96 protein-coding genes, 3 pseudogenes and 4 riboswitches (2 of these 103 only partly in view) are annotated in these 113,052 nt (G+C 69.2%); of the genes and pseudogenes, 37 read left to right on the top strand and 62 right to left on the bottom strand.

The annotated features are described in order from the left end of the window. From M8R19_RS02510 to M8R19_RS02490, 5 genes are all read right to left on the bottom strand, one after another. A protein-coding gene (locus M8R19_RS02510; RefSeq protein WP_249916913.1) for an acetoin dehydrogenase dihydrolipoyllysine-residue acetyltransferase subunit crosses the window boundary here: on the bottom strand, positions 1-453 show its beginning. It extends 660 nt beyond the left edge of the window; the window shows 453 of its 1,113 coding nt (coding positions 1-453); its start codon is at positions 451-453; its stop codon lies beyond the left edge, outside the window. Continuing rightward, positions 450-1,469, bottom strand: coding sequence for an alpha-ketoacid dehydrogenase subunit beta (locus M8R19_RS02505; RefSeq protein ID WP_074986174.1), 1,020 nt, complete (start codon positions 1,467-1,469; stop codon positions 450-452). The genes M8R19_RS02510 and M8R19_RS02505 overlap by 4 nt, the downstream gene beginning before the upstream one ends. Before the next feature lie 80 nt (positions 1,470-1,549). Then, positions 1,550-2,524, bottom strand: a complete 975-nt coding sequence (locus M8R19_RS02500) for a thiamine pyrophosphate-dependent dehydrogenase E1 component subunit alpha (protein ID WP_116423230.1) — start codon at positions 2,522-2,524, stop codon at positions 1,550-1,552. Further along, positions 2,505-3,581 (bottom strand): ATP-NAD kinase family protein, encoded by a 1,077-nt coding sequence (locus M8R19_RS02495; RefSeq protein ID WP_249916912.1) that lies wholly within the window; start codon positions 3,579-3,581, stop codon positions 2,505-2,507. Before M8R19_RS02495 ends, M8R19_RS02500 begins: the two co-directional genes overlap by 20 nt. Beyond that, complete coding sequence (locus M8R19_RS02490) at positions 3,578-4,378, bottom strand: SDR family NAD(P)-dependent oxidoreductase (RefSeq protein WP_249916911.1); 801 nt, start codon at positions 4,376-4,378, stop codon at positions 3,578-3,580. The genes M8R19_RS02495 and M8R19_RS02490 overlap by 4 nt, the downstream gene beginning before the upstream one ends. A 308-nt stretch (positions 4,379-4,686) precedes the next feature. Between M8R19_RS02490 and M8R19_RS02485 the strand changes: the two genes are divergently transcribed. Then, positions 4,687-6,597, top strand: a complete 1,911-nt coding sequence (locus tag M8R19_RS02485) for a sigma-54-dependent Fis family transcriptional regulator (protein WP_249916910.1) — start codon at positions 4,687-4,689, stop codon at positions 6,595-6,597. A gap of 115 nt (positions 6,598-6,712) precedes the next feature. Here the strand turns inward: M8R19_RS02485 and M8R19_RS02480 are convergent, their stop codons facing one another. From M8R19_RS02480 to M8R19_RS02435, 10 genes are all read right to left on the bottom strand, one after another. Continuing rightward, the gene (locus tag M8R19_RS02480; RefSeq protein WP_249916909.1) at positions 6,713-7,456 is read right to left on the bottom strand and encodes a class I SAM-dependent methyltransferase; all 744 of its coding nucleotides are present in this window, start codon (positions 7,454-7,456) and stop codon (positions 6,713-6,715) included. A gap of 317 nt (positions 7,457-7,773) precedes the next feature. Continuing rightward, a complete protein-coding gene (locus M8R19_RS02475; RefSeq protein WP_249916908.1) occupies positions 7,774-9,165 on the bottom strand; it encodes an efflux transporter outer membrane subunit in 1,392 nt (463 codons plus the stop codon). Then, positions 9,162-12,347 (bottom strand): efflux RND transporter permease subunit, encoded by a 3,186-nt coding sequence (locus tag M8R19_RS02470; RefSeq protein WP_249916907.1) that lies wholly within the window; start codon positions 12,345-12,347, stop codon positions 9,162-9,164. Before M8R19_RS02470 ends, M8R19_RS02475 begins: the two co-directional genes overlap by 4 nt. 117 nt (positions 12,348-12,464) lie before the next feature. Then, positions 12,465-13,697, bottom strand: coding sequence for a multidrug efflux RND transporter periplasmic adaptor subunit MexE (mexE, locus tag M8R19_RS02465; RefSeq protein ID WP_249916906.1), 1,233 nt, complete (start codon positions 13,695-13,697; stop codon positions 12,465-12,467). Between the two features lie 484 nt (positions 13,698-14,181). Next, complete coding sequence (locus M8R19_RS02460; RefSeq protein ID WP_249916905.1) at positions 14,182-15,084, bottom strand: hydroxymethylglutaryl-CoA lyase; 903 nt, start codon at positions 15,082-15,084, stop codon at positions 14,182-14,184. 141 nt (positions 15,085-15,225) lie between these two features. Then, positions 15,226-17,184 carry an acetyl/propionyl/methylcrotonyl-CoA carboxylase subunit alpha gene (locus M8R19_RS02455; protein WP_249916904.1) on the bottom strand — a complete coding sequence of 653 codons (1,959 nt, stop codon included), beginning with the start codon at positions 17,182-17,184 and terminating at the stop codon, positions 15,226-15,228. Positions 17,185-17,269: 85 nt separating this feature from the next. Continuing rightward, positions 17,270-18,067, bottom strand: a complete 798-nt coding sequence (locus M8R19_RS02450) for a gamma-carboxygeranoyl-CoA hydratase (protein WP_249916903.1) — start codon at positions 18,065-18,067, stop codon at positions 17,270-17,272. A 92-nt stretch (positions 18,068-18,159) separates the two neighbouring features. Beyond that, complete coding sequence (locus M8R19_RS02445; protein WP_249916902.1) at positions 18,160-19,767, bottom strand: carboxyl transferase domain-containing protein; 1,608 nt, start codon at positions 19,765-19,767, stop codon at positions 18,160-18,162. Between the two features lie 92 nt (positions 19,768-19,859). After that, complete coding sequence (locus M8R19_RS02440; RefSeq protein WP_069864550.1) at positions 19,860-21,023, bottom strand: isovaleryl-CoA dehydrogenase; 1,164 nt, start codon at positions 21,021-21,023, stop codon at positions 19,860-19,862. A gap of 43 nt (positions 21,024-21,066) precedes the next feature. Next, on the bottom strand, positions 21,067-21,459 hold the full coding sequence (locus M8R19_RS02435) for a MerR family transcriptional regulator (RefSeq protein ID WP_009622686.1): 393 nt from the start codon (positions 21,457-21,459) through the stop codon (positions 21,067-21,069). Positions 21,460-21,669: 210 nt separating this feature from the next. Here M8R19_RS02435 and M8R19_RS02430 point away from each other — a divergent pair, with 210 nt between their 5' ends. The 4 genes from M8R19_RS02430 (at position 21,670) to qhpG (ending at position 27,499) form a co-directional block, all read left to right on the top strand. Then, the gene (locus M8R19_RS02430; RefSeq protein WP_488454472.1) at positions 21,670-23,577 is read left to right on the top strand and encodes a sigma-54-dependent Fis family transcriptional regulator; all 1,908 of its coding nucleotides are present in this window, start codon (positions 21,670-21,672) and stop codon (positions 23,575-23,577) included. Next, positions 23,577-25,310: an ABC transporter ATP-binding protein gene (locus tag M8R19_RS02425; protein ID WP_249916900.1), complete on the top strand. Its 1,734-nt coding sequence runs from the start codon at positions 23,577-23,579 to the stop codon at positions 25,308-25,310. Before M8R19_RS02430 ends, M8R19_RS02425 begins: the two co-directional genes overlap by 1 nt. Continuing rightward, complete coding sequence (gene qhpE / locus M8R19_RS02420) at positions 25,303-25,971, top strand: subtilisin-like serine protease QhpE (RefSeq protein ID WP_349654694.1); 669 nt, start codon at positions 25,303-25,305, stop codon at positions 25,969-25,971. Before M8R19_RS02425 ends, qhpE begins: the two co-directional genes overlap by 8 nt. A gap of 220 nt (positions 25,972-26,191) precedes the next feature. Further along, complete coding sequence (gene qhpG, locus M8R19_RS02415) at positions 26,192-27,499, top strand: flavin-dependent monooxygenase QhpG (protein WP_249916899.1); 1,308 nt, start codon at positions 26,192-26,194, stop codon at positions 27,497-27,499. Here the strand turns inward: qhpG and M8R19_RS33385 are convergent, their stop codons facing one another. From M8R19_RS33385 to M8R19_RS02375, 9 genes and pseudogenes are all read right to left on the bottom strand, one after another. Beyond that, a complete protein-coding gene (locus M8R19_RS33385; protein WP_371263879.1) occupies positions 27,500-28,228 on the bottom strand; it encodes a methyl-accepting chemotaxis protein in 729 nt (242 codons plus the stop codon). A gap of 129 nt (positions 28,229-28,357) precedes the next feature. Next, positions 28,358-28,744, bottom strand: a pseudogene (locus M8R19_RS33380) (HAMP domain-containing protein); the annotation flags it as partial. 981 nt (positions 28,745-29,725) lie between these two features. Further along, positions 29,726-31,051 carry an alginate export family protein gene (locus tag M8R19_RS02405; RefSeq protein ID WP_074978727.1) on the bottom strand — a complete coding sequence of 442 codons (1,326 nt, stop codon included), beginning with the start codon at positions 31,049-31,051 and terminating at the stop codon, positions 29,726-29,728. 460 nt (positions 31,052-31,511) lie between these two features. Next, the gene (locus M8R19_RS02400) at positions 31,512-32,327 is read right to left on the bottom strand and encodes an ABC transporter permease (protein ID WP_009622674.1); all 816 of its coding nucleotides are present in this window, start codon (positions 32,325-32,327) and stop codon (positions 31,512-31,514) included. 10 nt (positions 32,328-32,337) lie between these two features. Further along, complete coding sequence (locus M8R19_RS02395) at positions 32,338-33,171, bottom strand: ABC transporter permease (protein ID WP_116423246.1); 834 nt, start codon at positions 33,169-33,171, stop codon at positions 32,338-32,340. Positions 33,172-33,180: 9 nt separating this feature from the next. Beyond that, the gene (locus tag M8R19_RS02390) at positions 33,181-34,296 is read right to left on the bottom strand and encodes an ABC transporter substrate-binding protein (RefSeq protein WP_249916897.1); all 1,116 of its coding nucleotides are present in this window, start codon (positions 34,294-34,296) and stop codon (positions 33,181-33,183) included. A gap of 59 nt (positions 34,297-34,355) precedes the next feature. After that, entirely contained in the window at positions 34,356-35,441 is a 1,086-nt protein-coding gene (locus M8R19_RS02385; RefSeq protein ID WP_058072226.1) for an ABC transporter ATP-binding protein, read from the bottom strand. A 117-nt stretch (positions 35,442-35,558) separates the two neighbouring features. Continuing rightward, positions 35,559-36,488 (bottom strand): LysR substrate-binding domain-containing protein, encoded by a 930-nt coding sequence (locus M8R19_RS02380; protein WP_074978350.1) that lies wholly within the window; start codon positions 36,486-36,488, stop codon positions 35,559-35,561. A 4-nt stretch (positions 36,489-36,492) separates the two neighbouring features. After that, a complete protein-coding gene (locus tag M8R19_RS02375; protein WP_043271806.1) occupies positions 36,493-37,536 on the bottom strand; it encodes a helix-turn-helix transcriptional regulator in 1,044 nt (347 codons plus the stop codon). 103 nt (positions 37,537-37,639) lie between these two features. Here M8R19_RS02375 and M8R19_RS02370 point away from each other — a divergent pair, with 103 nt between their 5' ends. Together M8R19_RS02370 and M8R19_RS02365 are read left to right on the top strand one after the other, a co-directional pair. After that, on the top strand, positions 37,640-39,385 hold the full coding sequence (locus M8R19_RS02370; RefSeq protein WP_043271805.1) for an amidohydrolase: 1,746 nt from the start codon (positions 37,640-37,642) through the stop codon (positions 39,383-39,385). Continuing rightward, positions 39,382-40,287: a CobW family GTP-binding protein gene (locus tag M8R19_RS02365; RefSeq protein ID WP_249916896.1), complete on the top strand. Its 906-nt coding sequence runs from the start codon at positions 39,382-39,384 to the stop codon at positions 40,285-40,287. Before M8R19_RS02370 ends, M8R19_RS02365 begins: the two co-directional genes overlap by 4 nt. Before the next feature lie 436 nt (positions 40,288-40,723). Here the strand turns inward: M8R19_RS02365 and M8R19_RS02360 are convergent, their stop codons facing one another. The 3 genes from M8R19_RS02360 to M8R19_RS02350 form a co-directional block, all read right to left on the bottom strand. Beyond that, a complete protein-coding gene (locus M8R19_RS02360) occupies positions 40,724-42,037 on the bottom strand; it encodes an NAD(P)/FAD-dependent oxidoreductase (RefSeq protein ID WP_116423251.1) in 1,314 nt (437 codons plus the stop codon). A gap of 181 nt (positions 42,038-42,218) precedes the next feature. Beyond that, positions 42,219-43,583 (bottom strand): glutamine synthetase family protein, encoded by a 1,365-nt coding sequence (locus M8R19_RS02355; RefSeq protein ID WP_116423252.1) that lies wholly within the window; start codon positions 43,581-43,583, stop codon positions 42,219-42,221. A gap of 149 nt (positions 43,584-43,732) precedes the next feature. Continuing rightward, a complete protein-coding gene (locus M8R19_RS02350; protein WP_043271801.1) occupies positions 43,733-43,918 on the bottom strand; it encodes a hypothetical protein in 186 nt (61 codons plus the stop codon). A gap of 176 nt (positions 43,919-44,094) precedes the next feature. Here M8R19_RS02350 and M8R19_RS02345 point away from each other — a divergent pair, with 176 nt between their 5' ends. Beyond that, positions 44,095-44,364: a MoaD/ThiS family protein gene (locus M8R19_RS02345; protein WP_043271800.1), complete on the top strand. Its 270-nt coding sequence runs from the start codon at positions 44,095-44,097 to the stop codon at positions 44,362-44,364. Between the two features lie 17 nt (positions 44,365-44,381). After that, positions 44,382-45,485, top strand: a complete 1,104-nt coding sequence (locus M8R19_RS02340; RefSeq protein WP_249916895.1) for a WD40/YVTN/BNR-like repeat-containing protein — start codon at positions 44,382-44,384, stop codon at positions 45,483-45,485. Here M8R19_RS02340 and M8R19_RS02335 read toward each other — a convergent pair. Further along, on the bottom strand, positions 45,482-45,745 hold the full coding sequence (locus M8R19_RS02335; protein ID WP_043271798.1) for a hypothetical protein: 264 nt from the start codon (positions 45,743-45,745) through the stop codon (positions 45,482-45,484). The two genes, M8R19_RS02340 and M8R19_RS02335, sit on opposite strands and share 4 nt — an antisense overlap. Before the next feature lie 80 nt (positions 45,746-45,825). Beyond that, complete coding sequence (locus M8R19_RS02330; RefSeq protein ID WP_249916894.1) at positions 45,826-46,719, bottom strand: LysR family transcriptional regulator; 894 nt, start codon at positions 46,717-46,719, stop codon at positions 45,826-45,828. A gap of 84 nt (positions 46,720-46,803) precedes the next feature. On the opposite strand from M8R19_RS02330, the gene M8R19_RS02325 reads away from it, so the two are divergent. Then, complete coding sequence (locus M8R19_RS02325) at positions 46,804-47,580, top strand: NAD(P)H-dependent oxidoreductase (protein WP_249916893.1); 777 nt, start codon at positions 46,804-46,806, stop codon at positions 47,578-47,580. Between the two features lie 419 nt (positions 47,581-47,999). Further along, a complete protein-coding gene (locus M8R19_RS33125; RefSeq protein WP_283939437.1) occupies positions 48,000-48,752 on the top strand; it encodes a CatB-related O-acetyltransferase in 753 nt (250 codons plus the stop codon). Between the two features lie 49 nt (positions 48,753-48,801). Here the strand turns inward: M8R19_RS33125 and M8R19_RS02315 are convergent, their stop codons facing one another. Continuing rightward, positions 48,802-49,059 (bottom strand): hypothetical protein, encoded by a 258-nt coding sequence (locus M8R19_RS02315; RefSeq protein WP_009622642.1) that lies wholly within the window; start codon positions 49,057-49,059, stop codon positions 48,802-48,804. Positions 49,060-49,424: 365 nt separating this feature from the next. On the opposite strand from M8R19_RS02315, the gene M8R19_RS02310 reads away from it, so the two are divergent. The 5 genes from M8R19_RS02310 to M8R19_RS02290 all read left to right on the top strand — a co-directional run bounded on the left by M8R19_RS02310 (position 49,425) and on the right by M8R19_RS02290 (position 52,880). Further along, positions 49,425-49,841 carry a hypothetical protein gene (locus M8R19_RS02310; protein WP_009622640.1) on the top strand — a complete coding sequence of 139 codons (417 nt, stop codon included), beginning with the start codon at positions 49,425-49,427 and terminating at the stop codon, positions 49,839-49,841. 32 nt (positions 49,842-49,873) lie between these two features. Beyond that, positions 49,874-49,935, top strand: a riboswitch (Fluoride riboswitch). A 136-nt stretch (positions 49,936-50,071) separates the two neighbouring features. After that, positions 50,072-51,316, top strand: a complete 1,245-nt coding sequence (locus M8R19_RS02305) for a cation:proton antiporter (RefSeq protein ID WP_249916892.1) — start codon at positions 50,072-50,074, stop codon at positions 51,314-51,316. Then, the gene (locus M8R19_RS02300; protein ID WP_249916891.1) at positions 51,313-51,741 is read left to right on the top strand and encodes a universal stress protein; all 429 of its coding nucleotides are present in this window, start codon (positions 51,313-51,315) and stop codon (positions 51,739-51,741) included. The genes M8R19_RS02305 and M8R19_RS02300 overlap by 4 nt, the downstream gene beginning before the upstream one ends. 21 nt (positions 51,742-51,762) lie before the next feature. Further along, positions 51,763-52,233, top strand: coding sequence for an HAD family hydrolase (locus M8R19_RS02295; protein ID WP_058489995.1), 471 nt, complete (start codon positions 51,763-51,765; stop codon positions 52,231-52,233). Between the two features lie 20 nt (positions 52,234-52,253). Continuing rightward, the gene (locus M8R19_RS02290) at positions 52,254-52,880 is read left to right on the top strand and encodes a histidine phosphatase family protein (RefSeq protein ID WP_249916890.1); all 627 of its coding nucleotides are present in this window, start codon (positions 52,254-52,256) and stop codon (positions 52,878-52,880) included. 553 nt (positions 52,881-53,433) lie between these two features. Here M8R19_RS02290 and zapE read toward each other — a convergent pair. The 7 genes from zapE to crcB form a co-directional block, all read right to left on the bottom strand. Then, complete coding sequence (gene zapE / locus M8R19_RS02285) at positions 53,434-54,516, bottom strand: cell division protein ZapE (RefSeq protein WP_249916889.1); 1,083 nt, start codon at positions 54,514-54,516, stop codon at positions 53,434-53,436. A gap of 46 nt (positions 54,517-54,562) precedes the next feature. Then, a complete protein-coding gene (eno, locus tag M8R19_RS02280) occupies positions 54,563-55,846 on the bottom strand; it encodes a phosphopyruvate hydratase (protein ID WP_249916888.1) in 1,284 nt (427 codons plus the stop codon). Positions 55,847-55,886: 40 nt separating this feature from the next. Further along, the gene (gene cfa / locus M8R19_RS02275) at positions 55,887-56,990 is read right to left on the bottom strand and encodes a cyclopropane fatty acyl phospholipid synthase (RefSeq protein ID WP_249920124.1); all 1,104 of its coding nucleotides are present in this window, start codon (positions 56,988-56,990) and stop codon (positions 55,887-55,889) included. A 184-nt stretch (positions 56,991-57,174) separates the two neighbouring features. After that, positions 57,175-57,240: riboswitch (Fluoride riboswitch) on the bottom strand. A 48-nt stretch (positions 57,241-57,288) separates the two neighbouring features. Then, positions 57,289-59,127, bottom strand: a complete 1,839-nt coding sequence (gene ilvD / locus M8R19_RS02270) for a dihydroxy-acid dehydratase (RefSeq protein ID WP_249916887.1) — start codon at positions 59,125-59,127, stop codon at positions 57,289-57,291. A gap of 46 nt (positions 59,128-59,173) precedes the next feature. Further along, positions 59,174-59,728: an inorganic diphosphatase gene (gene ppa / locus M8R19_RS02265; protein WP_074978394.1), complete on the bottom strand. Its 555-nt coding sequence runs from the start codon at positions 59,726-59,728 to the stop codon at positions 59,174-59,176. A 19-nt stretch (positions 59,729-59,747) separates the two neighbouring features. Beyond that, positions 59,748-60,092, bottom strand: coding sequence for a DUF190 domain-containing protein (locus tag M8R19_RS02260; RefSeq protein WP_074978396.1), 345 nt, complete (start codon positions 60,090-60,092; stop codon positions 59,748-59,750). Positions 60,093-60,105: 13 nt separating this feature from the next. Continuing rightward, positions 60,106-60,489: a fluoride efflux transporter CrcB gene (gene crcB / locus M8R19_RS02255; protein ID WP_009622628.1), complete on the bottom strand. Its 384-nt coding sequence runs from the start codon at positions 60,487-60,489 to the stop codon at positions 60,106-60,108. A gap of 124 nt (positions 60,490-60,613) precedes the next feature. After that, a riboswitch (Fluoride riboswitch) is annotated at positions 60,614-60,675 on the bottom strand. Between the two features lie 163 nt (positions 60,676-60,838). On the opposite strand from crcB, the gene M8R19_RS02250 reads away from it, so the two are divergent. Further along, the gene (locus tag M8R19_RS02250; RefSeq protein WP_249916886.1) at positions 60,839-62,107 is read left to right on the top strand and encodes an MFS transporter; all 1,269 of its coding nucleotides are present in this window, start codon (positions 60,839-60,841) and stop codon (positions 62,105-62,107) included. An 11-nt stretch (positions 62,108-62,118) separates the two neighbouring features. Here M8R19_RS02250 and M8R19_RS02245 read toward each other — a convergent pair whose 3' ends face one another. Further along, positions 62,119-63,621 carry a MutS-related protein gene (locus M8R19_RS02245; protein WP_249916885.1) on the bottom strand — a complete coding sequence of 501 codons (1,503 nt, stop codon included), beginning with the start codon at positions 63,619-63,621 and terminating at the stop codon, positions 62,119-62,121. Continuing rightward, the gene (locus tag M8R19_RS02240) at positions 63,618-65,222 is read right to left on the bottom strand and encodes a MutS-related protein (RefSeq protein WP_249916884.1); all 1,605 of its coding nucleotides are present in this window, start codon (positions 65,220-65,222) and stop codon (positions 63,618-63,620) included. The genes M8R19_RS02245 and M8R19_RS02240 overlap by 4 nt, the downstream gene beginning before the upstream one ends. 32 nt (positions 65,223-65,254) lie before the next feature. Continuing rightward, a riboswitch (Fluoride riboswitch) is annotated at positions 65,255-65,316 on the bottom strand. 124 nt (positions 65,317-65,440) lie between these two features. On the opposite strand from M8R19_RS02240, the gene M8R19_RS02235 reads away from it, so the two are divergent. The 10 genes and pseudogenes from M8R19_RS02235 to M8R19_RS33375 form a co-directional block, all read left to right on the top strand. Continuing rightward, on the top strand, positions 65,441-66,454 hold the full coding sequence (locus tag M8R19_RS02235) for a LacI family DNA-binding transcriptional regulator (RefSeq protein ID WP_009622620.1): 1,014 nt from the start codon (positions 65,441-65,443) through the stop codon (positions 66,452-66,454). A gap of 82 nt (positions 66,455-66,536) precedes the next feature. Further along, on the top strand, positions 66,537-67,313 hold the full coding sequence (locus tag M8R19_RS02230) for an IolE/MocC family protein (protein WP_009622618.1): 777 nt from the start codon (positions 66,537-66,539) through the stop codon (positions 67,311-67,313). After that, positions 67,306-68,259 carry a sugar kinase gene (locus tag M8R19_RS02225; protein ID WP_249916883.1) on the top strand — a complete coding sequence of 318 codons (954 nt, stop codon included), beginning with the start codon at positions 67,306-67,308 and terminating at the stop codon, positions 68,257-68,259. The genes M8R19_RS02230 and M8R19_RS02225 overlap by 8 nt, the downstream gene beginning before the upstream one ends. 66 nt (positions 68,260-68,325) lie before the next feature. Further along, positions 68,326-69,603, top strand: a complete 1,278-nt coding sequence (locus M8R19_RS02220) for an MFS transporter (protein WP_249916882.1) — start codon at positions 68,326-68,328, stop codon at positions 69,601-69,603. 12 nt (positions 69,604-69,615) lie between these two features. Beyond that, entirely contained in the window at positions 69,616-70,602 is a 987-nt protein-coding gene (locus M8R19_RS02215; RefSeq protein ID WP_249916881.1) for a 2-hydroxyacid dehydrogenase, read from the top strand. A gap of 63 nt (positions 70,603-70,665) precedes the next feature. Then, positions 70,666-71,832 (top strand): lactonase family protein, encoded by a 1,167-nt coding sequence (locus M8R19_RS02210; RefSeq protein ID WP_249916880.1) that lies wholly within the window; start codon positions 70,666-70,668, stop codon positions 71,830-71,832. A 747-nt stretch (positions 71,833-72,579) separates the two neighbouring features. Further along, positions 72,580-73,338 carry a gluconate 2-dehydrogenase subunit 3 family protein gene (locus tag M8R19_RS02205; RefSeq protein WP_069864609.1) on the top strand — a complete coding sequence of 253 codons (759 nt, stop codon included), beginning with the start codon at positions 72,580-72,582 and terminating at the stop codon, positions 73,336-73,338. A 4-nt stretch (positions 73,339-73,342) separates the two neighbouring features. After that, positions 73,343-75,130 carry a GMC family oxidoreductase gene (locus tag M8R19_RS02200; RefSeq protein WP_249916879.1) on the top strand — a complete coding sequence of 596 codons (1,788 nt, stop codon included), beginning with the start codon at positions 73,343-73,345 and terminating at the stop codon, positions 75,128-75,130. Between the two features lie 11 nt (positions 75,131-75,141). After that, positions 75,142-76,458 (top strand): cytochrome c, encoded by a 1,317-nt coding sequence (locus M8R19_RS02195; RefSeq protein WP_502942780.1) that lies wholly within the window; start codon positions 75,142-75,144, stop codon positions 76,456-76,458. 336 nt (positions 76,459-76,794) lie between these two features. Next, positions 76,795-77,139, top strand: a pseudogene (locus M8R19_RS33375) (alcohol dehydrogenase catalytic domain-containing protein); the annotation flags it as partial. Between the two features lie 287 nt (positions 77,140-77,426). Here the strand turns inward: M8R19_RS33375 and M8R19_RS02185 are convergent. Continuing rightward, on the bottom strand, positions 77,427-77,600 hold the full coding sequence (locus tag M8R19_RS02185; RefSeq protein WP_159458824.1) for a hypothetical protein: 174 nt from the start codon (positions 77,598-77,600) through the stop codon (positions 77,427-77,429). Positions 77,601-77,880: 280 nt separating this feature from the next. Between M8R19_RS02185 and ppk2 the strand changes: the two genes are divergently transcribed. The 3 genes from ppk2 (at position 77,881) to M8R19_RS02170 (ending at position 80,969) form a co-directional block, all read left to right on the top strand. Beyond that, a complete protein-coding gene (ppk2, locus tag M8R19_RS02180; protein ID WP_074978453.1) occupies positions 77,881-78,705 on the top strand; it encodes a polyphosphate kinase 2 in 825 nt (274 codons plus the stop codon). A 266-nt stretch (positions 78,706-78,971) separates the two neighbouring features. Continuing rightward, a complete protein-coding gene (locus tag M8R19_RS02175; RefSeq protein ID WP_074978456.1) occupies positions 78,972-79,637 on the top strand; it encodes a TIGR04211 family SH3 domain-containing protein in 666 nt (221 codons plus the stop codon). Positions 79,638-80,348: 711 nt separating this feature from the next. Next, complete coding sequence (locus tag M8R19_RS02170) at positions 80,349-80,969, top strand: DUF502 domain-containing protein (RefSeq protein ID WP_249916878.1); 621 nt, start codon at positions 80,349-80,351, stop codon at positions 80,967-80,969. Between the two features lie 13 nt (positions 80,970-80,982). Here M8R19_RS02170 and yghU read toward each other — a convergent pair whose 3' ends face one another. The 20 genes from yghU to M8R19_RS02070 form a co-directional block, all read right to left on the bottom strand. Then, positions 80,983-81,825 (bottom strand): glutathione-dependent disulfide-bond oxidoreductase, encoded by an 843-nt coding sequence (gene yghU / locus M8R19_RS02165; protein WP_009622595.1) that lies wholly within the window; start codon positions 81,823-81,825, stop codon positions 80,983-80,985. Positions 81,826-81,987: 162 nt separating this feature from the next. Beyond that, positions 81,988-82,752, bottom strand: coding sequence for an SDR family NAD(P)-dependent oxidoreductase (locus M8R19_RS02160; protein WP_249916877.1), 765 nt, complete (start codon positions 82,750-82,752; stop codon positions 81,988-81,990). 25 nt (positions 82,753-82,777) lie between these two features. Further along, a complete protein-coding gene (locus M8R19_RS02155; protein ID WP_074978464.1) occupies positions 82,778-83,485 on the bottom strand; it encodes a GntR family transcriptional regulator in 708 nt (235 codons plus the stop codon). A 62-nt stretch (positions 83,486-83,547) separates the two neighbouring features. After that, a complete protein-coding gene (locus M8R19_RS02150; RefSeq protein ID WP_116423283.1) occupies positions 83,548-84,576 on the bottom strand; it encodes a proline racemase family protein in 1,029 nt (342 codons plus the stop codon). 10 nt (positions 84,577-84,586) lie between these two features. Continuing rightward, complete coding sequence (locus tag M8R19_RS02145; RefSeq protein WP_249916876.1) at positions 84,587-86,065, bottom strand: aldehyde dehydrogenase family protein; 1,479 nt, start codon at positions 86,063-86,065, stop codon at positions 84,587-84,589. Next, positions 86,062-87,342 carry an NAD(P)/FAD-dependent oxidoreductase gene (locus M8R19_RS02140; protein WP_249916875.1) on the bottom strand — a complete coding sequence of 427 codons (1,281 nt, stop codon included), beginning with the start codon at positions 87,340-87,342 and terminating at the stop codon, positions 86,062-86,064. Before M8R19_RS02140 ends, M8R19_RS02145 begins: the two co-directional genes overlap by 4 nt. Then, complete coding sequence (locus tag M8R19_RS02135; protein ID WP_249916874.1) at positions 87,339-88,382, bottom strand: 4-hydroxyproline epimerase; 1,044 nt, start codon at positions 88,380-88,382, stop codon at positions 87,339-87,341. Before M8R19_RS02135 ends, M8R19_RS02140 begins: the two co-directional genes overlap by 4 nt. A gap of 55 nt (positions 88,383-88,437) precedes the next feature. After that, positions 88,438-89,316 (bottom strand): 4-hydroxy-tetrahydrodipicolinate synthase, encoded by an 879-nt coding sequence (gene dapA / locus M8R19_RS02130; RefSeq protein WP_116423286.1) that lies wholly within the window; start codon positions 89,314-89,316, stop codon positions 88,438-88,440. 28 nt (positions 89,317-89,344) lie between these two features. Beyond that, the gene (locus tag M8R19_RS02125; protein ID WP_043271778.1) at positions 89,345-90,010 is read right to left on the bottom strand and encodes an amino acid ABC transporter permease; all 666 of its coding nucleotides are present in this window, start codon (positions 90,008-90,010) and stop codon (positions 89,345-89,347) included. 10 nt (positions 90,011-90,020) lie between these two features. Further along, entirely contained in the window at positions 90,021-90,692 is a 672-nt protein-coding gene (locus M8R19_RS02120) for an amino acid ABC transporter permease (protein WP_009622578.1), read from the bottom strand. Positions 90,693-90,702: 10 nt separating this feature from the next. Continuing rightward, positions 90,703-91,524 carry an amino acid ABC transporter ATP-binding protein gene (locus tag M8R19_RS02115; RefSeq protein ID WP_009622576.1) on the bottom strand — a complete coding sequence of 274 codons (822 nt, stop codon included), beginning with the start codon at positions 91,522-91,524 and terminating at the stop codon, positions 90,703-90,705. Between the two features lie 54 nt (positions 91,525-91,578). Beyond that, a complete protein-coding gene (locus M8R19_RS02110; RefSeq protein ID WP_074978478.1) occupies positions 91,579-92,418 on the bottom strand; it encodes a substrate-binding periplasmic protein in 840 nt (279 codons plus the stop codon). Between the two features lie 390 nt (positions 92,419-92,808). Then, positions 92,809-93,564 carry an IclR family transcriptional regulator gene (locus M8R19_RS02105; protein ID WP_074978481.1) on the bottom strand — a complete coding sequence of 252 codons (756 nt, stop codon included), beginning with the start codon at positions 93,562-93,564 and terminating at the stop codon, positions 92,809-92,811. 43 nt (positions 93,565-93,607) lie between these two features. Next, positions 93,608-94,291, bottom strand: coding sequence for a sarcosine oxidase subunit gamma (locus M8R19_RS02100; protein ID WP_249916873.1), 684 nt, complete (start codon positions 94,289-94,291; stop codon positions 93,608-93,610). A 3-nt stretch (positions 94,292-94,294) separates the two neighbouring features. Next, complete coding sequence (locus M8R19_RS02095) at positions 94,295-97,198, bottom strand: 2Fe-2S iron-sulfur cluster-binding protein (protein ID WP_249916872.1); 2,904 nt, start codon at positions 97,196-97,198, stop codon at positions 94,295-94,297. After that, a complete protein-coding gene (locus M8R19_RS02090) occupies positions 97,195-97,491 on the bottom strand; it encodes a sarcosine oxidase subunit delta (protein WP_074978487.1) in 297 nt (98 codons plus the stop codon). Before M8R19_RS02090 ends, M8R19_RS02095 begins: the two co-directional genes overlap by 4 nt. Before the next feature lie 10 nt (positions 97,492-97,501). Beyond that, positions 97,502-98,743, bottom strand: a complete 1,242-nt coding sequence (locus tag M8R19_RS02085; protein ID WP_074978490.1) for an FAD-dependent oxidoreductase — start codon at positions 98,741-98,743, stop codon at positions 97,502-97,504. Between the two features lie 5 nt (positions 98,744-98,748). Beyond that, positions 98,749-99,636, bottom strand: coding sequence for a bifunctional methylenetetrahydrofolate dehydrogenase/methenyltetrahydrofolate cyclohydrolase FolD (gene folD, locus M8R19_RS02080; RefSeq protein WP_249916871.1), 888 nt, complete (start codon positions 99,634-99,636; stop codon positions 98,749-98,751). Further along, positions 99,633-100,499, bottom strand: coding sequence for a formyltetrahydrofolate deformylase (gene purU / locus M8R19_RS02075; RefSeq protein WP_074978496.1), 867 nt, complete (start codon positions 100,497-100,499; stop codon positions 99,633-99,635). Before purU ends, folD begins: the two co-directional genes overlap by 4 nt. A gap of 846 nt (positions 100,500-101,345) precedes the next feature. Continuing rightward, entirely contained in the window at positions 101,346-101,939 is a 594-nt protein-coding gene (locus M8R19_RS02070) for a helix-turn-helix domain-containing protein (RefSeq protein WP_009622552.1), read from the bottom strand. Between the two features lie 288 nt (positions 101,940-102,227). Between M8R19_RS02070 and glnT the strand changes: the two genes are divergently transcribed. From glnT to M8R19_RS02035, 7 genes are all read left to right on the top strand, one after another. Further along, entirely contained in the window at positions 102,228-103,562 is a 1,335-nt protein-coding gene (gene glnT / locus M8R19_RS02065; RefSeq protein WP_249916870.1) for a type III glutamate--ammonia ligase, read from the top strand. 91 nt (positions 103,563-103,653) lie between these two features. Continuing rightward, the gene (locus M8R19_RS02060; RefSeq protein WP_009622549.1) at positions 103,654-104,559 is read left to right on the top strand and encodes a class II glutamine amidotransferase; all 906 of its coding nucleotides are present in this window, start codon (positions 103,654-103,656) and stop codon (positions 104,557-104,559) included. Between the two features lie 32 nt (positions 104,560-104,591). Then, positions 104,592-105,266: a GltB/FmdC/FwdC-like GXGXG domain-containing protein gene (locus M8R19_RS02055; protein ID WP_074978498.1), complete on the top strand. Its 675-nt coding sequence runs from the start codon at positions 104,592-104,594 to the stop codon at positions 105,264-105,266. Positions 105,267-105,287: 21 nt separating this feature from the next. Further along, positions 105,288-106,613, top strand: coding sequence for an FMN-binding glutamate synthase family protein (locus tag M8R19_RS02050; protein ID WP_074978500.1), 1,326 nt, complete (start codon positions 105,288-105,290; stop codon positions 106,611-106,613). Positions 106,614-107,227: 614 nt separating this feature from the next. Beyond that, complete coding sequence (locus M8R19_RS02045; protein WP_043313395.1) at positions 107,228-108,547, top strand: ammonium transporter; 1,320 nt, start codon at positions 107,228-107,230, stop codon at positions 108,545-108,547. Positions 108,548-108,558: 11 nt separating this feature from the next. Next, on the top strand, positions 108,559-108,897 hold the full coding sequence (locus M8R19_RS02040) for a P-II family nitrogen regulator (RefSeq protein ID WP_009622545.1): 339 nt from the start codon (positions 108,559-108,561) through the stop codon (positions 108,895-108,897). Between the two features lie 68 nt (positions 108,898-108,965). Next, positions 108,966-109,307 carry a DMT family transporter gene (locus M8R19_RS02035; RefSeq protein ID WP_249916869.1) on the top strand — a complete coding sequence of 114 codons (342 nt, stop codon included), beginning with the start codon at positions 108,966-108,968 and terminating at the stop codon, positions 109,305-109,307. A 369-nt stretch (positions 109,308-109,676) separates the two neighbouring features. Here the strand turns inward: M8R19_RS02035 and M8R19_RS33370 are convergent. After that, a pseudogene (locus M8R19_RS33370) lies at positions 109,677-110,258 on the bottom strand (methyl-accepting chemotaxis protein); the annotation flags it as partial. Between the two features lie 456 nt (positions 110,259-110,714). Continuing rightward, positions 110,715-113,052: the 3' portion of a trimethylamine N-oxide demethylase gene (locus tag M8R19_RS02020; RefSeq protein WP_249916868.1), read on the bottom strand. 8 nt of this gene lie beyond the right edge of the window; only the last 2,338 of its 2,346 coding nucleotides appear in the window; its start codon lies beyond the right edge, outside the window — the gene reads right to left on this strand; its stop codon occupies positions 110,715-110,717.

The following is a 113,052-nucleotide window of genomic DNA, read 5'->3' as shown; positions in this document are numbered from 1 at the left end:
GTTGAACAGCCAGTTGTTCAGGTCGCCGCCGAAGCCGTGGATCAGCAGCAGCGGCACGTCGCCTTCGCCGCGCTCGAAGTAGCGCAGCACGCGGCCGTCCAGCTCGACCTTCTGCGGCGCCGGGCCGCTGTCGGCCTCGCCGTCGCCGCCGGGGACGAACTCGGCCTGGAAGCGCTCGACCACTTCGTCGATCTCCGCCTCGCTGGCCTCGCCCTCGACCACCACGCCGAGCAGCGCGCCCACCGGCAGCGTATCGTCCTCGCGCGCCACCTGGCGCCGCAGCACGCCGGAGAAGGGCGCCTCGACGCTGCTGCTGATCTTGTCGGTCTCCACGTCCAGCACCGCGTCGCCTTTCTCGATGGCGTCGCCGTCCTGCTTGAGCCAGGCGTCGATGCGGCCCTCGGTCATCGACAGGCCCCACTTGGGCATGGTCAGGGTATGGATACGGCTCATGCCACCTTCCTCCCTTGCACCAGCTCCAGCACCGTGGCCTCGATCTTCGCCGCACTGGGGATGTACAGGTCTTCCAGGGCGTCGGAGAAGGGCACCGGCGTATGCGGAGCGGTGACCTGGCGGATCGGCCCCTTGAGGGCGTCGAAGGCTTGCTCGGCGACCAATGCGGCAATGTCGGTGGCCAGCGAGCAGCGCGGGTTGGCTTCGTCGATCACCACCAGGCGCCCGGTCTTCTCCACGCTTTCGAGGATGCTGTCGCTATCCAGCGGGCTGGTGGTGCGCAGGTCCAGCACCTCGCAGGACACGCCCTGGCGCGCCAGGCTGGCGGCGGCATCCATGGCCAGGTGGACCATGCGCCCGTAGGTCACCAGGGTCACGTCGTCGCCGTCGCGCAGGAAGTTGGCCTCGCCGAAGGGCACGGTGTACAGCTCCTCCGGCACCTCGCCCTGCATCGAGTAGAGCAGCTTGTGCTCGCAGAAGATCACCGGGTCGTTGTCGCGGATGGCCTGGATCAGCAGGCCCTTGGCGTCGTACGGCGAGGACGGGCAGACCACCTTCAGCCCGGGGATGTGCGTCCACAGCGCGGTGAGCATCTGCGAGTGCTGGGCGGCGGCGCGCAGGCCGGCGCCGACCATGGTGCGGATCACCAGCGGGGTCACCGCCTTGCCGCCGAACATGTAGCGGAACTTGGCGGCCTGGTTGAGGATCTGGTCCAGGCAGCAGCCGGCGAAGTCGACGAACATCAGCTCGCACACCGGGCGCAGGCCGCGGGTTGCGGCGCCCACCGCGGCGCCGACGTAGCCGATCTCCGACAGCGGGGTGTCCAGCACGCGGCCGGGGAACTGGTGGTAGAGGCCCTTGGTGACGCCGAGCACGCCGCCCCAGGCGTCGTCCTCGCCCGGCGCGCCGGCGCCGCCGGCATTGTCCTCGCCCATGATGAACACGCTCTGGTCGCGGCGCATTTCCTGGGCCAGGGCTTCGTTGATGGCCTGCTGGTAGCTGATCTTTCTGGCCATGATGGCTCTCCTCTAGTTGTTCTTGTCGGGCCGGGTCGCTGGGCCCCCGCGCTCGCGGGAGGCGCGCTCGGCGCGGGATGTCAGGGATAGGCGACGTACACGTCGCTCAGCAGGTCGGCGGGCGAGGGCTTGGGATCGGCCTTGGCGCGCACCACGGCTTCCTCGATGCCGGCCTCGACTTCCGCGTCTATGGCGTCCAGGGCGCTGGCCTGCAGCAGGCCGGCGCGGGTGGTGCGCTCGCGGAACTGCATCAGGCAGTCGCGTGTCTCGCGGTAGTGCTTGACCTCGTCGGGCGCGCGGTAGGTCTGGGCGTCGCCTTCGAAGTGGCCGTAGTAGCGCGTCAGCTTCACCTCGATCAGCGACGGGCCCTCGCCGGCGCGGGCGCGCTCCACGGCGGCGCCGGCGGCCTCGTGCACGGCGAAGAAGTCGAAGCCGTCCACCGTCACCCCAGGCATGCCGAAGCCGGCGGCGCGGTCGGCGATATGGTCGCAGGCCACCGACCAGTTCGACGCCGTGGCCTCGGCGTAGCCGTTGTTCTCGGCGACGAAGATGCACGGCAGGTTCCACACCGAGGCCAGGTTCATGGCCTCGAACACCGCGCCCTCGTTGGAGCCGCCGTCGCCGAAGAAGGCCACCGCCACCGCGCGGTTGCCCTTGAGCTTGGCGGCCAGCGCCGCGCCCGCCGCCAGGGGCGCGCCGGCGCCGACGATGCCGTTGGCGCCGAGCATGCCCTTGGACAGGTCGGCGATGTGCATCGAGCCGCCCTTGCCCTGGCAGACGCCGGTCTTCTTGCCGTAGATCTCGGCCATCATCCCGTACACGTCCACGCCCTTGGCGATGCAGTGGCCGTGGCCGCGGTGGGTGGAGGCGATGCAGTCCTCGTCGTCCAGGTGCGCCATGACCCCGGCGGCGGAGGCCTCCTCGCCGGCGTACAGGTGCACGAAGCCGGGAATCTCGCCGGTGGCGAACTCCACGTGCAGGCGTTCCTCGAAGGCGCGGATGGTGCGCATCACGCGGTAGGCATGCAGCAGTTGCTCAGTCGATAGCGTGGACATCTTGTTGTTCTCCAGGGTGGTTCACGGGCTTGCCAGGAACGGCCAGCAGGCGATGGCAGGCGGCGAAGGCCAGGGCGGCCTCGACGTCGATGCTCAGCGGGCCGTCGAGTTCGAGGGTGATGCTGGGGCGCTCGGCGGCGGCGAATTCGATCTCGCGTTCGCCGTCCAGGGCCAGGGTGCCGGCGCAAAGCAGCGGCAGGCGCGGCACGCCGGGCTCCAGGCTGCCGCTGGCGACGATGCCGCAGGCCTGCAGCAAGCCGGGGGCCAGCGGCGCCAGCAGCGCCTCGCCGGCCTGCGGGCCCAGGCGCAGCCAGCTGCCGCGCGGGCAGCGCCGCGGCACCGGGTTCCACAGTCCGCACAGCGACGACAGGCCGATGGCGTGGGGCTCGGCGAAGGCGGCGTAGATTTCCGCCAGGTCCTCGGCGCGGCTGATGGCCCGGGCGCCGGTGAAGGTCAGCGGCGAAACCGCCACTTCCACCAGGGCGATCTCGTCGATGCTTCGCGCCGGCAGCCGCACCCGCAGGCGCTTGTTGCGGCGCAGGGCGACCTCCGCCGGGATGCGCCCGCTGGCGTAGAGCCCGCCGGCCAGCCCGGCGCCGGTCGCCTCGCGCAGCTCCGGGAAGGCGTTGTTGGTGCCGGTGGACAGACAGAGCAGGGGGATGTCGCCAACCTCCGCGGCCACCGCCTTGTGCGTGCCGTCGCCGCCGAGCACGGCGACCAGGGCCACGCCGCGCTCGGCCAGCATCCGCGCGGCCCGGCGGGTGTCCTCCACGCTCTGGCGCAGCGGCATGTCGAGGAATTCCAGGCGCGGCCAGTGGCTGTCGCGGGCGTGGCGGCCGGCGCTGGCCTTGAGCACGGTGGCGGCGATGCCGGTCATGTCCGGCGGCATCAGCACTTCGTCGATGCCGGTGGCGCCGAAGGCCCCCAGCAGGCGCTGCACCACCGCGGCCTTGTCGGTGCTGGAATAGAGCCCGGCATTGGCGGTCAGTCGGCGCAGGTCGCGGCCCGAGGCCGGGTTGGCGATGATGCCTACGCGCAGGGGCAGGGCCGCGCTCACAGCGAGAAGCCGCCGTCGACGGCGATGGCCTGGCCGGTGACGTGGGGCGCGCAGGCCAGGTACACGGCGAGCTGGCCCATGTCTTCCACGGTCTGCGCCTCGCCCTGGGGCAGCAGGCTGGCCTGGTGGCGTTCCCAGGACTGCGCCTCGCTCTCGCCCGGCTGCGCCCAGCGCCCGGACAGGCCCTGCTCGCCGCGCCACATGCCGGTGCCGACGATGCCCGGGCACAGCGCGTTGACGGTGATGCCCTCGCGCGCCACCTCCTTGGCCAGGGCGTTGCTGAAGCCGACCACGGCGAACTTCGAGGCGCTGTAGTGGGCCAGGTCCGGGAAGCCGACCTTGCCGGCGATGGAGGCCACGTTGATGATCCGCCCGCAGCGCTGCGCGCGCATCAACACCAGCTCGGCCTGGCAGCAGAGGAACACGCCGCGGGCGTTGACGTTCATCACCCGGTCCCAGTCCTCGACGCTCAGCTCGGCGACCTTGTGGATGCTGATGATCCCGGCGTTGTTCACCGCCACGTCGAGGCGCCCGCGCTGGCGTTCGATCTCGCCGAGCAGGGCGCGCACGCTCTGCGGCTCGCCGACGTCCACGGTCAGCGCCAGGGCCTGGCCGCCGAGGGCGCGGACCTGGGCGGCGCCTTCCTCGGCCTGGGCCGCATCGAGGTCGGCGATCACCAGCTCGGCGCCGGCCAGCGCCAGGCTGCGGGCGATGCCCAGGCCGATGCCGCGGCCGCCGCCGGTGACCAGGGCGACCTTGCCGGCCAGGGAAAATTGCGAAGGGGCAGTAATGGACATGACGCACCTCTGGTTGTTGTTGTGGGGTGCGGGACGGCGTCCCGGTGTCGCCAGGACTGGAGCAAGGGTGGTGCCAGGAGGCGGCCTGGAAGGCGGGGATAGCCGTCGTAGAGCGCGTCGTTCAGCGTTGCCAGAACACCCCGTCGGGCTCCGGTTGAGACGCGCCATGTCAGCCTGCACGGTGCTTTGGCGAGACGCTGAGACGCAGCGTCTCACCCGGGCGCCGGCCGTCCGCGGCGCTTGTCCGGCGGCCGGGGCGGGGCTTAAATGACCGGCACAAGAACAACGATACGAGCCGCGGAGGCCCCATGCTGCCTGCCTACTCGAAAGCCCACGTGGACTGCGTCAGCCGCGTGCTGCGCCACGCCGAGCGCCTGCCCGAGCCGCCGGTGCCGAACCTGATCCTCGACTCCTGGCGGCGTTCGATGGAGCAGCACCACCTCGACCCGGGTTCGCTGCAGGGCCCGCGCATCCTCAGCCAGAGCGTGCTCAGGGAGTGCCGCGAGCGCGCCGAGAGCTTCCTGCGCATCGCCGGCGAGGAAGTCTCGCGCCTGCACGGCCAGGTGCGCGACGCCGACTACTGCGTGCTGCTCACCGACGCCCAGGGCCGCACCATCGACTACCGCGTGGAATCGGCCATCCGCGGCGACTGCCGGCGCGCCGGGCTGTACCTGGGCACCTGCTGGTCGGAAGGCGAGGAGGGCACCTGCGGGGTGGCCGCGGTGCTGACCAACGGCGTGCCGGTGACGGTGCACAAGCGCGACCACTTCCGCGCCGCCTTCATCGGCCTGACCTGCTCGGCGGCGCCGGTGTTCGACCCCTGGGGCGAACTGCTCGGGGTGCTCGACGTCTCCGCCGTGGAATCCCCCGACGACCGCCGCAGCCAACACCTGATCCGCCAGATGACGGTGCAGAGCGCGCGGCAGATCGAAAACGCCTTCTTCATGCACAGCACCCGCGGCCAGTGGGTGCTGCGCGCGCACGCGGCGCCGGGCTACGTCGACAGCCAGCCGGACTACCTGTTCGCCTGGGACGCCGACGGCCACCTGCAGGCGCTGAACCCGGCGGCGCGGCGCTACCTGCAGACGCGCTACGGGCAACTGCCGCAGCACATCGGCGAAGTCTTCGACCTCGACCTGCTGCGCGCCGCCGCCGACGAAAGCCCGCGCCACGTGGCCGAGCACGGCCTGCACGTGCGCCTGAGCGCGCCGAAGCGCGCGGTCAGCGTGGCCATGCCGGCCAGCGACCCCGCCCGGCTCGACCCGCGGGTGGCGGAAAGCCTGCGCCTGGCGGTGCGGGTGAAGGACCGCAACCTGCCGGTGCTGGTCCACGGCGAGACCGGCGCCGGCAAGGAAGTCTTCGCCCGCCAGCTGCACGAGGCCAGCGCGCGGCGCGACAAGCCCTTCGTCGCGCTGAACTGCGCGGCCATTCCCGAAAGCCTGATCGAGAGCGAACTGTTCGGCTACGTCGCCGGCGCCTTCACCGGCGCCGAGCGCAAGGGCATGCGCGGCCTGCTGCAACAGGCCGATGGCGGCACCCTGTTCCTCGACGAGATCGGCGACATGCCCCTGGCCCTGCAGACGCGCCTGCTGCGGGTGCTGGCCGAGGGCGAGGTGGCGCCGCTGGGCGCGGCGCGGCGGCAGGCGGTGGACATCCAGGTGATCTGCGCCAGCCACCGCGACCTGGCCGCCCTGGTGGCCGCCGGCGAATTTCGCGAGGACCTGTACTTCCGCCTCAGCGGCGCGCGCTTCGAACTGCCGCCGCTGCGCGAGCGCAGCGACAAGCTGGCGCTGATCAACCGCCTCCTCGACGAGGAAGCCACGCGCTGCGGGCTGCGCCTGGGCCTGGGCGACGCGGCGCTGGAACGCCTGCTGGGCTACCGCTGGCCGGGCAACGTGCGCCAGCTGCGCCACGTGCTGCGCTACGCCTGCGCCATCTGCCCCGGCGAAAGCATCCGCCTGGAAGACCTGCCCGAGGAACTGCGCGGCGCGGCCGCCCAACCGTTGCACGAGTCCCCGGCCAGCCCGGAACGCCAGGCCCTGCTCGACGCCCTGGTGCGCCACCGCTGGCAGCCGGGCCCCGCGGCCCAGGCCCTGGGCATCTCGCGGGCGACGCTGTACCGGCGGGTGAAGCAGCACGGCATCGAGATGCCACGGGCGAAGCGCGAACCCGCCTGCTCTTCGCACGGCGGAAACCATGGCCCGGCTGGCTCCCCGTAGGATGGATTGAGCGAAGCGATACCCATCGCCGCGACTTGCTCGCGAACCGCCCCAACCCCGGTGCAGCCGGATAATCCGTTCGCGAGCAAGCTCGCTCCTACGGGAAGCCTGCGCCTTATACTCTGCCCAGCCTGATGGTCAGCGGCCAGCTCACCTGGCGCGTTTCCACCTCGCCCCAGGCCGCCTGCAACTCCCCGCGCAGCGCCTCGACCGGGTCCTGGCCGGTGGCCTGGCGGTAGCTGGCCACCGCCGACCAGCTGTACAGGTAGTCGACCAGGCGCTGGAAACTCCACTGCGCCTCCAGGGCGAAGGGTGGCGTCTCCACGCGCTCGAAGGGGAAGGGGATGGTTTCGTAGCCGGTCTCCACATGCTTGCGTTCCGGCGCCCAGTAGGGGCCGACCAGGTCGTGGTAGAGATGGCGGATCAGCGCGTCCAGGCGCTCGTCGATGTTCAGCAGGTTGTAGGAGACCACCGCCAGCAGCGCGCCGGGGCGCGACACGCGGCGCACCTCGGCATAGAAGCGCTCGACGTCGAACCAGTGCAGGGCCTGGGCCACCAGGGTGAGGTCGACGCTGGCCGGCTGCAGCGAGGTGTTTTCCGCCGGTTCGCAGCGGTAGTCGATGTTGGCCTCGCGGGGGGCCTGTTCCAGCTGTTTTGCGTTGATGTCGGTGGCCACCACCTGCTGGAAATGCCGGGCCAGGTCGAGGCTGGCCTGGCCGGAGCCGCAGCCGCAATCCCAGGCCCGGTCGGTGGAGGGCGCCTCCTGCGCCAGCCAGGCGAAGAACGCCGGATCGTAGGTCGGGCGACCGGCGCGGTAGGCGTCGGCCTGCTGGCTGAACAGCTGGCGGGTGTCGGTCATGGGGGAGCTCCGGGGGCGGCGGGCGGGGGACTATCTTGCCGGTGGGGGTGGGAGGGGCTCAAGAGGCGGAGTCAGCCCGATGCTCCGGCACAACCGGGAAACTCCGTTCGCGAGCAAGCTCGCTCCTACAGGTGCAGGAGACATGCTGTCGTAGGATGGGTTGAGCGAAGCGATACCCATCACCATGGTCCGATGGGTTTCGCAAGCTCAACCCATCCTACGAAAAGCGCTTCGGCGCAGCGGGCATAAAAAAGCCCCGCGATCAGCAGCGTGCGTCGCGGGGCCAAGTGGCCGGAGAGTGGCCAGGGAGGAACCTGTCAGGCCCGGGGTTGCCAGCCGCCGCCCAGGGCCTTGTAGATGGCGACTATGCCGCGGTACACGTCGACTTCGGCCAGGGCCTGGGCGTCTTCGGCGGCCAGTTGTTCGCGTTCGGCGTCCAGCAGGTTGAGGAAGTCCAGGGTGCCTTCGCGGTATTGCACGCCGGCCAGTTCGGCGGCCTTGCGGCTGGCCTCGGACTGGCGCACCAGCACCAGCATGCGTTGCTGGCGTTTGCCGTAGTCGCTGAAGGCGTTGGAGGACTCTTCCAGGGCCAGCAGCACCTGCTGCTCGTAGCTGGCGAGCGCGGCGTCGGCGTCGGCCTTGGAGGCGCGCAGGCGGGCGCGCACGCTGCCCAGGTCGAAGGCGGCCCAGCTGATGGTCGGCGCCACGCCCCAGGCGCGGGCCGCGCCGCAGCCTATCTGCGAGCCGCGCCCGGCGGTGTAGCCGAGGAAGCCGCCGAGGCTCACCCGCGGGAACAGGTCGGCGGTGGCCACGCCGACGTCCGCCGTGGCTGCGGCCAGGCGGCGTTCGGCGGCGGCGACGTCGGCGCGGCGGCGCAGCAGGTCGCCCGGGTCGCCGATCGGCAGGGCCTTGGCGATGGCCGGCAGTTGCTTGGGCGAGAGGTCCACGCTGAGCTGGTCCGGGCGCTGGCCGAGGAGGGTGGCGATGCGGTTGCGCTGGCGCACTTCCTCGGCCTGCAGTTGCGGCAGGGTCGCCTCGGTGGCGGCCAGGCGCGCTTCGGCACGCTGCACGTCCAGTTCGTTGCCCACGCCGTTGTCGCGCAGCTGAATGGTCAGGTCGCGGGATTCGCGCTGGTTCTTCAGGTTGTCGCGGGCGATACCTTCCCTCAACTGCGCGCCGCGCAGTTGCCCGTAGGCGTCGGCCAGTTCGGCGACCAGGCTGACCTGCAACTGCTGCAGGTCGGCCTGGGCCGCCTGGCTCTGGGCGTCGGCCGATTCCAGCTCGCGGCGCACGCGGCCGAACAGGTCGACTTCCCAGATCATGTCCAGGCCCAGATCGTAGCGTTCCTGGTTGACGCGGTCCTCGGTCTGCCCGGGCACCTGGCCCTTGCCGACCTCCGAGGAGACGCGGCTGGTCACGGTGGGGAAGCGGTCGTTGGAGACGTCGTCGCGGATCGCCCGCGAGGCCAGCACGCGGTCGTAGGCCACGCGCAGCTCGCGGTTTTCCTGCAGAGCCTGGTCGACCAGCTGGCTCAGCACCGGGTCGTCGAACTGTTTCCACCAGGCGTCCTCGAAGCGGCTGCGGTCGAAGGCTGCCGCGCCGGTTTCGAGCTTGGCCGGCGCGGTGTCCGGCTGCTTGTAGTCGGGGCCGACCATGCAGGCGCTGAGGCTCAGGGCCAGCAGCGCCGGGGCGAAGTGTTTCAGGTTCATGCGTGGCTGGCCTCGTGGGTCAGGCGGGCTTGTTTCTTCGCTTCGCGGGCTTCCATGAAGCGGCGGATGAGGACGTAGAACACCGGCGTCAGCAGCAGGCCGAAGAAGGTCACCCCGAGCATCCCGGAGAACACCGCGACGCCCATCGCGTGGCGCATCTCGGCGCCGGCGCCGGTGGACAGCACCAGCGGCACCACGCCCATGATGAAGGCGATGGAGGTCATCAGGATCGGCCGCAGGCGCAGGCGGCAGGCTTCCAGCACGGCGCTGACGCGGTCCATGCCTTCTTCCTGCTTGTCCTTGGCGAACTCGACGATGAGGATGGCGTTCTTGCACGCCAGGCCCACCAGCACGATCAGGCCGATCTGGGTGAAGATGTTGTTGTCGCCGCCGGCGACTATCACCCCGCCGATGGCCGACAGCAGGGTCATCGGCACGATCAGGATCACCGCCAGCGGCAGGCCCCAGCTCTCGTACAGCGCGGCCAGCACCAGGAAGGCCAGCAGCACGCAGAGCGGGAAGACGAAGGCCGCGGTGTTGCCGGCGAGGATCTGCTGGTAGGTCAGGTCGGTCCACTCGTAGGTCATGCCGTTGGGCAGTTCCTGCTTGAGCAGTTTCTCCATCGCCGCCTCGGCCTGGCCGGAGCTGTAGCCGGGCGCCGCGGCGCCGTTGATCTCGGCGGTGATGAAGCCGTTGTAGTGCATCACCCGGTCGGGGCCGGCGGTGTCGCTGATCTTGATGAAGGTGGCCAGGGGGACCATTTCACCGAGGTTGTTGCGCACCTTCAGCTGGCCGATCTGTTCCGGGTCCAGGCGGAAGTTCTGGTCGGCCTGGACGTTGACCTGGTAGGTGCGGCCGAAGCGGTTGAAGTCGTTGGCGTACAGCGAGCCCAGGTACACCTGCAGGGTGTCGAAGATGTCGCTGATGGCCACGCCGTGGGTCTTGGCCTTCTCGCGGTCGATGGCGGCGTCCACCTGCGGCACGTTCACCTGGTAGCTGGTGAACACCGACATGGGGTCCAGCTCGGGCAGCGCGCGGGCCTTGGCGAGGATGTTCTGGGTCTGCGTGTAGAGCTCCTCGTAGCCCAGGCTGCCGCGGTCCTCGACCTGCACGCGGAAGCCGCCGATGGTCCCCAGCCCCTGTACCGGCGGCGGCGGGAAGATGGCGATGTAGGCGTCCTGGATGTCGGCGAACTGTTTGTTCAGCTCGGCGGCGATCTCGCCGGCGGACATGCCCGGGCCCTTGCGCTGGTCGAAGTCCTTCAGCGGAGTGAAGACGATGCCGCTGTTCGGGCTGTTGGTGAAGCCGTTGATCGACAGGCCCGGGAAGGACACGGTGTGCTCGATGCCCGGGTGCTTGCCGGCGATTTCCGACATGCGCTTGATCACCGCCTCGGTGCGGTCCAGCGTGGCCGCGTCGGGCAACTGGGCGAAAGCCACCAGGTACTGCTTGTCCTGCTGCGGCACGAAGCCGGTCGGGGTGCTGGAGAAGCCCAGGTAGGTGAGGGCGATCAATCCGGCGTAGATCAGCAGGGCGATGGAGCTGCCGCGCAGCACGCGGGTGACGGTGCCGACGTAGCCATGGCTGGCGCGGTCGAAGAAGCGGTTGAACGGGCGGAACAGCCAGCTGCCCAGCAGCTTGTCGAGGATCAGCGAGAAGCGGTCCTTGGGCTCGTGGTGGCCCTTGAGCAGCACGGCGGCCAGGGCCGGCGACAGGGTCAGCGAGTTGAACGCCGAGATCACCGTGGAGATCGCGATGGTCAGCGCGAACTGCCGGTAGAACTGCCCGGTGAGGCCGGAGATGAACGCGGTCGGCACGAACACCGCGCACAGCACCAGGGCGGTGGCGATGATCGGCCCGGTCACTTCCTTCATGGCGCGCTTGGTGGCCTCGATGGGCGTCAACCCGAGGCCGATGTTCCGCTCGACGTTCTCCACCACCACGATGGCGTCGTCGACCACGATGCCGATGGCCAGCACCAGGCCGAACAGCGACAGCGCGTTGAGCGAGAAGCCGAAGGCGTGCATCACCGCGAAGGTGCCGATCAGCGACACCGGCACGGCGGCCAGCGGGATGATCGAGGCGCGCCAGGTCTGCAGGAACAGCACCACCACCAGCACCACCAGGATCAGCGCTTCGAACAGGGTGTGCACCACCGCTTCGATGGAGCCGCGGACGAAGATGGTCGGGTCATAGACGATGGAGTAGTCCACGCCCTGGGGGAACTCCTTCTTCAGCTCGGCCATCTTCGCGCGCACCTCGTTGGAGATGGCGATGGCGTTGGAGCCGGGGCGCTGGAAGATCGGGATGGCCACCGCCGGCTGGTTGTCCAGCAGCGAGCGCAGGGCGTACTGGCTGGAGCCCAGTTCGATGCGCGCGATGTCCTTCAGGCGGGTGATCTCGCCGTCCGGGCCGCTGCGGATGATGATGTTCTCGAACTCTTCCTCGCTGACCAGGCGGCCCTGGGTGTTGATCGACAGCTGGAAGCTGGTGGCGCTGGGTGCGGGCGGCGCGCCCAGGGCGCCGGCGGCGACCTGGCGGTTCTGCTCGCGGATGGCGTTGACCACGTCGGTGGCGGTCAGGTTGCGCGAGGCCACCTTGTTCGGGTCCAGCCACACGCGCAGCGAGTAGTCGCCCATGCCGAACAGCTGCACGTCGCCCACGCCGTCCAGGCGCGCCAGCTCGTCCTTGATGTTGAGGATGGCGTAGTTGGACAGGTAGAGCATGTCGTAGCGGTTGTCCGGCGAGGTCAGGTGCACGACCATGGTCAGGTCGGGCGAGGCCTTGTCGACGGTGATGCCGATGTGGGTGACCTCTTCGGGCAGCTTCGGCTCGGTGCGCGTCACGCGGTTCTGCACCTGCACCTGGGCGTTGTCCAGATCGGTGCCCAGGGCGAAGGTGATGGTCAGCGTCATCTTGCCGTCGGCTGTGGACTGCGAGGACATGTAGAGCATGTTCTCGACGCCGGTGATAGCCTGCTCCAGGGGAGCTGCGACGGTCTCGCCGATCACCTTGGGGTTGGCGCCGGGGAAGGTGGCGCGCACCACCACGGTGGGCGGCACCACTTCGGGGTATTCGCTGATCGGCAACTGGAACAGCGAGATGGCCCCGCCAATCAGGATGATCAGCGAGAGCACGGCGGCGAAGATCGGCCGCTGCACGAAGAATTGCGAGAAGTTCATGGTTCGTTCCTGGCGCGCGGGGCGCTAAACCCTGGGCAAAAGGTCACCCGCGGCCCTGGGTGGGGCCAGGGCCGGGTACTGCGTTGTCGATGTGCCCCGCTCAGGGGCGGGTCGTCGTCAGATGCGGCTGGGCTTGCCCGGCGACTGCTCGGCGACCTTCGGCGGCTCGCTGTCTTCCACCGCCTGGCGCGAGCGGGCGAGGGCGGCGAGGGTGTCCGGGCTGGCCATGGGCACGCCCTGGGCATCCACCTCGGCGCCGGGGCGCACGCGCTGCAGGCCGTTGACCACGATGCGGTCGCCCTTGGCCAGGCCGCTGCGGACGATGCGCAGGCCTTCCAGCTTCGGCCCCAGCTCGATGGCGCGGTAGGCCACCTTCCTGTCGGCGCCGACCACCAGCACGAACTTCTTGCCCAGGTCGGTGCCGACCGCTTCGTCCTTGATCAGCGCGGCGTCGTAGGTACTGGAACCGACCAGCTTGATGCGCGCATAGAGGCCGGGGGTGTAGAGGCCGTCCTTGTTGTCGAACACCGCGCGGCCGCGGATGGTGCCGGTCTTGGGGTTGACCTGGTTGTCGAGGAAGTCCAGGCGGCCCAGGTGCGGGAAGCCGTCCTCGCCGGTCAGCCCGAGGTACACCGGGGTGCTGCCGCGGGCGTCCGGGCCGCCGGCGCGGGCCATGGCCACGTACTTCAGGTAGACGCGTTCGTCGGCGTCGAAGTAGGCGTAGACCTTGTCGGTGGAGACCAGGGTGGTGAGCAGGCTCTGCCCGGAGTTGACCAGGTTGCCGGCGGTGACTTCGGCGCGCGAGACGCGGCCGTCGATGGGCGCGGTGATCTGGGTGAACGACAGGTTCAGGCGCGCGTTGTCCAACTCGGCCTGGGTCGCCGCGACCTGGGCGCGGGCCTCGGTCGCGGCGGCGCTGCGGGCGTCGGCCAGCTCGGCGGAGATGGCGTTGGTGGCGCGCAGGCGGTCGCCGCGGGCGGCTTCGTTGGCGGTGCGCACCTGGTTGGCGCGGGCCTGTGCCAGTTGGGCCTCAAGGCGATGGACCTCGGCCTGGAAGGGGCGCGGGTCGATCTGGAACAGCAGGTCGCCTTTCTTCACCAGGGCGCCTTCGCGGAAGGTCACCTTGTCGATGTAGCCGGAGACGCGCGGGCGCAGCTCGACGGATTCGGGCGCCTCCAGGCGGCCGGTGAACTCGTCCCACTCGTTGACCGGCTGTTCGATGACCTCGGCGACGCTGACCTTGGGCGCGGGCATGTTCTGCGCGGCTTCCTGGGGCTTGCCGCAGGCGCTGAGCACCAGGACGGCGGCCAGTGCCAGGGGGATACGCAAGGGTTTGAGTGAACGCTCCATGGGGAAGACTCCGGCATTTTTTCTGTAATGGGCGGAGTCTGCGTTCCAGGCGTCTAAGTCGCTAATCGAACGGGAGCATTCTTATTATCACGGCCAGTGATAAACCCTGTTGCATTATCCGTATCAATCGATGGGGGATTTTCTGCTACCGGGTGGTGGGCTTTTGGCGGGCCGTTTGCGTACATGGATTCAGGGAGCTTCCAGGTTCCGCTTCACGCCGAACGGTCCCCTCTCCCGCTTGCGGGGGAGGGTTAGGGAGGGGGAGCGGAGTGCAGGGTTGGCAGGGGAGTGTCGGCGAAGTCCGCAACCCTCACCCCAGCCCTCTCCCAGAGGGAGAGGGGGCCGTTCGGCGCGGGCGGCGAATCCGGAGTCATCCTGATATGCCGGAGGCGTCATGCGCCCCACGCTACAGGAGAGACGCCATCGTAGGATGGGTTGAGCGAAGCGATACCCATCGCCATGACCGAGCAATAGCGGCGCGGGATCAGGCCTTGGCCAGGCGGGCGCGGGCCACGCGGGAGCCGTTTTCCTTGCCGAGCACCGCGCAGATGCGCTGGCCGGCGGCGATCAGGGCTTCGAGGTCGATGCCGGTGTGGATGCCCAGGCCGTTTAGCAGGTAGAGCACGTCCTCGGTGGCGACGTTGCCGGTGGCGCCCTTGGCGTAGGGGCAGCCGCCGAGGCCGGCGACCGAGCTGTCGAACACCGCGATGCCTTCCAGCAGGCTGGCGTAGATGTTCGCCAGGGCCTGGCCGTAGGTGTCGTGGAAGTGCCCGGCCAGGCGTTCGCGCGGCACGCGGGCGCCGACCGTTTCGAACATGGCGCGGGTGGCGCCGGCGGTGCCGACGCCGATGGTGTCGCCCAGGGACACTTCGTAGCAGCCCATGGCGTCCAGCTCGGCGGCCACGGCGGCGACCTGCTGCACGTCCACCTCACCCTGGTAGGGGCAGCCGAGCACGCAGGACACGTAGCCGCGCACGCGGATGCCGTGCTCGCGGGCGGCGTCCATCACCGGCACGAAGCGTGCCAGGCTCTCCTTGATCGAGCAGTTGATGTTCTTCTGCGAGAAGGCCTCGGAGGCGGCGGCGAATACCGCCACTTCCTTCACCCCAGCCTCCAGCGCGGCCTCAAAGCCCTTGAGGTTGGGCGCCAGGGCGGCGTAGGTGACGCCGGGCTTCTGCTGGATGCCGGCGAAGACTTCGGCCGAGCCGGCCATCTGCGGCACCCACTTGGGCGAGACGAAGCTGCCGACTTCGACGTAGGCCAGGCCGGCGGCGCTCAGGTCGTCCACCAGGCGCACCTTGTCGGCGACGCTGATGGGCTGTTTCTCGTTCTGCAGGCCGTCGCGCGGGCCGACTTCGACCAGGCGGACGTGTTGGGGCAGGGGCATGGGGTTGTCCTCTTGAGGTTCAGGCGAAGGGCAGTTGCTCTTGTAGGAGCGAGCTTGCTCGCGAACCCGCTTCGCACCGGACGTTCATGGTGCAATGCGTTCGCGAGCAAGCTCGCTCCTACGAAGAGCCGGGCGGGGGCTTTATGCCGGGGTTTCTTCCAACTCGACCAGCGCCGTACCCTCGGCCACCAGCTCGCCTTCGCTGCAATACAGCGATTTCACCACGCCGGCGTGCGGCGCGCGAATGCTGTGTTCCATCTTCATGGCTTCCAGCACCACCAGGGCGGCGCCGGCTTCCACCGCCTGGCCGGGCTGGACCAGGATGCGCACGATGCTGCCGTTCATCGGCGCGCCCAGGCCGCCGTGGTGGGCGTGGGCGGCCTCGGCTTCGGCGATGGCGTCGTAGCGGCGCACCTGCACCAACTCGCCCTGCCACTCCAGATACAGGCTGTCGCCCTGGCGCAGGGCCAGGTGGCGGCGGCGCAGGCCGTCGAGGTCCACTTCCAGCCATTCGCCCTTGAGCGTCGCGCCGCGCACGCCATCGGCATGGCGCAGGCGCACCACCTGGGATTCGCCCTTGGCCAGCAGGTGCAGGTCGGTTTCCCCCGACAGGCCGCTGCGCCAGCCGTCGCGGGCGCTCCACGGGGAGTGGGCGTCGTCGTTGCGCACGCGCTCGGCTTCGCTTTGCGCCCAGGCCTCGCCGGCCAGTTGCCAGAACTGCGCCGGCAGTTCGCCGGGCGCCGGCAGCAGTTGTTCCTGGTGGCGGGCGATGAAGCCGGTGTCCAGTTCGGCGGCGGCGAAGGCCGGGTGGGCCAGCACGCGGCGGAGGAACGCCAGGTTGGTCTTGAAGCCGCCCACGGCGGTTTCGCTCAGCATCGACAGCAGGCGCTGGCGGGCTTCCTCGCGGTTCTCGCCCCAGGCGATCAGCTTGGCCAGCATGGGGTCGTAGAACGGCGAGATGTCGTCGCCCTCGCGGATGCCGCTGTCCACCCGGCGGCCGGGGCCGGCCGGCGGTTCGCGGTACAGCGCCAGGTGGCCGCTGGCGGGCAGGAAGCCGCCTTCCGGGTCCTCGGCGTAGAGGCGCACTTCGATGGCGTGACCGTTCAGCGGCACCTGCTCCTGGCTGATCGGCAGCGGTTCGCCACGGGCCACGCGGATCTGCCAGGCCACCAGGTCGAGGCCGGTGATGGCCTCGGTGACCGGGTGTTCCACCTGCAGGCGGGTGTTCATTTCCATGAAGAAGAACTGGCCGCTGCCTTCGTCGTAGAGGAATTCCACGGTGCCGGCGCCGACGTAGCCGATGGCCTGGGCGGCGCGCACGGCGGCCTCGCCCATGCCGCGGCGCAGTTCCACCGAGAGGCCGGGGGCGGGGGCTTCCTCGACCACCTTCTGGTGGCGGCGCTGGATCGAGCAGTCGCGCTCGTTGAGGTACAGGCAGTTGCCGTGCTGGTCGGCGAACACCTGGATTTCCACGTGGCGCGGCTTGGTCAGGTATTTCTCCACCAGCATGCGCGAGTCGCCGAAGCCGGACTGGGCCTCGCGCTGGGCGGATTCCAGGGCCTCGGCCAGTTCGCTTTCGCGCTCCACCACCTTCATGCCCTTGCCGCCACCGCCGGCGGCGGCCTTGAGCAGCACCGGGTAGCCGATGCGCGCGGCTTCGCGCTGGAAGGTCGGGTAGTCCTGGGCCTCGCCGTGGTAGCCGGGCACCAGCGGCACGCCGGCGTCTTCCATCAGCGCCTTGGCCGCGGACTTGCTGCCCATGGCGTCGATGGCGCTGGCCGGCGGGCCGAGGAACACCAGCCCGGCCTCTTCGCAGGCGCGGGCGAAGCCGGCGTTCTCCGAGAGGAAGCCGTAGCCGGGGTGGATGGCCTGGGCGCCGGCGGCCTTGGCCGCAGCCAGCACGGCGTCGGCGCGCAGGTAGGATTCGGCCGGCTTGGCGCCGCCCAGGTCGATGGCGATGTCCGCCTCTTCGACGTGGCGGGCGTGGCGGTCGGTGGCGCTGTGCACGGCCACGGTGGTCAGGCCCAGGGCCTTGGCGGTGCGCATCACCCGGCAGGCGATCTCGCCGCGGTTGGCCACCAGTAGGGTCGTGATGGTCATGGGCGGGGCTCCTGGTGCGAATGGGCGGATGGGGTGGCGATGGGTTTCGCTGCGCTCAACGCCATCCTACGGGTGCGATGATTCATCAGTTGCCTCCCTGCCAGGCTGGCTTGCGCTTTTCGAGGAAGGCGTGCAGCCCTTCCTGGCCTTCGGGGCTGATGCGGATGCGGGCGATGGCGGCCTCGGTGTAGCGGCGCAGGTTGGGGCTCAATTCTCCGCTGCCGATCTCCTGGAACAGCGCCTTGCAAGCCATTAGGGCGCAAGGGGAATTGCACAGCAGGTTGGCGACCCAGGCCTCGACCTTCTCCTCCAGTTCCTCGGCGGCGTAGCACTCGTCCAGCAGGCCCAGCTCGCGGGCGCGCGCACCGTCGAAGCGCTCGGCGGTGAGGGCGTAGCGGGTGGCCGCGCGCTGGCCGATGGCCTTGGTCACGAAGGGGCCGATGGTCGCCGGGATCAGCCCGATGCGCACCTCGGACAGGCAGAACTGCGCCTGCTCGCTGCCCAGGGCCATGTCGCAGCAGGCCACCAGGCCCACGCCGCCGCCGAAGGCCGCGCCCTGGACTACGGCCAGGGTCGGCTTCTTCAGCAGGTGCAGGTTGTTCAGCAGTTCGGCCAGTTGCTGGGCGTCGGCGAGGTTGCCCTGGTAGTCGAGCTGCACCGCCTCCTGCATCCAGGCCAGGTCGGCGCCGCCGCAGAAGTGCCTGCCGCGGCCGCGCAGCACCAGCAGGCGCACCTCGGCATCGTCGGCCACCTGGTCCAGCGCCCGGATCAGCTCGGCGATGGTCTGGGCGTTGAAGGCGTTGTTCTTGTCCGGGCGGTTCAGCCATAGGGTGGCGACGCCGCGCGGGTCTTTTTCCAGCTGGATGTTCTGAAAGTCGGTCATAGAGCTACCTTCGGTCGCTAGCGGCAAGCTGTAAGCCTCAAGCTGCAAGGAGTGGCGCTTGCAGCTTGAGGCTTGGTGCTTGCGGCTTCGAGTCACATGCGGAAGATGCCGAAGCGGGTCGGCTCGATGGGCGCGTTGAGCGAGGCGGACAGGGCCAGGGCGAGCACTTCGCGGGTCTGCGCCGGGTCGATCACGCCGTCGTCCCACAGCCGCGCGCTGGAGTAGTAGGGGTGCCCCTGGCGCTCGTACTGGGCGAGGATCGGCGCCTTGATCTTCGTCTCGTCCTCGGCGCTCAGCGTGTTGCCGGCGCGCTCGGCCTGCTCGCGCTTGACCTGGGCCAGCACGCCCGCGGCCTGTTCGCCGCCCATCACGCCGATCCGCGCGTTGGGCCACATCCACAGGAAGCGCGGGTCGTAGGCGCGGCCGCACATGCCGTAGTTGCCGGCGCCGAAGCTGCCGCCGATGATCACGGTGAACTTCGGCACCTGGGCGCAGGCCACCGCGGTGACCAGCTTGGCGCCGTGCTTGGCGATGCCGCCAGCCTCGTACTTCTGGCCGACCATGAAGCCGGTGATGTTCTGCAGGAACAGCAGCGGGATGCCGCGCTGGCAGGCCAGTTCGATGAAGTGCGCGCCTTTCTGCGCGGCCTCGGCGAAGAGGATGCCGTTGTTCGCCAGGATGGCGATGGGGTAGCCGTGCAGGTGGGCGAAGCCGCACACCAGGGTGGTGCCGAACAGCGCCTTGAACTCGTCGAACTCGCTGCCGTCGACCAGGCGGGCGATGATCTCGCGCACGTCGAACGGCTGCTTGCTGTCCACCGGAATGACGCCGTACAGCTCCTCGGCCGGGTACAGCGGCGCGCGCGGGGCCAGGGTATTGAGCTTGCCGCGCTTGGTCCAGTTGAGGTTGGCGATGCAGCGGCGGGCGATGGCCAGGGCGTGCTCGTCGTCCTCGGCGTAGTGGTCGGCCACGCCGGAAGTCTTGCAGTGCACGTCGGCGCCGCCCAGGTCCTCGGCGCTGACCACCTCGCCGGTGGCGGCCTTCACCAGCGGCGGGCCGGCGAGGAAGATGGTGGCCTGCTCGCGGACCATGATGGTCTCGTCGCTCATCGCCGGCACGTAGGCGCCGCCGGCGGTGCACGAGCCCATCACCACGGCGATCTGCGGGATGCCCTGGGCGCTCATGTTGGCCTGGTTGAAGAAGATCCGCCCGAAGTGCTCGCGGTCGGGGAACACCTCGTCCTGGCGCGGCAGGTTGGCGCCGCCGGAGTCCACCAGGTAGATGCACGGCAGGCGGTTCTGCTGGGCGATGGCCTGGGCGCGCAGATGCTTCTTCACGGTCAGCGGGTAGTAGCTGCCGCCTTTCACCGTGGCGTCGTTGCCGACGATCATGCATTCCACGCCTTCCACGCGGCCGATGCCGGCGACCACGCCGGCGGCGGCCACGTCCTCGCCGTACACCTCATGGGCGGCGAGGGCGGAGACTTCGAGGAACGGCGAGCCGGCGTCGAGCAGGCGGTTGATGCGCTCGCGCACCAGCAGCTTGCCGCGCGCGCTGTGCTTGGCCTGGGCGGCGGCGCCGCCGCCTTCATGCACGCGGCCGAGCAGGGCGCGCAGGTCCTGGACGCCCTCCAGCATGGTCGCGGCGTTGGCGGCGTATTCCGGGGAGCGCGGGTTGATCTGGGTATGCAGTAGGGCCATGAAAACCTCGAGAAGAGCGCTGTAGGCTGGAGGCTGGACGAGGACTGGAGCGGCTTTTTCGTCCAGCCTTCAGCCTCCAGCGGCTTTTATCGTTATTTGGTTTCGTTGAAGAGTTCGCGGCCGATCAGCATGCGGCGGATCTCGCTGGTGCCGGCGCCGATCTCGTAGAGCTTGGCGTCGCGCAGCAGGCGGCCGGTGGGGAACTCGTTGATGTAGCCGTTGCCGCCGAGGATCTGGATGGCGTCCAGGGCCATTTGCGTCGCGCGCTCAGCGGTGTAGAGGATCACCCCGGCGGCGTCCTTGCGGGTGGTCTCGCCACGGTCGCAGGCCTGGGCCACGGCGTACAGGTAGGCGCGGCTGGCGTTGAGCTGGGTGTACATGTCGGCGACCTTGCCCTGGATCAGCTGGAATTCGCCGATGCTCTGGCCGAACTGCTTGCGGTCGTGGATGTAGGGGACGATCACGTCCATGCACGCCTGCATGATGCCGATCGGGCCGCCCGCAAGAACCACGCGCTCGTAGTCCAGGCCGCTCATCAGCACCTTCACGCCGCCGTTGACCGCGCCCAGCACGTTCTCTTCCGGCACTTCCACGTCATCGAAGAACAGCTCGCAGGTGTTCGAGCCGCGCATGCCCAGCTTGTCGAACTTGTTGCCGCGGCTGAAGCCCTTCCAGTCGCGCTCGACGATGAACGCGGTGATGCCGTGGGCGCCCTTTTCCGGCTCGGTCTTGGCGTAGATCACGTAGGTGTTGGCGTCCGGGCCGTTGGTGATCCAGGTCTTGCTGCCGTTGAGCACGAAGCGGTCGCCGCGCTTGTCGGCGCGCAGCTTCATGGACACCACGTCGGAGCCGGCGTTGGGCTCGCTCATGGCCAGCGCGCCGACGTGCTCGCCGCTGATCAGCTTGGGCAGGTACTTGGCCTTCTGCTCGGCATTGCCGTTGCGCTTGATCTGGTTGACGCACAGGTTGGAGTGCGCGCCGTAGGACAGGCCGACCGAGGCCGAGCCGCGGCTGATTTCCTCGATGGCGATGACGTGGGCCAGGTAGCCCATGTTGGCGCCGCCGTATTCCTCCGCGACGGTGATGCCGAGCAGGCCCATGTCACCGAACTTCTTCCACATGTCCATGGGGAACAGGTTGTCGGCGTCGATCTGTGCGGCGCGCGGGGCCAGTTCGCTGGCGACGAAGCCCTGCACCTGCTCGCGGAGCATGTCGATGGTTTCGCCGAGGCCGAAGTTGAGGGACGGGTAGCTCATGGTTGCACCTGCTTTCTTGTACTTGGATAAGGGTAGGGCGCGCTCAGGCGCGCTGTTTCTTCTCGGTCTCGGCCAGGGCCGCCAGGCAGCGTTCCTCGGCCGTGTCCAGTTCCAGCTTCATCTGCTCGATGTCGAGCAACTGCTGCTCCAGCTGCGCGCGGCGCGCGGCGATCTTGCCCATGAAGGTCTCGAGCTGCTTGCGGTTGCCGCTGCTGGGGTCGTAGAGGTCGATCAGCTCCTTGCACTCGGCCAGCGAGAAGCCGATGCGCTTGCCGCGCAGGATCAGCTTCAGCGCCACCAGGTCCTTGGGGCTGTAGATGCGTTCCTGGCCGCGGCGCTCGGGGCTGAGCATGCCCTGCTCCTCGTAGAAGCGGATGGCGCGGGTGGTCACGTCCAGTTCGCGGGCCAGGTCGGAAATACTGTAGGTGGTCGGCATCGGGCTTGCTCGTTCGTTTACCTTTACGTTAACGTAAACCTGCGCCGAGGGACTGTCAATCACTTCGCCGCCGGCCGCCTGGCCCGCTAATTGCGTGCGTTGCCGGGCAGCCGAGGCTCCTCTTTACTGGAGGGGAGGACGGGTGTAGACAGTCCCTGACCAGCCTGACGTCCCGCGCGGCAACGCACCGCGCGGGCAAGCGGAGCCGAGATCGACATGACAAGAACAATAGGCAGCGACCTGCTGCGCGAGGCCCACCGGGCCCGCGAACGCCTGCAGCGCGAGGGCGAGCTACCCGCCGGCGTGCTGCGCGAGGAAATCGACGCCTCCTGGCGGCGCAGCCTGGGCCACGGCCTGGACTGCGGCAGCAGCAACGACCAGGAACTGGACAACCGCGCCGGCATCGAGCTGCTGCTGGAGAACAACCGCCTGCTGCTCGACGCCGCCACCCCCGAGCTGGACTTCCTGCGCCAGCGCCAGGGCCACGACGCCCTGGTGATCCTGGCCAACGCCGACGCCACCATCGTCTCGGTGGCCGGCGCCCACGAGCGCCTGCGCCGCATCGGCCTGGAAGACATCACCCCGGGCGCCTGCTGGAGCGAGGCCGCGCGCGGCACCAACGCCCTGGGCACCGCCCTGGTGGAAGGCCGCGCCACCCAGATCGACTGCGGCGAGCACTACTTGGAACGGCTCAGCCGCTTCTCCTGCACCTCCGTGCCCATCAGCTGCCCCCGGGGCAATCTGCTCGGGGTGCTCGACCTGACCCGCGAAGGCCCCCTGGCCGGCCCGGTGGAAAGCCTCAGCCTGCTCAACCGCGCCGCGGTGCAGATCGAGGAGCGGCTGTTCGCCGCCAGCTTCCCGGGGCAGGTGGTGCTGTCCTTCCACAGCCGCCGCCAGTACCTGGATTCGCCCTGGCAGGGCCTGCTGGCGCTGAGCCTGGAGGGCCGCATCCTGGCCCTCAGCACGCCGGCCTGCCAGTTGCTCGGCGCACCGCGCGAAACGCTGGTCGGGCGCCGCTGCGAAGACCTGCTGGGCGCCAGGGGCGAGCAATTGCTCGCGCGCCTGCAATCCGGCGCCCTGGGCAGCCTGCAGACGGCCAAGGGCGAGTTCTTCTACAAGGTGCTGCAGGCGCCGCTGCGCGCCAGCGCGGTGTCGGTGCCGGCGCGCCAGCCGCAACGCCCGGCCCCGGCCGCGCCGGACCTGGAAGCCCTGGCCGGCGGCAACCCGCGCTACGCCCGCGCGTTGCGCATGGCCCGCCAGGGCCTGCTGAACGAACTGCCGGTGCTGCTGCTGGGCGAGACCGGCAGCGGCAAGGAAGTGGTGGCGCGCGCCCTGCACCAGAGCAGTGCGCGCTCCGGCAAGCCGTTCATCGCGGTGAACTGCGCGGCCATCCCCGAAGGGCTGATCGAATCCGAACTGTTCGGCTACCGCGAGGGCGCCTTCACCGGCTCGCGCCGCGGCGGCATGGTCGGCCGCCTGCAGCAGGCCCACGGCGGCACCCTGTTCCTCGACGAGATCGGCGACATGCCCCTGGCCCTGCAGGCCCGCCTGCTGCGCGTGCTGCAGGAGCGCAAGGTGGCGCCGCTGGGCGCGGGCGAGGAGCAGGACATAGACGTGGCGCTGATCTGCGCCACCCACCGCGACCTCAAGCGCCAGGTGGAAGAGAAGCACTTCCGCGAAGACCTCTACTACCGCGTCAACGGCATCAGCGTGCGCCTGCCGGCCCTGCGCGAGCGCGACGACCTCGGCCAGCTGGCCCAGGGCCTGCTGGCCAAGCTGGGCGCGCCCGAGGCGCGGCTGGACGACGAACTCTTCGCGCTGCTGGCCGACTACCACTGGCCGGGCAACATCCGCCAGCTGGAAATGGTGCTGCGCACCGCCCTGGCCATGCGCGAGCCGGGCGAAAACACCCTGGGCCTGGAACACCTGCCGGACAGCACCCTGGAAGAACTCGCCGCCGGCGAGCGGCAGCCCTGCGGGCGCATCCGCGAGACCGAGATGGAGCTGATCCGCCAGGCCCTGGACCGCCACCAGGGCAACGTCTCGGCGGCCGCCGACGCCCTGGGCATCAGCCGCGCCACCCTGTACCGCAAGCTCAAGCAACTGAAGGGCGGCTGATGTTCTTCACCCGCCTGATCGACAGCGACGACCCCAAGGCCCTCAAGGAGGCGCTGCACTGGCTGTACGGCTTCGTCCGCCCGCAGCGCCTGGCCATCCTCGGCCTGCTCGGCCTGGCCCTGTGCGCCTCGCTGCTGGCCCTGGCGCAACCCTGGCTGACCAAGCTGCTGATCGACGACGGCCTGCTGGCCCGCGACTTCCCCCTGCTGGCGCTGCTGGCCGGGGTGATGATCGTGGTCGGGCTGGTCGGCACCGTGCTGTCGGGGCTCAACCGCTACCTGCACACGCGGCTCTCCGGGCGCATCCTGTTCGCCCTGCGCGATGCGCTGTACCGCCACCTGCAGAGCCTGTCGCCGACCTTCTTCGCCCGCCGCCGCATCGGCGACCTGATGTCGCGGCTGGACGGCGACGTGGCCGAAATCCAGCGCTTCGCGGTGGACTCGCTGTTCTCCGCGGTGTCCGCCGTGATTGGCCTGGTCGGCTCGCTGGCATTGCTGCTGACGCTCAGTTGGCAACTGTCGCTGCTGGTCGCCGTGCTCATCCCGCTGGACGTGCTCTGGCTGCGCTGGATGCGCAAGAAGGTCGAGCGCGAGGCGCGCCAGCTGCGCGAGCGCTCGGCCGACCTGTCGTCGTTCTTCGTCGAGACCCTGCCGGCGATGAAATTCATCCAGTCCGCCGGCCAGCAGGGCCGCGAGGCGCAGCGCCTGGAGGGCCTGGGGCAGGGCTACCTGGGCCAGTTGCTGCGCCTGCAACTGACCGAGTTCTTCACCCAGGCGCTGCCGGGGACGCTGATGTCGCTGTCGCGCGCCTGCGCCTTCCTGGTCGGCGGCTACTGGGTGGTGCAGGGCACCTGGCAACTGGGCTCGCTGATCGCCTTCTCCACCTACCTGGGCATGGCCATCGGCCCGGTGCAGAGCCTGCTCGGCCTGTACGTGGCGCTGCAACGCATGACCGTCAGCCTGGGCCGGGTGATGGAGCTGCGCGGCGAGGCGCCGGGCGTGGCGTCGCCGGCGCAGCCCAGGCCGATGCCGAGCGTCGGCGAACTGCGCCTGGAAAGCGTGAGCTTCAACCACGCCGGCCGCAGCCAACCCTTGCTGGACCAGGTGGACGCCTGCATCCCGGCCGGGCGCAAGGTGGCTCTGAGCGGGCCCTCGGGCGTCGGCAAGTCGACCCTGACCGACCTGCTGCAACGCTTCTACGACCCGGACCAGGGGCGCATCCTGCTGGACGGCGTGGACCTGCGCGAGCTGGACCTGTTCGAGCTGCGCCGGCGCATCGCCGTGGTCAGCCAGGAGCTGGTGCTGTTCCGCGGCAGCCTGGCGGACAACCTGTCGTACAGCGCGCCCCACGTCAGCCGTGAAGAAATCGAAAGGGTAGCGACCCTGGCGCAGCTGGACGGCCTGATCGCCAGCCTGCCCGAAGGCCTCGACAGCCCCCTGGGCGAGCGCGGCCAGCAATTGTCCGGCGGGCAGAAGCAGCGCGTCGCCATCGCCCGCGCGCTGCTGCAGGCCCCGCTGGTGCTGATCCTCGACGAAGCCACCTCGCAGGTGGACGAAAGCACCGAGCGCGAGGTGATAGCGGCCATCGACCGACTGTTCGCCGGGCGCACGCGCATCCTCGTCAGCCACCGCCCTTCGACATTGGCCGAGGCCGACCTGCGCCTGGAGCTGCAGGACGGCCGGCTGAGCGTGCGCGAGGTGCCGCTGGTGGCCGTGGGAGGGCAGGGTGGCTGAGGTGCGGGTGGGGGTGGTCGACAGCGGTCATGCCATGGAGCAGGCGGGTTGCGTGGTGGCTGGGCAGCGTTTCTGTCTGGCCGATGAGGGAGTAGAGCGACTGCCATTGGCGGCCGATGTTTTGGGTCATGGCTCGGCGGTGATCCAGGCGGTACTTTCCCGCGCTCCGCAAGCGCGTTTCAGCGTGGCCCAGGTGTTCGATGGGCGCGGTGTGACCAGCCCGCTGCAGATCGCGGCTGCGTTGCAGTGGCTAGGCGGGCAGGGTGCGCGCGTGGTCAACCTGAGTCTGGGTGTGCGCCAGGATCGGCCGATCCTCCGCGAGGCCGTCGCCGAACTGGTGGAGGCGGGCGTTCTGGTCTGCGCGTCGAGCCCGGCGCGGGGTGAGCCGGTGTTTCCGGCGGCCTATCCGGGGGTGGTGCGGGTGACTGGGGATGCGCGTTGTGGCGAGGGGGAATGGTCGTGGCTGGGGAGTGCGCAGGCGGATTTCGGGGCGGCCGTGTGGGTTGGGGGGCAGGCGGGGGCGAGTCTTGGTTGCGCGGCGTTTTGTGGGCATCTGGTGGCTTTGCTGGGGGAGCGGCCGGGGGTGTCGAATGAAGAATTGTTGGCGTTGATGCGGGAGGGGGCTGCTTACAAGGGGATCGAGCGGAAGGTGAGTTTATGAGTGGGGTTGGGGTTCCTTTCCCTCTCCCTAACCCTCTCCCTGAAGGGAGAGGGGACTGTTCGGAGTGGCTGCGAGGTTCGACATTCCGCCGGCCACGTCGGAGTAGCAGGATGACTCGGAATTCAAGCTCGCACCGAACGGCCCCCTCTCCCTTCAGGGAGAGGGCTGGGGAGAGGGCGCGGCCCCACAGCCAACACCAAACCCCCCAGCGAACACCCCCATGCCCCCAATCCTGATCCTCGGCGCCGGCCCCGCCGGAGCAGCCACGGCCATCGGCCTCCACCGCCTCGGCCATCCCGTCACCGTCATCAGCGAATGGCGCCGCTTCGCCGCCGTCGAAGGCGTCTCCCAGCGCGTCCTCGACGGCCTGCGTCACGCCGGCCTCAATCACGCCCTGGCCTGCACCGCGCCGCCTTCGCAACGCCGGGTGAACTGGAACGGCAGCGAAAGCGCGCAGAACGTCGAATTCATCCTCGACCGCCCGCTGTTCGACCAGGGCCTGCGCCAGGACCTGCACGACGCCGGTATCCAGGTGCTGGAAGACCGCGTGCTCGGCGTGGAGTCCGACGCCACGGGCCACCACGTGCGCCTGGAAAGCGGCCAGCACCTGCACACCCCTTTCCTCGTCGAAGCCCGCGGCCGCCAGGCGCCGCTGAACCAGAAGGCCGGCAAGGCCCGTCGCGGCCCGGAAACCCTCAGCCTGCTCAGCCGCTGGCAGGGTGCGCGGGGGCCGGTGGCCAGCGCGGTGCAGAGCCTGGCCGATGGCTGGGCGTGGATGGCGCGGCTGGCCGACGGGCGCTGCTACTGGCAGTTGACCCTGGACGTGGCCAGCAGCGCGCTGCCGCCCAAGGAGCAACTACTCGACTACTGCCGCGAACGGCGCCAGCGCTCCGCACTCAGCCAGGCATTCTTCGGCGGCCACCCCGAACAGGACCTGGAACTGCACGCCCGCAGCAGCACGCCGATCCTCTGCCTGGAGGCCTGCGGCGAGAACTGGATTCGCGTGGGCGATGCGGCCATGGCGGTGGACCCGCTGTCCGGTAACGGCATCTTCCAGTCGCTGTCCTCGGCGTTGCAGGCGCCCGCTGTCATCAACACGCTGTTGCGCGCCCCGCAGCGCGCCGAGTTGGCCAAGCGTTTCCACCAGCGCCGGGTGGAGCAGCTGTTCCTGCGCTTCGCCCGCGTTGGCCGCGACTTCTATGCCGAAGAAAGACAATGGGCCGAGCAGCCCTTCTGGCAGGCCCGCCGCGCCTGGCCGGACGCGGTGCCCAGCCACGCCGCGGCGGACTTCGAGGCCCTGCGCATCGAGCGCGCCCCGGTGCTGCGCGACGGCCTGGTGGACGAGGCCGAGGTGGTGGTCAGCCCCGACCAGCCCCTGGGCATCTGGCACCTGCAGGGCCTGGAGCTGGCGCCCTGGCTGCGGCGCCTGCGCAGCGAGCCGCAGGAGCAGGTGCTGGCCGCGCTGCCGGAGCAGCAGCGGCGCATCTTCCAGGGCTGGCTGCTGAGCCAGGGCTACCGCCCGCGCTGATCAGGCCTTGAACTGCTGCACCAGGCGGTGCTGCTGCTCGGCGCTGTGGTTCAGCTGCTGGCTCAGGTGCGCCGAGCGCTCGGCCTGGTCCGACAGGGCCTGGGTCACGTCGCGGATGGCGCCGATGTTGCGGCCGATCTCCTCGGCCACGCTGCTCTGCTCCTCGGCGGCGCTGGCGATCTGCAGGTTCATGTCGCTGATCAGGTTCACCGCGCCGGTGATGCGTTGCAGCGCGTCTATCGCCTGGCGCGCCTGCTGCACGTTGTCCTGGGCCTGGCGGTAGCTGGCGTGCATGGCGTCGGCCACCGACAGGCTGCGCGCCTGCAGGTTCTCGATCACCCCGCGAATCTCTTCCACTGAGTCCTGGGTGCGCCTGGCCAGGCCGCGCACCTCGTCGGCGACCACGGCGAAGCCGCGCCCGGATTCGCCGGCCCGCGCCGCCTCGATGGCGGCGTTGAGCGCCAGCAGGTTGGTCTGCGCGGCGATGCTCTGGATCACTTCGAGGATCGCGCCGATCTGCTCGTTGCTGCTGGCCAGGTTCTGCAGCTCGCCCATGGCCTGGTTCATGTCGCCAGCCAAAGCGTCGATACCGGCGCTGGTGGCCTCGATGGTGGCGTAGCCCTGCTGGCTGGCGCGTTCGGCCTCGCTGGCGGCCTGGGCGGCGCTGGCCGCGCTCTGCGCCGAGGCGTTGGCGGTGGCGGACATCTCCTGCAGCGCGGTGGCGACCATGTCGATCTCGCGGAACTGCTGCTGGATGCCGTCGCTGGTCTGGCGGGCGATGGCGGCGGTCTGGTCGGCGCCGGCGCGGGCCTCGCCGCTGGCGGTCTGCACCGCGGCGATGCTCGGCTGCAGCTTGTCGAGGAAGCGGTTGAAGGCCAGGGCCAGGCGGCCCAGCTCATCGTGGCGCGGGTAGTCCAGGCGGCGGGTGAGGTCGCCTTCGCCGTCGGCGATGTCCTCCAGCATGCGCGCAAGGCCGAGGATCGGCCGGCTGATGCCGCGGGCGGTGAGGGTGATGATGCCCAGGCCGAACAGCGCCACCAGCGCGCCCAGGCCGATTTCCAGCCAGGTGCTGCGCGCGCGCAGGCCCTCCAGGGTGTGCTTCAGCGATTGCGCCGGGGCCAGCAGCACCTGCCGGGGCACGCTGAGCAGGATGCCCCAGGGCTTGGCGCCGGCCAGCGGCGCCAGGCTGGCGAGCACGCTCACGTCCTCGCCCTGGTCGTAGGTCAGCGAGCGGCCCTGGGCCATGTCGCCCAGCAACTGGGGCAGCGCCGCGTCCTTGAACGGCTGGCCGAGGCCGGCGGCGTTGGCGCTGTCGCTGGCCAGCAGGCCGTTGGGGCTGAGGATGCGGATGCGCCCCTGGCCGTCGAACAACTGGCGGCTGCCCTCGACGCTGCTCTGCTGCAGCGCCGCGAGGTCGATGTCGAAGCCGACCGCGGCGACGAACTTGCCGTCCTCCAGCAGCGGCAGGGTGATGCTGGTGACCAGCCGGCGCTGCCCGGAGGCGTCGTCGAAGTAGGGATCGAGCACGCAGGGCTGCAGGCTGTCCCGCGAGCAGGTGAAGAAGGCGTTGTACGGCTGGCCGCTGGGGCCGGGGGTGGTGTCGGCCAGCACCTGCTCGGTGCCGACCACGTTCTGCTGCTGGCCGCCGCTGCGCAGCAGGTACAGGGTGAAGCGGCCGTTCTCGTTGCTGCCCAGCTCGTCGCGGGCCTTGAAGCGGGCATCGGCGCCGTCCAGGGCATCGACGCCGAAGACCACGAACAGCCCCAGAAGCTCCGGGTGCGCGGCCAGGGTGCCGCCCATCTCGGCGACCACCTTGCGCCGCAGCGCCTCGGCGTCGAGGTTGCCCAGGCGCTGCTGCTCGCGCAGCGCCTGCAGGGTGCGCGACAGGCCCTCGCCGAGCAGCAGCTTGTCCTGCAACTGGCGTTGCAGTTGCAGGGCCTGCACCTGCCCCTGGGTCTGCAGGCTGGCGTGGGCGGCCCCGGCGAACAGCTTGCCGCTGTCCTCGGCGATCACCTGGCTGTCCTGGCGCGCCTGGTACAGCGACAGGCCGATCAGGGTGGCGGCGATGCCCAGCAGGCACAGGCCGGCGAGCCAGGTGATGCGGCCCTGGAGGGTGGAGTGGATGCTGCGCATGGGAGGCCTCCCTGGAAACCGCGAAACCCGCCGGCGCGCCACCGCCGGGATGGGGGCCGGCGGTGGCGCGGAGGCGGGTTCGTGGCTTGTGGCTTAGAAGGTGCTGGTGAAGATCAGCTGGGTGTAGAGGTTGTCGTCGTTGCCGCCGATCTGGGTGCCGCCTTGCTCGGCGCTCTTCTTCGGCTTGTACACGCCGACCAGCGGGGTGATGGTCAGGTGCGGGCTGACGGTCCAGTCGGCGTACAGGTCGATCTCGTGGCCGCCGAGGTTGCCCAGGTCCTTGTCGATGGTGTCGAAGCGGAACCACTGCAGGCCGACGTCGAAGGTCTCCGTCGGCTGGATTCTGGCGCCGACGTTGTGGACGCGGGTGTTGCTGTTGAAGGGGCCGGAGTAGTTGCCCGCCACCTCGCCCTGGAACCAGGTGCCGAAGCCGCGGCTGAAGCCGTAGAACAGCGGGTCGAAGCCTTCGGAGAAGCGGCTGAAGCGGTAGCTGACGTAGGGCTTCCAGGCGGCGTCGGCGAAGGTCCAGCCGGCCTCCAGGTACCAGGCGTTCTCGTCGTCGGCATGGCGCTTGTCCTGCCAGGCGTACTCGCCGGAGAGGAACAGGTTCTCCACGCCGGCGTTGCCCTGGCCGCGCAGGCTGTAGGTCTTCATGTCCTTGCGGTCGAGTTGGGCGGGGGAGGCGTACTGCTCGTCGATGTCGGTGACGTCGATGTAGGTCAGGCCCAGGGTGCCGGCGTCACTGACGTGCTCCAGGGTGCCGACGTACAGCTCGGGCTTGGCCTGGGCCGGGTTGTCGGACTTCAGGCGCATGATGTCGCCGCGCCAACCCTGCTTGCCGCCGATGCGCAGCACCGCGGTCTCGTCGAAGCTGCGGCGGCCGGCCAGGTAGTAGGCGCCGCCGCGGTCGAACATGCCGTCGGCCAGGCCATTGCCGAAGTTGAGGGCGTCGCCGTTGATCAGGAAGCCGTCGCCGACCACGATGTTCTGGCGGCCGAAGGAGAAGTCGATGCCGTCCTCGCCCAGCACCGGGAACAGCGTGCCCGAGCGCCAGCCCAGGTAGGCGTCCTCGATCTTGGTGGTGCGCTCGGAGCCGTCGGTGAAGCCGGCGGCGTCGCCATCGCCCCAGGTCGCCGAGCTGAGCAGGGCGAAGGCGCCATACACGCTGCCGGCGCCGCCCAGGCGCTGGTCGCCGCTGAGGCCGTACTTGATGAAGCCTTCCTGCCAATAGGACGAGCCTTTGCCCTTGGTGCCGCTCTGCGCATAGTTCTCCTGGCTGTGCAGCAGCGCGTAGACCGCGGTGAGGTCGGCGTTGAGGTGGGTGTCGTCGGTGGAATACAGCGAATAGGCGCTGGCCTGGCCGCTGCCCGCGATCAGCAGGGCGAGCAGCGTCGGGCGCAGGACGGTGGATCGGGTCATGGCGTGCATCCGTATCGTTATTGTTGGCAGGGGACGAAACTGCCTGGGATGCTAAGGCCATGGGCGCTGCTGGCCTTGTGCCTGTCTGCCAAGTGCTTGGATGTGCTTGCCAGATGTCTGCGGGATCGCGGAGAGAGTCCGCTTCTGCGGTGGGACAGGTGCCTCACGGAAACCTGTAGGAGCAGGCCCTGCCTGCGATTCGCGCGCAGGGCGCGCTCCTACATGGGAATGGTGTGAGTGGCGCAGCGTAGGAGCGGATCTCATCCGCGAACCGCGCCGGAACCCCCGGCTATCGCGGACAAGGTCCGCTCCTACGTGGCAGGGAAACTCGGGCGTAGGAGCGGACTCCGTCCGCGATGGCTTCCCGGTGGCTCCGGGCCATGCGCTCGTGGGGAAGCCCAGCCGGCGGCGCTGTCCGGGGCGCCGACAATCCCCCGGACAACGCCGCCGGCTTGGCTGCTCAGTGCCCGGCCGGCTTGGCGGCGGCGCGCCCGGCGAGCATGCGGCCGAGCAGGGCGAGGAGGGTGATGGCGATCAGCAGCACCGAGATGGCCGCCACCGCCGGGTCGATGTTGTCGCGCAGGCCGGACCAGATCTGCCGCGGCAGGGTGTTGACCTCGGTGCTGGTGACGAACAGCGTCACCGCGATCTCTTCCCAGGAGAGTGCGAAGCACAGCAGTGCGGTGCTGGCCACGCCCAGCTTGAGGTTCGGCAGCACCACCAGGAAGGTGGTCTGCGCCAGGCTGGCGCCGAGGTTGCGCGCGGCCAGTTCGATGCGCCGGTCCAGTTGGCTCAGGGCCACCAGCATGGTCACCACGCCGTAGGGCACCACCATCACGATGTGCGCGATGGTCAGGCCGAACAGGGTGTCGTAGCCCAGGCCGGGGGCGAACTTGCTCACCGTGGTTTCCATGAAGTACAGCACCATCGCCGAGATCATCGGCGGGATGGCCATGGGCAGCAGCACCAGGCCGATCAGCAGCGCCGCCCAGCGCGAGCGCAGGTACCAGATGCCCAGGGCGAAGCTCACCGCCAGGGCGGTGGCGACCACGCAGGCGGCGCTGGCCACCACCAGGCTCTGGCCCACCGCCGAGAGCCACTCGGGGCTGTCCAGCAGGGCCTTGTAGTGGCGCAGCGACCAGTTGCCGTCGGGCATGGAGAGGAAACGCTTGCCGGTGAAGGACACCGGGATCACCGCCAGCAGCGGGAACAGCATGAAGATCATCGCCATGGCGGCGAGCAGGCGGCTCGGCGCGCGGCTTTCGTGTGCGTTCATTCGGCTTTCCTCATCCCACCAGCTTGTCGACGCGGGTCATGCGCAGCAGCGCCCAGATCAGCCCCGCCACCAGCGCCAGCAGCACCACCGAGAGCGCCGCGCCCAGGCCCCAGTTGCTGGTCTGGAACATCTGCAGGTAGACGTACTCGGCCACCATCACCGTCTGCCCGCCGCCGAGGATCGCCGGGGTGATGAAGAAGCCCAGGCAGAACACGAAGACGATGATGAAGGCGCCGAGGATGCCGGGCACCGTCTGCGGCACGAAGATGCTCCAGAAGGTGCGCAACTGCCCGGCGCCCAGGCCGCGGGCGGCCAGCAGCACGCGCGGGTCGAGGCGGCGCATGGTCGACACCAGCGGGAACAGCGCGAAGGGCACCATGAAGTGGACCATGCCGATCACCACCCCCAGCTCGTTGCGCGTCAGCTGCAAGGGCTCGCTGGTGATGCCCAGCGCCTGCAGCCAGCCGTTGAGCAGGCCGTTGCTGCGCAGGGCGATCAGCCAGCCGAAGGCGCGCACCAGCACCGACAGCCAGAAGGGGATGAACACGCAGATTTCCACCATGCGCTGCCAGAACGGCGGGCTGTACACCCAGCAGTAGGCCATCAGGTAGGCGATCAGCAGCGACACCACGCTCACCGTGGTGCACAGGCGGAAGGTGCGCCAGAGCACGTCGTGGATCGCCGGGTCGCTGGCGATGCGCTGGTACTGCTCGATGCCCGGGGTGGGCAGGCTGAAGCTCCAGCCCACCACCCCGGCGAAGGGCAGCACGTAGAACAGCAGCAGCACCAGCGGCAGCGGCGCCAGCAGCAGGGCCAGCTTCAGCCGCGAGGGGTTCTCCGCCATGGGCTCACCTCACTTGGAAACGTGGGTCAGGTACTGCTCCAGGGCCACGGCGTAGTGGTCGGTGTACCACTCGTGGCTGAGCATGATCTGCCTGGGCAGGTTGTCCGGGTCGGTGCAGTTCAGGTGCTTGCGGTCGGCCGGGATGAGCGCGGCGGCGGCCGGGTTGGCCGGGCCGTTGCCGAACAGCTTGAACAGCTCCACCTGGGACTGCGGGTCCTGGGCGTAGGCGATGAAGCGCATGGCCGCGTCCTTGCCCGCCGGGTTGCCCTTGAGCACGCCCCAGTTGCTGCAGCCCAGCAGGGCGTTGTCGAAGGTCCACTTGATGCGGCCCTCGCTGTCCTCGGTGATGACCTGGGCGCGGGTGTTCCAGACGGCGCCCATGCTCACTTCACCCTCGATCAGCAGTTGCTGGGTCTCGGCGCCCGAGCCCCAGAAGGCCAGGATGTGCGGCTTGAGTTCGTCGATCTTCTTCAGCGCGCGCGGCACGTCCAGCGGGTAGAGCTGGTCCGCCGGCACGCCGTCGGCCAGCAGCGCGGCCTCCAGCATGCCGTTCATCCACTTGTACAGGGTGCGCTTGCCGGGGAAGGCCTGCACGTCCCAGAAGTCCTTCCAGGTCTTCGGCGCCTTGTCGCCGAAGCGCTCGCTGTCGTAGGCGATCACGTAGCTGAGCATGTAGTCGGCGATGCCGTATTCGTAGGCGAAGCCCGGCAGCACCTTGTCCCTGGAGACGACGCTGTAGTCGATCGGCTCCACCAGGTTTTCCTTGCCCAGGTTCTGCAGGATGGAGCTTTCCGCGTCGACCACGTCCCAGCTCACCCGGCCGCTGCTCATCTGGGTGCGGATGGCGCCCTCGGTGGGGCCGCTGCCGTCGATCTTCACCGGGATGCCGGTGCTCTTGGAAAAGCCCTCGGTCCAGGCCTTGCCGAACGCCTTGATGGCGTCGCCGCCCCAGTTCACCACCACCAGCGGCTTGTCGCCGGCGGCGAAGCTGACGCCGCTGCGCAGCGCCAGGGGCAGGGCGGCCAGCAGGCCCATGCCCTTGAGGAAGGTGCGGCGGTCGATCTGCCCGCGGCGGGCCTTTTCCATGAGGACTTCGATGCAGTCTTGCTGATGCGGGTTGAACATGAATGCAGCTCCCAGGCGGGGATGGCGAAAAGGGGGAGGGCGCGCGGGCGCCCCGGGAATCAGGCGAGCAGCAGGCTCTTCTCGATCGGCCAGCTCAGCCACACGCGGGCGCCCTGGTCCAGGCGCGCGGCCTGGTGCTCGGCGTGCACCGCCAGGCTCATGGGCAGCGCGCCCTCGGCGGCGGTGGCCAGGCCCAGCTCGGTGCTGGCGCCCTGGTAGGTCTTGGCGGTCAGCACCGCCTGCACCACGTTGTGGCCTTCCACCTGCGGCGGCGCGCTGTGCAACTGCATGTGCTCGGGGCGCACCGCCAGCAGCGGCGCGGCGGCCTCCAGGGCGGCGGAGGGTTCGGCGTGCAGCTGGGCGTCGCCGAAACGCCCGCAGGCGAGGGCGCCGGCGCGGCCCACCTGGCTCAGCGGGAACAGGTTCATCTTGCCGAGGAACTCGGCGACGAAGCGGTTGGCGGGCTGGTTGTAGATGGCCTGCGGGGTGTCGATCTGCGCCACCTGGCCGCGGTTGAAGATGGCGATGCGGGTGGACAGCGCCAGCGCCTCGTTCTGGTCGTGGGTGACGAACACGAAGGTGGTGCCGACCTGGCGGTGGATGCGCTGCAGTTCGGCCTGCAGCTGCTCGCGCAGGTTCTTGTCCAGCGCCGAGAGGGGTTCGTCGAGCAGCAGCAGGTCGGGCTCGAACACCAGCGCGCGGGCGATGGCCACGCGCTGCTGCTGGCCGCCGGAGAGCTCGCCGGGGCGCTTGCCGCGGTGCTCGCCCAGGCCCACCACTTCGAGCATGTGGCGCACCCGGCGGTTGCGTTCCTCGGCTTTGACGCCACGGATTTTCAGCGGGAAGGCGACGTTGTCGTCGATGCTCATGTGCGGGAACAGCGCGTAGCCCTGGAACACCATGCCGAAGTTGCGCTTCTCCGCCGGGCGCCGGGTGATGTCCTGGCCGAGGGCTTCGAGGCGCCCGCTGGACGGGTCCTGGAAGCCGGCGAGGATCATCAGGAAGGTGGTCTTGCCGGAGCCGGAGGGGCCGAGGAGGGTGAGGAACTCGCCCTGCTGGATATCGATGGACACATCGCTCAGGGCACGGAAATCGCCATAGCGCTTGCCGATGTCGATGGCACGAAGTTGGGGCTGTCGCTCCACTGCATTCACCTCGTCTTATTCTTGTTCTGTGGCGCGGCGACCCAGCGGCCAGCCGTCCTTTTGCGCAGTATTGTCAAATCCTCCTGCGCTTCAATCGCGTTTTTTCGCCGTCATTGTTCAAATTCCTTCACCAATCACGCCGCCACGGCTGCCCTTGCGGAACTGTTCGGACAGCCGCAGCTCGGCCTTCATCCAGGCCTTGAAGGCCTGCACGTCGGGGCGCTCGCTCTTGGCCGCGTCGGTGACGAAGTAGTAGCGGTTCGGCGGCTCGATGGAGACGTTGAACAGCCGCACCAACTGCCCCTTGGCCATGGCGTCGCCGCTGACCAGGGCGTCGCCCATGGCCACGCCTTGCCCGGCGATGGCCGCCGACTGCACCAGGTGCGCGTCGGAGAAGACGATGCCGTTGCGCACGTTGAGGTCGCGTACCCCGGCGGCGGCCGCCCACAGCAGCCAGTCGGAGTGGTCGACCATGTGCAGCAGCGGCAGGTTGGCCAGGTCCTCCGGCGAGTCCAGCCCGCCGGCGGCGTTGAGCAGCGAGGGGCTGCACACCGGGAAGGTGTCGAGGGTGGCGATCAATTCGACGTGCAGGTCCGGCCAGTCGCCCACGCCGTAGGCGATGAACAGGTCGACGTCGCGGTTGCTGACGTCGTCGGGAATCCGCGGCGCCACCAGGTTCAGTTCGACCTGCGGGTGGGCGCGCTGGAACTTGCCGATCTGGTGGCACAGCCAGTAGGTGGCGAAACCCGGGGTGCAGCTCACGCACAGGCGCCCGGCGATCTCCTGGGCGTCGGTGAAGCGCCGCGCCTCGTTGAGGATGCCCAGGGCGCGCTGGGTCTCGCGGGCGAAGTACTCGCCGCGGTAGGTCAGCACGATGCCGCGCCCGGATTTCTCGATCAGCGCGGTGCCCAGGCATTCCTCCAGGCTGCGCAACTGGTGGCTCACGGCGCTGCGGGTCAGGCTCAGCTCGCTGGCGGCGGCGGACAGGCTGCCCAGGCGGGCGACGGCGTCGAGCACGCGCAGGGCGGTCATCGAAGGGAAGCGCATGGGCTCACTCCTGGTGGGGGCGGGCGCGCCGCTGGCGGAAGCCTTCCGGGGTGGTCCCGGCGTGGCGCAGGAAGGCGCGGTGGAAGCTGGTGACGTGTTCGTAGCCGAGCAGGAAGGCGATCTCCTGCAGGCTCATGCGGCTGGCCAGCAGGTAGCGCTCGGCCAGGGCCATGCGCACCTCGTAGACCACGCCCTTGAAGGTCAGCCCGTGGGCGCGCAGGCGCCGCTGCAGGGTGTGCGGCGGCAGGCGGAAGTGCGCGGCGGCCTGCTCCAGGTCCGGCAGCGGCACCCGGGCGTTCTGCAGCAGGTAGAAGCGCAGGTCGTCGGGCAGCGCCTCGCCGCTCTCGAAGCTGGCCAGGGTGGCCGCGCCCTGGGCCTGGCACAGGCGCAGCACCGAGGGGTTGGAGGTGGAGAAGGGGCGCTCGTGGAATTCCCGCGGGATGCGCAGCTCGGCGCGGCTGGCGGCGAATTCGCTGCGGCCGGGGAACAGCTCGGCGTAGAGCGCGGCGTGGGGCGGCGCGGCGAACGGCAGGCGCACCTGCATGCCGGCGCACTCGGCCAGCTCCGGCAGGCGCTGGCACAGCCAGCGCCAGGTGCTGCTGAACCATTCCTCCAGCAGCGCCTGGGTTTCCATGGGGCTGTAGGGCGGCGCCTGCAGGGCCAGCACCAGGTGCTCGCCGTGTTCCTCGCGGGTGACGTGGATGGGGTGCGGCAGCAGGCTGGAGGGCTGGCCCAGGGAGATGTCCCAGGAGCGCCGCAGGTTGGCCGCGCTGATCAGCGCGTAGCCGATCACCCCCAGGTCGAACAGGTTGTAGCGCTGGCCCAGGCGCAGGAAGAAATCGCTGGCGCCGAGCAGCCCGGCGGCCTGGCGCAGCAGGCGGTAGTAGCGGGCGAAGGTCATGTTGGCGGCGGCCTCGGCGGCCGGCACGCCGAGCCCGGCGAGCAGCGGCGCGAGCGGCGGCAGCCGGGGCCGGGCCTGCCATTCCTCGAGGAAGCGCTGGTACAGCTGGCGCGCGGCGTAGTCGATGTCGGACTGCTGGTCGGGCATGCTCGTGCTTGTTATCTGAGGCTAGCGAGTTGTCATCTTATGCTAGTCAAAGGTTTCTGGCAGCTCCCTATACTCGGCGCAAAACAACAAGGGGAGCACCGACATGACGGCGCCCGATACATTCCGTTCGTCCCATTCGCCTGCCAACCGCCACGCCGACCTGCTGCTGCGCAACGGCCGCTTCTACACCCTCGACCCGGCGCAGCCCTGGGCCGAGGCCGTGGCCATCCGCGACGGCCGCTTCCTCGCCGTCGGCCGCGCCGAGGACCTGGCGCACCTGGTCGGCCCGCAGACCCGCCAGCACGACCTCGGCGGCGCCTTCTGCATGCCCGGCCTGCACGACATGCACACCCACCCGGACCTGGCCCTGGCCCCGCGCTACGCCGACGACCTCGACGTGGGCATCGAGGACCCGAGCCCCGAGCAGCTGGCCGCGGCCATCCGCGCCTACGCCGACAGCCACCCCGGCGACGGCTGGGTCTACGGCCAGTACTGGGTGCGCTACACCTTCCGCGAGGCCGGGCTGAAACCGGGCCGCGAGTGGCTCGACAGCGTCATGCCGGACCGCCCGGTGGCACTGCTCGACCGCATGTGGGGGACCATGATGGTCAACTCCCGCGCCCTCGAACTGGCCGGCATCGACGCCGCCACGCCCGACCCGCGCAACGGCTACCTGGAGCGCGACGAACTGACCGGCGAGCCCAACGGCCTGCTGATCGACGGCGCCTATGCACTGATCCACGCCGCCATGCCGCCCACCCCCATCGAAGTGCTGCGCCGCGCCTACCGCGACGGCGTGCACTTCCAGAGCGCCCGCGGCGTCACCGCCAGCAAGTACGTGCACGTCTGCGAACGCCGCCTGCAGGCGCTCAAGGAACTGGACGACGCCGGCCAGCTGACCCTGCGCGTGGAAGCGGCCATCAGTTGGCAGGACGACATCTTCCCGGTGCGCCGGCGCTGGGAACTGCTCAGCGGCGAGCGTCACTACTACCGCAGCGCGCGGCTGTCGGCCAACGCCGTGAAGTTCCACTTCGACGGCACCGTGGAGCCGCGCTCGTCGTTCCTCATCAGCCCCTGGCCGGGCGAGGACAGCTGGCGCGGCAAGCTCAACCTGACCCCCGAGCACATCACCGACATGGTGGTGGACATGGACCGCCGCGGCATCCGCGTGATCGCCCACTGCACCGGCGACGGCGCCTCCGACGTGTTCCTCGACGCGGTGGCCGAGGCGCGCCGGCGCAACGGCTTCAGCGGCATCCGCCACCAGTGCGCGCACAGCACCATCCTGCACCCGGGCAACCTCAAGCGCTTCCGCGAGCTGGAAGTGATCGCCGAGTTCTCCCCGGCAGCCTGGTACCCCACGCCCTTCGCCAGCGGCGCGCGCTCCGGCTACGGCGCCGAGCGCCTGAAGCGCATCTACGACTACAAGGGCGTGCTCGCCGCCGGCGGCATCGCGGTGATGGGCACCGACTGGCCGGTGGCCTCCATCGACCCCTGGCTGGCCCTGGAAACCATGATCACCCGGCAGAACCCCTGGAACGACGACCCGGCCTGCTTCGGCGAGCCGATCGGCCTGGAGCAGGCGCTGCAGGTGGTGACCCTGAACGGCGCCCACGCCATGGGCCTGGAGCACCTGACCGGCAGCATCGAGGCCGGCAAGTCGGCGGACTTCATCGTCCTCGACCGCGACCTCTTCGCCCAGCCGCCGCGCGGCTACATCCACCGTACCCAGGTCGAGCAGACCTTCGTCGAGGGCCGCCCGGTCTACGACCGCCAGGGCGTATTCAGCGGCCCGCTGCAGGCGGTGTGGCAGGGCGAAGTGCCGCAGATCATGAGGGACGACCGATGAGCATCCCGGTGACCGTGGTCGCCGGCTTCCTCGGCGCCGGCAAGACCACCCTGCTGCGCCGCCTGGTGCAGCAGTGCGCCGGGCAGCGCCTGGCGCTGATCGTCAACGACTTCGGCGAACTGAACGTGGACGCCGAAATGATCGCCGAGCAGAGCGACGCGGTGTACGCCCTGCAGAACGGCTGCCTGTGCTGCACCATGCAGGACGACCTGCTGGCCCAACTCGGCCGCCTGGCCGCGATGCAGCCGGCGGTGGAGCGCATCGTCATCGAATGCAGCGGCGTGGCCGACCCGCAGCCGATCATCCAGGCCCTGGGCTACCCGCAACTGCGCAGGCACATGCACCTGGACGCGCTCATCACCCTGGTGGACACCGCCCGCAGCCAGCCGCTGGAAGGCGAATACGCGCAACTGGAACGCCGCCAGGCGGCCGCGGCCGACCTGCTGCTGCTGAACAAGGCCGACATAGCGACGCCGGAACAACTGCAGGCCCTGCGCCAGCGCTTCGGCGAGCCGCGGCGGATGCTGCAGACGGTGCAGGCGGAAATACCCGACGAGCTGCTCTACGGCGAACGCCCGGAGCGCGCGCAGCGCCTGGCGCCGCTGGGTGTCGATCACAGCCGGCTGTTCGACAGCTGGACCTGGCGCCACGCCGGCCAGCTCGACCCCCGGCGCCTGCGCGCCTGGCTCGACCAGTTGCCGGAAGGCCTGTTCCGCCTCAAGGGCCGGGTGCAGGTCAGCGGCCGCGAACAGCCGCTGTGGCTGCAATACGTCGGCGGCCGCAGCCAGTTCCTGGCGGCGCAGGCGGAGGAGGGGGAGAACTGCCTGGTGTTCATCGCCAGCGCCGATGCCGGGCTGCGCGAGCGTCTGGAGGCCAGCCTGGAACAGTGCCTGGCCGCCTGACGCGAGAAGCCGTGTTCCCCGGCAACCTGTAGGAGCGGGCCCTGCCCGCGATATCGCGCGCAGGGCGCGCTCCTACAGGGGAATGGCGTGGGTGGGGCGGCGTAGGAGCGGATCCCATCCGCGAATCGCGCCGATATGTCCGGCCATCGCGGACAAGGTCCGCTTACGTTTCCAGGAAGCACGGCTCTTCGCAGGATGGTGTTGAGCGAAGCGATACCCATCAGCGCAACTGGCCGCCTGAAGCAGGGCTCGCTCCTACGAAAAGCCGTGTTCCCCGGCAACCTGTAGGAGCGGGCCCTGCCCGCGATATCGCGCGCAGGGCGCGCTCCTACAGGGGAATGGCGTGGGTGGGGCAGCGTAGGAGCGGATCTCATCCGCGAAGCGCGCCGGGATGTCCGGCCATCGCGGACAAGGTCCGCTCCAAGAGCCACGAAGCTCAGCGGAATTTCTCCAGCAGCTGGTAGTACCACATCCCCGCCGCCAGCATCGGGTTGCCGAACACGTCGCCCAGGGGCACTTTCACGTGCTTGCACTGGGCGAAGGTGTCGAATTGCTCCAGGTCGCCGCTCATGGCCGTGGCCATGATCTCGCCCATGATGTGGGTGGTGGCCACGCCGTGGCCGGAGTAGCCCTGGCAGTACCAGACGTTGTCCGAGAGCTTGCCCAGCTGCGGGATGCGGTTCATCACGATGCCCATGGCGCAGCTCCACTGGAATTCGATCTCCACGCCCTTGAGCGCCGGGAAGGTGCGTTCGATGCACGGGCGCAGTTCGCCGGCGATGTCCCGCGAGTCGCGCCCGGAGTAGTTGGCGCCGCCGCCGAACAGCAGGCGGCCGTCGGCGGTCAGGCGGTAGTAGTCGAGCACGAAGCGGCAGTCGTAGACGGCCAGGTCCTGCGGATTGATGCGCTTGGCCAGCGCGCCCAGCGGCTTGGTGGTGACGATGCCGCCCATGGCCGGGAAGATCATGCCCTTGAGCTGCTTGCGCTCCAGCTTGTGGTAGACGTCGCCGGCCAGCAGCACCTGGGCGGCGTTGATCCGCCCGCCGGTGGTGACCACCGCCGGCCGCGGGCCGTGGACGATGTCCAGCACCTCGGAGTGCTCGAAGATCAGCCCGCCCAGGCTCTCCAGGGCCTTGGCCTCGCCGATGCACAGGTTGAGCGGGTGCAGGTGCATGTTGCGCATATTCTTGATGGCGCCGCAGTACAGGTCGCTTTCCAGGTGCTGGCGCACGCCGGCGGCGTCGAGCAGGCTGACCTCGGCGCCCATGCCGCGGCGCACGGCTTCTTCGTAGGAGGCTTCCAGCTCGGCCATGTGCGACGGCTTCATGGCCGCGTGCAGGTGGCCGAACTTGAGGTCGCAGGCGATGCCGTATTTCGCCACGCGGCTCTTGATGATCTCGTGGCCGCGCCAGCGCAGGTGCCAGATGAAGTCGTCGACGTCGTTGCCCAGCCACTGCTGCATCTGCTTGCGCATGGCCGAATCGCCGGACAGGCTGCCGGTGACCTGGCCGCCGTTGCGCCCGCTGGCGCCCCAGCCGACCTTGTTGGTCTCGACGATGGCCACCTTGTAGCCGCGCTCGGCCAGCTCCACGGCGGTGGTCACGCCGGTGAAGCCGCCGCCGATGATGGCGATGTCGACGTTCACTTCGCCTTGCAGGGTGGGGTAGTCGGTCTCCACGGCCAGGCTGGCGGAATAATAGGAAGGCGCGCGCTCGGGGGCGGCTTTGGCGGGTTTCAGTGCGGCGTTCATTTTTTGTGTTTTTCCTGTTGTCTGGTTTCCCTCTCCCTAGCCCTCTCCCTGAAGGGAGAGGGGACTGTTCGGAGCGAGGGTTTGAATTCGTTGTCAGCCGGTTGCGCCGTTGTTCAGCGCTACGCCGGACTGCCCCCTCTCCCGCTTGCGGGAGAGGGCTGGGGAGAGGGGCTCTTAGGCCTCAAGCCTGATACAGATACCACCGCCAATCCTGCTCCCCCACCTCACCCATGAACTGCCGGTACTCCGCCTGCTTCACCTTCAGGTACACGCCCAGGAACTCCCGCCCCAGCGCATCCCGCGCCCAGCTCGACCGCTCCAGCGCGCGCAGCGAGGTGAGCCAGTCGGTGGGCAGCAGTTCCTTGGCCTGGGCGTAGCCGTTGCCCTCGACGGGCGCGCCCGGGTCGATGTCTTCGCGGATGCCGCGATGGATACCGGCGAGGATCGCAGCCGCCGCCAGGTAAGGATTGGCATCGGCCCCGCAGATGCGGTGCTCGATGTGCCGGGTGTGCGCCGGCCCGCCCGGCACGCGCAGGCTGACGGTGCGGTTGTCGACGCCCCAGGTCGGCGCCAGCGGCGCGTAGCTGTTGGCCTGGAAGCGCCGATAGGAGTTGGCGTTGGGGCAGAACAGCAGCAGCGAGTCGAGCAGGCTGGCGAGCATGCCGCCCACCGCCTGGCGCAGCAGGGGCGTGCCGGCCGGTTCTGCGCTGGCGAACAGGTTCGCCCCGGCGGCATCGGCCAGCGACACGTGCATGTGCATGCCGGTGCCGGCCAGGTCGTCGAACGGCTTGGCCATGAAGCAGGCCTGCATCCCGTGCTTGTGCGCCACGCCCTTGACCAGGCGCTTGTAGCGCACGGCCTGGTCCATGGCGGTGAGGGCGTCGCCGTGCTCCAGGGTGATCTCCACCTGGCCCGGCGCGTATTCGGAAATGGCGGTGCGCGCCGGGATGCCCTGGGCCTTGCAGGCGGCATAGAGGTCGGCGAGGAAGGGTTCGATCTGCTCCAGCTCGCGCAGGCCGTAGACCTGGGTGGAGCGCGGCCGGCCGCCGTCGGCATCCAGCGCCGGTTGCGGGCGGCCGTTGGCGTCGCGCTTGGCGTCCAGCAGGTAGAACTCCAGCTCGCAGGCCATCACCGGGTGGTAGCCGGCGGCCTTCAACTCGTCGATCACCTTGACCAGCACGTGGCGCGGGTCGGCGATGTCCGCCGGCTTGCCTTCGACCGGGTGCATGCTGACCTGCACGGCGGCGCTGGGAATCTGCCGCCAGGGCAGGCGCACCAGGCTGCCGGCCAGTGGGTAGGCGCGGCAGTCGATGTCGCCGACCTCCCACACCAGCCCGGAATCCTCCACGTCGTCGCCGTGCAGGGTCAGGCCGAGAATGGTGCTCGGCAAGGGCCGGCCGGACTCGTAGACCGCCAGCAGTTCCTCGCGGTGCAGCAGCTTGCCGCGGGGCACGCCGTTGGCGTCGAGGATGAACAGCTCGACCATCTCGATGTCGGGATTGGCGGCCAGGAAGTCCTGGGCCTCTTGCACGGGGGCGAATTTCATTGGTGTTCTCGCATAGCGCCAATGGGCGCGCTGATGGCCTGCGCGGCCGGGCTGCGGCGGGGCAGGCGATGCAATGGCTACGCCAGCTCGCGCAGCGTCGGGCGCCTGCGTTCAGCGTAGTTCCAGCAAAGGGGTGGGCGGGGCGCCCGTCAGCGTGCGGCGCTATCCGGTGGACGCGCGTGGCGGCAGTGCCAGAGCGCCCAGAAGGCCAGCTCCAGCGGCAGCGAGAGGGGTTGCAGGCGCAGCCAGCGGCAGCGTTCGCGCGGCAGGCGCAGGGGCTCTGCCTGGGAGGCGGAGGCGCTGGCGGCGGCGAAGTGCTGTTGCAGAAGGTGCATGGGTGGCTGCGTGGGGGACGATGCCCGGAGACTCGCACAGGCGATGGGTGCTTTAAATGTGAATCTGGTGGAACTCAGTTGAGCGAAATCGAAACTGATTGCCGCCCGGTCGATCCGCGCCACCGGCGCCGGCCCTGCCGCCTAAACTGAGCGAAACCCGTCACGCCGCGCAGCCCATGGCCCATATCGTCTTCGCCCCGTCCATCCAGCGCCACGTCGAAGTGCCCGAGCAGGACCTGCCCGGCGCCACCCTCGGCGGCCTGCTGGAGGGCGTGTTCGCCCGGCATCCGCGCCTGCGCGGCTACCTGCTGGACGACCAGGGCGGCCTGCGCCGGCACGTCACCGTGTTCATCGACGGCCTGCGCCTGCGCGACCGCCAGGGCCTGGGCGACGTGGTGGCGGACGACAGCGAGGTGTACGTGGTGCAGGCGCTGTCCGGCGGCTGAAACCCGGAGGAGGGCAGATGGAAGACCGATTGCTGGTGGCCACGCGCAAGGGCCTGTTCAGCTTCCTGCAGGATCGCGGCACCTGGCGCGAGGCGGGCCAGGACTTCCTCGGCGAGCCGGTGAACATGCTGCTGGCCGACCCCCGCGACGACACCCTCTACGCCGCCCTGGACCTCGGCCACTTCGGCTGCAAGCTGTGGCGCAAGCCCTGCGGCGGCGACTGGCAGGAATGCGCGGTGCCGGTCTACCCGCCGCAGCCGGACCCGCTGCCCACGCCGGCCGAAGGCGAGGCCCCGCAGGCGCCCTGGAGCCTGCAGCTGATCTGGTGCCTGGAGACCGGCGGCACCGACCAGGCCGGCACCCTCTGGGCCGGGACCATCCCCGGCGGCCTGTTCCGCAGCGACGACCATGGCGACAGCTGGACGCTCAACCGCCCGCTGTGGGACCGCCCCGAACGCGCCCGCTGGTTCGGCGGCGGCTACGACTGGCCGGGCATCCATTCCGTCAGCGTCGACCCGCGCGACAGCCGCCACCTCACCGTCGGGGTGTCCTGCGGCGGCGTCTGGCAGAGCCACGACGAAGGCGCCAGCTGGCGCAACACCACCGCCGGCATGTACGCCGACTACATGCCGCCGGACCTGCGCGAGGAGGGCGCCATCCAGGACCCGCACCGCCTGGTGCACTGCCCGGCGCGGCCGGACCGGCTGTGGGTGCAGCACCACAACGGCATCTTCGTTTCCAGCGATGGCGGCGCCAACTGGCGCGACGTGCCGGCGCAACCGTCCAGCTTCGGCTTCGCCGTGGCCGTGCACCCCACGCAGCCGGACACCGCCTGGTTCGTCCCGGCGACGAAGGACATCTGCCGCATCCCGGTGGCCGGGCGATTCTTGGTCAACCGCACGGAGGATGGCGGCCAGAGCTTCCAGGCCCTGGACCACGGCCTGCCCCAGGGCCCGTGCTACGACCTGGTGTACCGCCACGGCCTGGCCGTGGACGACGACGGCGAGCGCCTGGCCATGGGCTCGACCACCGGCGGCCTGTGGTTGTCGGAGGACGGCGGCGAGCGCTGGGAATGCCTGTCCGCGCACCTGCCGCCGATCTACTGCGTGCGCTTCGGCTAGGGCTGCCCGTCGCGCTCGTCCTGCTTCTGGTAATGCGCCAGGATCATCCGCGCCGGGATCAGCGCCGCCAGGCCCAAGGCGCCGCACAGGGTGATGATGCTGGTGCCGGTGGGGTCTTCCAGGCTGTCGCCCAGGGCCGCCAAGCCGATGGTCAGCAGGATCATCACCAGGCCGAACCATTGCGCCATCTGCGCCCAGCGCAACAGCATGGCGCGGCGCGCCTCGTGCAGGTGGAAATCCGGGTGGCTGTGGTGCCGCATGCTCGTGTCCTCCTCGTGTTCTCGCACCAGCCTACGCCGCTGGCGGCGTCGGCGGCGGCGGCCGGCCGAGCGGTAGGCCGTCACATCGCCGCGGCGATGAACTCCCGCAGCCACTGGTGCGCCGGGTCGCGGTGCGTGCGCTCGTGCCAGAGCATCGACATCTCGTAGCCCGGCACCTCCAGCGGCGCCTCCACCATGCGCAGGCCGCTGTCCGGGCGCACCAGGCGCTGCGGCAGCATGGCCACCAGATCGGTGCTGGCCAGCACCGGGGCGACGAACTGGAAGTGCGGCACCGACAGCACCACCCGGCGCTCGCGGCCCAGCCCGGCCAGGGCCTTGTCGGTGGGGCCGTGGAAGCCGCCGCCGTCCGGCGAAACGATCACCTGCTCCAGCTGGCAAAACTGCGCCAGGCTCGGCCGGCGCTTGAGCCGCGGGTGGCCGGCGCGGCCGACCAGCACGTAGCGTTCCTGGAACAGCGGGCGCCGGCGCAGCCCTTCGGGGGCGTCCTCGGTGATGTGGAACACCAGGTCGGCGTCGCCCTGTTCCAGCTGCCGGACGATCAGCGCCGGCTGCAGCGGCAACAGCGCCAGGCGCGTGCCCGGCGCCGCCTCGCGCAGGCCGGGCAGGGCCGGCAGCACCACGGTGGCCTCGCTGTAGGCGGAAGCCACCAGGCGCCAGGTGTTGCGTGCGCTGCGCGGGTCGAACGGTTCGCTCGGCGCCACCGCCCGCTGCAGCGCCGCCAGGGCCTGGCGCAGGGGCTCGCGCAGCGCCTCGGCGCGGGCGGTGGGGCGCATGCCGCGGGGGCCGGGCAGCAGCAGCGGGTCGTCGAACAGCTCGCGCAGCTTGGCCAGCTGCACGCTCACCGAGGGTTGGGAAAAGTGCAGGCGCTCGGCGGCGCGGGTTACGTTGTGCTCGGCCAGCAGCACGTCGAGGGTCACCAGCAGGTTCAGGTCCAGGGTGCGCAGATTGGTCATGACTATACCTGGTGTAATGGATATTCATTTCCACTATACCTTGCGCAACGCCATGCTGCGGCCATCCACCCACTGGAGGCCGTCATGAACATCCTCATCGTCTACGCCCACCCCGAACCCCGCTCGCTCAACGGTTCGCTCAAGGACTTCGCCGTGGCCCGCCTGCAGGCTGCCGGCCACCAGGTGCAGGTCTCGGACCTGTACGCCATGGGCTGGAAGGCCCCGCTGGATGCAGCCGACAGCCTCGACGGCGCCGCAGCCGAGCGCTTCGACCCCTCCGAGGACTCCCGCCGCGCCTACGCCAGCGGCCGGCAGAGCGCCGACATCGCCGCCGAGCAGGACAAGCTGCGTTGGGCCGATGCGCTGATCCTGCAGTTCCCGCTGTGGTGGTTCTCCATGCCGGCCATCCTCAAGGGCTGGGTCGAGCGCGTGTACGCCTATGGTTTCGCCTACGGCGTGGGCGAGCACTCCGACGCGCGCTGGGGCGACCGCTACGGCGAGGGCAGCCTGGCCGGCAAGCGCGCCATGCTGGTGGTCACCACCGGCGGCTGGGAATCGCACTACAGCGCCCGCGGCATCAACGGGCCGATCGATGACCTGCTGTTCCCCATCCATCATGGCGTTCTCTACTACCCGGGCTTCGAGGTGCTGCCGGCGTTCCTGGTGTATCGCACTGGGCGGATGGATGAGGCTCGCTACGCCGCGATCGAGCAGGCTTATGGCGAGCGCCTGGATAGCCTGTTCAGCGCCGCGCCCATTCCGTTTCGCCGGCAGAATGCTGGGGACTACGAGATACCTTCGCTGACCTTGCGCGAGGATATTGCGCCGCAGTTGACTGGCTTTGCTGCGCATCTGGGGTGAGAGCTTTGGCGGGGTCGATGTACCGCTTTTCGTAGGAGCGAGCTTGCTCGCGAACGGCGTGAACCGGCCACTTCTCTGCGTGGGCTTGACCACGGTCCCCTCTCCCCAGCCCTCTCCCTGAAGGGAGAGGGGGCAGTCCGTGCCTGCTGAAACTCAAGGTGCACGCCGGCCACGCTGGAGCTGCCGGCGAGCATCGAGATTACAGCCCATGCCCAACGGTCCCCTCTCCCTTCAGGGAGAGGGTTAGGGAGAGGGCGCTCTCAAATCCAGCACTTGCATTCCCGGTGAACTCTGTTCGCGAGCAAGCTCGCTCCTACGAAAAGCAACTCACACCCCCGCAATTCACTTCAACCGAACCTTGCACGCATCCCACCTGTCAGAGGTCCGTATCGGAAAACATACAAAGGATCACGGACCCCATGTTGAAGCGTTGGCGCAACAGTCACTGGAAGCACTGGCTGGAAGGCTACGACATCGAATTCCGCAGCGGCGTCAGCCGCCTGGGGCGCGGCAAGCGCCTTTTGGTCGAGGCGCCGGGCAGCATCGGCGAGGCGGAGTTCAAGATCTACCGGGACGAGATGCACATCGGCGCTTTTTCCACCATCCGCACCACCAGTTTCCACCGCATTTCGCACATCGGCCGCTTCAGCTCCACCGGCCAGCACTGCCGCATCGGCCTGGCCGCCCGGGCGCACCCGATGGACTGGCTGAGCACCAGCTCGGTGCAGTACGAGCCGGGCGTGTTCGACCGCTACGACACGCCGCGCCAGCGCTACGAGGACACCGACGCCGACACCTGGATCGGCAACGACGCCTTCATCGGCGAGGGCGCGGTGGTGATGAGCGGGGTGAAGATCCACGACGGCGCCGTGGTGGCCGCCATGTCGGTGGTGACGCGCGACGTGCCGCCCTACGCCATAGTCGCCGGCTCGCCGGCGAAGGTGGTGCGCTACCGCTTCCCGCCGGACATCTGCGAGCGCCTGCAGGCCAGCCGCTGGTGGGACCTGGCGCCGGCGCAGATCGCCGCGTTGCCGTTGCAGCGCATCGAGGAGGCGTTGGAGCGTGTGGAGGCCTTGCGGGCCAGCGGCGAGGCGCGGCCGCCGATCTATCCGAACATCGAAATCCGCCGCCAGGGCTGCCGCCTGCTGTCCGAGGGGCTGGCCAGCTCGTGAAGCGCGGGGCGGCACTGCTGCGCCGCCCCGCACCCAGGCGCCGGGGCGCTCAGCTCCGGCTCTGGGCCAGTCGGTAGAGTTGCCGCGCTTCCGCCGCCATCGGCAGCAGGGCCGAGACCAGGCGGGCCTGGCCTTGTACCAGCGGCATTTCGTCGGGGCAGTCCGCCAGCAGGCAGAGCAGGTCTTCCAGGGCTATCAGGCGACGCTCGGCGGCCTCGTACAGATGCTCGGCGGGGGCGCTGGCGTCGACGAACAGCACGTCGTCGTGGGGTTGCGAGAGGGTGGTGACGGGTTGCAGGTCAGACATGGCGCGCCTCCGAGGTGTGGAGGGCGAAGTGCGGAGAGTGCATGTTCCATTGCTCCTGAGTGGGACCAAGAGCCGCCTCCCCAAAAAAGGGAGGCGGACCGTACGGGGGTAGGATCACCGGGTATGAGGAAAACGGCAGGCCGAAGCCTCCCCGCACGGTCCGCCACGGAACGCGAATACAGACGGCGATGGATCACTTGTACTCGCGACATAACGCACCACTCCTCGTACCAACGGGATCCTACCCCCGACCACAACAAGGTTGCGGCAGGGCGGAATCTATCCAGCGCCCTCGTAGGACCTCAAGGCGATTTCAGCGTGGGAATTTTCACGAAGGGTAGCGGCGCGGAGCCGGCCGAATCGCTATGCTCGACGCCATGAACGGCCAGCTCCCCCTCCGCCAACCCTGCCCGCCGGGCGCCTGCGATTGCGGGCGCGAGGCGCTGCTGGCCGAGCCCCATGGCGACATCCGCATCCTCCTGCTCACCCGCCAGGAAGAACAGCGCCTGGTGCAGCGCCTGGAACAGCTCAAGGACCTGGCCGACCTGCAGCACATGCAGCAGCGCATGTACGAACAGCTCGGCCTGCGCCTGAGCATCGCCCCCGGCTTCAACGAGGTGCGCAGCATGCGCGGCCTGGACATCCGCATCGCCGCGCAGCCCGGCCTGTGCCGCAAGACCCGCCAGGCCATCCCCGCGGCCATCCGCCGGGGCCTGGAACGCACCCCGGAAATCGCCTGGCGCCTGCTCGACTCCTTCGACCTGCTCGGCGGCAGCCACTAGGGGCGTGCATTTTCCCAAGGCTTTGCTAATGTCGTTAGGCAGGAGATGGCATTCCTCCTCTAACCGCCCCCCGGCTGATGATGCCTACGCATAACCCTTCATGGGCGGCGTAGGCATTGTTCTGCTGTCCATGGTTTGCCCGTGGACAGCGAACATGCCCAACCCATCCCGTTCCGCCGCTTTTCCTCTTTCGCTCCGCGCCGTCCCCCGGCTTCAGCGGAGCCGCCGCCATGACTGAGATCTGGGCCCAGGCCGCCCTGTGGCTGGGGCTGGCGCTGCTGGCGACGCTGGTGTCGATCTTCCTGCGCATCGCCACGGCATTGTCGGAAATCGTCGTGGGGACCATCGCCCAGCTGATCATCGGCGCGCTGTTGGGCATGGCGGTGCTGCAGGGCGACGCCAGCTGGATCAAGTTCCTCTCCGGCGCCGGGGCCATCCTGCTGACCTTCCTGGCCGGCGCCGAGCTGGACCCGAAGGTGTTCCGCGCGCACTGGAAGCAGGCCACGGTCATCGGCCTGGTGGGCTTCGTGGTGCCCTTCCTCGGCTGCGCGGCGCTGGCGTACTGGGGCCTGGGCTGGAGCGCGCAGGCCAGCTGGCTGGCCGGCATCGCCATGTCCACCACCTCGGTGGCGGTGGTCTACGCGGTGATGCTGGAGCTGGGGCTGAACACCAGCGAGTACGGCAAGATCGTGCTGGCCGCCTGCTTCGTCAACGACCTGGCCACGGTGATCGCCCTGGGGCTGATCTTCGCCCCCTTCACCCCGAAGACCGCCGGTTTCGCCGGGGCCCTGGTCCTGGCCGCGCTGTTGCTGCCGTGGCTCACCCCGCGCTTCTTCCGCCGCTTCGGTGGCCGGCCGTCGGAACTGGAGGCCAAGTTCCTCATGCTCTGCCTGTTCGGCCTGGGCGCGGCGGCGACCTGGGCCGGCAGCGAGGCGGTGCTGCCGGCCTACCTGATCGGCATGGTGCTGGCCGGCACCGTGGGCAAGGACCACGCGCTGATCCGCCGCCTGCGCACCCTGACCTTCGGCCTGCTGACGCCGTTCTACTTCATCCGCGCCGGCTCGCTGGTGTCGCTGCCGGCCCTGGCCGCCGCGCCCGCGGCCTTTGTGTTGCTGTTGCTGGTGAAGATGCTCACCAAGCTGGTGGGCGTGTACCCCACCTGCCTGGTCTACGGCTCGCCGCGCCGGGAGGGGGCCTACACCACGCTGCTGATGTCCACCGGGCTGACCTTCGGCACCATCTCGGCGCTGTTCGGCCTGGCCCACGGGCTGATCGACCAGGGCCAGTATTCGGCGCTGGTGGCCGCGGTGATCGGCAGCGCCGTGGTGCCGACGCTGATCGCCAACGCCTTCTTCCTGCCCCGGCACCTGCTGCCCAAGGACGACCCGCAGGAGGAGGGCGCCGCCCCGCCGGCAGAGCCCGCACGCCACGACGACTTGCGCCCGCAGACGCGGCGCAGAGGAGGTGAAGCATGATCAAGCGCATCCTGGTGGCCTACGACGCCTCCACCGCGGCGGAGCTGGCCCTGAACTTCGCCAACGAGCTGGCCGAGCGCTTCGGCGCCGGCCTGCACATCCTCTCGGTGGCGCAGCCGCCGGAGTTCGGCGACGAGGTGGAGACCGAGGCGGTGATCGAGCGCTCCCGCGCGCATTTCCACCACGCCTTCAAGCTGCTGGGCTACAGCCGCCTGCCGGTGGAGGAACGGCCGACCACCCACGTCTCGGTGGGCCGCCCGGCCGAGCAGATCGTGCGCTACGCCGAGGAGCACCACATCGACCACATCGTCATCGGCCACCGCGGCCACCGCGGCCACTCGGGCTTCGAGCGCTGGCTGCTGGGCTCGGTGGCGCGCCAGGTGATCGACCACGCGCCCTGCGCGGTCACGGTCATCCGCGGCTGAGCGGCCTGGGGAGAAAACGACATGCTGCAGATCGACATTCCCGGGCTGGGGAGCTTGCAGTTGAAACACATGATCTGTGACTACAACGGCACCCTGGCGGTGGATGGCCGGCTGATCGACGGGGTGGCCGAACGCCTGGAGGTTCTGGGCCGCAAGCTGGCCCTGCACGTGGTCACCGGCGACACCTTCGGCAGCGCCGAGGCGGAACTGGCGGCGCTGGACGTCAACCTGCTGGTGCTGTCGGAGAAGGACCAGGCCATCTCCAAGGAGGACTACCTGCGCACCCTGGGCCTGCACGGCGTGGTGGCCATCGGCAACGGCAGCAACGACCGCTACATGCTGCAGCAGTCGGCCCTGGGCATCGCGGTGATCGGCCCGGAGGGCGCCTCCTCGGTGGCCATCGGCTCGGCGGACCTGGTGGCGCTGGACATCCTCTCGGCCCTGGATATGCTGACCCACCCGCAGCGTATCATCGCCAGCCTGCGCTGCTGAACCTTCGAAGGAGCAGGAAGATGACAAGGATCATTCTGACCCGCCACGGCCACGTGGACTGGATCGCCCCGGAACGCTTCCGCGGCCGCGCCGAACTGCCGCTGTCGGCCCTGGGCCGGCGCCAGGCCGAGGCGGTGGCGCGGCGCATAGCCGAAAGCTGGCAGCCGGTGGCGATCTACACCAGCCCGCTGTCGCGCTGCATCGACACCGGCGCTGCCATAGCACGCGCCACCGGCGCCCCGGCCCAGGCGCTGGAAGGCCTGGCGGACACCGATTACGGGCAATGGCAGGGCCTGACTCACGACGAAGTCCGCGCACGCTGGCCGGAAGAACACCGCACCTGGCTGGAGGCGCCGGACCTGGCGGCCATCCCCGATGGCGAGAGCCTGGCCGACGTGCTGGCCCGGGGTACCCGTGTGCTGCGCGAGGTGTTGCGGCGTCATGCCGGGCAGACGTTGGTGTTGGTGGGGCATGACAGCATCAATCGGGTTCTGCTGCTGCAGGCGCTGGGGTTGCCGTTGGCGCGGTATTGGCGGTTGAAGCAGGAGCCTTGCTGCCTTAACGAGATCGCCGTCGAGGATGACGTGTTTACGTTGTATCGGATCAATGAGACCTATCACCTGGCTGGGGTGAAGGCTGAGGGGTGAGGCTGTTTTCAACGACGGATGATCGCGGACGGAGTCCGCTCCTACGGTTCCAGGACGCACGGCTTTTCGTAGGAGCGAGCTTGCTCGCGAACGGTGCTCGCCGGTGGCTGCGGTGTTTTTGCTGGACGCTTTTCCCTCTCCCTAACCCTCTCCCTGAAGGGAGAGGGGACCGTTCGGTGCGGTCTGGTTTTCCCGAGTCAGCCGGCAAGCAAGGTGGTTTCCGGCTGAAACCATTCCTTATCTCGGCACGGTCTGGCCCCCTCTCCCTTCAGGGAGAGGGCTGGGGAGAGGGCGCTCTTAAACCAGACACCTACGCCCGTTCGCGAGCAAGCTCGCTCCTACGAAGAGCACCTCGGCGGCTCCAGGGAACCTCGGGCGTAGGAGCGGACTCCGTCCGCGATTGGATTCGCCGGCCACGCCGGGCACCCCGGTGGCACAGCCAACGGCGGAGCACGAAGTCTCCGCTCGCTCCAAACGGCCCCCTCTCCCTCCGGGAGAGGGCTGGGGTGAGGGTGCGGAGCCAACCCAATGCACCATTTCCCGCAACGAAGGCTCAAACCGCCACCAGCCGCACCTCCGTCATCTGCCGCAAGCGACTGAGAGTGCGCTCGAAATCCAGGGTGGTATCACCACTGGCCAGGCCTTCCAGCGGCACCGTGGCGTAGAGCTGCAGTTTCAGGCGCCTGTCGTAGGCGATGTCGATGAAGTTCAGGAAGCGCCTGGCGACGTCGTCGGGGTAGTTCTGCAGCGGTTCCAGGCCGCTCACCGCCAGGTACGGGAAGCGCTCGATCAGCCATAGGTAGTCGGCCGCCGAGTGCGGGCGTTCGAACAGTTCGTCGAAGTCGAGCCAGGCGTGGTCGTCGTCGTGGGCGCGCACGCGCAGCGGGTGGTGGTTGACCTGCAGTACCTCGTCGAAGCAGGCCTGCGGGCCCAGCCCGAAGCGTTCGCGCAGCGGCGCGGGGGCGTCGGCCGTGGTGGGCCACAGGTAGCTGCCCCAGGCGTCCAGTGGCGTCAGCCGGCGCCGGTAGTCCTCGCCCTTGTCCAGCGCCAGGACCTCGAAGCGCTGTTCGATCAGCTCGACCACCGGGCGGAAGCGCTCGCCGTACAGCGGGTCCGCGCACAGCCCGGACGGCGGGTAGTTGGAGGTGCACACCAGGCCGACGCCCTGGTCCACCAGCTGTTGCAGCGTCGGCCCCAGCAGCATGGCGTCGCCGATGTCGTGCACGTGGAATTCGTCGAAGCACAGCAGGCGGGTTTCCTCGGCGATGCGCCGGGCGGTCTTCGCCAGCGGCTCGGGCTGGCCGGCGAAGGTCTGCAGGCGTGCCTGCACTTCATCCAGGAAGGCATGGGAGTGCACGCGGCGCTTGGCTTGCAGCGGGGCTGCGGCGAAGAAGGCGTCCATCACGAAGCTCTTGCCGCGGCCCACGTCGCCCCACAGGTAGACACCGGCGGTCGGCTTGCGGAACCAGCCATGGCGGCCCTGGAGGAAGCCTTCCAGCCAGTTGGCCAGGTGCTCGATGGCGTATTGCTGCTGAGGGTCGGCGCGGTAGCCGCGCTCCTCCAGGGCCACCCGGAAATGCCGGAGGATGCGTTCGGCGATCGATTCCGGGGCGGCCAGACGGTCGGCGGCGCTCATGCTTTACCTCTACTCGAGTGGCGGGGGCGCGAGGCGCCCCGGCCGTTCAGTGGACGAAGGCCTGGCGGCCGGCATAGCGAGCGGTTCCACCGAGCATTTCCTCGATGCGCAGCAACTGGTTGTACTTCTCCACCCGCTCGCCGCGGCAGGGCGCGCCGGCCTTCAGGTGGCCGGTGCCGAAGGCCACGGTGAGGTCGGCGATGAAGCTGTCGACGGTCTCGCCGCTGCGGTGCGAGACCATCGCGCCCCAGCCGTTGTTGTGGGCCAGCAGCACGGTGGTGCGGGTTTCGCTGAGGGTGCCGATCTGGTTGGGCTTGATCAGCACGGCGTTGGCGGTGTGTTCGAGGATGCCGCGGCGGATGCGTTCGGCGCTGGTCACGAAGAGGTCGTCGCCGACCAGTTCGATGCGCTGGCCGAGCGCCGCGGTCAGGCGCTTCCAGCCCTCCCAGTCGTCTTCCGCCAGGCCGTCTTCCAGCACCACTATGGGGTAGCGCTGCACCCAGTCGGCGTACAGCCCGATCATCTCGTCGGCGTCCAGCAGGCGGCCTTCGCTGTGCAGGCGGTAGAAGCCGTTCTCGTAGAGGGCGCTGGGCGCCGGGTCGATGGCCAGCTGGACCTGCTCGCCGGGGCGGTAGCCGGCGGCCTCGATGGCTTTCATCAGCAGGTCCAAGGCTTCGGCGTTGTATTTCAGCGGCGGGGCAAAGCCGCCTTCGTCGCCCACCGAGGTGGAGAAGCCCCTGGCCTCCAGCAGGGTGCGCAGGTGCCGGTAGATTTCCGCGCCCCAGCGCAGCGCCTCGCGAAAGCTGCCGGCGCCGGAGGGGACGATCATGAATTCCTGGAAGTCGGTGCCTTGCCAGTGGGCGTGCACGCCGCCGTTGAGCACGTTGAACATGGGCACCGGCATGCGCGTGGCCTGCTCGCCGCCGAGGTAGCGGAACAGCGGCATGCCGCTGGCGGCCGCCGCCGCGCGGGCTACCGCCAGGCTGACGCCGAGGATGGCGTTGCTGCCCAGGCGCGATTTGTTCGGCGTGCCGTCGCACTGCAGCATCGCCAGGTCCACCGCTGTCTGCTCGCTGGCGTCGTGGCCGCGCAGCAGCGGGGCGATCTCGCTGCGGATGTTGTGCACCGCGCGCAGCACGCCCTTGCCCGCGTAGCGCGCGGGGTCGCAGTCGCGCAGTTCCACCGCCTCGTGCTTGCCGGTGGAGGCGCCCGAAGGCACCGAGGCGCGCCCCTGGGCGCCGTCTTCCAGGGTCACGTCCACTTCCACCGTCGGGTTGCCCCTCGAGTCGAGGATTTCCCGGGCGCCTATCTGCTTGATGAATACGGCCATGCCGCTCTCCTTCAGTCGTTCGAATGCTTACGCGGGGTGTTCACAGCTGCGGGCGCAGGTAGCCGCCGGCCACGCCGCGCCTGGACAGCACCCACTGCCAGAGCTGGATGTCGCGGGCGCGGAAGGCGCCGGCGCAGGACAGCAGGTAGTAGCGCCACATGCGCCGGAAGCGCTCGCCCAGCGCCGAGAAGCGCGGCCAGGCGGCCTCGAAGTTGGCGTGCCAGGCCATCAGCGTGCGGTCGTAGTAGGCGCCGAAGTTGTGCAGGTCCTCGACCACGAAGAGGCCGTCCGCGGCATCGCCGACCTGGCCGATGGAGGGCAGGTCGCCGTTGGGGAAGATGTAGCGGTCGATCCACGGATCGGGCCGGGCGCGGCGTTCGTTCTTGCCGATGCTGTGCAGCAGGAACAGGCCGTCGTCGGCCAGGCAGCGCTGGGCCACCTGCATGAACGCGCGGTGGTTCTTGTGCCCGACGTGCTCGAACATGCCGACGCTGGCGATGCGGTCGAACTTGCCGGTCAGGGTGCGGTAGTCCTGCAGGCGGAACTCCACGGGCAGGTCGCGGTAGCGGTCGCTGGCCCAGTTCGCCTGCTCCTGGGAGACGGTCACGCCCACGCATTCCACGCCATGGTGCTGGGCGGCATAGGCCATCAGGCTGCCCCAGCCGCAGCCGATGTCGAGCAGGCGCATGCCCGGTTCCAGCCGCAGCTTGCGGCAGATCAGTTCCAGCTTGGCCTCCTGGGCCTGCTCCAGGGTGGTGGCCGTTTCCCAGTAGCCGCAGCTGTAGGTCATGCGCGGGTCGAGCATGGCCTGGTAGAGCGCGTTGCTCAGGTCGTAGTGGCGCCGGCCCACCTGCCAGGCGCGCCTGGCGTTCTGCAGGTTGAGCAGGCGGTAGCGCAGGGCGTGGGCGAGCAGGCGCCAGGGCTGCACTTCGCGGTCGAGCCGGGCGCGCAGCAGGCGGTGGAAGAATTCGTCCAGGTGCTGCGCGTCCCAGTCGCCGTCCATGTAGCTTTCGCCCAGGCCCAGGCTGCCCTGGCCCAGCGCGCGCTCGAACACGCGCGGGCGCAGCACCTGCATGTCCCAGGGGCGCTGGCCGTTGATCTGGATGCCGGCCTTGTGCAGCAGGCCGGCGGCGAGCCGCTGCAGCTCCGGGTCCGGGCCGGCTGGCGACGACGGCCAGGGCGCATCATCGTGCAGGGGAGTGCCCACTTTGCTACCTCCAGGTGCTGAGGCCAGCTCGTGCCTATGGCGAAGCGAGGCTGGCGGGAAGGACGACCTGAACGAAGTGGGGCGGCGGATACGAAAAATGCCTACCGCTCCCGCCTTCGCGAGTTCGGTAGGCATCATCAGCTGACGGCGTCAGCGGTTAATGGAGAATGCCATCTCCTGTGGAAACTCTATCACCGGCTCCCGGGCTTGCAAGAAACCCGGGGCCTTCGGGGCGTCAGTCCTCCAGCAGCGCCTTGTTGCGCACGGCGCCCTTATCCGCACTGGTAGCCAGCAACGCATAAGCCTTCAGCGCCGTACTGACGCGACGGGCACGCGGCTGCGCCGGCTTCCAGCCCTTCTTGTCCTGCTCGATGCGGCGGGCGGTGAGTTCTTCATCGCTGACCAGCAGGTTGATGCTGCGGTTGGGGATGTCGATCAGCACCTTGTCGCCGTCCTGCACCAGGCCGATGGCGCCGCCCGCGGCGGCTTCCGGCGAGGCGTGGCCGATGGACAGGCCCGAGGTGCCGCCGGAGAAGCGGCCGTCGGTGAGCAGGGCGCATTGCTTGCCCAGGCCCTTGGACTTCAGGTAGCTGGTGGGGTAGAGCATTTCCTGCATGCCCGGGCCGCCTTTCGGGCCTTCGTAGCGGATGATCACGATGTCGCCCGGCTTCACTTCGTCGGCGAGGATGCCCTTCACCGCGGCGTCCTGGCTTTCGAAGATCTTCGCGCTGCCTTCGAACACGTGGATCGACTCGTCCACGCCGGCGGTCTTCACCACGCAGCCGTCGAGGGCGATGTTGCCGTACAGCACGGCCAGGCCGCCTTCGGCGGAGTAGGCGTGCTCGACGCTGCGGATGCAGCCTTCGGCGCGGTCGTCGTCCAGGCTCGGCCAGCGGGTGTTCTGGCTGAATGCGGTCTGCGTCGGGATGCCGGCGGGGCCTGCCTTGAAGAAGGTGTGGACGGCTTCGTCGCGGGTCTGGGTGATGTCCCACTGGGTGATGGCGTCGGCCATGCTCGGGCTGTGTACGGTCGGTACGTCGGTGTGCAGCAGGCCGCCGCGGGCCAGCTCGCCGAGGATGGAGAAGATGCCGCCGGCGCGGTGCACGTCTTCCATGTGGTACTTCTGGATGTTCGGCGCCACCTTGCACAGCTGCGGCACCTTGCGCGACAGGCGATCGATGTCGCGCAGGTCGAAGGCAATCTCCGCCTCTTGCGCTGCGGCCAGCAGGTGCAGGATGGTGTTGGTCGAGCCGCCCATGGCGATGTCCAGGCTCATGGCGTTCTCGAAGGCGAGTACGTTGGCGATGCTGCGCGGCAAGACCGAGGCGTCGCCTTCGCCGTAATAGCGCTGGCACAACTCCACGGCCAGGCGCCCGGCGCGCAGGAACAACTGTTCGCGGTCGGCATGGGTGGCCAGGGTGGTGCCGTTGCCCGGCAGGGCCAGGCCCAGGGCTTCCACGAGGCAGTTCATCGAATTGGCGGTGAACATGCCGGAGCAGGAGCCGCAGGTGGGGCAGGCGCTGCGCTCGTACTCGGCGACCTGCTCGTCGGAGCAACTGTCATCGGCGGCCGCGACCATGGCATCGATCAGGTCCAGCCCGTGGCTGGCCAGCTTGGTCTTGCCGGCTTCCATCGGGCCGCCGGAGACGAACACCACCGGGATGTTCAGGCGCAGGGCGGCCATCAGCATGCCGGGGGTGATCTTGTCGCAGTTGGAGATGCAGACGATGGCGTCGGCGCAGTGGGCGTTGACCATGTATTCCACGGAGTCGGCGATGATCTCGCGGCTCGGTAGGGAATAGAGCATGCCGTCATGGCCCATGGCGATGCCGTCGTCGACGGCGATGGTGTTGAATTCCTTGGCCACGCCGCCGGCCTTCTCGATCTCGCGGGCGACCAGCTGGCCCAGGTCCTTCAGGTGCACGTGGCCGGGCACGAACTGGGTGAAGGAGTTGGCGATGGCGATGATCGGCTTCTTGAAGTCTTCGTCCTTCATCCCGGTGGCGCGCCAGAGGGCGCGGGCGCCGGCCATGTTGCGGCCGTGGGTGGAGGTTTTCGAGCGGTAGTCTGGCATGGGTGTTCCTATCGGCTGATCAGGGCTTTTTCTTGTCTTGTGGGGTTCAGGCGGGCGGGGTGCCTGTTCGATGCGCCGACTCGTAGGCCGCCACCGACTTGCGGATTTCCTCGCGGGCGTCGTCCAGGCTGCCCCAGCGCTCCATGCGCACCCATTTGCCGGGCTCGAGGGTCTTGTAGTTCTCGAAGAAGTGCTGGATCTGCTTGAGCAACAGGTCGCTCAGGTCGCTGCACTGGCGCAGGTTGGCGTACAGGGTGCTGAGCTTGTCGTGGGGCACGGCGATGATCTTGGCGTCCGGCCCGGCTTCGTCGGTCATGTACATCACGCCGAGCGGGCGGCAGCGCAGCACGCTGCCGGGCGCGACCGGGCAGGGGGCGACGACCAGGATGTCCAGTGGGTCGCCGTCCTCGCTGAGGGTGGATGGAATGAAGCCGTAGTTGGCCGGGTAGAACATCGGCGTGCTGAGGAAGCGGTCGACGAACAGCTGGCCGCTGGCCTTGTCCAGCTCGTACTTGATCGGCGCGTGGTTGGCCGGAATCTCGATCACGGCGTAGAGATCGTCCGGGATGCCCAGGCCGGCGGGGAGGTCGGTGAAGCTCATGTCGCGGTCTCCGTAAACGTCAGGTGGCGGGGGTGTCGCGGTCGGCCTTGCGCTTGCCCACGGTGCCCATTTCCACGGGGGTCTTCACGTAGAACAGGGCGAGGTCCTCGGCCTCCAGGCGTTCGAACAGGCGCTCGCACTCGTCCTCGGTGACGGCCAGGCAGATTTCCACCGGCTGGTCGGCCAGTTCGAAGAAGTGGTAGGAGTGCACCCGCCCGGCGTGGCCGAAGCCTTCCGCGCCGACGACCAGGGTGGCGCCCTTGAGCTTCATGCCCCGGGCCAGGTCGACCATCCAGTCGGTGATCAGCTTGCCGCCGTGGCGGCGGCTCTGTTGGGTGAAGAATGTCACCAGGTAGCCTTTCATGATTGCGCCTCCGTCAGCGTGCGCCCAGCAATGTGTAGGTTAGAACGCCCGCGGCCGTTGCCAGCAGCGAACCTACGACGTGCACCGCGATTTCCCCCAGCGCCCAGGCCACGCGGCCGGTCTGCAGCAGCGAGAAGGTTTCCGCGGAAAAGGTCGAGAAGGTGGTCAGGCCGCCGCAGAAGCCGGTGATCAGCAGCAGGCGCCATTCCGGGCTGAGGCTCGGGTTGGCGGCGAAGAAGGCCACGGCCAGGCCGACGACGTAGCCGCCGATCATGTTGGCGGCCCAGGTGCCCGGCGGAATGGTGGGGAACAGGGCGTTGAGCTGCAGGCCGAGGAACCAGCGCAGCAGGCAGCCGATGGAGCCGCCGAGGACGATCACCAGGATGGATTTCAGCATGCCGGCGAGCCCCCATGGGAGGAGGGTACGGGCGATGCGGGGGAGGGGAGTGGGTGGGGTGTTGCGGTCACGGTCCGGTCCTTTTGCAAAAGGACAGGACGCACACCTACGCACCCTGTCCAGGGTTCACGTAGGCATCATCAGCACGGGGGCGGTTAAAGGAGGAATGCCATCTCCTGCGGCGAAAGCTAGCACTTTTGCCGCGCCGGGGGAAAGCCCCCTGCGTGCGTCTTGCAGCCATGGGCCGAACAGGTTCTTCTAAGCTGCAACGGGTGACGCCCGGCGGGTATTCCGCTGGACCCCGGAGCCGCCTGCCCGCGCAGGGCCCGCGTTCCGCCAACGAGGAGACATGATGGAGCCATCGCAGCAGCGGGCCCCGGAGACGGCCGGCAAGACGGGCCGCGCCGCCTGGCTCAACGCCACGGTCGTGGGGGCGGGGGTGACCAGCGCCCTGGGCGATTTCTGCTACGAGACCACCACCGTGATCCTGCCGGGGTTCCTGGCGGTGCTCGGGGTGCCCGCCGCCGCGCTGGGCACCATCGAGGGCATCGCCGATGCCTTGGCCGCCTACACCAAGATGTTCTCCGGCTACATCGCCGACAAGCTGGGGCATCGCAAGCTGCTGGTGGTGGTCGGCTACGGGCTGACGCCGGTCGGCCAGGTGCTGCTGGCCCTGGCGCTGGGCTGGCCGCTGATCCTCCTCGGCCGGCTGGTGTCCTGGTTCGGCAAGGGGCTGCGCGGGCCATTGCGCGATGCCATCGTGGTCCAGGCGGTGACCGCCGAGACCCGCGGCCGGGCCTTCGGCTTCCACCGTGCGATGGATACTGTGGGCGCCGTGGCCGGGCCCCTGCTGGGCGTCGCGCTGCTCGGCTGGGCCCAGCAGCTGCTCTGGGACGATGACAGCGGGCCGTTCCGCCTGGTGCTGTGGCTGAGCGTGATTCCCGGCGCGCTCGCCGTGCTGGCGTTCCTGGCCCTGGTGCGCGACCCGCAGCATTCGCCGAACCCGCAACTGAAACTGCTGCAGACGCTGAAGGGCCTGCCCCTGCGCTTCAAGCGCTACCTGGGGGCGGTCGCGGTGTTCGGCGTCGGCGACTTCAGCCACAGCCTGCTCATCCTCGCCGCCACGCAGCTGCTGGCCGGCGGCCTGGGCCTGGTCCAGGCGGCGCAGGTGGCCGGCCTGCTGTACGTCTGGCGCAACCTGGTGCAGGTGCTGACGTCCTATCCCGTCGGCGCGCTGGCCGACCGCCTGGGCTCCCTGCCGGTGCTGGTGGCCGGCTATGCCCTTGGCGTCCTCACGGCGCTGCTGGCGGCCCTGGCCTTCTGGCTGCGGGTGGACAACCTGCCGTTGCTGGTGCTGCTGTTCACCGTCGCCGGGCTCTACGTCTCGGTGCAGGAGGCCCTGGAGTCCACCGTGACCGCCGACATGGTGGAGCCGCAGACGTTGGCCCTGAGCTATGGCGCGCTCGGTACCGTGAACGGCACCGCGAAGTTCATTTCCAGCGCCACCGTTGGCCTGCTCTGGAGCGCCGTCTCGCCGGTGTTCGCATTCGTCTGCGCCGCCGTGCTGATGGCCGCGGGCACTGCCGCGCTGGCCCGGCTGCCGGCCCGCGCCGGCTAGCCGCTGCGGCTTCAGGCCGGCTCGCCGAAGACCTGCGTATACAGGTCGGTGCCGAAGGCGGTGGCCAGCGGCTCGCCCTCGACGATGCGGAAGGTCCGCCCGCCGTCGTCCCGGCGTTCGGCGCGCAGGAACAGGCTGCCTTCGGGCGGCTCGCGGTAGAGGCTTTCGGCGAAGTCGTGGAGGTGGGTGACGAAGAAGGTCTTCACCCCGGCCTCGGCCAGGGCGCGCACGACCTGGCGGGCGATTTCCGAGCCCTCGCGCTCGTTGGTGGCGGCGAAGGATTCGTTGCACAGCAGGATGGAGCGCGGGCTGAGGTGGTCGACGATTTCGCTCATGCGCGCCAGTTCCTCGTCCAGCTTGCCGCGCCTCATGCTGGCGTCTTCCTCGCGCTTGTAGTGGGTGTACAGGCCGTCGCAGAGGTTGGCGCGCAGCCGCCGCGCCGGCACGAACAGGCCGCACTGCAGCATCAACTGGGCCAGGCCGATGCTGCGCAGGAAGGTGGACTTGCCGCCCTGGTTGGCGCCGGTGATGACGAACAGCCGGCGGCCTTCGCCGGCCAGGTCGTTGCCCACCACCTGGCGCCGCATGTTCAGCGCCAGGCAGATGTCGTAGAGGCCTTCGAAGGCTTGCTGGTACTGCCCGGCGGGGCCGACCTCGGGGAAGCCGATTTCGCAGCGCAGCTCGCTCAGGCGCTCGCGCAGGTTCAGGCAGCCGATGTAGAACGCCAGCTCCGTGCGCAGCATCTCGAAGAAGCTGGTGATGTGCTCGGCGGCCTGGGCGAGGGCGTTGGCGACTTCGTTGGCTCCCCTGTCCTGCAGCTCCGCCAGCGCCGTGGCGCCGGTTTCGTCGCGCTCGGCGATCTCGTAGACGTAGCTCTCCGGTTTCTTCTGCACCAGGCGCTGCAGCCAGTTGCCCCGGGGTTTGGGGTAGCGCCGCAGGCAGTAGTCAATGCCGCGGTTCAGCGGGCCCAGGCGGGCGCTGACGAGAAAGCCCTTGCGTAGCTTGAGCTGCTCGAAATGCGCGTTGAGTTCGGCGAAGTACTGGTCGCTGATCTCCTCGCGGATCAGCCCGAACAGCTTGCCGAAGCCGTCCGAGGCGAAGCGCCCGGCCTGCTCGTCGGCCATCCGCCGCAGGCGCCGGAGCAGGTCGATCTGCAGGTGCAGCAGCTTCAGCGAGCGGTGCATGATGCTGCTGGGGTACTTGGTCATGAAGCTCAGGTAGACGTTTTTCTCCAGCCCCAGCACGTCCAGCGCGAGCTGGTACAGGTCGCGCACCAGTGCCTGGTTGGCCAGGCAGTCGCGCAGCACCGCCTGGCGATGGCCGACCACCTCCTGGGTGCTGTCGAAGGCGGTCAGCAGGGCGCAGCTGGCGACCTGGCGGAGGAACTTGTCGTCGCCGGCCATGGCGTCGAACAGGCTGTCCAGGGCCAGGTCCTGGACCAGGTCGTCGGCGTGCAGCGGCGGTTGCCTGTCCAGGTCGAAGTCGGCCTGCGGGTACATGAGGTGGGCTTTCATGGCCGGATGCGCTCCTTCACGCTGGCGTAGGTGAGGCGGTGCTTGCGGGCGATGGAGAGGGCGTAGGACAGCCGGTCCGGCGGCTTGCGCAGGACCTTGAAGGTGCGCCGGGACGGGTCGTCCGGGTCGACGCAGCTCATCATGCTGACGATGGTCTCGCCCATCTGCGTCAGCTCGTGGATGAAGGTGACGCACACGCAGAGGGCGTCCAGTTCGATGATCCGCCCGAGGATCTTCTGGCCGAGGAAGGCGGCGTCGGCGGCGGTGGTCGAGGAGAAGATTTCGTTGATCAGCACCAGGCTGCGCTCGCTGGCGCCTTCGAATATGCCGCGGGCGCGGAGCAGGTCGTCCTGCAGCTTGCCGCGCAGGTCGCCGGGGCGCTCCTGTTTCTCGAACAGGGTGAACAGGCGGTCGAAGAGGAACAGCTCGGCGGACCCGGCCGGCACCCGGCAGCCGATGCAGGCCAGGTAGTGCAGCTGGCCGAACAGGCGGGCGAAGGTGGTCTTGCCGCCCTGGTTGGGGCCGGAGACCACCAGGATGCGCTCGCGCCCGGCAAGCTCGAAGTCGTTGCACACCACCTCCAGCTTGTTGCTGTTGCGCACCAGGCGGCTGGCCAGGGCGAGGTCGAAGGCGTTGCGGGCGAACACGGCCTTGCTGTCGGTGCGCACGCCGGGGAAGCAGAAGCTCATGCCGGCATCCACCAGCGGCTGGATGTAGGCCAGGTAAGCCAGGTAGAACTGCACCTCGCGGTCGAAGGCCTGCACGGTGTCGTCGAGGAAACCGGCATGCTTGTCGCAGAATTCCGCCTGTTCGGCGAAGACCTCCGGGTAGAGCTGCGCCACCATGTCCAGCACCGCCGCCTCGACGTGGTTCATGCCCGGCCATTCGTTGAACTTGGCGTGGTAGTCGCGCACGTCGCCCTGGCGGAACTTGGCGAAGGTCCTGCCGATGGCCGTGCTGATGTCCTCGGTCGGCTCGTAGCGCTGGACGCGGACCTGGTTGCCGCTGATCAGCATCGAGTAGCTGACGGCGCCGAGCCCGTCGAGCAGGTGGCGGGTGTCGCCGGCCAGGCCGGCGAAACGTTCCGAGGCCAGGTAGCGCCCCAGGTACGCCAGCAACCCGCGCAGGCCGCGCGACTCGAAGGGGCGGGCGGCCAGGGCCTGGGCCAACTGGGTGAGGGTGGCGCAATAGACGCGCACCGCCTCGACGAAGCTGCGCTGCTGCTGGCGCGGGTAGTAGAGCTTCTCTTCCGGCACCAGGTGGCGGCGCACGGCGCGCATGCCGGCGGCGAAGGCCTGGATGTCGGCGAGCAGGCCGGGGTCGAGCAGGTCGTGCATCACCTCCTGGCGGTAGACGATGGCGTCGAGGTCGTCCAGGTGGGTGTAGAAGAACGGCTCCAGGTCGTACTCGTGGCGGTCGGCGGTGATGGCGTCGACCACCTGGTCGAGGTTCAGGTCCTTGAAGCAGGGCGGCGGCGCGCCGGCCAGGGGAGGGCGCCGGGCGCCGGGGAAGAGGATGCTGTGGAAGTCGCCGGCTTGGGTGTCCGCGACGTGCGGATCGAACGCGGCGGTGCCGGAAAGCGGCTGCATGGCTGATGACATGATCCATTCCTCCGGGGGCGGATGTCGTCCGGGGTCATGCAGGCATCATCAGCACGGGGGCGGTTGAAGGAGGAATGCCATCTCCTGGGTTTCAACCCTAGCAGAATCCCATTGCGTCCGCCGGTGCTTGACGACAGACTTCATCCCTGATTTATTGAAACCGGTTTCATAACCCTTCCAGCAGAAGCGCATACAAAAGGATCGAAAGGGTGAACGACATGCTGCCGCCTGCCCGCGGGCGGGTCACCATCAGCGAGGTGGCCCGTGCTGCCGGCGTCTCCAAGGCCACGGTCTCGCGCTACATCGGCGGCGACCGGCAACTGCTCGCCGACGCCACCGCCCAGCGCATCGAGGCGGTGATCGAGCAGCTCGGCTACCGCCCCAACCGCATGGCCAGCGGCCTCAAGCGCGGCCGCACGCGGCTGGTGGGCATGCTCCTGGCGGACATCCGCAACCCTTACTCCATCGCCGTGATGCACGGCGTGGAGACCGCCTGCCGCCAGCACGGCTACAGCCTGGTGGTGTGCAACACCGACCGCGACGACGAGCAGGAGCGCCTGCACCTGGAGGCGCTGCAGTCGTACAACGTCGAAGGCCTGATCGTGAACACCCTCGGCCACCACGCCGGCGAGCTGGCCAGCCTGGCCCGCGAGCTGCCCATGGTGCTGGTGGACCGCCAGCTGGAAGAGCTGCGCTCCGACCTGGTGGGGCTGGACAACGCCGATGCCGTGGAGCAGGCCCTGGACCACCTGCAGGCCCGCGGCTACCGCGACATCCTGGCGGTCAGCGAGCCGCTGGACGGCACCAGCTCGCGGCAGGAGCGGGTGGCCGCCTTCCAGGCCTCCATCGCCCGCCGGCCCGGCCTGCGCGGCCAGGTGCTGGAAACCGGCGGCGACCTGCGCGGGCAGCTGGCCGCCTTCCTCGCCGGCGCCGGGCACGGCCCGCAGGCGCTGTTCACCTGCAACGGCGTGGCCACCCTGTGCGCCACCCGCACCCTGCACGAGATGGGCGTGCGCCTGTTCGACGAGGTCGGCCTGCTGGCCCTCGACGAACTGGACTGGTACCCCCTGGTCGGCGGCGGCATCACCGCCCTGGCCCAACCCACCGAACGCATCGGCCAGGCGGCCTTCCAGTGCCTGCTGGAACGCCTGCAGGGCGCCACGCTGCCGGCGCGGCGCCTGGACCTGCGCGCCGAACTCATCGTCAGAGGCTCCACCCCAGCACGCGGCTGAAACCGGGGCGGCCCGGCGCCGCTGTGGTTTTCGGCTAGAAATGAAACCGGTTTCATCCGGCTGAACGAGAAGGACAAGAACAATGCACGCGAACCCCGTATCCATCAGCCTGTCCAGTTTCGGCGCCGATGCCGTGCGCCAGCGGGGCCAGGCCGCCTACCTGGCGCTGCTGGCCGAGGCCGGCGCGAGCCGCGTCGAATGGCGCGAAGAACTCTTCGACGCGCTGCCCGATGCCGCCACCCTGGCTGCGGCCAGCGCCGCCCAGGGCCTGGAAAGCCTGTACTCGGCGCCGCTGGAGCTGTGGCGCGCCGACGCCAGCCTGGAGCCGGCGGTGGCCGAACGCCTGCGCCTGGCAGGGGAGGCCGGCGCCGTGGCGCTGAAGGTTTCCCTCGGCCACTACCGCGACGAATGCGACCTGGAGGCCCTGCGCCCCTTGCTGGCGCAGGGGCCGGCGCTGCTGGTGGAGAACGACCAGACCGCCCAGGGCGGCCGCGTCGAGCCGCTGCTGCGCTGCTTCCGCCGCGCCGCCGAGCTGGGCCTGCCGCTGGCCATGACCTTCGACATCGGCAACTGGCACTGGCAGGGCGAGTCGCCGCAGCAGGCCGCGCGCCTGCTCGGGCCCTGGGTGCGCTACGTGCATTGCAAGGCGGTGCGCCGCCGCGAGGACGGGCGCCTGGTGGCCGTAGCGCCGCAGCCCGCCGACCTCGACGAGTGGGAGGCGCTGCTGGCGCGCTTCGCCCCCGGCGTGCCGCGCGCCATCGAATACCCGCTGGCCGGCGACGATCTGGCCAGCCTGACCCGCGAGCAGGTCGCGCAACTGGCGCAGCTGGGCCGCGCCGCGGAGGTGCGCCATGGCTGAACACGACGTGCTCTGCTTCGGCGAGACCATGGCCATGTTCGTCGCCGAGCAGTGCGGCGACCTGGCCGAGGTGGAAGGCTTCGGCAAGCGCATCGCCGGCGCCGACAGCAACGTGGCCATCGGCCTGGCGCGCCTGGGCCTGCGGGTGAACTGGCTGAGCCGGGTGGGCGACGACTGCCTGGGCCGCTTCGTGCTGGCCAGCCTGCGCCGCGAGGGCCTGGACTGCGACGGTGTGGAAGTGGACGCGCAGCACCCCACCGGCTTCCAGCTCAAGGCCCGCTGCGACGACGGCAGCGACCCGCGGGTGGAATACTTCCGCCGCAATTCGGCGGCCAGCCGCATGTCGCCGACGCTGCTGCGTCCGGGCCTGCTGCGCGCCCGCCATCTGCACGCCACGGGCATAGTGCCGGCGCTTTCGGCGAGCTGCCGCGAGCTGTCCCATCAACTGCTGGACGCCATGCGCGCCGCCGGCCGCAGCGTGTCCTTCGACCCCAACCTGCGCCCCTCGCTGTGGCCGGACCGCGCCACCATGGTGCGCGAGATCAACGCCCTGGCGTCCAAGGCCCACTGGGTGCTGCCGGGCCTGGAGGAGGGCCGCCTGCTGACCGGCCGCCAGTCGCCCGAGGCCATCGCCGGCTTCTACCTTGAACAGGGCGTGGAGTGCGTGGCCATCAAGCTCGGCGCCGAGGGCGCCTACTTCCACGATGCCGACGGCCGCGAAGGCGTGGTGCCGGCGCAGCCGGTGGCGCGGGTGGTGGACACCGTGGGCGCCGGCGACGCCTTCGCCGTGGGCGTGATCAGCGCCCTGCTGGAAGGCTGCGACCTGCGCCACGCGGTGGCCCGCGGCAACTGGTGCGGCAGCCGCGCGGTGCAGTCGCGCGGCGACATGGAAGGCCTGCCCCTGCGCCACGAACTCGAAGCCCACGACGCCCGCCTGCGCGCCTGAACCCCGAAAACCGCCGGCCCGGCCGGCACCTGTTGCGACAAGAACAACAAGCTCAGGAGAAATGCCATGCAGATCGACCGACTCGCCCCACGCCGCTGGTGGCACATCATGCCCATCGTCTTCGTCACCTACAGCCTGGCCTACCTGGACCGCGCCAACTACGGCTTCGCCGCCGCCTCCGGCATGGCCGGGGACCTGAACATCACCCCGGCGCTGTCCTCGCTGCTGGGCGCGCTGTTCTTCCTGGGCTACTTCTTCTTCCAGGTGCCCGGCGCCATCTACGCCGAGAAGCGCAGCGTGAAGAAGCTGATCTTCGCCAGCCTGATCCTCTGGGGCGGCCTGGCCACGCTCACCGGCATGGTCCGCGACGTCTACCTGCTGGTGGGCATCCGCTTCCTGCTGGGCGTGGTGGAGGCGGCGGTGATGCCGGCCATGCTGATCTACCTCTGCCACTGGTTCACCCGCGCCGAGCGCTCGCGGGCCAACACCTTCCTGATCCTCGGCAACCCGGTGACCATCCTCTGGATGTCGGTGCTCTCCGGCTACCTGGTGAGCCAGTTCGACTGGCGCTGGATGTTCATCATCGAGGGCCTGCCGGCGGTGCTCTGGGCCTTCATCTGGTGGCGCCTGGTGGATGACCGCCCGGCCCAGGCCAAGTGGCTGGACGAGGCCGAGAAGGCCGCGCTGCAGCGGGCCCTGGCCGCCGAGCAGCAGGGCATCAAGCCGGTGAAGAACTACCGCGAGGCGTTCCGCTCGCCCAAGGTGATCATCCTCTGCCTGCAGTACTTCTGCTGGAGCATCGGCGTGTACGGCTTCGTGCTCTGGCTGCCGTCGATCCTCAAGCAGGCCTCGGGCCTGGACATCGTCAGCGCCGGCTGGCTGTCGGCGCTGCCGTACCTGGTGGCGGTACTGGCGATGCTCGGGGTGTCCTGGGCCTCGGACCGCCTGCAGAAGCGCAAGCGCTTCGTCTGGCCGCCGCTGCTGGTCGCCGCCCTGGCCTTCTACGGCTCCTACGCCCTGGGCAGCCAGCACTTCTGGGCCTCCTACGCGCTGCTGGTGATCGCCGGCGCCTGCATGTACGCGCCCTACGGACCGTTCTTCGCCATCGTTCCGGAAGTGCTGCCGAGCAACGTCGCCGGCGGCGCCATGGCGCTGATCAACAGCATGGGCGCGCTGGGCTCGTTCTCCGGCTCCTGGCTGGTGGGCTACCTCAACGGCGCCACCGGCGGGCCCGGCGCCTCCTACCTGTTCATGTGCGGCGCGCTGCTGGCGGCCGTCGCCCTGACCGCCATCCTCAACCCCTCGCAGAAAGCCGAGCGCCTTCGTCCGGCGCTGGGCCACTAGGAAGATTCGACCATGAAGAAACGCATCGTCCTCTACAAGCGCCTGTCCGACGCGCTGATGCAGCGCCTGCAGGCTCATGCCGAGGTGACCCTGATCGAGGACCCGGCCGCCGACGGCCTGGCCCGCCTGCGCGCGGCGCTGCCCGGCGCCCAGGGCCTGCTGGGCGCCAGCCTGCGCCTGGACGCCGCGCTGCTGGACCTGGCGCCGCAGCTGGAGGTGGTCTCCAGCGTCTCGGTGGGCGTGGACAACTACGACATCGCCGAGCTGGAGCGCCGCGGCGTGCTGCTCACCAACACCCCCGACGTGCTCACCGAGACCACCGCCGACACCGGCTTCGCCCTGCTGCTGGCCAGCGCCCGGCGGGTGGCCGAGCTGGACCGCTGGATTCGCGCCGGGCACTGGCAGGCCGGCATCGGCCCGGCGCAGTTCGGTTGCGACGTGCACGGCAAGAGCCTCGGCATCGTCGGCATGGGCCGCATCGGCGAGGCCCTGGCGCGCCGCGCCCAGGCCGGCTTCGGCATGCAGGTGCTGTACAGCGCGCGGCGGCCGCGGCCGGAGGTGGAGGCCCGCTACGGCGCGCGCCATCTGCCGCTGGATGCGCTGCTGGGCGAGGCCGACTTCGTCTGCCTGTGCGTGCCGCTGAGTGCCGAGACGGAAGGGCTGATCGGCGAGCGCGAACTGGCGCTGATGAAGCCTTCGGCCATCCTGGTGAACATCTCCCGCGGCCGCGTGCTGGACGAAGAGGCGCTGCTGCGGGCCCTGCGCGAGCAGCGCATCCGCGGCGCCGGCCTGGACGTGTTCGTGCGCGAGCCGCTGCCGGCGGATTCGCCGCTGCTGCGGCTGGACAACCTGGTGGCGACGCCACACATCGGCTCCGCCACCGAGGAAACCCGCGAGGCCATGGCCCGCTGCGCGGTGGACAACCTGCTGGCGGCACTGGCCGGCGAGCGCCCGGCGAACCTGGTCAACCCCGGCGCCTGGGCGCGTCGATCCGGTTGAACCGCCGCCTTTTCACCCGGTCCGACCCGTGACCGCCCCTCTGCCTGCAAGGACCCGCCCATCATGATCAAACCCGCCGCCCTGACCCTGCTGCTGTGCGCCGGCGCCGGCCTGTTCGCCGGGCCGGCTAGCGCCGCCCAGCAATACGACCTGCTGGTCGGCACCTACACCGGCGCCGGCAGCCAGGGCATCTACCGTTACCGTTTCGACAGCGCCAGCGGTCACATCCAGGCCGAGACGCTGCAGGTGATGCCCAGCGAAAACCCCTCCTGGCTGACACTCAATGCCGACCAGACGCGCCTCTATGCCGTCAACGAGAATGGCCCCGGCGCGAGCGACCCGCTAGGCAAGGTCAGCGCTTTCGCCATCGACCCGGCCAGCCACCAGCTGAGCCTGCTGAACCAGGTGCAAAGCCGCGGCGACGAGCCCACCTACTCCAGCCTGGCGGCCGGGGGAGGGCACCTGTTCGTGGCCAACTACGCAGTGCACCCGGACCCCGGCGGCAACCTGGCGGTGCTCGGCATCGATGAGCAGGGCCAACTGACCGGCGTGGTGCAGCAGGAGCGCCATGGCGCCTCCCGCGTCAACCCCGAGCGCCAGGCCAGCAGCCATGTGCACTCGGTGGTTTCCGGGGTGGACGGGCGCTACGTCTACGTGCAGGACCTGGGCGCGGACAAGGTCTTCATCTACCGCTACGAGGCGGCCAACCGCGAGCACCCGCTGAGCCCGGCGCAACCGGCAGCGGTGGACCTGCCGCCGGGCAGCGGCCCGCGCCACCTGCTGTTCAGCCGCGACGGCCGCTACGCCTACCTGACCCTGGAGATGGCCGGGCAGATTGCCGTGTTCGAGGTGCACGACGGTCAGCTGAAGCGCACGCAATTGGTGGACATGGCCGCCGGCCAGGACACCGCGCACAAGGCTGCCGCTGCCGTGCACCTGTCGCCGGACGGGCGTTTCCTCTATGCCAGCAACCGCGGCAAGGCCAGCGAGCTGCTGGTGTATGTGGTGGATCCGGCCAGTGGCCAGTTGAAAGAATTGCAGCGGCGCTCGGTGGAGGGCGTCGAGCCGCGCGAGTTCAGCCTGGATCCCAGTGGCCGTTTCCTGTTGGTGGCGAACCAGAAGAGCAACCAGGTCGTGGTCATGCGCCGCGATCCGGACAGCGGCAAGTTGGGGGAGACGGTGCAGAGGTTTGCCATCGATTCGCCTTCTGATCTGAAGTTCCTGCGGTGAGGTTGGGGTGATGAAGAACACCCTCTCCCCAGCCCTCTCCCGCAAGCGGGAGAGGGGGCTGTCCGGAGTGGTGGGGAGTTCGGAGTCATCCTGAAACGCCTGACCCCACCCCGTCATTCCCGCGAACGCGGGAACCCAGTGACGGGCGGGTTCGCGAGCAAGCTCGCTCCTACGAAAAGCAAAAGCGCGTTCGCTCTTGGGACTTCCAGAGAAACCTCCGAGCGCACCGAAACGCCCCTTCAGAAGGCCGAGCGAAACCGGCGCTCAGGAGGTCATGCGACATGGATGTCGCGAGAGCCCCGCGGGCTACAGGGACGTACCCTCGGGGCGGGCCTCCGTGGCGGGGGAGTTCGCGAGGGTAGCCCGGCTCCATCGGGCCCGTATGTTGGGGCAAGCCTTTTTGGTTCCTTTTTGCGGGGGTGGCCTTCCACCGTTTGACAAAAGGGACTCGCCCGAGGGGGCGAAACAAGAAATATCCGAGCACTCGGAGCGGCGCGCTACACCCAAACAAGAAGGCAGCTGGGTTCCCGCGTTCGCGGGAATGACGAGGGTGGAGATCGGAGCACAGAACCAGACCTCGCAAACGAATCCATGACCACCAGACCGATGACCCCAGCGCGCTTTCGATAGCCACCTATGCTTACCGACACGAACAACAGCCCCGCGCGCCCGGCACCACCGGCCGCAAAAGGGGCGAGAAGACCTACACGACCTGATTGACCTGTTGGAAAAAGGAGAGACCCAGCCATGTCCAACGACGACCCGTCCGCCGCGCAACCGGCGCGGCGCGACTTCCTGCGCAAGTCCCTGGCGCTGATCCCGGTGGCCACCCTGGCCGGCACCGGCGTGGGCAGCGTGGTGCTTGGTGGCCCTAGCACGCCCGCGGCCGACCCGCAGCCCGCCGCCGAGCCGCAGCAGGGCGGCGCGCGCGCCTACCAGCCGACTTTCTTCACCGCCCAGGAATGGGCCTTCGTCCAGGCCGCCGTGGCCGTGCTCATCCCCACCGACGCGCTGGGCCCGGGGGCCGCGGACGCCGGCGTGCCGGAATTCATCGACCGCCAGCTGAACACCCGCTACGGCAGCGGCGGGCTCTGGTACATGCAGGGGCCCTTCCACCCGGATGCCGCGCCGGAGCTGGGCTACCAGCTCAAGCTCAGCCCGCAGGAAATCTACCGCCTGGGCATCCAGGAGACCGATGCCTGGTGCAAGGCCAAGTGGAACAAGCCCTTCGCCGAGCTGGACGCGGCGCAGCAACAGCAGGCGCTGGAAGCCCTGGACGGCGGCAAGGCCGAATTCCAGGCGGTGCCGGCGGCGACCTTCTTCGCCATGCTCTGGCTGAACACCCGCGAGGGCTTCTTCAGCGACCCGCTGCACGGCGGCAACCAGGGCCTGGCCGGCTGGAAGCTGATCGGCTTCCCCGGCGCCCGCGCCGACTTCATGGACTGGGTGGAGCGCGACGAGCGCTATCCCTTCCCGCCGGTTTCCATCAGTGGCGAGCGAGGTTGAGGCAATGGCCCAGGTATTGAAGAAAGTCGATGCGGTCATCGTCGGGTTCGGCTGGACCGGCGCCATCATGGCCAAGGAACTGACCGAGGCGGGGCTGCAGGTGGTGGCCCTGGAGCGCGGCCCGGCCCGCGACACCTACCCCGACGGCGTCTACCCGCAGACCATGGACGAGCTGACCTACAACTCGCGCAAGAAGCTGTTCATGGACATCTCCCGCGAGACCGTGACCCTGCGCCACGGCCTCGACGACCTGGCCGTGCCTTACCGCCAGTTCGGCGCCTTCCTGCCCGGCACCGGCACCGGCGGGGCGGGGCTGCACTGGTCGGGCGTGCATTTCCGCGTCGACCCGGTGGAACTGCGCCTGCGCAGCCACTACGAGGAACGCTACGGCAAGGCTTTCATCCCCGAGGGCATGACCATCCAGGACTTCGGCGTCAGCTACGACGAGCTGGAGCCGTACTTCGACTTCGCCGAGAAGGTCTTCGGCACCTCCGGCACGGCCTGGTCGATCAAGGGCCAGGTGGTGGGCCGCGACAAGGGCGGCAACCCCTTCGCCGCCGACCGTTCCAGCGACTTCCCGCTGCCGGCGCAGAAGAACACCGTGTCCGCGCAGCTGTTCGAGAAGGCCGCCCGCGAGGTCGGCTACCACCCCTACAACCTGCCTTCGGCCAACACCTCCGGGCCCTACACCAACCCCTACGGCGCGCAGATGGGGCCGTGCAACTTCTGCGGTTTCTGCAGCGGCTACGCCTGCTACATGTACTCCAAGGCCTCGCCCAACGTGAACATCCTGCCGGCGCTGCGTCAGGTGCCCAACTTCGAGCTGCGCAACAACGCCCACGTGCTGCGGGTGAACCTCAACGCCGAGAAGGACCTGGCCACCGGCGTCACCTACGTCGACGCCCAGGGCCGCGAAGTGGAGCAGCCGGCGGACCTGGTGATCCTCGGCGCCTTCCAGTTCAACAACGTGCGCCTGATGCTGCTCTCGGGCATCGGCAAGCCCTACGACCCGCTGAAGAACGAGGGCGTGGTGGGGCGCAACTTCGCCTTCCAGAACATCTCCACGGTGAGCGCCTTCTTCGACAAGGCCAGCCACCACACCAACCCCTTCATCGGCGCCGGCGGCAACGGCGTGGCGGTGGACGACTTCAACGCCGACAACTTCGACCACGGCCCCCATGGCTTCGTCGGCGGCTCGCCGTTCTGGCTCAACCAGGCCGGCACCAAGCCCATCGCCGGGGCCAAGGTGCCGCCGGGCACGCCCAAGTGGGGCAGCGCCTGGAAGGCCGCGCTGGCCGACAGCTACCGGCACATGCTGGCGATGGACACCCACGGCGCGCACCAGTCCTACCGCGACAACTACCTGGACCTCGACCCGGTGTACAAGGACGCCTACGGCCAGCCGCTGCTGCGCATGACCTTCGACTGGAAGGACAACGACGTGAAGATGAACCGCTTCATGGTCGCGCAGATGCGCAAGATCGCCGATGCCATGGGCGCCAAGGTGGTCACTGCGCCGATGAAGGAGTTCGGCCAGCACTTCGACGCCACGGTGTACCAGACCACCCACCTCAACGGCGGGGCGATCATGGGCACCGACCCCAAGACCAGCGCCTTGAACCGCTACCTGCAGGTGTGGGACGTGCACAACGTGTTCGTCCCCGGCGCCTCGGCCTTCCCCCAGGGCCTGGGCTACAACCCCACCGGGCTGGTGGCGGCGCTGACCTACTGGTCGGCGCGGGCCATCCGCGAGGTGTACCTGAAGCACCCGGGCCCGCTGGTGCAGGCATAGGAGGCCGGAACATGAAGACATTCCTCAGCGCCGCCCTGGCCATGGCCGCCAGCACCGCGCTATACGCCGCCGATACAACCGATCCTGCGCAGGTGAAGCAGGGCGAATACCTGGCCCGCGCCGGCGACTGCGTGGCCTGCCACACAGCCAAGGGCGGCGAGCCCTTCGCCGGCGGCCTGCCGATGGCCACGCCCATCGGCACCATCTACTCGACCAACATCACCCCGGACAAGACCGGCATCGGCAACTACAGCTACGAGGACTTCGAGCGCGCTGTGCGCCAGGGCATCGGCAAGGGCGGCAGCACCCTGTACCCGGCCATGCCGTACCCGTCCTACGCCCGCGTCAGCGACGAAGACATGCGCGCGCTCTACGCCTACTTCATGCACGGCGTGGCGCCGGTGGTGCAGGAGAACAAGGACAGCGACATCCCCTGGCCGCTGAGCATGCGCTGGCCGCTGGCGATCTGGCGCGGGTTGTTCGCCCCCGAGGTGAAGCCCTTCGCCGCCGCCGGGCAGGACCCGACGCTGGCCCGCGGGGCCTACCTGGTGGAGGGCCTGGGGCACTGCGGCGCCTGCCATACGCCGCGGGCGCTGACCATGCAGGAGAAGGCCCTGGCCGCCGCCGACGGCCCGGCCTACCTGTCCGGCAGCGCGCCGCTGGAAGGCTGGATCGCCAAGAACCTGCGCGGCGACCACAAGGACGGCCTGGGCAGTTGGAGCGAGGCGGAGATCGTCGCCTTCCTCAAGACCGGGCGCAGCGAGCGCAGCGCGGTATTCGGCGGTATGAGCGACGTGGTCGAGCACAGCATGCAGTACATGACCGAGGCCGACCTGACCGCCATCGCCCGCTACCTGAAGTCCCTGCCGCCGGTGAACCCCGACGACAAGCCGTTCCGGGAAGACCGCCAGGTCGCCGGGGCGCTGTGGAAGGGCGACGACGGCAAGACCGGCGCCGCGCTCTACGTCGACAACTGCGCCGCCTGCCACCGCACCGACGGCAAGGGCTACGCCCGGGTGTTCCCGGCGCTGGCCGGCAACCCGGTGCTGCAGAGCGCGGACGCCACCTCGCTGATCCACATCGTGCTCGACGGCAGCACCCTGCCGGCCACGGCGACGGCGCCGTCCACCTTCAGCATGCCCGGCTTCGCCTGGCGCCTGTCGGACCAGCAGGTGGCCGAGGTGGTCAACTTCATCCGCAGCAGCTGGGGCAACCAGGCCGGAACGGTGGATGCCGGGCAGGTGAAGGCCTTGCGCAGCCAGCCCAGGCCGGAGTGGAAGGCGGCGACGTTGATCGGTGATACCACGGGGGTGAAGGAGGCGCCGTAGCCGACGGCAAACACCACACCCCGTAGGATGGGTTGAGCGAAGCGATACCCATCACCGTGGCCGCATGGGTTTCGCAAGCTCAACCCATCCTACGAAAAGCACCCCGGCGCAGTGGGCAAGACAGTTGCTCCTGCGCCGTGCGTCCCAGGGAGCGTAGGAGCGGACTTCGTCCGCGATGGGGTTACCCGGCGGCATCGGTGCCTCGGCTTGCTTCCTCCCCCTGTCATGAAATGCGAAACCGCTGTCGCCCCAGGTGAAGCAGCCGCGGGGCCCCGTGCCTAGAGTCCGCTCCATGGGCAACTGCCCGGCAGAACAACGCAGACTGGAGAATCCGGCATGGCCAAGGCCGTTCGCTTTTATGAGACAGGGGGACCCGAGGTACTTCGCTTCGAGGAAGTGGAGGTCGGCGACCCCGGCCCCGGGCAGGTGCGCATCCGCCACGTGGCGGTGGGCCTGAACTACGCGGACACCTACTTCCGCAACGGCACCTACCCGGTGCCGCTGCCCTCGGGCATGGGCGTGGAGGCCGCCGGCGTGGTGGTGGCGTTGGTGGGCGTGACCCTGGCCGCCGGCGTGGTGACCTGGGCCTGGTCGCCGATCAAGTTCCAGGCCGACATGGGCATCCTGCTGACCTTCATGTTCCTCTGGAACATGCTCGGTGCGCTGCTGCTGATCCCGGCGCTGTCGCACTTCCTGCTGAACGGGCGGCGGTTGTGAGGTGGGCGAAGTTCCCGAGTCCAGGCGTACCAGGATGACTCCGGCTGCGTCGAAGCGCTTTTCGCAGGATGGGTTGAGCTTGCGAAACCCATCGGACCCTGGTGATGGGTATCGCTTCGCTCAACACCATCCTACGGGCTGGTGACGGGGTATGAGGACGGTGCCCGACTTCGACGCCGCTCAGGACAGCCCCCTCTCCCGCTTGCGGGAGAGGGCTGGGGTGAGGGTGCTCTTCCGCCACCACCCCAACCTCAGTAACGAGGCAGGGACTGCACCCGCGGATCGATCTGCTGGCGGGGAATCTGCTGCCGGGTGTCGCGATCGATGCTGCTGCGCGGCTGCCCGGGATCGCAGCTCTGGCTGCTGCAACCGGCGCCGGCCAGGGCGAGCAGGGTGGTGAGCAGGGCAATGATGGTGCGTCCCATGGCGGCTCCTCCTTCGCGGGGTGGTTCATTCAGCAAACACGGGAATCCCGGTGGCCGCGAGGGCGGGCGACGAGCGGAGGCGGGCGATGCGACGAACTACAGAGGCAAGGGCGCGCCCGGCGTTCCGCCAGAAGGCCCGTTCCAGACGCCCTGGCAAGCCCCCGCGCAACGGCCGGGGCCCGCCGGCAAACCGCCAGGGATCGACCATACTCAGCCAGGACGTTCCACGCACGGGAAAGGCGCCGTCCGCACGGCGCCAGGGCAGCGCAGGGAGGGCCTCATGGCCAAATCCAGGAAAGACAGGAAACAGGCGAAGGACGACACCACGCAGCGGCTCGACCGCAAGACCTACGAAGCCGAACTGAGGAAACTGCACGTCGAACTGGTGAAACTCCAGGAATGGGTGGTGGCCAAGGGCCTGAAGGTCTGCGTGGTCTTCGAGGGCCGCGACGGCGCCGGCAAGGGCGGCACCATCAAGGCCATCACCGAGCGCGTCAGCCCGCGGGTGTTCCGCGTGGTGGCGCTGCCGGCGCCCACCGAGCGGGAGAAGACGCAGATCTACGCCCAGCGCTACCTCACGCACCTGCCCTCGGCCGGCGAAGTGGTGATCTTCGACCGCAGCTGGTACAACCGCGCTGGCGTCGAGCGGGTCATGGGCTTCTGCACCGAGGACCAGGCGCGCAAGTTCCTCGCCGTGACGCCGCTGTTCGAGAAGATGATGGTCGAGTCCGGGATCATCCTGCTCAAGTACTGGCTGGAAGTCAGCGCCGAGGAGCAGACGCGCCGCCTGCAGGATCGCATCAACGACGGCCGCAAGCTGTGGAAGCTCTCGCCCATGGACCTGAAGTCCTACAGCCGCTGGGACGACTACACCCGCGCCCGCGACGAAATGTTCGCCGCCTCGGACTCCTCCTGGGCCCCCTGGTTCATGGCGCGCTCCGAGGACAAGCGGCGCGCGCGGCTGAACATCATCAGCCACCTGCTGGAGCAGATCCCCTACAAGGACATCACCCGCAAGGAGGTCGTCGAGCTGCCCAAGCGCGGGCGGATCGGCAAGTACAAGGCCGCTGCCTATCCGTTCCGAATGGTAGGAGAACGTTTCTGAGCCCCGACCCGCCTGCGGCGCACCGGAGCGCGAGCAGGCGGCGCGATCTACCACCCATCCCCCCATCACGGCGCCCGGTGAACTCATTGCGCCGTTGCGCTGTCTGTCTGCTGTCGGCCCCCCGGGGCGGCGGGCCCGGGCCCGCGCCAGCCGGGTGATTGCGCCGCGCCGATAGCAAGATCGTAGCCGCCCCGGAGCATCTGCCTGGCCGGCTTTTTACCGCGCCCGCTCGCCGGGGTTCGTTTATCGCCATGTGAAGATTGCCCATGTCCCTATCCCGTCATTTCCCCGCCTCCGTATCCCTTCCCACCCGCGCCCTGGGGGCCTGCCTGCTGGGTGGCCTGCTGGCGGCCGGCGCCGCGGCGCAGGCCGAGGAGGGCGCCGGCAATGCGCGCTGGGTGAGCGACAGCCTGACGACCTACGTGCGCAGCGGCCCCACCGACGGCTACCGCATCGTCGGCACCCTGACCTCGGGGCAGAAGGTCGAGCTGCTGAACACCCAGGGCGACTACAGCCAGGTGCGCGGCGAAAGCGGCAGCAGCGTGTGGATCCCCAGCCGCGACCTGCAGGACAAGCCCGGCCAGGCCGAGCGCCTGCCGCAGCTGGAGCAGAAGGTGAGCGAGCTGAGCGCTGAACTGGCGGGCATCAACGACAGCTGGAAGACCCGCGTGCAGGGCATGCAGGAAACCCTGGACTCGCGCAAGAAACTGATCGACGAACTGCAGGCGGCCCGCGCCGGCCTCGACGACGAACTCACCAAGGCCCGTTCCGACCTGCGCGCGGCGCAGGCGCAACTGGGCGACGAGAACAAGCAGGTGCTGATGCGCTACATGGCCTACGGCGGCAGCATCGCCGGCGCCGGGCTGCTGGTCGGGCTGATCCTGCCGACCCTGCTGCGGGTGCGGCGCAAGCGCAACGATCAGTGGATCTGAGGTGCTTGTCGCGGTGGGATTAGTGGTGCCTTGGTTCAGCGAAGGCGCCCAGTCCAGACTCCGCACCCTCACCCCAGCCCTCTCCCGGAGGGAGAGGGGGGGCGTTCGGCGTGGGCGGCGAGTTCGGAATCATCCTGAGCGCGTAGGGCGTATAACCGTTCGCGGTTATACGCCGTTGGCCGTGCCACCGGGGTGTCCGGCGTGGCCGGTGAATCCAATCGCGGACAAAGTCCGCTCCTACGCCCACGCTCCCCTGTAACCGTAGGAGCGGACTCCGTCCGCGATTCGGCGGATAACGCCGTACGGATTTCCAGAGAAACATCCGCAGTCCTGCGGGCTACAGGGACGTACGCTCGTGGGGGACGCCTAGTTCGGGCCTCCGTAGCGGGGGAATTCGCGAGGGTAGCCCGACTCTGTCGGGCCCGTATTCGGGGCAAGCCTTTTTGGTTCCTTTTTGCGGGGGTGGCCTTCCACCAAGCCAAGGCAACTGGTTTTCCGCGTTCGCGAGAATGACGAGATTAAGACCGTCGTAGAGGACGGAGCTTGGAGAGAGGGTGAACCCTGAGTCATTGGACCAGGCCCAGTAAAGTGAAACGACCCACCGTCGTCTAGGCTATCTCCAAGCCCTGCCGGCCTCCCGCCGGCACGCGTGGCCGACCCTGCGCAGGTGTTTTCCACGGGCCGCGGCCAGCAACCCGAGGAGGTGCTTCCGTGAAAAACGCCGTCGCTTTCATCGGCCGGTGCGTGCTGGCAGGCCTGCTGGTCATCCTGCCGATCTACCTGGCCCTGCTGCTCCTGCTCAAGGGCATCGCCTCGGCCGGCCAGCTGGTCCGGCCCTTCACCCAGCTGCTGCCGGAGAGCCTGCCGGCCCAGCAGATATTGTCCGCGCTGCTCGTGCTGGTGATCTGCTTCGTCATCGGCCTCGCCGTGCGCACCCGCCTGGGAAAGCTGGCCCGTGGCCGGCTGGAGCGCTCGGTGTTCGAAAGGATTCCGGGCTACGAACTGCTGCGCAGCCTGACCCTGCAGGTGGCCGGCGAGAAGAGCGACGGCATCTGGAAGCCGGCCCTGGTGGAAATCGAAGAGGCCCTGGTGCCCGGCTTCATCATCGAGGCCTTCGAGGACGGCCGCTACACCGTGTTCGTGCCCTCGGTGCCGACGCCCTTCGCCGGCGCCGTGTACGTGCTGGATGCGCATCGCGTGCACCCGGTCGACGTGCCCTTCACCGAGGCGGTGAAGGTCATCACCAAATGGGGCTCCGGCGCCCGCGGCCTGGTGCAGGCCATGGAGGCGGCCCGTGGCCGGGAGCCGCCGCCCGGCGGCGGTTCCGCCTGACCGGCCGCCCGTCTCAGCGCCGGAAGTCGTCGGGCCCGTGGCGTTCGGGCACTTGCTCGTGGGCCTCGCCCCAGGTCCGGTTGACCTTGACCCCACGCTGCACGGCGGGGCGCTTGCCGATTTCGTCCGTCCAGCGGCGCACGTGGGTGTAGGTCTCGACGTCGAGGAACTCGGCGGCGGCATAGACCTGGTTGTTCATCAGCGCGCCGTACCAGGGCCAGATCGCCATGTCGGCGATGCTGTATTCGCTGCCGGCGACGTAGCGGTTGCTCGCCAGTTGCCGGTCGAGCACGTCCAGCTGGCGCTTGACCTCCATGGCGTAACGGTTGATGGGGTACTCGAACTTTTCCGGCGCGTAGGCGTAGAAGTGGCCGAAGCCGCCACCCAGGAAGGGGGCGCTGCCGACCTGCCAGAACAGCCAGTTCAGGGTTTCGGTGCGCCCGGCGATGTCGCCGGGGATGAAACGCCCGAACTTCTCGGCCAGGTAGAGCAGGATCGAGCCGGACTCGAAGACGCGCAGCGCGGGCTCCAGACCGGTATCCAGCAGGGCGGGGATCTTGGAGTTCGGGTTGACCTCGACGAAGCCGCTGCCGAACTGCTCGCCCTGGCTGATGCTGATGGGCCAGGCATCGTATTGCGCGCCCTCCAGGCCCAGTTCCAGCAGCTCTTCGAGCAGGATGGTCACCTTGACGCCATTGGGCGTGGCCAGCGAATACAGCTGCAGCGGATGCTTGCCGCGCGGCAGGGGCTTGTCGTGGGTGGCCCCGGCGACCGGACGGTTGATGCCGGCGAAGGCGCCGCCATTGTCCTTGTCCCAGGTCCAGACGCGCGGTGGGGTGTAGGTTTCGTTCGGCATGTCGATCCTCGCCTTGGACGGAGTTTGTCGGTCGCCACGCGCTCGGTTCTGTCGTGGCCGCTAAAGCCCTTCAGAAAACCCTGTCAGCCGCCTGATGTCCAGCCTCTCGTTGTAACGGGCGGGGCGGCCTCCGGCAACCTGGTCGGCGACCAGGGCCAGCCGCTAGCGGATATAGCTGCCGCCGTTCAGGTCCAGCGTCGCGCCGCTCAGGGACGGCAGCGAGGGCCGCAGGGCGAAGGCCACCAGTTCGGCCACTTCGTCCGGCTCGGCCATTTCGCCGATGGGGATCTCGGCGACCGCCGCGGCCTTGCCGTGCCTGGCGATGAAGTCTTCGGCCATGTCGGTGCGCACCCAGCCGGGGGCGATGGCCACCGCCGCCACGCCGTCCTGGCCGAAGCTGCGGGCGATGGATTTGGTGAGGTTGAGCAGCGCCGCCTTGCTCGCGCCGTAGGGCAGGGCGTCGGCGGCATAGCCGCGTTGCCCGGCGCGGCTGGCGAGGTTGACGATGCGCCCGCCGCCGAGGGCGCGGAAATGGCGCAGGGCTTCCTTGCACAGCGTGGCGGCGGAGAAGAAGTTGACCTGGAATTCCCGTTGCCAGGCTGCCGTCCAGGCCGCTTCGTCGGCATCGATGGAGATTTCCGTGCGGATGCCGGCGTTGTTGACCAGGCCGTGCACCCGCCCGGCCAGGGCCTGGGCCTCGCGCCACAGCTGGAAGGGCCCCTGCGCGTCCGACAGGTCGGCCTGGACCAGCCAGCCCTCGCCGCCGACAGCGGCGAGCAGCGCCTCGGCGCCGGCCCGGTCGCGGCCGAAATGGATGATCGGCCGGGCGCCTTCCTGCGCCAGGCGGCGGACGATGGCCGCGCCGATCTGGCCGGAGCCGCCGGTGACCAGAATGTTTTGCCCGCACAGCGGTTTCGCGGAAGACATCCCTTGCTCCTGTGTCGGTTGAAGTTCAGGCCAGGCTCATTTTCGCCGTCAGGTTCTGCTGCATGTATTCCAGGAAGCGGCGCTGGAACAGCATGGTGTGCTCGTGGGCGGCCTTTTCGGCGGCTTCCGCGTCGCGGGCGGCGATGGCTTCGATGATTTCCTCGTGGTCGCGGCCCAGGCGGGCGGTGCCGGCCGAGCTGACGATGTAGTCGAAGTGCAGGTGCAGCAGGCGCTGGCCTTCGCCCAGCAGGCGTTCGTAGTAGCTGACGAAGTAGGGGTTGCGCCCGGCCTCGGCGATGGCCATGTGGAAGGCCTTGTTCAGCTCGGACATCGCCTGGAAGTCGCCGGACTCCACGGCCGCCATGTAGGCCGCGTCGGCCTTGCGGATCGCCTGCAGGTCCTCGTCGCTGCGCTGGAGCGCGGCCAGGCGCGTGACCGCCCGCTGGATGAGGTCCAGCGCGGCCACGTAGTTGGGGAACTCCTCGATCTCGAAGGGCGTGACCAGGGTGGTGCGGTTGGGCAGGATGGTGACCAGGCCTTCGGTGGTCAGCCGGGCCAGGGCATCGCGCACCGGCGAGCGCGACAGGCCGAACTGCGCCGCCAGGGAGACCTCGTCCAGCTGCACGCCGGGCTTGAGCTTGAGCGTGAGGATCTGCTTGCGCAGCTCCTCGTAGATATAGCGTCCGCCATGGCGGCGCCCGGGGCTTTCCACTTCTTCTTCTTTGGCCATCATCAGGTCTCGGTGTGCGCGGGCTGTGTCATACAGACCAGCTCGCCATCTTAGCGTGGCCGCGTTCAGCGCGGAAACGCCGGGCCCCAGGTGTCGCTGAGCATGAAGCCCGCGGCCAGCGGGTCGTCCGGGTCGACGCCGATCTGCTGGATGCCGTACAGCCAGGCGCGGCCTTCCACCCGCGGCAGCACCGCCGGTTTGCCGGCCACTTCCGTGGCGCCTAGCAGCTCCACCTGGAACTCGCCGCCGATGGTGGAGCGCGACACCAGGCGCTCGCCGGGCCGCACCAGGCCGCGCGCGCTCAGCGTGGCGAGGTTGGCCGAGCTGCCGGTGCCGCAGGGCGAGCGGTCGACGCGTCCCGGCGGCAGGGTGGTGCAGGTCTGGTAGGTGCGCGCGTCCAGGCGGTTGCGGAACATCACGTAGGCCACCTCGTCGATCTGCGGGTACAGCGGGTGCCGCACGCGCACCTGCTGGTTGATCAGGCCGCGCAGCTTCACGCCGGCATCGGCCAGCTCGCGGGCGTTCTCCGGGGCGATGGCCAGGCCGACCTGCTCGACGTCGATCAGCGCGTAGTACACGCCGCCGAAGGCGATGTCGGCCTTCAGCGGGCCGAACTCGCCGCCGTCGATCGGCACGTCCAGTTGCTCGACGAAGGCCGGCACCATGTCCAGCGACACCCCCAGGCAGCGCCCGTCGGCGCAGCGCGCGCGGGCGGTGACCAGCCCGGCGGGGGTGTCCAGCACCACGGTCGTCTCCGGCTCCTGCATCGGCAACATGCCCAGCTCCAGCAGCGCGGTGACCACGCAGATGCAGTTGCTGCCGGACATCGGGTGGGCCTTGTCCGCCTGCAGCACGATGAAGCCGGCGTCGGCTTCCGGGCGCGTCGGCGGCAACAGCAGGTTCACCGACATCTGCAGGCAGCCGCGCGGTTCCATGACCACCAGGCGGCGCAGGCTGTCGTCGACCTCGTTGATGTAGTTCATCTTGTCCAGCAGGGTCTCGCCGGGGATGCCCAGCACCCCGCCGGTGATGACCTTGCCGATCTCGCCTTCGCAGTGCACGTCGGCCAGTTGCAGCGTCTTCTTCCAGCGCATCAGTCGCACCTCACTTGATGTACCAGCCCCAGGGCTGCTCGCTGTCGTAGCGGGTGATCTGCTTGGTTTCCAGGTAGTTGTTCAGGCCCCATTCGCCCAGCTCGCGGCCGATGCCGCTGTGCTTGTAGCCGCCCCAGGGCGCCTCGCTGAAGGTCGGTTGCGAGCAGTTGATCCACACGATGCCGGCACGGAACCGCCGGGCAACGCGCTCGCAGCGCGGCAGGTCGCGGGACATCACCGCGGCGCCCAGGCCGAAGCGCGAGGCGTTGGCCGAGCGCACGGCTTCGTCCTCGCTGTCGAACGGGCGCACGCAGACCACCGGGCCGAAGATTTCCTCGTTCCAGATCCAGGCGTCTTCGGGCACGTCGGCGAACACCGTCGGCTGCACGTAATAACCCTTGTCCAGGCCGGCCGGGCGTTCGCCGCCGCAGACCAGCCGCGCGCCTTCTTCCTGGCCGCGGGCGATGGCCTGCAGCACCTTGTCGTACTGCGCCTTGTTGACCAGCGGGCCGAGCAGCACGCCTTCGCGCAGGCCGTTGCCGATGGTGATCTTCCGCGCCTCTTCGGCCAGGCGCGCCAGCAGCGGTTCGTACAGCGCCCGCTGCACCAGCACGCGGGAGGTGGCCGAGCAGACTTCGCCCTGGTTCCAGAAGATGCCGAAGAGGATCCACTCCACGGCGGCCTCGATGTCGCTGTCGGCGAAGATCACGAAGGGCGACTTGCCGCCCAGCTCCAGGCTGATGTTTTTGATGTCGCGGGCGGCGGCCTGCATGATCCGGCTGCCGGTGGGCACGCTGCCGGTGAAGGCCAGCTTGTCCACGCCCGGGTGCTCGGCCAGCGGCGCGCCGGCGTCGGCGCCCAGGCCGGTCACCACGTTGAGCACGCCCGCCGGCAGGCCGGCTTCATGGGCGATCTGGGCCAGGTGCAGGGCGGTCAGCGGCGTCAATTCCGAGGGCTTGAGCACCATGGCGCAGCCGGCGGCCAGGGCCGGGGCGACCTTCCAGGCGGCCATCAGCATGGGGAAGTTCCAGGGGATGATGGCGCCGGCCACGCCCACCGGCTCCTTGCGCGCCACCGAGCTGAAGCGCTCGTCGGCCAGGGCGATTTCCTGCTCCTGGCCGGCGTCGAGCTTTTCCGCCAGCCCGGCGTAGAAGTCGAAGCAGCCGGCGGTGTCGCCGATGTCCCACAGCGCCTCGGGCAGCGGCTTGCCGTTGTCGCGCACTTCCAGTTCGGCCAGTTCCTGCTGGCGGCCGCGGATGCCTTCGGCGATACGCCGCAGCACGGCGGCGCGCCCGGCCCCGCTCATGCGCGGCCAGGGGCCTTCGTCGAAGGCCCGGCGGGCGGCGCGCACCGCGGCGTCCACGTCCTCGGCGGTGGCGGCGGCCACCCGGGCGAGGAGGGTTTCGTCGCTGGGGTCGAAGGTGTCGAAGCTGCCGCCCTGGGCGGGGGCGAGCCATTGGCCGTCGATGTAGAGCTGCTGGTAGTTCATGCGGTTCCTCCGATGAAGGCGAAGCGGCGAGCGCTGAAGGGGCTGAGGTTCTGGGCCGGGCGGCGGCCGGCGGCGAGGTCGGCGACCAGGCGGCCGGTGGTGGCGCCCAGGGTGAGGCCGAGCTGGCCGTGGCCGAAGGCCATGAGTACGTTGCCCAGGCGCGGCGAGCGGTCGATCACCGGCTTGGTGTCGGGTAGGAAGGGGCGGTAGCCGACGCCGAACTCGACCTTGGCGGTGTCGAGCTGCGGCAGCACGCGGCGGGCCTTTTCCAGGATGATCTCGGCGCGCCGGAAGTTGGGTTCGGCGTTGGGGCCGGCGAACTCGATGGTGCCGCCGATCTGCAGGCCGCGGGTCATGGGGGCGAAGCAGAAGCCGCCGTCGGCGTAGATCACCGAATGGCGGATTTCCACGCCCGGGGTGGGTAGCACCGCCTGGTAGCCGGCGATGCCGGCCAGCGGGATGCTCACCCCGAGCTGCTCGAAGAACTGCCGCGAGCCGGTGCCGGCGGCCACCACCACCAGTTGGGCGGGGTAGCGGCTGCCGTCGGCCAGGGTGACGCCGGCGGCGCGCTCGGCGCTTTCGTCGATGTGCTTCACCCGCTCGCGCACGCGGATGCCGCCCTGGGCGACGAAGCTTGCGGTCAGCGCGGCGATGAAGCCTTCGGTGTCGTTCACCGCGCGCCAGTCGGGGAACAGCAGGCCGTGCTGGAACTTGCCGGCCAGGGCCGGTTCGAGGTCGCCGATGGCGGCGCCGTCGAGTTCCTCGGACTGGAAGCCCAGCGACTTGCGCAGCTCCAGGTGCGGGCGCTCGTGGACCAGGGCGGCGGGCGAGTCGAACACCTCGATGATCGGCCGCTGGCCGAGCAGGCTCTTGTCCACGCAGGCGTCGAGCAGCGGCGCGTAGTCCTCGTAGACGTGGTGGGTGAGGCGCGCCATGTCGCGGGCGATCTCGGCGATCTTCGAATGCCGCGCGCAGGCGACGAAGCGCAGGAACCACGGCAGGATGCCCGGCAGCGCGCTGGGGCGCAGGGCCAGCGGGCCCCGCTGGTCGAGCAGCCAGCCGGGCACCTTCATCAGGATGCCCGGCTTGGACAGCGGGATGACCTCGCTCACCGCCATCTGCCCGCAGCTCCATTTCGCCGTGCTGTCGCCCGGCGCGGCCGGGTCCACCAGGGTCACGCGGTAGCCTTCGCGCTGCAGGTACAGGGCGCAGCAGACACCGACGATGCCGCCACCGACGACGATGGCGTTTTGCGAAGCGGCTTGCGGATCGTTCATTTCAGGGTCCCTTCCGGGCTGCGGTGGTCGGTGAAGTCTTCCAGGCTGAAACCCTGCCAGTAGGGCTGGGCCCTGTCGACGTAATGTTCGGCGCGGCCGGTGATGCAGGCCCGGCCCTCGATGCTCGGGCGCACCGCCGGCGTGCCGTCGACCAGGGCCAGGACTTCCTCGACGCGGCCGTCGAAGCGGCTGCCGATCAGGCTTTCATGGCGGAACACGGCGTCGCGCGCCAGCAGGCCGCGGGCATGGCGCTGGGCCACCCGGGCCGAGGTGCCGGTGCCGCAGGGCGAGCGGTCGATCAGGCTGTCGCCGGCAATCACTACGCTGCGCCCATCGGCGTCGGCTGCCAAGGGGCGGCCGGCCCACATGCAGTGCTTCACGCCGCGGATGCTGGCGTCCTCGGGGTGCGCCACGGCGAACTCGCGGTTCACCAGCGCCTGCACTTCGCGCCCCCAGGCCAGCAATTGCTGCGGGGTGAAGTGCTCGCAGCCGGGGTAGTTCGGCTGCGGCTCGATGATCGGGTAGAAGTTGCCGCCGTAGGCGATGTCCAGGCGCAGCTCGCCGAGGGCCGGCAGCCGGATGCTCAGGTCGCGGTGCAGGAGGAAGCTCGGCACGTTGGTGAAGCGCACGCCGCCGACCTTGCCGTCCTGCATGCGGTATTGCGCGCTGACGCGCCCGGCGGGGACGTCGACGATCACCGTGCCCGGCGTCTTCGGCCGGACCAGGCCGGCTTCAAGGGCGAAGGTGATCGAGCCGAGGGTGGCGTGGCCGCACATGGGCAGGCAGCCGGAGGTCTCGATGAACAGCAGCGCGAGGTCGGCGTCCTCGCTCACGGGCGGGTAGAGCAGGGTGCCCGACATGTGCGCGTGGCCGCGCGGTTCGAGCATCAGCGCCCGGCGGATCCAGTCGTGCTCGGCCAGGAAGTGCTGGCGCCTTTCGCTCATGCTGGCGCCGTGCAGCTCGGGGGCGCCGTCGATGACCATGCGCACGGGCATGCCTTCGGTATGGCCTTCGATGCAGGTGAAACTCTGTCGGCTCATGGGGTGCGTCCTCCAGGGGACGCCGCTGCCGGGGTGGGCAGCGGCGTCCATGCGCTCAGCGCTGGGAAGCCTCGAATACCTTGCGGAATTCGGCCTTTTCTTCGTCGGTCAGCGGCAGCAGCGGGGCGCGCGCGTTGCCGGCGCTGAAGCCGGCCAGCTCGCAGCCGTACTTCACCTTCTGCACGAACTTGCCGCTTTCCAGGCTGGCCATCACCGGGAACAGGCTGCGCATCACGTCCTGGGCGCCGGCCAGGTCGCCGGAGGCGAACTTGCGGTAGAAGTCGGTCACCTGGTCGGGGAAGCAGTTGGCCGGGCCGCAGATCCAGCTGCTGGCGCCCCAGAGGAAGAAGTCCAGGGCCTGGTCGTCGGAGCCGCAGGACAGCTGCACCTTGTCCTTGTAGGTGGTGCCGATCTCGATGGCGCGCAGCAGGTTGCCGCTGCTTTCCTTGATGGCGATGACCCGCGGGTGCTCGGCCAGCGCCTGGACCACGCCCATGCCGACCTCGACGTTGGTGCGCACCGGGTAGTTGTAGAGCACCAGGTTGATTTCCGGGAAGGTCTCCAGGATGGTCCGGTAGTGCGCCAGCAGTTCTTCCTGGGACGGCAGCGCGTAGTAGGGCGGGGCGATCAGCAGGTTGGTGTAGCCGGCTTCCACGGTCTGCTTGACCTGCTCCAGCACCTCGCGGGTGCAGGAGCCGTTGGCGCCGGCGATCAGGGTGCCGCGCTCGCCGACCACTTCCTTGACCGTGGCCAGGACCTGGCGGCGCTCCTCGTTGGTGAGCGCGTAGTACTCGCCGGTCGAGCCCAGCGGGACGAAGCCGCTGACACCGGCCTTGAGCTGGTATTCGAGGATCGAGGCCAGGGTGTCGTGGTCGACCGCGCCGGACTTGTCGAAGGGCGTGACGAGGGCGGGCAGGATGCCAGTGAGTTGCATGGTGGATCTCCGCATCGGTGGTGGGGGGTTAGTAGGCGTAGCGCCTGAGCATCCGGGCTTCGATCACGCCGACCAGGCGGGTCAGCGGGAAAGCCACGAGGAAGTAGATGACCGCGACGGCGGAGAGGAACTCGACCGGCCGCGCGGTGCTGTTGGAGATGTTCTGGCCGACGAACATCAGGTCGGCGACGCCGACGGAGGAGATCAGCGCGCTCTCCTTGAACAGGCTGACGACGTTCGACAGCAGCGGCGGCACCGCGCGCAGCAGCGCCTGCGGGAACACCACGTAGAGCACCTTCACCCGCGGCGTCAGGCCCAGAGCGGTGCAGGCGTCGTGCTGCTCGCCGGCGATGGACTTGAGCGCGCCGCGGAAGGTCTCGCTGGTGATGGCCGCCATGTACAGCGTCAGCGAGATCACCACCGAGACGTAGGGCGGGATGTCCAGGCCGAACACCACCGGGAAGCAGAAGAACACCCAGAACAGCTGGATCAGCAGCGGCGTGCCGCGGAAGAACTCGACGAACAGCGTCACCGGCAGCTTCAGCAGGCGGCTGCGCACGTTGCGCAGCAGTGCCAGGACGAAGCCGGCCAGGCTGCCGATGAGGGCGCAGCCGAGGGTGAAGGCGAGGGTCAGGGCCAGGCCCTTGAGCAGCACCTGCCAGTAGGAGAAGACGACGGAAAAATCGAGGCTCATGGCGGTTTCCTCAGCGCTGCGTCGCCAGGTCCTGGCGCCGCTCCAGGTACTGCACCAGCTGGCCGATGGGCAGCGACAGGGCGAAGTAGACGAGGGCGATCAGGGTGTAGGTTTCCAGGGGGCGGTAGGCCTCGGTGGCCAGGCTCTTGCCGACGTACATCAGGTCGGACACCGCGACTATCGCCACCAGGGCGCTCTGCTGCAGGCTGCCGATGCCGTTGGTCATCAGCACCGGCACCGCGCTGCGCAGGGCCTGTGGCAGCACAACGTAGAGCGTGCGCTGCCAGGGCTTCAGGCCCAGGGCGACGCAGGCGTCCAGGTGCTCGCGCGGCACCGCCTGCACGCCGGCGCGGTAGGCCTCGGCGTTGAACGCGGTGAGGTTCAGGCCCAGGGCCAGGAAGCCCATGGCGATGGGGTCGATGAACACGTTGAAGAGCATCGGCACGCAGTAGAAGAACCAGACGATCTGCAGCAGCGCCGGGGTGCAGCGGAAGAACTCGATGAACAGCTGCGCCGGCCAGCGGACGAAGAACCAGCGGCTGAGGGTCATCAGGCATAGGCCGAAGCCGCAGACCAGGCCGATCAGGTTCGACACCAGGGCCAGCTCCAGGGTGACCTTCAGGCCGCCGAGCAGCGCCGGCAGGCTGCCGCTCAAGAAATGGAAGTCGAATTGGTAATTCATGGCGCCGCCCTCAATCCAGGTGCACGACCTTTTCCAGGAACTCGCGGGTGCGGGCTTCCCTGGGTTGGCTGAAGATCTGCTCGGGCGGGCCCTGCTCGACCACCTTGCCGTTGGCGCAGAACACCACGCGGGTGGCGATGTGGCGGGCGAAGTGCATGTCGTGGGTGACGATGATCATCGCCATCTTCTGCTCGGCCAGTTGCAGCATCACGTTCTGCACCTCGATGACCATCTCCGGGTCCAGCGCCGAGGTGACTTCGTCGAACAGCATCAGCTTGGGTTCGAGCATCAGCGCGCGGGCGATGGCCACGCGCTGCTTCTGGCCGCCGGAGAGCTGGCTGGGGTAGGCGTGCAGCTTGCTCTCCAGGCCCAGGCGGGCGAGGTAGGCGCGGGCCTTCTCCGTGGCCGCGGCCCGGGACAGGCCATGGACCTTGCACGGGGCGAGAATCAGGTTGCCCAGCACCGACAGGTGCGGGAACAGCGTGTAGTGCTGGAAGACCATGCCGATCTGCGTGCGCAGCGCCTCGTTCAGCGGCTTGCCGCGGCGCTGGCCGCCGCTGATGTAGGGCTGGCCCTGGAAGGCGATGCTGCCGCCCTGGATGCCCTCCAGGCCCATCAGCACCCGCAGCAGCGAGCTCTTGCCGCTGCCGGACGGGCCGATGATGACCAGGCGGTCGTCGGCGCGCATGTCCAGGTCCATGTTGTCCATCACCACCAGCTGTTCGCCGTAGGCCTTGCACACGCCTCGGAGCTGGATGAAGTCGCCGCCGGCGGTGGAATCCGGGGCGAACGGAGCCTGTGGCTGGGCAGCCACCAAACGCGGGGTATTCATGAGCGGTGTTCTCCGCGGGGGCCGCCGTTGCGCGGCCCCCGGTGTCGGCAGGAGTTACTTGGCGGCGGTCTTGGCGTTGACTTCGGCGGAGGCCTTGTCGACCAGGCGGTCGATCTCGCCGGTCTCGCGGCGCTGGGTCACGTAGATGTTCAGCACCTGCAGGTCCGCCGCGGAGATGTCGCGGCGCATGCCGAAGGCCACGCCCTGCTTGGCCAGGGCCGGCTTGGGCAGGACTTCCCTGGCCCAGTCGTTGGCCATGGCGAACAGGTGGTTGGTGTCGCTGGCGTCGACCAGCACGTCGGCGCGCCGCGACATCAGCGCCAGGCGCGTTTCGTCCATGCCCGGCAGGCGCATGACGGTACCCTGCCTGAGCACAGAGGAAATCGCCTTGTCCTGGGCGGTGCCGGACATCACCGCGAAGGTCACGCCGGGCTTGTCGTAGTCGGCGATGGCGTTGCCGGCGCCGCTGAACTTGGGGTTCTCCTTGTTCACCACCAGCGACACCTGGTAGTCGGTGGCCGGCGCCGAGAAGGCCACCGCCAGGGCGCGCTCGGGCGTCTGGTTGAGGGCCATGGCCAGGTCCCACTTGCCGCTCTGCAGGCCGGCGACGAGGTTGTCCCAGTTGGTGTCGACGAACTCCACCTTGACCTTCAGCACCTTCTCGCCGAAGTCGCGGCACAGGTCGACGAAGTAGCCGCTGTACTGGCCGCTGCTGGCGTCACGCATCACATAGGGCGCGGCGACCGCCGCGCCGCAGCGCAATACGCCGGCCTTCTGCACGCCCTGCCACATGGACGTATCGGCGGCCTGGGACGGGGTCTGGGTGAGCAGCGCGCCGACGGCGGCCGCGCAGGCGAGGGCCTTGCGGATGGAGCGGGGGAACATACGAGCCATTTTGACCTCTCCGTAAATTTGTTTTTGTAGGCAGAAGGCAAACAACTTTCATCGCTGTGTGGTGTGTTGTGCGCTTTGATGTGTGCAGCGATGTATTCAGCGTATGGGCGATGGGCAAAACCTGTCAACAGAGGTCGCGGGCTTTTTCTTCAGCGAATGACTGGGCGGTCGGCTGCGTCGGCCGGGCACAGGGCGCAATAGTCGGTCGCGTCAGGCCGCCAAGCGGCCGCCGACGCGCGCCGGAGGCGGGCTGGGGCGCTGGGGAAAGGGATTGAAGGGGGAGGGCTTGCGTGAGGTTTTTGAAACCTGAAGGTGAGAAAAAGCGTACTCAACCAATCTATCGGGGCGAGGTGAGCGGCACGGGGCGGCTGGGCCGCCGCCCCGGCTGGCCTAGAGCACCAGCTCGGCGGAAATGGCCGCCGCGGTCTCCCGCAACAGGCCCAGGTAGCGGCCTTCCGCGCTGGGCGTGGCCAGCACCGCCTCCGGGCCGGACAGGTTGATGGCGGCCACCACCTGGCCGCTGCGGTCGCGGATGGCGGTGGCGATGGCGGTGGAGTAGTCCGAGCGGTGCAGCACCCAGCCGCGTTCGCGGTCCTCGGCGATGGTGTGCTGCAGTTCCAGCAGGGTGCGCGGCGCCGGCGGCGGGTAGTCGTCCAGGCGCACCTGCTGGTAGAGCTGGGCCAGGCCGTCCTCGTCCAGGGCGGTGAGCAGCACCCGGCCCAGGGCGGTGACGTGGCAGGGCAGGCGGGTGCCCACCGGGATGTTCACCGTCAGCCGCTGCGGGGCGAAGGCGCGGTAGATGTACAGGCTGTCGGTCTGCTCGCGGATGCTCAGGTGGCACGACAGCGAGGTGCTGTCGCGCAGGGCGTTGAGGTGCGGCAGGGCGATTTCCACGATGTCGCGGCTGCACAGGTAGGCGAAGCCGTCGGAGATCACCCGCGCGCCCAGTTCGTACTGGTTGCGCTCCAGGCGGTTCAGGTAGCCCATGTCCTGCAGCGTCTGGACGATGCGGTAGAGCGCCGAGGGGCTCACCCCCAGGCGCTCGGCCATCTCGTTCATGCCCAGGCTGCGTTGGCGGGCGTTGAACAGCCCGAGCAGGTTCAGGCCGCGTTCCAGGGCCGGCACGCGGTAGTCGCTTTCACTCATGGGGCCTCCACGGCGGCGCCCGTCGCGGGGCGCCGCCGGCCGGTCAGTCGAGCAGGGCGTCGATGCCCACCGGGCGGCCGTCGAACTCGGCCATGGCGTCGAGCAGCGCTTCCCAGAAGTACTGCACCGAGGCGCGGTCGCAGAGGATCTGCAGGTTGGGCAGGTCGTTGTCGCTGGCGTTGATGACGATGACGTTGAGCCGCGCCGCCGAGGTCTGCGCCACCGCGCCGGGGCCGAAGGCCGCCGGGCGCAGGTCGACGCCGCAGAGCTTGGCCATCACCTGCGCGTAGTGCTCGCCGCTCAGTTGCAGCCAGGCGTGGCTGTCCTGGCGCGGCAGCAGGTAGTTGGCGCTGTCGTCCAGCTGCCAGGCGGCCTCTTCGGCGGCGACGCGCGCGCCGCCGTCGTGGAGGCTGCCCAGCAGCAGGTATTCGGTCTGCGACAGGCGCGCCACCAGGCCGCCGTCGGCCTGGCGCAGGGCGCGGTTGGGCGCCTCGGGCAGGGCGTAGCCGCGGGCTTGCAGGTAGGCGGCGGCGTCGGCCCCGCGCAAACCTGCGCGGGGTAGGTTGCTCAGGTCGATCAGCGCGCAGCTGCGCAGCTGCGCGTGCTCTTCCTGCTCGCCGTAGCGCGCGACTATGGCGGCGCGGCCCAGGGCGGCCAGGCGCGCGCCGCGGTGCAGCGGGTACAGCGGGCTGCGTTCGATGAAGTCTTCGGCTTTCAGGCTGGACATGGCTCAGAGCTCCTGGCGCAGGTTCTGCGGGTCGTAGAAGGGCAGCTGGACGACGGTGGCGCGCACCATCGCGCCGCCCTCCACGCGGATCGGGATCTGCATCCCCGGGGTGGCCTGGTGGGCGCCGGCGTAGGCCAGGCCGACGATCTGGCCGAGGCTCTGCGAGTACTCGCAGGAGGTGACGTTGCCGCTGATGTCGGCGTCGTCGAGCACCAGGTGGCCCTCCAGCGGCTGGGCGCTGCCCTGGGGCAGGACGAAGCCCACCAGCTTGCGCTTGAGCGGCTGCGCCTCGAGGATTTCGATGGAGCGCTTGCCGACGAAGAACGGCTTCTTGCGGCCGATCGCCCACTGCATGTCGATCTCCGCCGGGTGGGTCATGCCGTCGGTGTCCTGGCCGATGATCACGTGGCCCTTCTCCAGGCGCAGCAGGCGCTGGGTCTCCACGCCGAAGGGGCGGATGCCGTGCTCGGCGCCGGCTTCCATCAGCGCGTCCCACAGGCGCTCGGCGAAGCGCGCCGGCACGTGGACCTCGTAGCCCAGCTCGCCGACGAAGCCCACCCGCAGGATGCGCGCCGGGATGCCGGCGACCTTGCCGCTGCGCACGCCCAGGTAGGGGAAGGCCGCGGCGGACAGGTCGACGTCGTCGCAGAGCTTGGCCAGCACCTGGCGCGACAGCGGCCCGGCCAGGTTCACCGCGGCCAGCGCGGCGGTGACGTTGGCGATGTCCACGTTGAGGCGCCACTGCGCGTTCCACTTGAGCATCTGCTGGTAGATGCGGTCGACGCCGCTGGTGGTGGCGGTGACGTAGAAGTGCCGCTCGCCCAGGCGCGCGCACACGCCGTCGTCGATCACCACGCCGTGCTCGTTGGTCATCAGCGCGTAGCGGGTGCGGCCGACCGCCAGCCTGGCGAAGCCGAAGGTGTACAGGCGCTCCAGCAGCTCGGCGGCGTCGGGGCCGCGCACGTCGAGGCCGCCGAGGGTGGAGACGTCGATCAGGCCGACCTTCTCGCGCACGTGGCGGGCTTCTTCCTGCATGCAGCGTTCGCGGTCCTCGGCCTTGCCGTAGAACGCCGGGCGCTGCCAGATGCCGGCGGGCATCATCTTCGCCCCGGCCTCGACATGGCGGCGGTGCATGGGCGTCTGCCGGTAGGGGTCGAAGGCGCGGCCGGCGACGTGAGCGAGTTTCTCCGCCTCGAACGGCGGGCGCGCGGTGGTCACCCCGGTTTCGCCGATGCCGCGGCCGGTGGCCCGGGCCACCAGGCGCGCGGTGGGCAGCGCCGAATGGCGGCCCTGGGACGGGCCCATGCCGACCGTGGAGAAGCGCTTGACCAGCTGCACGTCGCGGTAGCCGCTGCGGGTGGCGTTGACGATGTCGCGCACCTGCAGGTCCTCGTCGAAGTCGACGAAGTCCTTGCCCTTGGGGTGGGGGAAGATCGGCCAGGGGAAGTTGACCTGCGCCTCGCCGGCGAAGGCGGCCGGCGCCGGCGCCTGCAGGCCCAGCGCGGCGAGGGCCGCGGCGGCGCCACGGGCACCGTCGGCGAGCACGTTGCCCAGGGCGTGGCGGCCGTTCACCGAGCCGGCGATGTCCAGCCCGGCGGGCAGGCCGCTGATGGCGAACTCGGCGCGCTCCTCCTCGTAGGCCAGTTTGCCGCCGGCCTGGCACAGTAGCTGGTAGACCGGCATGTAGCCAGCGGACATGCACAGCAGGTCGCAGGCCAGTTGCGTGCCTTGCGCGGCGACCTCGCCCTGGCCGGCGATGCGGCGGATGTCGACGCCGCTGACGTGGCGCATGCCGGCCTCGTGCAGGGCTTCGTAGACGGTGCTGCCGGCGTGCAGCGGGATGTGCCGGCGCTGCAGTTCGGCGGCCAGCTCGGCGTCGGCCGGGGCGGCGCGCATGTCCACCACCGCGGCCACCTCCACGCCCTGTTCCTGCAGGTCGAGGGCGGCCAGGTAGCCGTCGTCGTTGCCGGTCAGGACCACGGCGCGCTTGCCCGGCTTCACCGCGTAGAGCTTCATCAGCCGCTGCGCGGCGCTGGTCAGCAGCACGCCGGGCAGGTCGTTGTTGCGGAACACCACCGGCTGGTCGAAGGAGCCGGCGGCCACCAGGCAGCGGGTGGCGCGCACCTTGTACATGCGTTTGTGCTGGATGACCGGCAGGTAGTTGTCGGTGAACCAGGCGTTGCAGGTGGCCTGGGTCAGCACCTGGATGTTCGGGTGGCCCTCGACGGCGCCCACCAGCTCGGCGCGCAGCGCGGCGGCGCGGCGGCCGGCGATGTCGAAGCGGGCGTAGTTCAGCGAGCCGCCGAGCACCGGCTGCTGCTCCACCAGCAGCACCCTGGCCCCGGCGTTGGCGGCGTCCAGTGCGGCGCGCAGGCCGGCGGGGCCGGCGCCGATCACCGCCAGGTCGACGAACAGGTAGGCCTTGTCGTAGTACTGCGGCTTGAAGCCAAGGTCGAGCACGCCGAGGCCGGCTTTCTTGCGGATCAGCGGCTCCCAGACCTTCCACATGCCCTTGGGCTTGTAGAACGAGCGGTAGTAGAAGCCCACCGGCATGAAGCGCGAGAACTTGCCCAGGTAGGCGTCGCGGTCGTTGTCGAGGCTGCCGGAGAAGTTCTGGCCTTCCACCGCCAGGCCTTCGCGGGCGGGGTGCATGTCGGCCAGCACGTTGGGCTCGTCGGGCAACTGCACCAGGGCGTTGGCGTCCTGCCCGGCGAGGGTCAGCGGGCCGCGCGGGCGGTGGTACTTGAACGAGCGCGAGAGCAGCCAGCGGCCGTTGCCGAGCAGGGCGCTGGCGATGCTGTCGCCCTCGTAGCCCTGGTAGTCGCAGCCGTCGAAGGAGAAGCGCAGCGGCCGCGTGCGGTCGATCAGCAGGCCCATGGGGGCGGGCAGGCGGGTGAGGGCGCTCATTGGGCGGTCTCCTGCGGGGCGAAGTCGATGCGGCGGTCGAAGATTTCCTTCGGGTCGAAGGTGCGGATCACCTGGTCGGTGACGGTGTGGCGCTCGGCCAGGAACCAGTAGCTGGAGGCGTTGTGCAGCCACCACTCGAGCACCACGCCGGCGGCGTTGTCGCTGTTGAACACGTAGTCGGCCCACTCGGTGTCGGAGCAGCTGGCCGGGTCGGGCATGCGCTTGAATTCGCCGCCGTAGGTGAACTCGCTGATGTTGCGGGGCCCGTTGAGCGGGCAGGTCATGATCTTCATCTGCGCATCCTCAGTGGCTGGCCGCGGTGGCGCCCATTTCGTTGACCTGCTGGAAGCGGCTGAAGCGCTCCAGGGCGAAGGGCGCGATCAGCTCCGGCACCTTGCCGCCGCTGGCCACAAGCTCGGCCATGGTCTTGCCGCAGATGGGCGTGGCCTTGAAGCCCCAGGTGCCCCAGCCGGCGTCGAGGTAGTAGTTCTCGACCGGCGACAGGCCCATGATCGGGCTGTAGTCGGGGGTCATGTCGGTGATCCCGGCCCACTGGCGCATCAGCTTGGCGTTGGCCATGAAGGGGAACATCTCGATGGCGTGGGCCAGCAGGCTTTCCTTCAGGTCCAGGGTCGAGCGGGTGTTGTACAGCGGGTAGGGGTCGGAGCCGCCGCCGAAGACGATCTCGCCGCGGCTGGTCTGCTGCACGTAGCAGTGCAGCGCCGAGGAGCTCACCAGCGGGTCGAGGAACGGCTTGAACGGCTGGGTGACCATGGCCTGCAGCGGGTAGGTGTGGATGGGCGCGCGGATGCCGGCCTTGGCCATCAGCAGCGAGCTGGCCCCGGCGATGGCCTGGACCACGCAGCCGCACTGCACGGTGCCGCGGTTGGTCTTCACGGCCTCGATGCGGCCGTTGCGCAGCACCAGGTCCTGCACTTCGGTGAGCTGGTGGATTTCCACGCCGCGCTTGGCCGCCTGCTTGGCGTAGCCCCAGGCCACGGCGTCGTGGCGCGCGGTGGCGCCGTCGATGTGCCACAGCCCGGCGATCACCGGCAGGTGCCCGGGGTCGAGGTTGAGGGTGGGCACCAGCTCGCGGATCTGCTGGCGGTCGAGCATCTCGGTGCGCCCGCCGAAGTGCTTGTTCACCTCGGCGCGCTGGCGGAAGGCGCGCACCGTGGCGTCGGTGTGGGCCAGGGTCAGCTGGCCGCGCTCGGAGTACATGATGTTGAAGTCGAACTCGTTGGACAGGCCCTGGAACATCCGCACCGATTCGGCGTAGAACTTCACGCCCTCGCTGGTGAGGTAGTTGGAGCGGATCACCGCGGTGTTGCGCGCGGTGTTGCCGCCGCCCAGGTAGGCCTTCTCCAGCACCGCGACGTTGGTCACGCCGTGGTACTTGGCCAGGTAGTAGGCGGTAGCCAGGCCGTGGCCGCCGCCGCCGATGATCACCACGTCGTAGCGCGGCTTCAGCTCGCAGGGCGGCGGCAGGTCGACTTCCACCGGGTAGTCGGCGCTCAGGCCGTATTTCAGGAGGGCGAAAGGCATGCTGCTTACTCCGCGGTGGCGCCGGCGCGTTGCAGGCGCGCGGCGGCCAGGGTGTTCTTCATCAGGTAGGCGATGGTCATCGGCCCGACGCCGCCGGGCACCGGGGTGATGGCCGCGGCCTGGGACAGGGCGCTGGCGAAGTCGACGTCGCCGACCAGCTTGCTGCGGCCGTCCTCGTCGATGCGGTTGATGCCCACGTCTATCACCACCGCGCCGGGCTTCAGCCAGCTGGCGTCGACCAGGCGCGGCTTGCCGACGGCGGCGACCACGATGTCGGCCTGACGGCACAGCTCGCGCAGGTTGGCGCTGCGCGAGTGCACCACGGTCACCGTGCAGTGGGCCTTGAGCAGTAGCGCGGCCATCGGCTTGCCGACGATGTTGGAGCGGCCGATGACCACCGCGTGCTTGCCGGCGAGGTCGCCGCAGGTGTCGTGCAGCAGGCGCATGCAGCCGGCCGGGGTGCAGGGCGTGAGCACGTCGCGGCCCTGGCTGAGGCCGCCGACGTTCTCGCTGTGGAAGCCGTCGACGTCCTTCAGCGGGTCGATGGCCTGGAGCACGCGGTTCTCGTCGATGTGCTTGGGCAGCGGCAACTGTACGAGGATGCCGTTCACCGCCGGGTCTTCGTTCAATTCGGCGATCAGCTGGAGCAGGGCGGCCTCGCCGGTGTCCGCCGGCAGCTTGTGCTCCAGCGAGCGGATGCCGACTTCCTCGGCGCGCAGCACCTTGTTGCGCACGTAGACCTGGCTGGCCGGGTCGCTGCCCACCAGCACCACGGCGAGGCCCGGCTGGATGCCGTGCTCGCGCAGGGCCAGGACTTCCTCGCGGACCTCGGCGAGCACCCGCGCCGAGGTGGCCTTGCCGTCGATGAGCTTGACGCTGGGAATGGCATTCATTTGAAGATCACCGTGCGGTCGTGGTTGAGGAAGACGCGATGTTCCAGGTGGTACTTCACCGCGCGGGACAGCGCGATGGTCTCGGTGTCGCGGCCGATGGCCACCAGGTCGTCGGGGGCGTAGGCGTGGTCCACGCGCTGTACTTCCTGCTCGATGATCGGGCCCTCGTCGAGGTCGCTGGTGACGTAGTGCGCGGTGGCGCCGATCAGCTTCACGCCGCGCTCGTAGGCCTGGTGGTAGGGCTTGGCGCCCTTGAATCCGGGGAGGAAGGAGTGGTGGATGTTGATGGCCTTGCCGGAGAGCTGTTTGCACAGGTCGTCGGAGAGGATCTGCATGTAGCGGGCGAGGACCACCAGTTCGGTGCCGGTCTCGGCGACTATCTTCAGCAGCTCGGCTTCCTGCTGGGCCTTGGTGTCTTTCGTGACCGGCAGGTAGATGAAGCGGATGCCCTCGCGCTCGGCCATGGGGCGCAGGTCGAGGTGGTTGGAGACGATGGCGGTGATGGTCATCTCCAGCTCGCCCTTGGCGTGGCGGTACAGCAGGTCGGCCAGGCAATGGTCGAACTTGCTGACCATCAGCAGCACGCGCATCGGCTTGGCGCTGCTGTGCAGGCTCCAGTCCATGTCGAAGCGGCTGGCCACGTCGGCGAAACCGGACTCGATGTTGCCGATGTCGCCCTCCAGGCCCTCGTTAAAGCGGAACACGGCGCGCATGAAGAAGCGGCCGCTGCCTTCGTCGTCGAACTGCGCCATCTCGCTGATGTAGCAACCCTGCTCGGCCAGGTAGGTGGTCACCGCCGCGACTATCCCGGACACCGCCGGGCAACTGATGCGGATGATGAAGTGGCTGGGGGCGTGGTGCATGTCGGGTCCTCGTGATGTGTGGAGGCAGCTCGGCGCGCAAGGGCGGAAGTTTCACCGGCGGGGACGGCTTTTGCCGGTGAAGGAATTTTTACTGTTGGGAATATAAATTTCCTTTCGCGCTTTTATAGGCGAAGCGAATCCGTGGGTCCATACCCTGGGGAAAATTTTTATCCTGACAGGAAAGTTTTCGGCCGGACGGTCGGGAAGGGCTTTTCGTAGGAGCGAGCTTGCTCGCGAACAAACGCGGTGCCATGCGGTTCGCGAGCAAGCTCGCTCCTACAGGGGACGGTGCAGGCATTGACATCGGCGGATAACCGCGAACGGTTATCCGCCCTACGCGGGAATCACGCCTCACCTTGGACTGTAGGAGCGGGCCCTGCCCGCGATTTCGCGCGCAGGGCGCGCTCCTACATGGGAATGGAGCGGTGGGGCAGCGTAGGAGCGGATCTCATCCGCGAATCGCGCCAGTGGTTCCGGCTATCGCGGACAAGGTCCGCTCCGTTGCAGGTGGGCACGGCTTTTCGTAGGAGCGAGCTTGCTCGCGAACAAACGCGGTGCCATGCGGTTCGCGAGCAAGCTCGCTCCTACAGGAGGGGGACGGTGCAGGCATTGACATCGGCGGATAACCGCGAACGGTTATGCGCCCTACGCGGGAATCACGCCTCACCTCGGACTGTAGGAGCGGGCCCTGCCCGCGATTTCGCGCGCAGGGCGCGCTCCTACATGGGAATGGAGCGGTGGGGCAGCGTAGGAGCGGATCTCATCCGCGAATCGCGCCGGAATCTCCGGCTATCGCGGATAAGCTCGCTCCTACAGGGGAATGGCGTGCTGTGGTCTCCCGGCCGCTCAATCGTTGCCGTAGTTCATGATCGACAACAGCCGGATCGGCACCTGCACCAGCTTCTCCGGGCCGTGGGGCGTTTCGCCGTCGAAGGTCAGGCTGTCGCCGGCCTGCATGGGGTAGAGCTGGTTGCCGTGGCGGTACACCAGCTCGCCCTCCAGCAGGTGGAGGAACTCGGTGCCGGGGTGGGAGAAGGTCGGGAACTCCTCGCTGGCGTCGTCCATGCTGACCATGTAGGCCTCGAAGTTCTTCTTCGGCCCGCGGGTGTGGTTGAGCAACTGGTAGGTGTGACCCTTCTCGGTGCCGCGGCGCACCACTTCCAGGCCGTCGCCGGCCTTCACCAGCAGGGCGTTGCCGTCGGGCTGGTCGTACTGGCTGAAGAGTTTCGACATCGGCATGCCGAGCACGTCGCACAGGCGGCTCAGGGTGTCGAGGCTGGTGGAGACCTGGGCGTTCTCGATCTTGCTCAGCATGCCCTGGCTGATCCCCGCGATGCGCGCCACGTCCGCCAGCTTGAGCTCCTGCGCCTGGCGCTGGCGCTTGATCTGCATGCCCAGGTACTGCTCCAGGCGGAGGCGCGGTTGGGTCTCGGTCGACATTCAGGGTTCCTGCACGGTTTAGGTTCAAGAATAATTATTTCGCACTGAGAAAGTGCGGAGGGGCCGCTGCGGCTTGGCAACTTTCCCACAGTGAAAGCAAGTTTCCCATATATACAGAAGAAAAGCCGCCGTGGCTGCCTCCCATCACGGCGCTCCGGACTTGGCACTGGCATTGCATTCCTAATGGGAAAGTAAGTTTCCTGAGCGGAATTCGAGGGGTGAAAGCCCCGGCGCAAACCGCCCCAGGGCACCGACAACGCCTTGCCCATTCAACCGGAGAGCTCCCCCATGTTGCCAAGCGAAACCCAGCGCACCATCGACCAGCACGGCATCAAGTACGTGCTGGCCCAGTTCGTCGACATCCACGGCGCGGCGAAGACCAAGTCGGTGCCGGTGTCCGGCCTCAAGGCGGTGGCCGAGGAGGGCGCCGGGTTCGCCGGGTTCGCCATCTGCGGCATGGGCATGGAGCCCCACGGCCCGGACTTCATGGCCCGCGGCGACCTCTCCACGCTGATCCCGGTGCCCTGGCAGCCGGGCTACGGCCGCGTCGTGTGCATCGGCCACGTCGACGGCAAGCCGCACCCCTACGACAGCCGCTTCGTGCTGCAGCAGCAGGTGCAGCGCCTGGCCGACAAGGGCTGGGTGCTGAACACCGGGCTGGAGCCGGAATTCAGCCTGTTCCGCCGCGACGCCCAGGGCAAGCTGCAACTGGTGGACGCCTCGGACAACCTCGACAAGCCCTGCTACGACTACAAGGGCCTGTCGCGCTCCCGCGAGTTCCTCGAACGCCTGACCGAGGCCCTGCAGCCGGTGGGCTTCGACATCTACCAGATCGACCACGAGGACGCCAACGGCCAGTTCGAGATCAACTACACCTACAGCGACGCCATGGAATCGGCCGACCGCTTCACCTTCTTCCGCATGGCCGCCGGCGAGATCGCCAACGACCTGGGCATGATCTGCTCGTTCATGCCCAAGCCCGATCCCAAGCGCGCCGGCAACGGCATGCACTTCCACCTGTCGATCGCCAGCGCCAGCAACAAGAACCTCTTCCACGACCCGTCCGACCCCAGCGGCGTGGGCCTGTCCAGGCTGGCCTACCACTTCGCCGCCGGCCTGCTGGCCCATGGACCTGCGCTGTGCGCCTTCGCCGCGCCCACGGTCAACTCCTACAAGCGCCTGGTGGTGGGCCGCTCGCTGTCCGGCGCCACCTGGGCCCCGGCGTTCATCGCCTACGGCGCCAACAACCGCTCGGCGATGGTGCGCATCCCCTACGGGCGCCTGGAGTTCCGCCTGCCCGACGCCGGCTGCAACCCCTACCTGGTCACCGCCGCCATCATCGCCGCCGGCCTGGACGGCATCGACCGCCAGCTGGAGCCGGGCGAGATGTGCAACGAGAACCTCTACAACCTCAGCCTGGAGGAGATCGCCGCGCGCGGCATCAAGACCCTGCCGCAGTCGCTGAAGGAAGCCACCGACGCGCTGGAGGCCGACCCGCTGTTCCGCGAGGTGCTCGGCGCCGAGATCGTCGACGAGTTCATCAAGCTCAAGCGCATGGAGTGGGTGGAATACAGCCGCCACGTCTCCGACTGGGAGATCCAGCGCTACACCGAATTCTTCTGACCGCCGCGCCCGCCGGGCGCACCCCATTTACCCCTCTGGGCGACCGTGACGACCAAGCGGCGGTCGCCTGCTGCCTCGAAGGAGACGAACCATGTGCGGAATCGTAGGCCTCTACCTGAAGAAGCCCGAACTGGAGAGCCAGCTCGGCAAGCTCTTCGAACCCATGCTGCAAGCCATGACCGACCGCGGCCCGGACAGCGCCGGCTTCGCCATCTACGGTGACGAAGTGGCCGACGGCTGGGTCAAGCTGACCTTGCAGGCCAGCGATGCCGGCTATCCCTGGGCCGAGCTGATGGGCGCGCTGGAAGCGCGCCTGGGCTGCTCGCTGGACTGGTTCCAGAACGCCAGCGCCGCGGTGCTGAAAATCCACTGCGACGAAGCCGCGGTACGCCAGGCCCTGGCCGAGCTGGCCCCGGCGGTGCGCATCATGAGCGCCGGGCAGAGCATCGAAATCCTCAAGGGCATGGGCCTGCCGCAGGAAATCTCGCAGCGCTTCGGCCTGGCCGGGATGAAGGGCAGCCACATCATCGGCCACACCCGCATGGCCACCGAGAGCGCGGTGACCATGGAGGGCAGCCACCCGTTCTCCACCGGCGCGGACCTGTGCCTGGTGCACAACGGCTCGCTGTCCAACCACTTCCGCCTGCGCCAGGAACTCAAGCGCCAGGGCATCGCCTTCGAGACCGACAACGACAGCGAAGTGGCCGCCGGCTACCTGACCTGGCGCCTGCGCCAGGGCGACAGCCTGGCCCAGGCCCTGGACGGCGCGCTGAACGACCTGGACGGCTTCTTCACCTTCGCCATCGGCACCCGCAACGGCTTCGCCGTGATCCGCGATCCCATCGCCTGCAAGCCGGCGGTGCTGGCCGAGACCGACGACTACGTGGCCATGGCCTCGGAATACCAGGCCCTGGCCAGCCTGCCGGGCATCGACAAGGCGCGCGTCTGGGAACCGGAGCCGGCCACCCTCTACGTCTGGGAGCGCGAAAGCGCCTGACCCGCACCGAGCAGAACATTGGAGACCCTTGCATGAAGACCATCGACCTTTCCAGCGCCTCGGTGCGCGAACTCAACCAGGCCCTGCACGGCGAGGTGCAGGACCGCGAATGGCTGGTGACCCACCCCGACGGCAAGCACAACCTGGCCGTGGGCATCGACCAGGCGGTGTCCGTGGATATCCAGGGCCACGCCGGCTACTACTGCGCGGGCATGAACCAGAAGGCCAGCGTCACCGTGCACGGCAACGTCGGCGTGGGCGTGGCGGAGAACATGATGTCCGGCAGCGTGCGGGTGAAGGGCAGCGCCTCCCAGGCCGCCGGCGCCACCGCCCACGGCGGGCTGCTGGTGATCGAGGGCGACGCCGGGGCGCGCTGCGGCATCTCCATGAAGGGCGTGGACATCGTGGTCGGCGGCAGCATCGGCCACATGAGCTGCTTCATGGGCCAGGCCGGGCGCCTGGTGGTTTGCGGCGACGCCGGCGACGCCCTGGGCGACTCGCTCTACGAGGTGCGCATCTACGTCAAGGGCGAGGTCAAGTCCCTGGGCTCGGACTGCATCGAGAAGGAAATGCGCGCCGAGCACCTGGCGGAGCTGAAGGAGCTGCTCAACCGCGCCGGCTTCGACGAGGACCCGGCCGCCTTCAGGCGCTACGGCTCGGCCCGCCAGCTGTACAACTTCAAAGTCGACAACGCTTCGGCCTACTGATCGCGCCGCGAGGAGACCCCCATGAGTGAGAAACACACCCCGGTGCTGCGCGAGTCCGCCACCTTCGACCGCCTGACCATCCAGGAAATCCAGCGCGCCGCCGAGACCGGCATCTATGACATCCGCGGCGGCGGCACCAAGCGCAAGCTGCCGCACTTCGACGACCTGCTGCTGCTCGGCGCCAGCGTCTCGCGCTACCCGCTGGAAGGCTACCGCGAGAAGTGCGGCACCGACGTGGTGCTGGGCACCCGCTTCGCCAAGAAGCCGATACACCTGAAGATTCCGGTGACCATCGCCGGCATGAGCTTCGGCGCGCTCTCGGCCAACGCCAAGGAAGCCCTGGGCCGCGGCGCCAGCATCGCCGGCACCAGCACCACCACCGGCGACGGCGGCATGACCCCGGAGGAGCGCGGCCAGTCCCGGCACCTGGTGTACCAGTACCTGCCCTCGCGCTACGGCATGAACCCCGACGACCTGCGCAAGGCCGACGCCATCGAGATCGTCCTGGGGCAGGGCGCCAAGCCCGGTGGCGGCGGCATGCTGCTGGGCATGAAGGTCACCGAGCGCGTCGCCGGCATGCGTACCCTGCCGATCGGCGTCGACCAGCGCAGCGCCTGCCGCCACCCGGACTGGACCGGCCCGGACGACCTGGCGATCAAGATCGCCGAGCTGCGCGAGATCACCGACTGGGAGAAACCCATCTACGTGAAGATCGGCGCCAGCCGCCCGTACTACGACGTCAAGCTGGCGGTGAAGGCCGGCGCCGACGTGATCGTCCTCGACGGCATGCAGGGCGGCACCGCGGCCACCCAGGAAGTGTTCATCGAGCACGTCGGCATCCCCATCCTGCCGGCCATTCCCCAGGCGGTGCAGGCGCTGCAGGAAATGGGCATGCACCGCCAGGTGCAGCTGATCGTCTCCGGCGGCATCCGCAACGGCGCCGACGTGGCCAAGGCCATGGCCCTGGGCGCCGACGCGGTGGCCATCGGCACCGCCGCGCTGGTGGCCCTGGGCGACAACCACCCGCGCCTGGACGAGGAACTGAAGAAGATCGGCTCGGCCGCCGGCTACTACGACGACTGGCAGAACGGCCGCGACCCGGCCGGCATCACCACCCAGGACCCGGAGTTGGCCAAGCGCCTGGATCCGGTGGAAGCCGGCCGCCGCCTGGCCAACTACCTGCGGGTGCTGGTGCTGGAAGCGCAGACCATGGCCCGCGCCTGCGGCAAGTCGCACCTGCACAACCTCGACCCGGAAGACCTGGTGGCCCTGACCGTGGAAGCCGCGGCCATGGCCCGCGTGCCCCTGGCGGGCACCAGCTGGGTGCCGGGGCAGGTGCAGTACTGAGTCACGGCGGGTAGTCCCGAAGGCCGGCGAGCGATCGCCGGCCTTTTTGTTTTTCCGGCAGGGCATCGCGGACGGAGTCCGCTCCGGTTACAGGGAAGCACGGGCGTAGGAGCGGACTCCGTCCGCGATTGGATTTACCGGCCATGCCGGACACCCCGGCGGCACGGCTTCTCGTAGGAGCGAGCTTGCTCGCGAACAGACTCCGCAGCGGGGTTCATTCGCGAGCAAGCTCGCTCCTACGAAGAGCCGCGCGGAGGCGCTTTCGTAGGATGGGTTGAGCTTGCGAAACCCATCCTACGAGAAGCTCTTCGCGGGTCTGCCATATTGCTTGGCAGGAAATTCAAATTCGCACCAAGAAAATGCGCAACCCGCCGGCCGCAACCCTGGCCTGCTCACCACCCCTCCGGAACAAAGCCTTTCCATTCAATCACCTAGCAGAAATTACCGGCCTCCGGCGAGCCTTGGCAGGCCAATTGCTATGCCTCTAGGGAAATAAAGTTGCCCTACAGGAAGGCACTGGCTACGGCCCGGCCACCTGCCCAGGGCGCTCGAAACGCCGGCCCGTGCCCCGACCGCGGGCCGGCCCCGTACCCGTCGGTTGGAGGCAACAGGCAATGATCCGGTTTTCACACGTGAGCCGCAGTATGTTGGGCCTTTCCCTGCTGTTCGGCAGCGTCGCCGCCCTGGCGGACGAGGCGCCGCCGGCGATCAACAGCGGCGACACCGCCTTCGTCGCGCTCTGCTCGCTGGTGGTGCTGCTGATGACCCTGCCGGGCCTGGCGCTGTTCTATGGCGGCATGGCGCGGACCAAGAACGTGCTGTCGATCCTCATGCAAGTGTTCTGCACCGCTTCGCTGATGTCGGTGCTGTTCGCCGTGTACGGCTACAGCCTGACCTTCACCGACGGCGGCGCGCTGCAGTCGGTGGTCGGCGGCCTGGACAAGCTGTTCATGGTCGGCATCACCAAGGACTCGGTGGTCGGCACCATCCCCGAGTACCTGTACTTCCTGTTCATGCTGCTGTTCGCCGCCATCACCCCGGCGATCATCGTCGGCGCCTTCGCCGAGCGCATGAAGTTCGCCGCGGTCATGGTGTTCATGGCGGTGTGGCTGACCATCAACTACATCCCCATGGCGCACATGGCCTGGGGCGGCGGCTGGGTGTTCGACCTGGGCGTGCAGGACTTCGCCGGCGGCAACGTGGTGCACCTCAACGTCGGCATCGCCGCGCTGGTGGGCGCCTGGCTGCTGGGCCGGCGCCGCGGCTTCGGCACCGCCACCCTGGCGCCGCACAACATGACCATGACCCTCACCGGCGGCTCGCTGCTGTGGGTGGGCTGGCTGGGCTTCTGCGGCGGCTGCGCGCTGGCCGCCAGCGGCTTCGCCATGCTGGTGATGGTCAACACCATGCTCGCCAGCTGCGCCGGCGCCCTGGCCTGGATGCTCGTCGAATGGCAGCACAAGGGTAGGCCGAGCCTGTTCGGCGCGGTGTCCGGCGCCATCGCCGGGCTGGTGGCGATCACCCCGGCGTGCGGCTACGTCGGCCCCATGGGCGCCATCCTGCTCGGCCTGATCGCAGGCCCGGTGTGCGTCTGGTCGGTGGACAAGCTCAAGCCGATGATCGGCCTGGACGACGCCTTCGACGTGTTCGGCGTGCACGGCGTGGCCGGCATCCTCGGCGGCCTGCTGACCCCGGTGTTCGCCCTCACTGCCATCGGCGGCCAGGGCTTCCCCGAAGGCCGCGGGCTGTTCGACCAGTTGCTGGTCAATGGCGGCGCCATTCTCTTCAGCATCTGCTTCTCCGGCGTCACCAGCCTGGTCGCCTTCAAGGTGGCCGCGGCGCTGTGCGGCGGGCTGCGCGTGGACGAGGAAGCCGAGGTGGACGGGCTGGACCTCTCCGCCCACGGCGAAGTCGGCTACAAGTACTCCAACTGAGGATGGCCGTCATGAAACTCATCACCGCGATCATCAAACCCTTCCGCCTGGACGACGTGCGCCTGGCGCTGACCGAGGCCGGCGTGCACGGCGTGACCGCCACCGAGGTCAAGGGCTACGGCCGGCAGAAGGGCCATTCGGAGGTGTACCGGGGCGCCGAGTACGTCGTGGAACTGCTGCCCAAGGTGAAGCTGGAGGTGGTGGTCGGCGACGCCCTGTGCCAGGCCGCCGTCGACGCCATCCTCAAGGCGGCGCGCACCGGCAAGATCGGCGACGGCAAGGTGTTCGTCCAGGACCTGGAGAGCATCGTGCGCATCCGCACCGGCGAGCTGGGCGAAGACGCCGTCTGAGCCCCTTGCAAGCACCCAGCGCCGACGCTTTTGCGTCGGCGTTGTTTTTGGCAAAGGAGAAACGACCGATGGCCTGGTTGAACGGCTGGGGCTACCTGGTCCTGGCGGGGCTCTGCGAAGTGCTGTACGCCTCGATCATCCCCCGCACCGAGGGCTTCACCCGGCTGGGGCCGAGCCTCTACTGCGGGGTGTTCCTGGCGCTGAGCATCTACCTGCTGAGCCTGGCGGTGCGGGAGCTGCCGCTGGGGTTGGCGTATGCGGTGTGGGTGGGAATTGGCACGTTGGGTACGGTGGCCTATGGCAGCCTGTTTCTCGGGGAGCCGCTGGGGGCGTTGAAGGCGCTGTGCCTGGTGATGATCGTGGGTGGGATCGTCGGGTTGAAGCTGGTGGGGGGAGGGGCGGTGGTGTAGGGGGACATCGTGGGCGTTGTCCCATTCGTGCCATTGCCATGTAGGAGCGCGCCCTGCGCGCGAAATCGCGGGCAGGGCCCGCTCCTACAGGGGGATGGAGGTGCTGGGGTTGAGAGCGCCCTCTCCCTAACCCTCTCCCTGAAGGGAGAGGGGACCGTTCGGAGTGCGTTGGTGCTTCGGCGTTAGCCGGCTAGCACTGAGATTGCCGGTTGAAACCAGGCCTTCTCTCGGCACGGACTAGCCCCCTCTCCCTTCAGGGAGAGGGCTGGGGAGAGGGGGCGGCGTTCATCTCAAGCACAGCTGCTGCCGGCGAGCACCGTTCGCGAGCAAGCTCGCTCCTACGAAAAGATTGCGCCTGCTGGCTCAGTGCTGCTGCAGCATCGCCTGGATCTGCTGCACCGACTCCTGGGTGCGCCTTGCCAGGTTGCGCACCTCGTCGGCGACCACGGCGAAGCCGCGGCCCTGTTCGCCGGCGCGGGCGGCTTCGATGGCGGCGTTCAGGGCCAGCAGGTTGGTCTGCTCGGCTATGCCGCGGATCACCCCGGCCACCTGGGCGATCTGCCCGTAGGTGGTCTGGATGTTCGCCTGCTCGCGCTCGTGCAGGGCGGCGGCGGCTTTTTCGTCGCTGATCTCGCGCACCGCGCCGGTCACGTACAGCAGGCGGCCGCGGTTGTCGCGCAGGCAGCGGCCGCGTTCGCGGAACCAGACTTCGCCGCGGCTCTTGTGGCGCATGCGGTATTCCACCGCGTAGGAGCCGTCGCCGTTGCTGTCGGCCATGGCGGCGTTGAAGGTCTGCATGACCGTCTTCAGGTCGTCCGGGTTGACCACGCCGAAGTAGCTGTCCCAGCCGTCGGGGAATTCCTCGCGCCGGTAGCCGACCAGCTCGCGGAACTGCTCGGACCAGCGGATCAGGTTGTGCGGGTGGTCGGGGTCGCCGTTGACCACGTTCATCGCCCAGCAGCCCTCGGTGAGGGTGCGCTGGGTCAGTTCCCAGACCTGGCGCTCCTCCTGCCATTGCCGGCGTTCGGTCTCCAGCTCGCCGAGCTGGCGCTGCTGTTGTTCCAGCTCGTCGCGCAGTTGCTGGTTCTGCTGCTCGGCCTGGGCCAGGCGCCGTGTCAGTTCGGCGTATTCCCCGGCGCTGCAGGGCGCTGGCGGCTGCCGTTCGGCGTGCTGGCGGAAGCTCAGCAGCTCCTGCCAGCCACGCTGCAGGCGTTCCAGGCTGGCGCGCAGGCGCGGCTCGCAGTGCCGCGGCGGCGCCGTGTCCGGTTCGCTGGAAAGCTGGTCGAGCCACTGGCCGAGCTCCTCGGCCAGGTTGCGGGATGCCTTGCTGAACCACATCGGCCGTTCCTCCTTGGTCTGCGAGCGACGCGTTGCCTACACACTGCAAAAGCCACTCCAGAAAGCGCCTCAGGCGCGCACACGGCTCTTCTGCGGGTCGTAGGCCACGGTGCCGGCGGCCACCTGCGCGCGGATGCGCTTCTGCTGGCCGTCGAGCTTGCCGACCTCCACCGCCGTGCCCGGCTCGCAGTAGCCCACGTCCAGGCGGCACAGGGCGATGTTCCTGCCCAGCAGCGGCGAGCGGGTGGCGCTGGTGACGACGCCGACCTGGGCGCGGCCGACGTGCACGCAGTCGCCGTGCGCGGCCGGCTCGTTGCCTTCCAGTTCCAGCCCCACCAGGCGGCGTTGCGGGTTGGCGCTGCGCCTTAGCAGGGCATCCTTGCCGATGAAGTCGGCCTGCTTGCTCTTCAGCGGCACGCAGAAGCCGATGCCGGCCTCGAAGGGGTCGGTCTGGTCGTCGAACTCGTAGCCGGCGAACACCAGCCCGGCCTCGATGCGCAGCATGTCCAGCGCGTGCAGGCCCAGGGGCACCAGGCCCAGGGGTTCGCCCAGCTGCCACAGGCGCTGCCACACGGCCATGGCGTCGCTCGGGTGGCACCACAGCTCGTAGCCCAGCTCGCCGGTGTAGCCGGTGCGCGAGACCATCAGCGGCGCGCCGTTGTAGTCGTCGAGGCGGCCAGTGAGGAAGCGGAACCAGCCCAGGTCCTCCAGCTGCGGCTGGGTGCCCGGCGTCCAGACCATGCCCTTGAGCAGTTCGCGGGCCAGCGGGCCCTGCACGGCGATGTTGTGGATCTGCTCGGAGGCGCTCTTGACCCACACCTTCATGCCCAGCTTCTGCGCCTGCTCGCGCAGCCAGTCGCCGGCGTAGTCCTCGCCGCCGATCCAGCGGAAGGCGTCCGGCCCCAGGCGCAGCAGGGTGCCGTCGTCGAGCATGCCGCCGTGTTCGTAGCACATGGCCGAGTACACCACCTGGCCGACCGCCAGCTTGCGCACGTCGCGGGTCAGGCAGTAGTCCAGCAGGGCCTCGGCGTCCGGGCCCAGCACCTCGAACTTGCGCAGGGCGGAGAGGTCCATCACCGCGACTTTCCCGCGGCAGCCGTGGTATTCCTCGATGGCGCCGTAGCCGTCGAAATGCGTCGGCGTCCAGAAGCCGCGGTAGTCGACGAACTGTCGGGTGAGGGCGGCGGTGCCGGGGTGGAAGCCGCTTTCGCGGGTCAGTTGCGGGTCGGCGTCGGGCGTCTTGCGGTTGGCCATGGCGATACTGAAACGCTCCTTTTCGCTGTACACGCGGACGTGGATGTCGGTGGGCTGCCAGCCGTTGGCCGGGTCGATGTCGTCGGGGCAGGAACTGCTGGCGCAGACCAGGTCGGTGAGGGCGCGCAGCAGCACGTAGTCGCCGGGGCGCGACCAGGGTTCGTCGAGGGTCAGCTGCTGGTGCGCGTCGACCCCGGTGTTGAAGAAGAAGTTGATCGCCGGCCAGCCGGCGCGGCCGCGCACGCCATGGCTGGCGAGGGCGCGGCTGAGGTTGTCGCTGCAGTTGGCGTGGCCGAAGTAGCCCTGGGCCTCGTAGTAGCGCGCGGTGCAGGCCAGGGCGAAGGTGTCGTGGCGGCCCACGGTGTCGCGCACCACCTCCAGCATCGGCTGCAGGTCGCGGTCGTAGAAGCGGCTGTACAGGCCCGGGCCGGGGTAGGCGTTGCCGTTGAGGGTGCGGGTGACGGTGGGGTCGAGGTCGATCTCGCGGCCTGCCTCCAGGCCGCGGCGGTCGAAGGCGACGAAGTCCGAGCACTGGCGGCCGGCGACGTCTAGCACCTGGACGTACTGCCCGGCGGCGACCGTATAGGCGTTGGCACTGCCGGGCCGGATGGTGAATTCGTCCAGCACCTCGCCCAGCGGCGCCGGCAGCGGCGGGGCGAGCAACTGGCGCGGGTTGGCGCGGTGCACCAGCAGGCGCAGCTCGCTGGCCCGCGCCTGGCTGTCTACCGGCGTGGGGCCGCCGGGCGCGGCGACTATCACCAGCAGCGCCGCGCCGGCGTCGAGGGTGCGGCTGAAGCCGGCCGGCGTGCCGCCTTCCCACAGCCGCGCGGCGCTCGGCAGGTGGCGGCAGTCGATGCCGCGCCGGGCCAGGCCGGCGCTGACGTGGGCGGCCTCGCGGCTGCCGTCGTGCAGCAGGTGGTGGATGAAGTCGGTGCCGGGGCTGGGCGCCAGGCCGAGGTCGGCCAGGGCCGGGCGGCCGTCGGCGGCGAAGGCCAGCAGTTCGGCGCCCTGGTCGCCTTCCAGGTCGACGACCTGCAGCCGGTCGCCGGCTTCCAGGGCCAGCACGGTCAGGCCGCCGGGGGCGACGCGATGGCGCTCCAGCGCCGGGGCGCGGGCGAACAGGGCCGGCTCGAAGGGCCGGCTCGTCACGGGC

It is taken from the genome of Pseudomonas sp. R3.Fl, assembly GCF_023516765.1.
In the GTDB taxonomy this organism is placed as follows: domain Bacteria; phylum Pseudomonadota; class Gammaproteobacteria; order Pseudomonadales; family Pseudomonadaceae; genus Pseudomonas; species Pseudomonas citronellolis.
Note: the sequence above shows the minus strand (reverse complement) of the source record. Positions and strands in the feature narration are given on the sequence as shown.

Coding starts and splice junctions, on each gene's coding strand:
- M8R19_RS02175 (WP_074978456.1), top strand. CDS start 78,972: ATGTCCCTATCCCGTCATTTCCCCGCCTCCGTATCCCTTCCCACCCGC.
- zapE (WP_249916889.1), bottom strand. CDS start 54,516: ATGAGCGCCGCCGACCGTCTGGCCGCCCCGGAATCGATCGCCGAACGC.
- M8R19_RS02345 (WP_043271800.1), top strand. CDS start 44,095: ATGGCCCATATCGTCTTCGCCCCGTCCATCCAGCGCCACGTCGAAGTG.
- M8R19_RS02425 (WP_249916900.1), top strand. CDS start 23,577: ATGTTCTTCACCCGCCTGATCGACAGCGACGACCCCAAGGCCCTCAAG.
- M8R19_RS02390 (WP_249916897.1), bottom strand. CDS start 34,296: ATGTTCAACCCGCATCAGCAAGACTGCATCGAAGTCCTCATGGAAAAG.
- M8R19_RS02305 (WP_249916892.1), top strand. CDS start 50,072: ATGACTGAGATCTGGGCCCAGGCCGCCCTGTGGCTGGGGCTGGCGCTG.
- M8R19_RS02340 (WP_249916895.1), top strand. CDS start 44,382: ATGGAAGACCGATTGCTGGTGGCCACGCGCAAGGGCCTGTTCAGCTTC.
- M8R19_RS02140 (WP_249916875.1), bottom strand. CDS start 87,342: ATGAACGATCCGCAAGCCGCTTCGCAAAACGCCATCGTCGTCGGTGGC.
- M8R19_RS02485 (WP_249916910.1), top strand. CDS start 4,687: ATGCTGCCTGCCTACTCGAAAGCCCACGTGGACTGCGTCAGCCGCGTG.
- M8R19_RS02235 (WP_009622620.1), top strand. CDS start 65,441: ATGCTGCCGCCTGCCCGCGGGCGGGTCACCATCAGCGAGGTGGCCCGT.
- M8R19_RS33385 (WP_371263879.1), bottom strand. CDS start 28,228: ATGGTCGCCACCGCGCTGCAGGAGATGTCCGCCACCGCCAACGCCTCG.
- M8R19_RS02245 (WP_249916885.1), bottom strand. CDS start 63,621: ATGAAAGCCCACCTCATGTACCCGCAGGCCGACTTCGACCTGGACAGG.
- M8R19_RS02480 (WP_249916909.1), bottom strand. CDS start 7,456: ATGACCGACACCCGCCAGCTGTTCAGCCAGCAGGCCGACGCCTACCGC.
- M8R19_RS02315 (WP_009622642.1), bottom strand. CDS start 49,059: ATGTCTGACCTGCAACCCGTCACCACCCTCTCGCAACCCCACGACGAC.
- crcB (WP_009622628.1), bottom strand. CDS start 60,489: ATGCTGAAATCCATCCTGGTGATCGTCCTCGGCGGCTCCATCGGCTGC.
- M8R19_RS02490 (WP_249916911.1), bottom strand. CDS start 4,378: ATGTCCATTACTGCCCCTTCGCAATTTTCCCTGGCCGGCAAGGTCGCC.
- M8R19_RS02155 (WP_074978464.1), bottom strand. CDS start 83,485: ATGATGGCCAAAGAAGAAGAAGTGGAAAGCCCCGGGCGCCGCCATGGC.
- yghU (WP_009622595.1), bottom strand. CDS start 81,825: ATGCCGAACGAAACCTACACCCCACCGCGCGTCTGGACCTGGGACAAG.
- M8R19_RS02215 (WP_249916881.1), top strand. CDS start 69,616: ATGAAGAAACGCATCGTCCTCTACAAGCGCCTGTCCGACGCGCTGATG.
- M8R19_RS02195 (WP_502942780.1), top strand. CDS start 75,142: ATGAAGACATTCCTCAGCGCCGCCCTGGCCATGGCCGCCAGCACCGCG.
- M8R19_RS02380 (WP_074978350.1), bottom strand. CDS start 36,488: ATGCGCTTCCCTTCGATGACCGCCCTGCGCGTGCTCGACGCCGTCGCC.
- M8R19_RS02475 (WP_249916908.1), bottom strand. CDS start 9,165: ATGAACCTGAAACACTTCGCCCCGGCGCTGCTGGCCCTGAGCCTCAGC.
- purU (WP_074978496.1), bottom strand. CDS start 100,499: ATGCACCACGCCCCCAGCCACTTCATCATCCGCATCAGTTGCCCGGCG.
- M8R19_RS02330 (WP_249916894.1), bottom strand. CDS start 46,719: ATGACCAATCTGCGCACCCTGGACCTGAACCTGCTGGTGACCCTCGAC.
- M8R19_RS02135 (WP_249916874.1), bottom strand. CDS start 88,382: ATGAGCCGACAGAGTTTCACCTGCATCGAAGGCCATACCGAAGGCATG.
- M8R19_RS02150 (WP_116423283.1), bottom strand. CDS start 84,576: ATGCGCTGGAAGAAGACGCTGCAACTGGCCGACGTGCACTGCGAAGGC.
- M8R19_RS02500 (WP_116423230.1), bottom strand. CDS start 2,524: ATGTCCACGCTATCGACTGAGCAACTGCTGCATGCCTACCGCGTGATG.
- M8R19_RS02350 (WP_043271801.1), bottom strand. CDS start 43,918: ATGCACCTTCTGCAACAGCACTTCGCCGCCGCCAGCGCCTCCGCCTCC.
- M8R19_RS02095 (WP_249916872.1), bottom strand. CDS start 97,198: ATGAGCGCCCTCACCCGCCTGCCCGCCCCCATGGGCCTGCTGATCGAC.
- eno (WP_249916888.1), bottom strand. CDS start 55,846: ATGGCCGTATTCATCAAGCAGATAGGCGCCCGGGAAATCCTCGACTCG.
- folD (WP_249916871.1), bottom strand. CDS start 99,636: ATGAATGCCATTCCCAGCGTCAAGCTCATCGACGGCAAGGCCACCTCG.
- M8R19_RS02085 (WP_074978490.1), bottom strand. CDS start 98,743: ATGCCTTTCGCCCTCCTGAAATACGGCCTGAGCGCCGACTACCCGGTG.
- M8R19_RS02375 (WP_043271806.1), bottom strand. CDS start 37,536: ATGCCCGACCAGCAGTCCGACATCGACTACGCCGCGCGCCAGCTGTAC.
- M8R19_RS02050 (WP_074978500.1), top strand. CDS start 105,288: ATGAGTGAGAAACACACCCCGGTGCTGCGCGAGTCCGCCACCTTCGAC.
- M8R19_RS02125 (WP_043271778.1), bottom strand. CDS start 90,010: ATGAGCCTCGATTTTTCCGTCGTCTTCTCCTACTGGCAGGTGCTGCTC.
- M8R19_RS02445 (WP_249916902.1), bottom strand. CDS start 19,767: ATGGCCCTACTGCATACCCAGATCAACCCGCGCTCCCCGGAATACGCC.
- M8R19_RS02240 (WP_249916884.1), bottom strand. CDS start 65,222: ATGTCATCAGCCATGCAGCCGCTTTCCGGCACCGCCGCGTTCGATCCG.
- glnT (WP_249916870.1), top strand. CDS start 102,228: ATGTTGCCAAGCGAAACCCAGCGCACCATCGACCAGCACGGCATCAAG.
- qhpG (WP_249916899.1), top strand. CDS start 26,192: ATGCCCCCAATCCTGATCCTCGGCGCCGGCCCCGCCGGAGCAGCCACG.
- M8R19_RS02060 (WP_009622549.1), top strand. CDS start 103,654: ATGTGCGGAATCGTAGGCCTCTACCTGAAGAAGCCCGAACTGGAGAGC.
- M8R19_RS02370 (WP_043271805.1), top strand. CDS start 37,640: ATGACGGCGCCCGATACATTCCGTTCGTCCCATTCGCCTGCCAACCGC.
- M8R19_RS02145 (WP_249916876.1), bottom strand. CDS start 86,065: ATGAACTACCAGCAGCTCTACATCGACGGCCAATGGCTCGCCCCCGCC.
- M8R19_RS02040 (WP_009622545.1), top strand. CDS start 108,559: ATGAAACTCATCACCGCGATCATCAAACCCTTCCGCCTGGACGACGTG.
- ppk2 (WP_074978453.1), top strand. CDS start 77,881: ATGGCCAAATCCAGGAAAGACAGGAAACAGGCGAAGGACGACACCACG.
- M8R19_RS02395 (WP_116423246.1), bottom strand. CDS start 33,171: ATGGCGGAGAACCCCTCGCGGCTGAAGCTGGCCCTGCTGCTGGCGCCG.
- M8R19_RS02355 (WP_116423252.1), bottom strand. CDS start 43,583: ATGAAATTCGCCCCCGTGCAAGAGGCCCAGGACTTCCTGGCCGCCAAT.
- M8R19_RS02440 (WP_069864550.1), bottom strand. CDS start 21,023: ATGAGCTACCCGTCCCTCAACTTCGGCCTCGGCGAAACCATCGACATG.
- M8R19_RS02230 (WP_009622618.1), top strand. CDS start 66,537: ATGCACGCGAACCCCGTATCCATCAGCCTGTCCAGTTTCGGCGCCGAT.
- M8R19_RS02185 (WP_159458824.1), bottom strand. CDS start 77,600: ATGGGACGCACCATCATTGCCCTGCTCACCACCCTGCTCGCCCTGGCC.
- M8R19_RS02310 (WP_009622640.1), top strand. CDS start 49,425: ATGCTCGACGCCATGAACGGCCAGCTCCCCCTCCGCCAACCCTGCCCG.
- M8R19_RS02100 (WP_249916873.1), bottom strand. CDS start 94,291: ATGTCCAGCCTGAAAGCCGAAGACTTCATCGAACGCAGCCCGCTGTAC.
- M8R19_RS02260 (WP_074978396.1), bottom strand. CDS start 60,092: ATGAAAGGCTACCTGGTGACATTCTTCACCCAACAGAGCCGCCGCCAC.
- M8R19_RS02200 (WP_249916879.1), top strand. CDS start 73,343: ATGGCCCAGGTATTGAAGAAAGTCGATGCGGTCATCGTCGGGTTCGGC.
- M8R19_RS02325 (WP_249916893.1), top strand. CDS start 46,804: ATGAACATCCTCATCGTCTACGCCCACCCCGAACCCCGCTCGCTCAAC.
- M8R19_RS02205 (WP_069864609.1), top strand. CDS start 72,580: ATGTCCAACGACGACCCGTCCGCCGCGCAACCGGCGCGGCGCGACTTC.
- M8R19_RS02365 (WP_249916896.1), top strand. CDS start 39,382: ATGAGCATCCCGGTGACCGTGGTCGCCGGCTTCCTCGGCGCCGGCAAG.
- M8R19_RS02295 (WP_058489995.1), top strand. CDS start 51,763: ATGCTGCAGATCGACATTCCCGGGCTGGGGAGCTTGCAGTTGAAACAC.
- M8R19_RS02455 (WP_249916904.1), bottom strand. CDS start 17,184: ATGACCATCACGACCCTACTGGTGGCCAACCGCGGCGAGATCGCCTGC.
- M8R19_RS02470 (WP_249916907.1), bottom strand. CDS start 12,347: ATGAACTTCTCGCAATTCTTCGTGCAGCGGCCGATCTTCGCCGCCGTG.
- M8R19_RS02160 (WP_249916877.1), bottom strand. CDS start 82,752: ATGTCTTCCGCGAAACCGCTGTGCGGGCAAAACATTCTGGTCACCGGC.
- M8R19_RS02105 (WP_074978481.1), bottom strand. CDS start 93,564: ATGAGTGAAAGCGACTACCGCGTGCCGGCCCTGGAACGCGGCCTGAAC.
- M8R19_RS02035 (WP_249916869.1), top strand. CDS start 108,966: ATGGCCTGGTTGAACGGCTGGGGCTACCTGGTCCTGGCGGGGCTCTGC.
- M8R19_RS02435 (WP_009622686.1), bottom strand. CDS start 21,459: ATGCCGACCACCTACAGTATTTCCGACCTGGCCCGCGAACTGGACGTG.
- M8R19_RS02090 (WP_074978487.1), bottom strand. CDS start 97,491: ATGAAGATCATGACCTGCCCGCTCAACGGGCCCCGCAACATCAGCGAG.
- ilvD (WP_249916887.1), bottom strand. CDS start 59,127: ATGCCAGACTACCGCTCGAAAACCTCCACCCACGGCCGCAACATGGCC.
- M8R19_RS02300 (WP_249916891.1), top strand. CDS start 51,313: ATGATCAAGCGCATCCTGGTGGCCTACGACGCCTCCACCGCGGCGGAG.
- M8R19_RS02460 (WP_249916905.1), bottom strand. CDS start 15,084: ATGCCCCTGCCCCAACACGTCCGCCTGGTCGAAGTCGGCCCGCGCGAC.
- ppa (WP_074978394.1), bottom strand. CDS start 59,728: ATGAGCTTCACCGACCTCCCCGCCGGCCTGGGCATCCCGGACGATCTC.
- M8R19_RS02115 (WP_009622576.1), bottom strand. CDS start 91,524: ATGAATACCCCGCGTTTGGTGGCTGCCCAGCCACAGGCTCCGTTCGCC.
- M8R19_RS02250 (WP_249916886.1), top strand. CDS start 60,839: ATGATGGAGCCATCGCAGCAGCGGGCCCCGGAGACGGCCGGCAAGACG.
- M8R19_RS33125 (WP_283939437.1), top strand. CDS start 48,000: ATGTTGAAGCGTTGGCGCAACAGTCACTGGAAGCACTGGCTGGAAGGC.
- M8R19_RS02450 (WP_249916903.1), bottom strand. CDS start 18,067: ATGACCGACTTTCAGAACATCCAGCTGGAAAAAGACCCGCGCGGCGTC.
- M8R19_RS02045 (WP_043313395.1), top strand. CDS start 107,228: ATGATCCGGTTTTCACACGTGAGCCGCAGTATGTTGGGCCTTTCCCTG.
- M8R19_RS02505 (WP_074986174.1), bottom strand. CDS start 1,469: ATGGCCAGAAAGATCAGCTACCAGCAGGCCATCAACGAAGCCCTGGCC.
- M8R19_RS02225 (WP_249916883.1), top strand. CDS start 67,306: ATGGCTGAACACGACGTGCTCTGCTTCGGCGAGACCATGGCCATGTTC.
- M8R19_RS02360 (WP_116423251.1), bottom strand. CDS start 42,037: ATGAACGCCGCACTGAAACCCGCCAAAGCCGCCCCCGAGCGCGCGCCT.
- M8R19_RS02220 (WP_249916882.1), top strand. CDS start 68,326: ATGCAGATCGACCGACTCGCCCCACGCCGCTGGTGGCACATCATGCCC.
- M8R19_RS02070 (WP_009622552.1), bottom strand. CDS start 101,939: ATGTCGACCGAGACCCAACCGCGCCTCCGCCTGGAGCAGTACCTGGGC.
- mexE (WP_249916906.1), bottom strand. CDS start 13,697: ATGGAGCGTTCACTCAAACCCTTGCGTATCCCCCTGGCACTGGCCGCC.
- M8R19_RS02110 (WP_074978478.1), bottom strand. CDS start 92,418: ATGGCTCGTATGTTCCCCCGCTCCATCCGCAAGGCCCTCGCCTGCGCG.
- M8R19_RS02335 (WP_043271798.1), bottom strand. CDS start 45,745: ATGCGGCACCACAGCCACCCGGATTTCCACCTGCACGAGGCGCGCCGC.
- M8R19_RS02400 (WP_009622674.1), bottom strand. CDS start 32,327: ATGAACGCACACGAAAGCCGCGCGCCGAGCCGCCTGCTCGCCGCCATG.
- M8R19_RS02120 (WP_009622578.1), bottom strand. CDS start 90,692: ATGAATTACCAATTCGACTTCCATTTCTTGAGCGGCAGCCTGCCGGCG.
- M8R19_RS02055 (WP_074978498.1), top strand. CDS start 104,592: ATGAAGACCATCGACCTTTCCAGCGCCTCGGTGCGCGAACTCAACCAG.
- M8R19_RS02290 (WP_249916890.1), top strand. CDS start 52,254: ATGACAAGGATCATTCTGACCCGCCACGGCCACGTGGACTGGATCGCC.
- M8R19_RS02210 (WP_249916880.1), top strand. CDS start 70,666: ATGATCAAACCCGCCGCCCTGACCCTGCTGCTGTGCGCCGGCGCCGGC.
- M8R19_RS02405 (WP_074978727.1), bottom strand. CDS start 31,051: ATGACCCGATCCACCGTCCTGCGCCCGACGCTGCTCGCCCTGCTGATC.
- dapA (WP_116423286.1), bottom strand. CDS start 89,316: ATGCAACTCACTGGCATCCTGCCCGCCCTCGTCACGCCCTTCGACAAG.